Origin of the sequence: Bilifractor porci, from assembly GCF_009696005.1 — a bacterium.
Lineage (GTDB): Bacteria > Bacillota > Clostridia > Lachnospirales > Lachnospiraceae > Bilifractor > Bilifractor porci.
The window spans coordinates 346,030-461,372 of sequence record NZ_VUMV01000002.1; the positions used below are offsets into that span (position 1 = coordinate 346,030).

A 115,343-nucleotide genomic window follows, 5' to 3' on the forward strand; every position below is an offset into this window, starting at 1 on the left:
GGACAGGATATTGGAAAGCACGTCAGAGGTTGTCAGACGATAAGTGGATAATCGAAATTCACACTTATGATGGGGAAACATCTGATCTTACAAAAACGAGCAACATCATGTATACACTTTCTAATTGTGCTTGCGATGACTGGGAGATTGTCGAGGACTGGAATAAAAACACGACGCAGCCAGATTACATGAATGATAACTGCGTAGTAGAGGAGGACAAGCAATGAAAGTTGTACTTGATGAAGATGCGTACATGCCGACGAAAGCGCATGAAGCGGATGCAGGCTATGACCTGCGGACGCCGAAAAGAGTAGTGCTCCGGAGAGGTGAGAGCGTTTGCATTGATACAGGTGTTCATATTGCAATTCCTGACGGATGGTACGGAAAGCTTGAAAGCAAGAGCGGGCTGAACGTGAAACATGGGATTGCTTCTCTGGGAGGGGTGATTGACAGCGGTTATACCGGCAGCATTGTAGCGAAACTTTATAATCTCAGTGATGAAGATTATGTATTCGATCCGGGAGACAAAATTGTCCAGATTATATTCATGCTTTACGGAAGGTTTATCATGGATCAGGTTGACGAAATGGAAGAAACCGAACGGGGAGATAAAGGGTTCGGAAGTTCGGGCAGATGAGAAAAGTACAAACGGCAATACAAAGATCATAGAAGGGAGCTTGTGACGATGGATTTTGATTCACTGATTCATATGTTTCTCAAGCACAAGGACGGCTTAAAGTGGATGAATTTTCCAAAGATCGGATGCGGTGAGCGTTATTTCGATTATTACTATGCGGAACGTGGGCTTTATGTTATCCGCTACAAAATAACAGGAGCGCTGTATTTCCTAGAAGCAACATCCCCTAAAGAAGCGTTCATGAAACTTAAAAAAATTCTGGACGATGCGATATAATCACATGTCACAGATGTTTTCGGACGAAGGAGATTATGATGATTAAAGTAGAAAATATAGATGTGTGGGGATTTGAACATGCCATCAGAGGTATGCGCAATCCTATGAATAGTTGGAATAAATCTGATTCTTATAAGTGCGAGTGGGAACTCACAGAAGACTGTGACAAATGCGATAAACTAAATTCAGATAACACGGGAGCGTGTCTTTCAGACAGAGAGTTTTACTGTATCGGAAAGAACGATCTCGACTTAATGCAGAAACTATTTAAGGCGGGAACTGAGCATAGAAAGTATCTCAGACAGATTTTTGTGTCAATGGATATTGTAGCACCGCTGTACTGGTGGAAAGAGTTTGATACATACAAGGTCGGAACCGTAGCCAATTCTTGCTCTACCATGCATAAGCTGACGGCAAAACCGTTCGAAACAACAGACTTTTCTTGTGAAAAACTTGGTCTTGAATCAAATGCAGTTCTTCAAACAATCGTCAATCAGTTGAATAGGTACAGAGCAAATTATCTCGACAGCCGGGAAAAATTCTTTTGGTGGCAGATGATTCAGCTTTTACCAGAATCTTACAATCAGCGCAGAACTGTCACAATAAATTATGAGAACGTATTCTCAATCATTAAACAGCGTACAGGGCATAAGCTGGATGAGTGGAATAAATTTGTAGAGATTCTGAAAACATTGCCGTATGTGAAAGAAATTGGTGGTCTGGATGAAGAAGGCAGTTGATTTTTCAACTTACAAGCACTTACAGAAAATGTCATTCAACGATGTGAATCGTTGGGTGACATCCATCTACAAGAGCGGATATGCTGATGGACATTCAGAATTTGGTGACAATCCGTTAGTTCTGGACGAGGATTCTTTACATGATCTTTTGGTGTCCGTTCCAGGCATAGGAAACACGCTTGCAGACAAGATAGTACAGAGGTTCATAGATGAAACAGGCATACACGATTGACATTGTTCCATACAACCGGTTAACAACAGAAGCAAAGAAAAATTACGGGAAAGTGTGGTATTGCCACCTGATAGGATACCCGGACATCTGTGTCGGAGGTTCTGTTGGAACAAAGAAACACGCAAAGGCAGTTTGTGATTTAAGAAATTTAAGGAGTCCGAACAAATGAGAGTTATCAGCCAAAATAGAAGGATTGATGTAAACTATGATTCCTGCACATTTTATGTAACTGAAGAAGATCATTATATGATTGTGGCTCACATATCAGGAGCAGAAGATGTGTATGTGATGGGGATGTATCAGAGTTTAGACAGAGTAAGAGAAGTTTTTAGAAGCATTGCCAACGAATATGTATCAGGTACGAAGTGTTATGCGCTTCCGAGGAAAGTAGATGTATGACGAGGTGAGTACGAGAAGAGACACTCTTCACGAACTTTATATTTACGGTGCAGAACTGGAACAGCAGTATGGGTTCCCGGTTCTGCAACCGGTCTATGCAGAGCCTATAGAGTCGGTAAGTTTCCGGGAGATGCAGAAGGTTGTGGACACCAAAGGCAAAGTGGTGCATTTCTACATCGATGATTGTTGGTTTGAAAAGCTGTGGACAAATGCGGACAGGTACATTGAGCAGTTAAGATGCTTCCCTTGCGTGATCATGCCGGATTTCTCCGTGTTTGACTATATGCCGTGGTCAATGCAGCTGTGGAACAGATACAGGTCTATGGCGATTGCCTACTATATGTCACAACACGGAATAAAAGTCATTCCTTCTCTTGGTGTACTTCCCAATCACATATGGACGCTTGTGGGATTGCCACAGCACTCAACCGTAGCAGTTAACACGAACGGAAGGATCAAGAAACCAAAAGAACGCAAGCAGTTTGTAAACGAGCTTAATCGCCAGATAAAAATTATTAAACCAAAGAACCTGATCATGGTCGGATTTGTTCCTGACGAATGGACGGAGCCGGTACCAACGATCTATCTTGAATCGGAGTCACAGAAAGAGTACAGAAGGAGATTAAATAAAGATGATGGAATGGGCGGAACGAGAAGTATACGAATTTATAAGGGGATGCGATAATAAAGAATATGCGAGATTGTGTTGTGATTCTACACTCAAGGCATATCATTCTTTGATGGAAGATGGGCATAGCGGTATGTCAATCGGAATTACAAAAAATATCCTCGACAAACTCATTGAAGGTAAACCTCTTACCATGATTGAAGACATCCAGGACGTGTGGGGGTATTCTAGTACAGACGCACTCGGCAACCGCATTTATCAGTGTAAAAGAATGTCATCGTTATTCAAGACCGTTGATCGCGGTATGAATTCTAAATACTCGGACGTAGACCGTGTAAGGTGTGTAGATAAATTCGATTGCCAGTTTAGTTCTGGAATTGCAACAAGATATGTTGATGAACATTATCCAATAAAAATGCCCTACGACGGAAGCGACAAATATGTTTTTACAACCGATGAATTCCTTCTTGACGAAGCGAACGGACAATTTGATTTCTTCGCGTTGCTTACATTAAAAATCAACGGGAATCAAGACTATGATTTTAATCCGGTTTATTATGATCTCCGTTCCGATGGAAAACCGATTGAAATATCAGAGAGTACATACAACGAGTATAAACAAATAGCTAAGAGAAGGAAGAAATAATGGGATACGGTACAGTTTTCGGAAGGACTCATAAGAAGAAACTCACAGCAGCAGAACAGAAGCGCTTTGACGAAGCAAAGGCACGTTACAACGATAAGCGCAGAAAGCGCAATCATTCTAACAAGCAGGAAGGACTGAATAAACTTGAAGGATAATGATGGTGGCGGGAGTTTTGATTTTCTAGGTGTACTCACAATTGCATTTATTGTACTGAAACTGACAAAGGTTATCAGTTGGTCATGGACATGGGTACTTGCTCCAATCTGGATACCAATAATAATTATTCTGATTATAGCGATGATAAAGATGTAGGGTGGATAAAACCACCCTATATTTATTTAACCTCTTTTTCTATTAACATTTATATAAACTCATGCTATTATATAATTAGCGAGAGGGAAAATACCTAAGGAGGAAAAAGCAAATACGGAAATGACAGAAAGATAAAAGGAAATGCTCCGGAGATTGTTCTCCGGAGCAAGCCCTCGATTTCATAATCGTAAAAAATTATTTTCTACTCACAAGCCTTTCGGCTGATATGTATATCATAACATATCAATGGGAAAAATCAATAGGAGAAAACTAAAATGAAAAAAATAATCAATGGAAGAATTTATGATACTAATACAGCAAAAGAACTTGGTAAGGATGATCAAACATATGGAAATTTTTCTGACTGGGAAGAAACCCTGTACAGAAAAAGCACCGGAGAGTATTTCCTGCACGGTGAAGGTGGCCCACAAACAAAATATGCGCAGCCAATAGGTGAAAATTCGTGGACGGGTGGGGAAAAAATCATTCCTTTAAGTATTGAATCTGCCAAAAAATGGGTGGAGGAACATCTGGAAGCAGATGATTACGAAAGGATTTTTGGTGTTATAGAGGAAAATGATGGAAAGAAAACAACCGTAAGCATCCGGTTATCCGATGTTGCCATCACCCGGCTGAATAATTTGGCAGCAAAAAACAAAATTTCTAAATCAGAAGTAATAGAAAATCTGATTTTGGGACACTAATATTATGAGAGTACGGATTTGTAAAAAATGCGGAAAACCCTTTGAATGTCCTACCGGACAAGCGTTGTACTTGTGTCCGAAGTGCCATAAAAAGGCAAAACTATCGTCTGTGTACAGACAGCGCATATGCCAGGAATGTGGAAAAACATTTTGGGGCTATCCGAAATCAAAATACTGCCCTGACTGTCAGGCGGAGCGGGACAAGGAAGCCAAAAAACGCTATAGACAGAATCTGCACAAGCGCAAGATTGGAAGTATAGATTACTGCGAGAAATGCGGAAAACCGTATACCGTTTCATCAGGACGTCAACGGTACTGCCCCGTCTGTGCGAAGCAGGAAACTGTTAATAATATTCGCACGATCAAGCGGAAATACTATGCCGACAATAAAGAGAAAATGTCGGAGCATAAGAAGATCATGCGGGACACAGAATATGTCTGCGTAATATGCGGTAGGAGTTTCAAATCAGATGTGCCGCGAGTGACGTGCTCTGAAGAATGCGCCAAAGAGCAAAAACGGCGGTTGCAAAACCGCACCGAAATCAAGCGCGGGCGACGCAAAATACCAGAAGATGAGCATTATATACACGCCCACCCATCAGGCGTGGTTGGCGTTACGTGGTGCCGCGGGAAGTGGCAGGCGGTTTGGAAAAAGCATTACATTGGAACTTTCCCTACGATTGAGGAGGCCGCTGCTGCCATTAAAAACTATAGGGAATCAAACTGAGGGCGGCATTAAGCCACCCTCTTCTTTGTCATCACATTTTTATGGATTCTACAAATGTATTAAAATCTTCTGAATAATCTTTCTTACACCCCTCTGTCTGAGTAAGATTTACTGTAACCATCTTGCTGTAATTACTTACAGGGAGTATTACCATTTCACCGGTAAAATCAACATTTGTCGTTTTTCCTGATATATCATATTCGAGTGCGGTAATGTCATTTATTGATCGTTCTTTTACATTTCCGAAATCACAAGCATCGAAGTTATCTGCATATCCTTCCATAGCATCGCCCATTACGGATACAAATTCATCATAATCATAAATGTTATCATCACTTATATCCGTAACGACGATCTTAACCTCCGCCATATGTGTATCGCTCTTCTCAATAAAATAATCCCAATTGGTCGTATCGTTTGTCTCATTGAGTGTCCAATCCGTAGGAACACTCATTTTATAAACGGACACATTGATCTCATTAGTTTTCGGCTTACCGCACCCACAAAGCAACGAAACTCCCAGTAAACCAATTAAAAACCTTCTCCACATACAAAAATCCCCCGTTCATTTAAAAAATATTGCACACATCAGTATGATGTGTATTAGCTTCCGTTCGTGCAAAATGCCGAAAAATCCGAAATTTCCGCTTGCCCCATCACTTTTTCTGTACCCGGACTTCCGGCAGTCTCAGCGCATCCGCATCGTATATGTAACAATTCCAACGTGAAACGTTTCATTTCTCAGTTTTGCCCTCCTCCCGCAGCTGTGCATCTCTTTCGATCTGTCCCAGGCATGCGCGCACGACGAATTTTGCCATGGATTCCCCAGTGCCGGCCACATATGATGCTATCTTTTCGCGCGTCTCTTTTGGCATGCGCACAGCGATCTGTCCCTGGGTTTTGCTGTATTTGGACACCGCCTTGCGCTGCGCAATAACCGCCTTTGTGGCTCTTTTTCTTTTTTCCTCCATGTAAACACCCCTTTATATAGGTAAAAACCCGATTTTCATATTTTGAGTCATAATTTATCCGAACTGATTATATCATAAGCTAGCTTATTTTGCAATAGCGATTTTATTTTATTATAATATTTCGCCATTTTATATATAAGCTAGCTTATTATTTTATACAACATTACCGATTGCAAATGAATATAAGCTAGCTTATAATAAGAGTATCAAAAGAAAGGAGAAAAACAACATGAAGAGATATAAAGTTTGTTACAGGATGGATGCAGAGCAAGAGTGGACAGATGAATTTTATCCGGAGCAGTACATCGAAGCCGAAGACGAGGAAGAAGCGCTGTATATAGCGAAAGAGTTCGCTGTAGAGTGCGGATACGAACCGTCGGATTACGACTGGATGGTTCAGGAGGTGGAAGAATGAAAGCAATGAAATATTTTAACAATATCAACACTGTCGAGGAACTGAAAAGCCGGTTTTTTAAGCTGGCAAAAGAGCTGCACCCGGACAACGGCGGCGGCGCGGAAGAATTCAGTGCCATGCGCGCCGAATACGAAAAATTATTCGAGCGTCTGAAGAATACGCACCGGAGTGCAGACGGCGGCACCTATACCAAGGAAAGCACGGAAGTTCCGACAGAATTCGCAGACATTATAGAAAAGATCATCCGCTTCCAAGGCGTGAAGATCGAAATCATAGGATCATGGATATGGTGCAGTGGTAACACCTATCCATACGCAGCAGATTTTAAGAACCTGAATTTTTTGTTTAGTCGCAGCAAATGTGCATGGTTCTACAAAGGTGCAGACGCGCACAAGATGCACCGCGCATACTGCAAAACGCTGGACAAGGTGCGCGAGAAGTACGGAAGCGAGATTATAAAGAACAGAAAACAGGAGTGCATAGCATGACGGAATACGAAAAGAAAAACTATAAAAGCATATACGAACCAATGCGGGCGGTAATGCCCGCAACCATCCGGAAGGACGGAAAGAACCTGCACAAAATTACTGAAAGTGTAGGAAATTGGGACATCTACACAGACGGAAAATACATGTATTCCGTAGCGAAACCGTTTACAGGTGCAGAGGACTCACAGTACGGAGATATCCGCCACATCAGACAAATGATCCGAGAGGGACACATAAAAAGAAGCGAGCTGACAAGGTTAGGACGGAAATTATTAAGATCGGAGGGAATGCGGATATGATCAACGGAAAATATCACACAGAAAGAATCTGCAAAGGTGAGAAAATCGTTATTGATATCGCGGAAATCTGCGGACGCTATGAAATTGCCGTATTAGGCAAAGGCGGCAAGGAATTAGAGATGGAAACCGTGCGCACGATTCAGGAAGCGCGGGACATTTACGCCGAATATCTGAAAAAGTACCCGGAAAGCCCCGCACCGCTGACCGGAAAATATCAAAAACTAGCGGACGATCTGAAGACCGCTATAGAAACAGGGAAAGCAGCAGAAGCCAAAAATCCCGAGGACGGCGGCGCAAGTAATTTTGATGCAACGTTAATTTGTCTCAAAGGATGGACCGAGAAGAAAGTTATACAGGCGGCAAAAGAAGCCGGGACAACCGCACAGAAGTATAGACCTGGATTATTCGTTATAAACCCGATCACAAACGGACAAGCGGACGCCCGGAGCCGAAACGAAAAAGCAACTACAGCCAAGTTGTCAGAATTAGGCTATCAAACAGCGGATTATTGTTGCATGGATTGAGGAGGGCAAGTAATGAAAAAACCACTAAATTATTGTGTTGTTTGGAAAGAAAATAACCAGAATAGAGAAGAAATCATATTTTCCAAAGCAACAGCAGTTGTGCACTATGTGGAACTGATGCATCTGTCGTTTGATGGGAAAAATATGATTTCAGAATTAGCAGTGCTGGCAATGTATAAGGATGGATCAAAAAAGGATATAACAAGTAACATCAACAAGTTCTTATACATGTGAGGAGGGCTACACATGAATAAACAGCAACGCAACTATGCGATGGCAAAATCGCACTTACAGTTATGTGAGGATAGAGAACACGAGCAAGAAGCCGCCTATATTCGTGACAACGGCATCACCAACGAAGACGGAACGACACCGGAAAGAATATGGATGATCGAAGATGAAACCGTATTTGATCTAGCATGTGCCGGTTATGATGGTTCACGCTACGATCTGACAGAAGACACAGCAGAAGCGCGAAAACAGCTCAGAGCGGCCGAGAATGACCTTATAGATTTTGGACTAGACCTATTGAGAAGGACACACCCAAAACAGGCCGACACACTGGAAGCACACAGAAATGACTATAACATCCGGGAAAAGTTGATTGATTTATCCTTTAAGCTGGACACGCGAACAATTAAATAAAAGTGTACAAATCATACATAAGCTAGCATATATTTTTATGCAGTATTAAGTATTGCAAATGAATATAAGCTAGCTTATAATAAGAGTATCAAAAGAAAGGAGATAACAAAAATGAAAGAAAAGAGATATTTAGCAATAGGACATTTTAGAGAATCAGAGAATGTGACATGTGTATCTTCTCTCGGATCTTCCATAAAGGATTTTAGGAAAGAATTATCTGGAAATGCTTTCGTTCCTTACGTTGTAATAACTGAAGAAAAGTTTAACAACATTAAGAACATGGATAGTTTTGATATATTTGAATCAGTAAAAAAGATGACCACAAACTATCGTGTTTGGGACATCGTAGCGGACTATATGTCACAATGTTTTGACATCATGGAAAAAAACTGAGCAGGGCATAAAAATTAGCTGACCTATCGGCAAGACGGGGAGAAGGAGCGAAACAATGTTAGAGGGCGAACAAGTAACAAAATACTTTTCAGATCATCCGGAAAGCGTGAAAGCACTTGAAAAATATAAATATCAATTTAAGTTTCCGGAGACGTTCGAACCATGGGAAGAGGTTTATAGACCGCTGACCGTGAACGATATACGTTTTATATCATTCGAAGGATGGGAAGGTCAGCCAGGCGTTTACGCATGGTATTACCCGATGGGAGCACCGACATATTGCAAAATCGGATGACCACAAAAATTTATTTCTGGTATAATCAGATAAAGGAGGAAAAAATGGCGCATTATATTTCTGAGTATAAATACGGTTCCTACCGCGATCATGTTGCGGTATAGGATGACGAGTGTCACCCACTAGTTACTGATTCCCAGTGGGAGCAGATGCTCCGCGGGGAATCTGTGGAGGATGATGAAGGGTTTGTCTATATCATAGATGATGAACCCGTTGAAAGATGGTAATTATAATTAAACCCGCCGCGAAGGTTACGAAGGCAGAAAGGGAGAAGTTATGGAAATGACGGTTAGAACACTTATGGAAAGCAATTATGACAGAGACACGAATACTATCACTCTTATTTTTCATGACGGAGATAACAGGATAATGGCAACCGGAACAGCACCGGAAGGGAGCTTTTCTGATGAGAAATATTTTGATAGGGAGGAAAACATCGAAGCCTTCCTTAAAGATGCAGAGATTGAGGAAAGATGAATAAATCAATGCCCGGCTTTATGCCGGGTATTTTTTATGCTATAATTTATGTGGTAATAACAACATTTTTAGAAAGGAGCTTGCACCAATGAAAAGAAAGAACATGGAAGGCATACCGGCCACCGGACGCAGGGACAACGGTATGCATCATGCGGAAAAAGTAGCCGCCGCAGCGCTTAAGCCGCACGATATAACCATATATGACAATAATATAGAACTGTATGCAGACGAATATATCCGGACGCTTCCAGAAGACAGACAGGATAAAGTTTACGGCGATGTTTACGCCGTTTCTGGTATGATGCAATACATATATAAACATGTTTTTATGCCACATGAAACGCTTTTATATAACAGCAACACGGTTATAGACACGTCAGACGTTAGCTTATTAAGTCATGTGTGGGAAGATTATGCATCAATTTGCTATCGTTACGGCGTTATGCCTACTATATACAGATTTTGCAAGATGACGGGTATTAGCGTTGACACTATTAATACGTGGATGAACGGAACAGTGAGAAACGCAAGCAGGGCACATTCCGAATTAGCCAAAAGTTGGAAGGCCGAATGTGAAGCGGCTTTGTGTGATGCAGGAGGAAATCAGACCGTCAAGAGCATATTTTTATTAAAAAGCAAGTATGGCTATGTTGAGACTCCGCAGCCGGTCCAGGTGGTTAACCCATTAGCGCCCAGGATGACAGCAGAACAGCTCGAAGATTTAATAGATAAAGACACTCCGCAGCTTCCTGATGATTAAATGTTAATACATATTACATAATTATTTCAAACATATTACATTATCAAACATAACGCCTATATCGTGTCGTCAAATGTGAATTTGACGACATTTTTTTAATTCCAGGAAAAATGTTTTGCTGTGGGGTGGGAGGGGTGTAAGCAAACGTGTTTTGTCAGGCCGGTTATGTGCTTGAATTCCGAAAAATTAAAAAAAGCACTCACTTCATAAAGTAAAACGCACGTCAAAATTGACTCATTACACGACATATTACAGGACAACCTGTAATATTACAGGTGCTTATTACAGGACAAAACCCAGTAAAATCAAGGGGTTTACACTTATTACAGGACATTTTAACTTCTTAGCATTTTAAAAATAAAGTGGTAAGTATTATCTAACTTTCAATAAGAAAAAAGAAAGAAAAAATATAATATAGTAGTTAATATAGTATTTATCTGTAATAAGTGTAAGTTAAATTTTTAACAATGCCATTCAGCCCTTTATTTATGCGGTCTGCGGGATATTACAGGACGGCATTTTTGACCTGTAATTATCCTGTAATAACGTGTAATGAAGTGTAATGTTGACTGTAAGTCCACAATCATACTATAATTAAGTGAGGGGGATTCGCCATGGAACTTGGAAAAGCAATGGAAACAGTACAGACAGAGTTAAAGAAAAATGAAGAGTTCAGAAACGCTTTTCTTGCATCGATTAGAAGTATACTTGTAGAACTTCACGACATAACAGATGATTATGAGTGTGCCCAGAGAATATTGAAGAGAATAGCGGGAGAAGATTAGGTGGAAGTCCAACCGCAGAATGCGTCCGTGACAGTCGGGTCATTGTTTCCTCCTTTCTTTGGCTGTGCCCCCGGTCGCTTTAACCTCGTTTACGGCCGGGGGTTGTTTTTAAATTTTCCGAAAAAACAAAAAAGGCATGAATAACACGATCACACGATACAACAGAATATTGCACGGGCTTTCCAGATACGACATGAAGGATACGAACGTCGAGTGCGACATGTATCAGGCGCTGCTGGCTTTCATGGCGGACGGCGGAGCTGACACAGATGAGGGGCGAGAGTTTATACTCAAGTGGTCGAAGTATCTGAAATATTTTGTTCGGGAGCAGTCCATGAACAATGACCTGTCGAACGACATGTACTGGGGAGTGCTGCTGTTTGAATCAAAGCTGAGAGTGTTTGACAGCTATTGTTTGTATCTGGAAAAGAACAGGGACGATGACAAGAAGTTCTACGAGCCGCGCAGAAAGCGCTTCCTGTCTTTTGGGCTGGTGCAGAGCATACAAGACCTGCTTGATGACAAGATTGATCTGCTCACGATCTCGATGCCGCCCGGTTCGGGTAAATCCACTGCCGGTATATTTCTTCTTTCCGGTGTTATGGGGTGGTGGCCAGACATGCCGAACCTTGCGTCTGCTCACTCCGGTATCCTCACACGGTCATTTTACGATGGCGTAGGTCAGATTCTTACAGACCCGTATGAGTACACTTGGAGAGAGATTTTCCCGGAGGTTGATTTTAATCCCAGGACGGGAATGAACAGCAAGGAGCAAACAATCAACGTTGGGAAGCCGAACCGTTTCAAGTCCCTGACGTGCCGTGCTATCGGAGCATCACTGACTGGTGCTACCCGTTGCGAGAAAATCCTATACGCCGATGACTTGTGTTCCGGTATTGAGGAAGCCATGAGCAAAGAGCGTCTGGATAAGCTGTGGCAGACATATAATACAGACTTGAAAACCCGTAAGAAGGACAGGTGTAAAGAGATACACATTGCTACAAGGTGGTCAGTGAATGACGTGATCGGGCACTTGCAGAGGGAGCACGAACATGACCCCAGAGCGAGATTTGTTTCTGTGCCTGCTTTTGACGAGAACGGGGAATCGAATTTCGAGTACAAATACGGTGTAGGATTCTCCACACAATATTTCAAAGACATGCAGCTCAGCATGGATGACGTTTCGTTCAAGTGTTTGTACATGAACGATCCTATCGAACGTGAAGGACTCTTGTATCACGAAGCAGACCTGAAACGTTATCTCACATTGCCAGACAAGAAACCGGACGCAATATGGAGCTGCGCCGATACAAAGAACAAGGGTACGGACTATTTCGCGCAGCCGGTACTCTATCAGTATGGTGATGACTACTACATGGTGGATACGATTTGTGACGATAACTCCAACTACGAGGTGCAGTACGAGAAGTCGGCAAATCTCTTATACATGCACCATGTAGAAGCGGCAAAGTATGAATCCAATAACTCCGGTGATCGTGTGGCCGCTGAAGTGTCAAAGCGTCTGGAAAAGAAGAAAGGATTCTGCAATATTACGACAGAGTATACCACACAGAACAAAGAGACGAAGATTTATGTCTATGCGCCTTGGGTAAAACAACATGTGATCTTTCGTGATAAGTCACTGTATTCACCGAAAGATGACTATGGTAAATTTATGAGTCTGCTCCTCACATACTCTGTAGCCGGGAAGAACACGCACGATGATCCACCGGACGTAATGGCTCAGTTTGCCGCATGGAGAACAACGCCACAAGATATACCAACAATCGTTGGTGCAAGGCCGTTTTAGTACTTAAAATGTTGACTGTGAGTCCACTTTTTGCTAAAATAGAATAAGAAAACTAGGATAAATTTATAAGATTAGGCGGAGATTTACGTGGCTGACACGACAAACACAACTGAAAATGAAACAGTAAAAACTGCCGGTCAGACACAGACCAACGCTGATACCGGTTCGGATATGTATGCGAGAGGTGCAAATCCGTTTCCGTTTCTTACCGGTAGAAAAGTAATCTATACAGATTACACCGATGTAAACGCCGGAAACATCCTTGACATCGTGGGAAACACCTTGGCGCTTCATGAAATCAACCGTGAACAGATGGTGTATCTCAGACGATATGAAAAAGGACAGCAACCGATCTTTTACCGGATCAAGAAAGTCAGACCGGAAATCAACATTAAAACCTGTATCAACTACGCGAAACAGGTTGTAGATTTTAAGGTTGGTTATGAGTTTTCTGCTCCAGTCACGTTCGTGCAGAGAGCGAAAAACGATTTCCGCAAGGCAGACCCGAATCAGGATGACAAGCGTGTAGCGGACTTGAATGAGATGCTCTTCGAGCAGGGAAAACCTGCAAAGGACATAGAGCTTGCAACGGATTTCAAGACTACCGGACTCGGTTATATGGCCGCGCTTCCGAAGAAGCAGGAGGCAGAGGACGAAATCGCACCGTTTGATCTTCTGGTGCTGAATCCGTTGAATACATATGTGGTATACACGAATGATGCATACCGTAGAAAGATTCTCGCTGTCACATATATTTCTCGTAAGGACGGTACAAAGCGGATTACAGCTTATGCCGATGATTATATATATACTATCGAAGCCGGGGAGCTTGTGAGTTCGGAACGAAACATCATAGGAATTATCCCCATTGTGGAGTTCCGGAACAATCGAGACAGACAGGCGGCATTTGAACCTGCACTTTCTGTCATGGATGCAGCGAACATTTGTAATTCAGACAGGCTGAACGATCTCGCGCAGTTTGTTCAGGCAATCCTATGGTTACACAATTGCCGTATTTCAGACAGTCAGGAACAGAAGCTTCGTGACGCAGGGTTCATCCAGACAAACACCACGGCAGACGGTAAGGAAGCTAAAGTTGCGTATGTGTCCGCAAGTCTGAATCAGTCAGAAACACAGACCATAGCGGATTATCTGGACGCACAGATTTTATCCATCTGCGGAGTGCCGGGAAGAGATTCCGCTTCCGGTGGGAACACAGGAGCCGCGATCCTTCTTTCAAACGGTTGGCAGCTTGCGGAGACTCAGGCAAAGACCACGGAGGTTACATTCTCAGGTTCAGAGAATGAATTGCTCCGTGTGATCTTGGCAATCATCCGCAACACGGAAGGAATGCCGGACGGCTTACAGACGCTGCATCCGTCAGATGTACTGGTGAAGTTCACGAGGAACAAGACTTATGACCTCGTTTCCAGAACAACCGCACTTTCTAATCTCATCAATCTGGGAATTGATCCGGAAAAGGCAATTTCCGTTGTAGATATATTCGATGACTCACAGCAGGTTACGTTAGATTCCAAAGACAGAATTGATAAGATTCTGTTCAAGGTCGGTCAGATGGCACAACAGGCCATAGCCAACACACAGACAACTCCGGTTGACGGTGTGAAGGGAGCCGATGACGTACACGCAGAACAGGGAACAGAGAACGATGCCGCTCAGTAAGTTAAGTTTTGACGAACTGAACAGACCGGAATACGAAGAGTATTTTTCCAAAGTTCGTGTCTCGGATGAAGAGAAGCAGAAGCGTGTGGAAGCGGCCTTGCAGATCGAGGAAGCGGCACTGTTGGGGTTCTCAACCGTACAGTATGACTATCAGATCAACAAGATGATTAGTTGGTTGAGCTTACAGAAAGCCTTGCATGAGTCATTCAGAAAAGTTGCGAAACAGTATGTCGATGATGATTTCATGGAAAACCACGTGCGAAACACGGCGCTGAATATCGCACTTACGACTTATCAGAATCTACAGAATAACTACTCAGAAGATAGTTATTGGCTATCTGATGACAGAGCCGTGAATATCGCAAAGACAGAATCAAGTGTGATTCTTGACCGTACAGAGTATGCCGAAGCCAAAAGAAAAGGCTATAGATACAAACGATGGGACACGGTGATGGACGGAAAAGAACGTGAAACTCATGGAGAAGTAAACGGGCAGATCGTATTAATCGATGAGCCGTTTGAAGTCGGAGGATGTCTGATGATGCATCCATGTGACGATTCCATGGGGGCAGGGGCGGATGAGGTAGCGAACTGTAGGTGCTCAAGCACATATCTGAAATAATCGCTCACAAGAGCGTTTATATATGCACTAGAGAAAGCGCAAAACAAATATCGCAATACAGTGTAGAGAAACACTTTAATAACGCATAAGGAGAATACAAATGGCAGACGTTAACAACGATGTGAACAATCAGAGTACAGACGAACAGACTCAGAGTCAGGATCAGAATGACAAAAATAATCAGTCTGTAGAGCAGATGCTTGCAGAGGTGATGGCAGAAAATAAACGGCTGAAAAAGGCCGTAGATAAAGCCAGTTCCGAAGCGGCGAACTACAAGAAGCAGTTCATGAACACGAAGTCAGAAGCTGACAAGGCGGCGATTGAGAAAGCTGAAGAAGACGCGAGTATTAGAGAAGAGCTTGAAGAACTTAGGAAAGAGTCAAAAATCAACGGATTTAAGGCAAATTTCTTGGGTTCCGGGTATTCGGATGATCTTGCACAGAAAGCGGCCGAAGCGATGTATGAGAATAACACAGATGCGTTTTTCCAGTTGCAGAAGCAGTATTTATCCGAACACGACAAGGCAGTCAAAGCGAAGCTCATGAAAGACATGCCCGCACCTGCTATTGGAAATGATGATAGCGTCTCCATGACAAAAGAAGAGTTTGCAAAGCTGGGATACATGGACAGGTTGAAACTGAAACAGGAGCATCCGACCGTATATCATCAGCTTGCCAAATAATTACCGACTATCCGATTCGAGGGTAGCCGCTGACCACTAAAAATTAGTGGTAGAAAGGAATTCACATGGCAGCAGTTGATACTACTAATGGGACTTATCTTTCCGGGCTGTTTGATCCGGAAGTAATTGGGGACTACATTAACAACAAACTGACAGATGCGATCAAGCTCTCTCCGCTTGCGACTGTATACAGCAATCTTGTTGGACAGCCGGGAGACAAGATCAAACTTCCGTACTACAACTACATTGGCACTGCCGCAGAGGTGAAAGAGGGACAGGACATCCCGATCAAGAAACTCACTGAGCAGACCAAAGAGGTGCAGATTGTAAAGTACGGCATCGGTGTTCAGGTAACTGATGAAGCCGTTCTTTCCGCATACGGTGACACCATCGGACAGGCAACCTACCAGATTGCACTTTCTATTGGTTCTGGCGTTGATGACGCGCTGTATACCGCACTCGCGGGAGCAACACTGAAAGCATCTAACGCTACTGCAATGTCCGCAGACGTTGTAGCAGACGCACTTACGCTGTTCGGTGAGGACATTGACGGAGCAAAGGTTCTGCTCACTGACCCGGACGGATATGGCGTACTGAGAAAGGCTAACGGTTGGATTCCGGGAACAGAGGTTGGGGCGAACATGATTATGTCCGGTACTGTCGGAATGATTCATGGCTGTCAGGTTGTTGTTTCCAACAAGATGAAGGGCAAGAAAGCCGCATACATCGTAAAGCCGGGAGCACTTGCGATCTACACCAAGAGAGATGTTCTGATTGAGACTGACCGTGACATTATCAACAAGTCTACGGTGATCACAGGTGATAAGCATTTTGCCACTTACCTGCTTGACGAGAGTAAGGCGATTTCTATCCCAATTGGAGCAGGAGCATAATCTATGGGTATGCTGATTCACAGACACAGAAATGGTGAGAAGAAGGAAAAGCCCGAAGTGAAGAAGTCTGATCCGGTTACTTCGGTGAGACGGACGAGAAAAACGAAATGAGGGGGTATAGAGGATGGATGAACTGAAATCAGCCGTGAAAGAAATCTTAATTGCATATCTTCCGGACGAAGCAGGGAATCCGATCCTCGATACTCTTGTGAACAGGGCTATATGGTCATACAGAAACTATGTAAATTATCCTCCGGACACGGAAGAAACAGACATAGAATCAAACATGAAGGACAACCTGTACTGCATTTCTGATCTTGCTTTGTATGCGTTCAACAAACAGGGAGCGGATTTTGAATCTGCACACAACGAGAACGGTGTTTCAAGGACATATGAGAGTGAAGGTGCTGTTTTCACAGCACACGGGGTATTCCCGTATGTGAGGGTATGACATGAGAGGTTTGGAGATACAGAAACAGAACGTTTGGTTTGTCGAGAAGACTACGGACGATTCCCTGTATGAGGCTACAATCACATACAGCAAGCCGGTAAAAAAGCGGGTTTCTGTATCTGCAACCGCAAGCGCACCGGATGAAAACTATGCCGGTACGATACCATCATACGACAGATACATTACATGCTTTGACAGAAAATTTTCTCCGAAAGAAGGAACGCTTCTTTTCGTTGATGTAGAACCAGAGCTTTCAGAAGATGGGAACCTTGTTCTTGATGAATCGGGTAATCCGAAAACTGAAAATGACTACATTCTTGCAAGACGGATAGACACGAAGAAAGGCACAACCGCCAGATACGGGATAAAGAAAAAGAGTGAAGAAAATTAAAGTCTCTCTCACAACCGAATCTTTACTGGATGCAGCCAGACAGATTGACCACTATTGCAGACAGCTTGATGATAAAAACAAAGAGTTCGTCCGCAGACTTGGTGAAATCGGTTTGAATGTGGTAAATACCACAATGCAGAGCGTACCGCCCGTAGACCGTGGAGAATACACGGCAGAGGTTGTGGAACCTGTTATGGACGGAGATCACGTGTGTGGGATTGCACTGAATCTCTACGGAGATCAGATTATGTTCATCGAGTTCTCGTCAGGTGTCACATTCGGTCAGACTTCATTCCCGACTCTTCCGGATGGAAATTCCTATGGTGATGGAATGGGAACCGGAACGTTCCCCGGACAGAAATACGCATACAGTCCTACAGGATGGTGGTACAAAGACCAGTGGGGACAACGGCAGCACACATACGGACTGAGAGCCAGTATGCCAATGTACAAGGCGGATGTTGAGATTGTCCAGTCTATCCGCAGGATAGCGAAAGAGGTGTTCGGATAATGCCATACATCCTAAACATAGATCAGAAAAAAATCGGTAATGCGTGGTCACAATATGTAAACGCGAAAACCGGGATTAAACACTTCGGTGGAATACCGAAGACCGGAAAAAACGCACAGTATCCATACGGAAACTTTCAGATCATCGGAAGACCGACAAACTCATTTGACTTGGAGAACAATGAAGATTCCGTAGATTTGACAGTGCAGACAGACATTATGGTGTCTGACTCTGGTTCCAACAATCAGGTTGAAGATACGCTGTACAAAGGTGATACTGCTTGTGCGGAATTCTTCAACAGTCTCGGGTTTCAGAGGATGGGTAATTCGGCAGTCACATATTCCACAACAACAGGAATAAAAATTATCACAAGCAGATTCATTTTCCGGAATTTTACCGGACAGTTTTTGAAAGAAATATAAATAAGTTTTACCGCATATGCATTTGGGGCATATGCGCTAACCCGAAAAAGTTACGGGAGAAAGGAGCCTTAAATGGCTGACACAACTACTACGAAAGCATATTCTACCATCGGAACCGTTCTGAAGTGCGGTGGTACTCAGCTCTCCAAAATCAAATCTTATCCGCAGCTCGGCGGAGCACCTGATCAGCTCGAAACAACAGACCTTGAAGACACAATGCAGACCTTTGTAGATGGTGTTCAGAAAATGGATACCATGGAGTTTAAGGCAAACTATACTCCGGAAGCGTATGATGCTGTTGTTGCAGCTATGCCGGCGGCAGGAGCAACAAAAGATTATGAGCTTGACTTTGGTAATGCCGGAGCAAACGGAATCTTCAAGTGGTCTGGTACTCACACTGTTTATGTAAATGAAGGTGAAGTAAACGGTGTTCGTGAGATGACAATCACTTGCACACCTTCTACAAAAATCACAAAGGGAACCGCAGGAGCGTAAGTTAATCGAAGGGGGAAACGATAAATGTACGTGTTTCATGTAAATGATGAGGATTATAAGGTTAAGTTCGGTTACGGAGTTCTGTATAAATCAGACCTGATCGACAGAGTTGTGAACGTCACATCTGACGCAAACAACCCGGCAGAATCAGTTAAAAACGTAATCGGGCTTACCGCAGAATTGCTTCTCGCAGGACTTCAGAAGAACTATTCGGACGAGTTCGGGTATGAAACTGACGAGGAAAAGGAAAAGCAGATTTTAAAGGTATGCGACCTCATTGATGACTATGAGGACGAATCAGAAGTAGACGAGGAAACCGGCCAGAAGATTCACGATGGATTTACACTTTTCCGTGATCTCAGTGGAGAATTGGAGAAGAATGGTTTTTTATCAAAGATTCTGGGAGAGACAGAGGAGGCTGCGAAGAAGGTGAATGCGACAGTGATTCCGATGGATCACAAAAGAGCTGGTCGGAAGAAGTCATAACGAAACTTCTCCCGTACTGTCTTTCCATTGGGATTTCAAAAGAACTATTTGATGATTCCACCCCAAATGACTTAAAGCCATATTATACAGCAGAGGAAATGCGGCAGAAGAGGAGAGACACGGAGAACTGGTATCTCGGAGCATACATCTTGAACGCCACATACGTCGCGGTTTCAAAGTGTCTTGCGGGAAACAAATCCAATGCGAAATACCCGGAGCATCCATTCTCGTCCGAAAACAGAGAGGATACAGAAACAAAGGCACTTAGCGATGCTGAAAAATTCGGAATGTGGGTGTCTGTATTTAACGCAAACCGAAGCACTCAGGACTAACCGCCTTGAGTGCTTTTTTTTTTAATAGGTAAAAGGTATGTCAGATAACACAATTGACAGATTAGGAATAGAAGTCGTATCAAATGCGAGACAGGCACAGCAGGCTCTCGAGGGGCTGTCTTCCGCTATGAAACGTGCGGCGCGTGTGTCCGGTCAGTTCAATTCTGCGGAGCGTTCAGTATTGAGATTCAGCGCCAGTCTGTCCGCACTCAGCAAGGTCAATCTTGGAAGTACGATCTCTCAGCTTAGAGAAATTTCGGATATTGATATTTCGAAGCTGAATAAGACAGTTACGATTGATATCAAGCTGAAAGGCGCTGACGAAGCAAGCAGACTTCCACAGGCCATTCAGTCTGCAATCGACAGCACAAAGGTTGATTCAAAGAAAATTACAAATCAGATTGCGAAAGCGTTCCACATTACCGGAGCAGACAAGAAGGAAATCCAGTCAAATATGGATTCCCTTGTTTCTTCGTGGGCGAACGGTGTGTCAAACTGGAAAACTGTTGAACGTATCCCGGAAATCGTCATGCATTCCGGTTCTGTTGCGCGTGCAGACTTTGATGAATCTATCAGTGGGATGCGTGAGGAATACCAGCAGTTCCTTGACTATATGAACTCTCACCAGTTCAGAGTCGGAGCAGGGACATACGGTTCTGAGTGGAATGAGAAAGTCAATCAGACCGGAATGTTCAAATACTTCACGAAGACAAATAAACAGGTGGGGGAACTTGACGGTTCTTTCCGAGAGTTGGAACAGATGTTTCCTACTATTTTTACTGCGGATGATGCGGCTGCACAGACGGAAGAGGATCAGCTTGACCGGATTATTGCAAAGATCAACGAAGCGCGGGATGCAGTAAGCAAAAAGCCTATATCCCTGTACTCACAGAAAGACCAGGATGATATCTATGGAAAATTTTTTCTCGGTTTTTTAAATGATGCTAAAAGACTCAGGGGACGAGTAGATAGCGAAAAACAGTCTGCGCTCGCAAGCTCAGAGGGCAAAATTCCGATTGACGTGCAGATTGATGAATCAAGAATTGAGACACAGATTCAGCAAGCCATTAATCGTGCCACCAGTCGTAAGTATGACGTAAAATCTATTAATCTTAATGTAGATACAAGCACTCTTACGAACAGTATTGCGTCCGTAATCAACGGCATTGATATGTCAAAACTTCCGGTCATTGCTGACAACATGCAGAGACTTGCACAGAGCATCGGTGTACTTAAAACGGCGAATCTGAAAGATACAGGGATTACGCAGTTCGCAAACTCGCTTACCAAACTTTCCAGCGCGGATATGAGCGGGTTCGATTCTTCGGTTCTGGACAAGATCGTAGACACAGTACAGAGGGTATCGAAACTTGGAGACGTTTCCGCAAACATTAATCGTCTTGTGTCTGCACTCGCGAGACTTGCAAATGCAGGGGATAAGACACAGACGGTCGCAAGTTCACTTCCTCAGATGGGGGTTGCATTAAAGGGTGTTGTAGAAACGATGCAGAATGCATCGGGTCTCCCTGATGAAATAAATCAGTTTGTGTCTTCTCTTGCTAAACTCGCAACGGCAGGAAGCAAAGCACAGACAACCTCTGATAATCTTGCGACACTCGGAGACGCTATCGTATCTCTGGCACAGAAGTTAAACAGTATGCCGCAGATCAACGATAACGTGAATAAGTTTGTTTCTTCCGTTGGTCAGATCGTATCGGCAGGAAGCAAAGCTGGTTCTGCGGCAAGAGGTATCCAGAACGCCGCATCTTCTTCATATGGGGGGTCCGGAAGGTGGAACGCGGTCACACAGGTTGCGAATGGTATCTCAAATAAATTTAATGCCGCACTCAGACAGAGTGTGACAATCGCGCGTTCTGCAAAATCCAGCGTCGATGGATTCTTCAACAGTCTGAAACTTGGCAGTTCCGGGATTAATTCGATCTCCGCAGGAATCAAAACCATGATCGCTTCGATGCTGGGGTTCCAGGGCATTGTGAAGCTGTTCAACCTTGGAAAACAGGCTATTACGTGGGGTTCTGACATTACAGAGCTTGAAAACGTAGTAGATGTTGCGTTCGGTAATCTCGGTAAGAATTTCACTGACCTGTCAGGGAAAATTTACGAATTCGCGCAAAATTCTCAGGAACAGTACGGAATCTCTGAAATTGCCGCGAGAAGATATACCGGAACACTCATGAGCATGTTCAACTCGTCCGGTTTCGATGCGTCAGACAAGATGCATAAAGAAGCCGCACAGATGAGCCTTGATCTTACAAAGCTGTCCGGTGATCTTGCATCGTTTTATAACATCCCAAATGACGAAGCATTTCAGAAAATCCAGTCCGGTATGGCCGGTATGGTGCGTCCGCTCCGTGATCTCGGAATCAATATGAGTGTGGCAAACCTTGATGCATATGCGATGTCTCAAGGTATTGGACAGTCATACAGAGAGATGTCTCAGGCAAATCAGCAGATGCTCCGGTACAGTTATTTGATGTCTGTAACAAGTGCACAGCAGGGTGATTTTGCAAGAACATCCAACACTTACGCCAATCAGATGCGTATTCTGAAACTGAATTTTCAGCAGTTAGCGGCAACAATCGGACAGGGACTAATTTCTGCTATTGCCCCGGCAATCCATGCGCTGAATGTTCTGATGAAATATCTGATTGCGGCCGCAAATGCTTTCCGTAACTTCATGTACACACTGTTCGGAAAAGTAGCACCTGCCGCAAAAGGCATTTCAACCGGACTTGGTGGACTTGGTGACGATGCGGACAATCTCGCAACCGGAGCAGACAATGCGGCATCAGGACTTGGAGATGCAGCGGACAACGCAAAGAAGCTGAAAAAAGAACTTTCTGTTCTTCCGTTTGATGAACTGAATCAGCTTAATAAGCAGACGGAAACACCAAAAACATCTACTGGCGGTTCTGGCGGCGGTGGCGGTGCAGGCGGTGGAAGTGGACTCGATGATCTTCTCGGATTTGACGTAGATCAGCTTACAGGCGGCAACAAGACCGCAGATGCTATCAACAAGTGGGCGAAGAAGATCAAAGATGCGTTCCTCAATCATGACTGGTACGGAGTCGGCGCAACGATAGCCGACATGCTGAATACAGGACTTGCGAAACTGTACGGAGTACTTAACAGCCCTAAGCTGAAAAGAGCCATCGACCACTTCACAAGCGCAATTGCACAGGGTATCAACGGGTTTGTTGATAATTTTGATTGGGAACTTCTCGGACGGGCAGCCGGTTCAATGGTCAACCGTTTTGTACAAGCGTTCAACGGGCTTGTGGAGCGGATAAACTGGAGGAATATCGGCAGCTGCCTTGCCAAGAATGTAAACGGCCTTGTTGATGAAATAGACTGGAAAGGCGTTGGAAACGCCATCGGGAATGGAATCATGGTTCCGTGGAGGATGGCAAACGGTTTTGTACACGGTCTTAAATGGGATGAACTTGGGAGAAGTCTTGGAAACTTAATCAACGGCGCAAACCAGAAAATCAATTGGTCAGTTGTCGCGGACACCCTTACCGCTGGAATCAACGGAGCGTTTGTAACACTAAAGAATTTCACGGCTTCTGTAAACTGGAAAGAGATTGCGGATAACATAGTCAATGGAATCAATACTTTTATCAGCCGTGTGGATTGGAAGGGAAACGCCCGTGCGCTGAATCAGTTTATCCAGAATCTTCTTGATGCGCTCGTTGATATTGTGAAACGTACTGACTGGGAAGCCGTGGGAAATGCCATCGGCACATCCTTGCAGAATATTGACTGGGGAGCAATCCTTCAAAAAGTAGTAACTATTTTGTGGGATGCATTCTCAGGCATCATGAAAGGGATGTATCAGACTCCGGCAGGAGCTATAGCTGCGACGTTGGCACTCGCTGTCGGTGCTGTAAAAACAATTGCAGGGATAGACAATCTGCTTGTCCCGTTTGTGAATGTATTTTCGTCAACGCACGTGGATTCTGTTCTCGCCCCGGTAATTAAATCTGCGCTCGGAAACGTTCTGAAAAAAGCGGGAATAGAAGGTATTAGTGATGCAGGGGCGGCGGTGCAGCTTGCGTTGGAGTCTATGCTATCTTCCACAGTAGGTACAGTGGGACTTATTACAGCGGTAACTGCGGTTGGAGTGGGTGGTATAAAACTACTTGCAGATGCTATAGACGGTTTACAGGGAGGAAACGGTAAAACAACTATAGCCGGGAGCGCTTTACATTCGTTCGTTGGAGAGCTTGAATCTCTCGGTCAGATTTCTCAGACTTCCGCAGATCAGCTGTGGAGCTTTATTGAGCAAGAAGAGAGCGCCGGAAAAACCACATCACAAATCGCTGACGACGTGATGTCTAAACTTAGTCAGATGGGAGTTTCTTCTGATGGAGCAAAGACAGCGCTTAATAGTCTGTCAGATCAGGGGCAGATTACTGCGGACTCTGTAGATGCAATCGGACAAGCTGTAAATGAAAATTCATCTAAACTTCAAGGATTCAAAGGCGAACTTGATTTTTCAAATGTAAATGCAAAACAGGGGCTCTCCGATGTCCGTCAGGCACTCGTAGAACTTTCAACCTCCGCTGATGATTGGCAGGCCAGGGGGGTATATCGAAACATATTATCACAGTTCGATGATACTAGGAATTCCGGGATTACAGCACAAGACGGATATGCTATGGTTATAAATTCCATAAAAGATGCCGGTCTTGCTACAGATGAATTCTCGGACAAACTGTCTTTGAAATATGCGGCGTCTATAGATACCGCAAAAAACTCAACGGACAACATGAATGCATCCGTAAGCAATTTGGCTAATTCCGGTGACTGGCAGACTGTATATGACCGAATAGGGGAAATTTCCACTTCTTCTGACGGTATGGCACAGGAGTTCTCAGAACATGTATATCCTGTTCTCGAAGAAAGCAGGGAGCACGGGCAGACAGTTCAAGACTCGCTAAACAATATTCAGAATGCAGTAACCTCCGCAACCACGGATATGTCAGGCAAACTTGACGCATGGCAGAATGAAGTACTGGCTTATCACGACCAGATCAAGACAACACTGGAAAATACCGCTACAGATTGGGGAACGCTCGATGCGAACCAGTCACAGAGCCTTGATTCTCTGAATGCAAACCTTGAAAATAGCATACAGAACCAGCAGACGGCACTTTCCAACATGGAAGCTCTAAATAATGCAGGTCTCGATAAAGCTACAGTTCAGGCGATTCTTAATCAAATCGATCCTTCAACTCAGGCAATGTCAGATTTGATCGGCCATCTGCAAGCAGGCGACGGGGAATGGGAAGCGTTTCATAGCAAGATTCAGCAGAGTCTTGATATGCAAACCGACATTCAACAGATGGCGGACAAGATGACAACCGACTTTGCTACAAGTACCGCTCCGGCATTTGTCACCATAGGGGATGATTTCAAGACGCAAGGCGGACAGATCGGAGGATTCCTTGTAAAAGGGGTGTCTGACGGGGTGTTCAACAACGTTGGAGACGCTAAAACGGCAATGTCCAATCTGTCAGACAACATAATCAAACAGATAAACTCTGACCTCGGTATCCATTCCCCATCGATAGTAATGATTGAAAAAGGAAAATACATCGTGCAGGGGTTAGCAAACGGTGTTGCATCAAACTACCAGTTTGCTGTGGAAGCGATAAACGTAATACTCGGAAGAATAAGGCGGATTGTAGATTATTTCAATGTAAAAAAAGAAGGTGCTGGAATAACTAAATCTCTGTGTGAAGGAATTTCTTCTGAATCATCGACCGTGATATCCGGAGTGAATGGAATTGTGAAAAGCATCGGTGATGCCCTGTCAAACGTATCTTTTTATAACGAAGGATATCAAATGGGACAATCTCTTGCCAGAGGGTTTTCCTCGGTAGATATACCGACTCCACACTTATATGTTTCGGCTTGGAGCAGGAATCAGGTTGAAGACGCAGTGTACTACACGCCGAATTATGGTGTGTCATGGTATGAGCGCGGAGGACTGTTCAAGGGTGGCAACGGACAAATTATCGGTGTTGCAGAAAACGGAAAAGATGAAGCTGTTATCCCACTTGAGGATAATCGGGCAATGTCAAAAATTGCAGAAAGCATCATCAGTGCGGGTGGTATGAATAATTCTATGAATGAATCCGCAATAGAAAGAGCCGTTGAGCGTGGAATGGCAAACGCCTTATCGAGTGGGGCTATCGGCGTGACAGTCTACAGTACATTGCAGACGGACGATGAAACGCTGGCCAGGTCTGTAAGTAGGGGACAGGAGAAAATTAACTATCGCTATAACAAATAAGGGGTGATGAATGAATGTCAATGACTGGAAACGACAGCTTCATGATGGTAGACGGGGTGGCAATACCCACTCCGTCAAGCGCAGAGTGGGGCTTGCAGGATGTTTCTGCCGGTGAATCCGGCAGAACAGAAGATGGAGTGATGCATAAAAACAGAATCACACAGAAAAGAAAATGGACGCTTTCATGGGGGATTAAAGACCTCCAGACTGCCAGTATCATCGTGAAGGCTTTTAACCCCGAATATGTAAATGTAACCATGTGGGACATACTTGAAGGCGAATATACAACAAAAACATATTATGTTGGAGATAGGAAAGCCCCAATCAAGCTCTGGTGGAAAGACAAAAAGCTTGTTGGATCAGTAAGTTTCGACATCATCGAACAGTAAGGAAAACATATGATAACTACAAGTGCCGGATTTAAACACAACTTGCTTAATGATAATAGAAATTATAAATACTTCATAGATATAACCCTGTCTGACGGTAAAATTCTCAATATCACCAACTCCGATCTGTGGCAAAGGACATTCCGGATCGAAGATTCTGTATCGCAGGACAACAACCTCGATGTTGGTGATGCGATTATTAACAAGCTGTCATTCTCACTCAACAACATTGATGAGTCATATTCCGAATATGATTTCACAGACGCAGAGCTTGTAGCTTATATCGCGCTTGATGTGGACGGCGAATTAGAAAAACTGAAAAAATTCACAGGCGTTATTGACGAAACAATTTACAACGGTTCGCTCATATCCATTACCGCATTTGACAATATGAGCAAGGCGGATAAAGATTTTGATACGTCCGGAATCAAATTTCCAGTATCAATTGGGGAACTTATCTTGTATTGCGCCACAAAGATGGGTATTCCGCTTGAAACCGTAAAATTCCCCAATATGGATTTTGTTATTCAAAGCCTACCAAACGATAGCACGTCTGCCGTAACTTACAGACAAGTAATAAGTTGGTGCTCCCAGATATGTGGGTGTTTTGCAAGATGCAATCGTAATGGGGAGCTTGAAATCAAATGGTACAATACAGAATGCCTGATTGAACAATTTGCAGATGGAGGAACGTTTAACACAACTACAACACCTTATTCCGATGGTGACAGTGTGGACGGCGGAACGTTTAACACAACTACAACGCCTTATTCTGACGGAGCATCGGTTGACGCAGGTGTATTTACATCTATAGAGAGTCCACATTTTTTCACAGGATATTCTTCACATAATATTGGGGTGGATGATGTCGTTGTTACCGGAGTGTCTGTTAAAACAAAAGAGAGAGATTCAGAATCGGCTAGCAGTGGTTCATCCGGTTATATAATAGCCATAGAGAATAATCCGTTTGTAACAGAGAACAACAAACAGGCGATAGCAGATTTTCTTGGAAAACGGTTAATTGGAATTAAGTTTCGTACTCTGACAGCGAGTGTACTTTCCGATCCTTCTGTAGAAGCCGGAGATGTGGGCTTTTTCTATGCGCTGAATCATAACTATTACCCCGTTCTGGTATCGTCTGTGACGTTTTCTGCGGGAGGGTATATGAAAATACGATCTTCCGCTAAAACACCGGCGAGAAATAAGGCGGTTACATACTCAGAGGAAACACGGAACTATGTTGACTTGAGAAATAAAATAGCAGCCGAAAAAACTCTCCGTGAAATACAGGAAGAGAAACTCAACGATGCATTGAATTCGTCTGCCGGACTTTATACCACAATCGAAAAGGGAAACACCGGAAACATTTATTATTTCCATAATCACAAAGACTTGTCTGATTCCGACATCGTATGGAAAATGACCTCAGAAGCGTGGGGTGTTTCCACAGACGGAGGTAAGACCTGGAACGGCGGTATGACTGTTGATGGAGACACAATTACCAGAATTTTAACTGCAACCGGAATCAATGCGGACTGGATTAAAACAGGCAAGATTCAGGACACAAAGAGCAAGAATTACTGGGATATGAATACTGGGGAATTCCAACTTGCGTCAACAGTTACGGTTGGGGGAAAAACTGTTTCAAAAATTGCTTCGGATGCGGTGAATGCACAGACACAAAGAAGTATTTTTAACAAACTTACAAATAACGGACAAACACAGGGAATTTATCTCAGTGATGGCAAACTGTATGTCAACGCGTCTTATATCGGCACAGGGGAATTGTGCGATAAGAGTAGAAACACGGTTTTTAATCTCTCGACCGGAACTTTCACAATGAAAAAAGGGAGCATTAATATTGGAGGCGGGAGGTTTGTTGTAGATTCATCAGGTTATTTGACGGCGAGAGGGGTAAGTCTATCCGGAAGTTTAAGAACTGTATCTGGTTCAACATTTACAGAGCTTTATAACGGAATTCTTAGAGCAGGATATACATCTGGAGGTAGTGATACGATACACGGTACTTTTGATGCGAGTGCACAATATGAAGGCAACCAAAACTGTGTTTCATTACTAGCGAAAACAGGGTTCCTTGTTCTTGGTGGTACTGGGACTATATGGTTTACTGATAATTCCGGTACGGGGTACGCATGGGGATGGGTAAATTCTGACGGGCTTCATTCAAAAAACGGAGCCAACATCTCATCTGTAAAGATTCCATCGTCAATTAGAAGTGACGGGACTGTTGAAGCGTGGTATAGCTGTTCCATTGTTGATGGGATAGTGAAATAAGAGGAAAAAAAATGACATATTATAGCTTGTTAGATGGTATAAAAGAAAAAATTACAACGGATGAGCAGATGTGGAAATGTATAGAAGATGGAGGAAAAATGTATTCTGTAGATGATCAGGGGCGCGAGACGTTGATTGCAGAAAATCATGAATTCCTCAGAGGCAGACCCGCTTTTCCGGTAAAGATATTGTAATTAACTGTAGATTTAATGAAATTGAAAACGTTTGGAATGGAGGCACAAATGGAACTATCCGGAGAAAAACTAATGGCAATGGAAAGTATGATTACTGCGTATGCGTTAAATCAGATGCAATCTAATGATGTCTCACCGGAACTGGCATGTTTAATAATGAAGTGTGTACTTAATCAGTTTCAGGAAAATTACATTAACAGCTCGCTCTTGAACAGAATAAAAACCATATCAGTAGAATCAGAATCACATACTGATAAAAAGACCGAAGAAAGCAAAACATGAGGACTGGATAGTCGATGTGGAACAAAACACTGTAAGAAATGGTGAAAAAATAGTATAATAATACTGATGGAAATTTTTTTTATCCAGAAAGTTGACCCACAGTCCACAATTACAAGGAGTTCTAAAACATCATGAGATTTGACCCAAACTTAATTATCGCCCTTGTTTCCGTTTTGATTGCTTTTGTTGCCCTTGTCGTGACCATCTCAAGAAATGGTCACACGGACATACAGAAGCAGTTGGATGATGCGAAAGAAGCGGCGAAGAGAGACACGGAAATCAAGATGGGATTGCAGTCTATCCAGTCTGACACATCGGAAATTCGTTCTGGCATGGACGGACTCAAAGAAGAAGTGGCGCGGCAAGGAAAACGCCTGATTATCGTAGAGGAATCTACAAAATCAGCACACAAAAGAATTGATACATTGGAGGGAAAAAGCATATGATCAACTGGAAAGTAAGGATTAAAAACAAAAACTTCTGGCTCGCACTCATACCGGCAATTCTGTTACTCATTCAAACGATCGCCGCCCCTTTCGGATACAAGTGGGACTTTGTGGTTCTGAATCAGCAGTTCGCGGCTATTATCAACGCCTTATTCGGAGTTCTTGCAATTCTCGGAGTTGTAACAGACCCGACAACCAGCGGGGTGTCTGACAGTCGGCAGGCTCTTTCCTATGACAAACCTAAGAAAGATTGAGAGGAGGTGATCTTCCTATCTCCCAGCTATGGGTGAAATAGCAGATCGGAGGGTTTATGACGAAAGGAATAGATGTTTCCCAATGGCAGGGGACGGTTGATTGGAACGCCGTGAAAAACGCGGGGGTTGCATTTGTCATCCCAAGGGATGGATATAGGAATGTGATGGATTCCCGTTTTCTTGAGTATGTACAAGGTATTCAGAACGCAGGAATAAAAATATCTGGAATTTATCATTTTTTATATTCTGTTACAGATGATGAAGCGAGAAGAGAAGCTGATTCTTCCGTATCGTTTGCAGAGCGGGCGGGACTTCCAAAATCCACGATTATATTTGCAGATTTCGAATATGATTCTGTGGATAAAGCCGCACAAAGAGGGGTTGCGATAACAAGAGAAAATTGTACGTCAATGACCGTTGCATTTTGCGAGAGAATAAAAGAAAGAGGCTACATTCCGGGTGTTTACTACAATCAGGACTTCCGTAACCGCATGTATGACATGGATAAAATAGGAAAATACACCCAATGGTTGGCACATTATACCACAGGTAATCCTAGATGGACATGTGATTATATGCAAGACAGTTCTACAGGAAAAGTCCACGGAATTAAAGGAAACGTTGACACTGACAGGGAATATGGGGGCGCTGTGAATACAAAGTCCAGAGAAAAACTGCTGAAATCAGAAGTCGCAGCACAACTTATGACCCATCTCGTAGAACATTGGTATCATGGATATTCCCAATCTATGAGATGGGGAGATGGCGAAGGGTATTGCTATGTAACCGTAGGGGGGAAAACTTATGCACTGGCACAAGGGGATAGAGATTGCTCATCTGCTATTATAAACGCTTATGAGGTGGCTGGAATTCCGGTAAAAACGAACGGCGCGACATACACTGGGAACATGAAGGATGTTTTTGTGAGGTGTGGGTTCAAGTGGCATCCAACACGTAAAGGCATATGCACTGATGGATATAAGCCAAAACGTGGTGACGTTGCGTTAAATATAATCCATCATACAGCCATGTTCAAAGACCCCGACACACTGATGCAATTTTCCATATCTGAAACCGGTGGTGTAACCGGTGCGGATGGAGACCAGCTTCAGAATGGCGAATATGATTCGTCAGCAAGAGGGGAAAGCAATACAAGATCGTTTTACGATTATCCTTGGGATGGAGTATTGGAAGCCCCAGAAGTGTACACTGACGGTACGATACATGAGACTCCGATAAAAGTATTTGCTGCTTTGTCGATGGGGAGCAATGGTGACGGAGTAAGGGAATTACAAAAAATGCTGACTGCCATCGGCTATAGCGTAGGTTCTGCCGGTATTGATGGCTATTTTGGTTCAGCCACATCGACGGCATTAAAAGCTTTCCAGAGATCGTCTGGCATCGTGGTTGATGGAATATATGGCAACCAGTCTCAAGCAGCGTTAGTGTCTGCTTACAATAAAATTCAGACCACCCGGGATGCCCAGATTCCGCACATCGAGTATGCAGTGAAAACACTGCATCATGGAATACTCCAGTTCGTGAGGGACAGGACGGATTTTGCCGGTTACGCAAATGACGCTATTGTAGGTGTCTCAATCAGGGCGGTTAATGGGGGTTTTGTAAAGTATCGTGTGCATGCGTCTGGGAGATGGTTCGGATGGGTGACAGGATGCAATTGGAACGACATAAAAAATGGTTACGCAGGGAATGACAAGGATTCCATTGACGCTATCCAAGTCATGTATTACACGGACATCCACAAGACCGGAGGAAAATATTATCGGTCACGTTATCAGGTGAAGCCGTATGATAGAAAAGATTATTGCTCCAACATCTACGATACGGACTTCAGCAACACAGACGGGGGCGGGACGGCAGGCATCTTCGGACGTCCATTCACACAGATATTGATTGACCTTGTTGAAGCATAAGGCGGTGATAATTAATGGCAATCCAACACAGACGAGGAGATTACAGTAAATTTAATAGTGGACGGATGGTCGATGGGGAAATTGCCGTCGTGTTAAGCGGAGATCCGTCGGACACAGATGGGGATGGAGTATACGTGGCTTTCGCCCCAGGAAAAGCAAAGAGAATTGCTTTTTCTGATGATGTGAATAAAGCAAAGACTGACGCAATAGCCACATCGAAGCAGTATGCAGAATCAGCAAGAACAAGTGCTGTGAATGCGAAAACTTCTGAAACGGCGTCTGCCGGTTATGCGAAAACGGCGTCCGATGCTGCAAAGACAGCACAGACATCCGAAACAAACGCTTCAAACGCCGCAACCTCCGCAGAAAGTTCCACATCTTCTGCATCTACATCAGCTGCAAATGCTAAAGTGTCAGAAACCAACGCCAAAACTTCTGAGACGAATGCAGAAGCAAGCAAGACTAATGCTAAAATATCAGAAACTAATGCAAAGACAAGTGAAACAAATGCTGCCGCCTCTGCGCTTGCAGCCAGTAAAAGTGCATCTTCTGCATCCACATCAGCTGCAAACGCTTCCACGTCCGAGACAAATGCAAAGACATCTGAGACAAACGCAGAGGCCGCCCTACAGGAAATACAATCACAACTGTCAGAGACTGGATTAGTGAGTGTCAAAAATCAATTAGATAAACTGACGTATCCGGGACATGACCAGGCGATTATGGGAACTGACAGTTACGTGTGTGATGTGGGGCAGAAATTTGCCGCAACGCTGGTAAGCAACACATCGTTAAAACTGGCTGACGGAGAGGGCGTTCTTCAAGGCGTACGGTTTAGAATCCAGTATGGCAGCACAGTTGCATTGACGATTGCTACCGGTACGTCCGGATATAAACGCATTGATTTGGTGGTAGCCAGGTATACAAAATCCACAGGCGCGATCAATTTTGTGGTGATAAAGGGAACTAACGCCACATCTTCCCCTGCAACACCAGCCTATAATGCCGGCAGCGTAATTGCGGGAGCGGCAGTTGTAGATTTCCCGCTGTATAAAATTACGCTTGACGGAACCACAGTTTCCAGCGTGGATAAATTGTTTACACAATTACAAACCATGAAGGAAATGCAGGACGCGATTAGTAAATTAAATACCGAGATCGTTACACAGGAATTATCAATTGGTTCAGCTGATAATAGTAATTATTATGGTGAATTTTTATATTACATACACATTCCAACCTCAATTTTTTCTAAAAAAATTATCAGCTATAACGTAGTTTCATCCTCCGGAGTTGGAGTAATCAGGTCTGTAAATCTGAGTGATGATTATTTGATAATGACCACAAACTCTAATTCAAATAATGGAAAAGTAAAATTTAGGTTTGTGCTTCAAAGTAAATCGTAAAATACCGATACTCTGATTAGATCGCTGAAAGTTAGTTCTTTTACAAATACGTCTGGAATTTATATCGCTGATGCTACTGTACCCATTATCAATGGCTATGAACCTACAGTTATACAGGTACGCGATGTTCTTCCGGGAAGAGATCGAATAATCACAGCAACATTTGTAAATAGCAAATCATCTATAACAGTACAATCTAATTACAATGTTACCGGTTGTTATGCAGATATTTTGTATCTTCCTAAATAAATACCGATACCGGAAATATTATTTCAGGGCATACCATAGTTCCATTTGCTACTCGCCTCAAAGGCATTAATAACAAACACACCTTGAGCTTTAAGTGGGATGACGCAGACTTAAATAATGTAAAATTGGTTTTTTACATCGACGATGTCCCCATGAGAAAGATATAAAAGCGATATTTAATTAACTATGGTAATTTTTACACAATTTAAGAAAGGATAAAAAATGGAACTAAATTTTAACAATGGGAAAAAATTAGAGATCACTTCATCCGCGGCGGGTTCCGGAATTCTAACCATCCGTATGCTACAGCAGAATATTGATGATCTTCAGAAAATTTTTTCCGATGAACTGGGAACAAAGGTTATTACCGTGCACGAAGATGGGAAGGAGGATATTGCATATGAAAATTACACGCAGCTGAGCCGAATATCTGTATACACTGGCGGGATTTACGAGGTTGAGCTTCGCCAGAAAGAGGCCAGCACAGATACAAAAATTGCGGATAATACCGCGCAGCTCACGGAGACACAGGAGGCGATCGCAGATATATATGCCCGGCTGGATGCCATAGACGATCAGCTTGCGGCAAAGAACGAAAAGGAGGTTACGGCATGATCAGGGCAAAGATTTACGCAAGATTAATCATTAAAGGAAAAATGACAATTTCGGATGTTTCCCAGAAATACCCGGCATATTTGGATGATGTAAAACAGGCACTAATTGAAATGGGGCACCCCGAGCTGTCAGAGTAGGAGAAGAATTTATGATCGACCCAAGCACATGGATAGCACTGGCGGAGCTTCTGGATTCAATGATAACGTGTACGAATTTTTTGCAATGCGGATTCACGAAGGTTATCTGACGCGGGATGCAATTAAAGCAAAGAGCTTCTTTGAAAAAGTGAAAGATGCTTACGCGAAAAAGTATCCAGATGAAAAACTGGACAAATGATGCAATATAAAGAGAGAATCGTTTAATAACGGTGTTGTGTAGCAAACGTGTAGCAATATATCACTCTCCGTCACGTTATGACGAGATATAAAACACTGGAAACACGCCGATTCACGCCATGTCGGCACGGAAACAAAGTCCGGTCGCCGGCAGGCAGCAAAGCCCCGGAAGTCCTTGTATATAAAGGACTTCCGGGGCTTCACTTTTGCTTCATCTGGCAAATATCCCGCAGATACGCGCAGCACTGGTAAATTTCCGGCAGATGCCGGCCCAGCTGCTTTATCTTCTCACGATTTTCCCGTTTAAGCCTTTGCGTCTGCCTGAAGAGCCTTTTCGATTCCTTTTGCCAGCTGGTCGGCACAGGAGGTTCCGCGGGTTCCGCAAGGATTCCCTTTTAACAGAGTAACAGCGCTTCTGGCATCGCAGCCTTCCAGAAGCTTGGAGACAGCCAGTGTATTTCCCGGACATCCACCGTGGAAAACAATATGGTGAAGCTTTCCGTTCTCCAGGCTGAAATCAATCTGCGAAGCGCAGGTGCCATTTGCTTTAACTGAATAATTTTCCATCACATATCCTCCCTGATCATACCGTTCTGCCGCGGACGGCGCGTTTGGCCGGCGGCCGAAGCTTTGCTGCAGATTCATTATTATCCTCTTTCGCAGAGGCGGTTGTCAATAGCCGGAAAATAACAGAAAATATAAAAAAGAGGCATGAATGGAAAAGAAGAGGTGCGCATGAGCGAGGGCTTTTTATGAGCGACGAAGAAAAATTTTATCAGTCTTTCTGCCGCAGAGAAATGTTTGCCGAGACAGAGGCTGTGCCATACCTGCTGGAGAGAGGCGTTCAGGCTGCTGTCTTTGATATAGACGGGACGCTTCTGGATTCCATGCCTTTCTGGGATTTTCTAGGGGAGAGGTATCTGCGGAAGAGGGGAGAATTGCCGGAACCCGGCCTTCGGGACATTCTCTTCCCAATGACCGTAGAAGAAGGTGTGCATTATCTGAAAACCGCGTATTATCTCCCCGATTCGGAGGGAGCGATCCGGAACGGGCTTTACCGGATCGCGGAGAAGTTCTATCGGGAAGAGGCTGCTCTGAAAAAGGGGGCGGAAGATTTTCTTCACAGGCTTTCCGGGGCGGGAGTCCCCATGGTGCTTTGTACCACAGGGGAAGCGGAGCCGGAGAAGGCCGCCCTCTCCCGCCTGGGAGTTCTGGATCTGTTCCGGGATCTTTTGGCCTGCGGGGATTTCCGCCTCACGAAGCGTACGCCGGATATTTATCTGCTCTGCGCGGAACGGCTGGGTACGCGTCCGGAACGTACGCTGGTCTTTGAGGATGCTTTTCAGGCGATTGCGTCCGCAAAAAGGGGCGGATTCCTTACAGCCGCGGTGGAGGATGAATCAGACCGGAAGGAGCGGGAAAAAATAGTGAGAACAGCGGACTTTTATTGCCCGGCCGGTTTTTCCGCACTGTATGTCAGGCAGGAGAAACCGTGACTAAAACTCTGTTGCCGTCCGGGATTCTGTGATATAATCCGAATCAGATGTCAGGCATTCTTGTGCTTCCGCGGAAGGAATTCAAAAGGCGGGATTCCGGACCCGGTATATGCCCTGGCAGGAAAACTCAGAAAGGAGATTGAGGGTGAATTATACCAAGTATGCGCTAAAAGATAATGAGGAGCTGAAGTCCCTGCTTGCTTCTTCAGATGATCTCTTCGTTGTCGCGTGCAACAAATGTTTCAAGGAATTTGAGACGGTGAATGAGCCGGACTGCGATACCTTTGTCCAGCTCGCTTCTGAACAGGGCAGAAAGATTACAGGTACCGTCAAAGTGGATTTTCTCTGCAATAAACTGCTGACAGAGAAAAAACTGAAAGATGTGATTCCGGAAGGAACAAAGAATGTCGCGGTTATTTCCTGCGGCCTGGGTATTCAGACAGTTGCGGAGCTGGAGGAGGTTCCGGTTCTGGCCGCTGCCAATACACTGAATTACACCGGAAATCACGGCATGGCACTTACAGAGAAAACCTGTGGGGCATGCGCGCAGTGCTATCTGAACATTACAGGCGGCATCTGCCCGGTGGTAGACTGCTCCAAGGGACTGCTGAACGGGCAGTGCGGAGGCGCAAAGGACGGAAAATGCGAAGTCGATCCGAAGAAGGACTGCGCCTGGGAAAAAATCTACCAGAGGCTGGAGAAACAGGGCCGTCAGAAGGAATTCCTGGAGGAGCCTGTCCAGCTGAGGGATTATTCCAAGGTGGATGTGAAGGCCATCAGCGAATATGTGAAAAAAATCCGGGATATCCGTCTCTCCGGCTATAACGGAGGGGTTCATCCGGAGGAAAACAAGGAACTGGCGGAGAGCTTCCCGCTGAAGAAGTTCCCGGAGCCGGAAACTGTAGTGATTCCCCTGTCCATGCATGTCGGAAAACCGGCAGTACCTATTGTAAAGGAAGGCGATACGGTTAAGCTTGGCCAGAAGATTGCAGAGGCGGACGGGTTTGTCAGCAGCAATATTCATTCCAGCGTCAGCGGAACGGTTGTCGCAGTGGAGCCCAGAAAGCATCCGAACCGCGGAGAGGTGATGTCCATTGTCATCCGCTCGGACGGGAAAAACACACCGGATGAATCGGTGCGTCCGAATAAGCCTCTGGAAGAGCTCAGTCCGGAAGAAATTGTGGAGATTGTAAAAGAAAAGGGCATTACCGGTATGGGAGGCGCGGGTTTCCCGACCTTTATCAAGCTGAAGCCCGGCAAACCGATTGATACCGTTTTGCTGAACGGCTGCGAATGCGAGCCTTATCTGACTGCGGATCACCGGGTGCTCCTGGAGTACGCGGACGATGTGATCTATGGCCTGAAGGCCATTATGAAGGCGGTTGACGCGCCGAAGGGAATCATCGTCATAGAGGACAACAAGCCGGATGCCATTGCTCTTCTGCAGTCCAGGACAGAGAACCTGGACAATATCGAGGTCCAGACAGTCCGGACCAAGTATCCGCAGGGAGCGGAAAAAACACTGATCAAGAATGTGCTGAAGCGTCTGGTTCCCAGCGGGGGACTTCCCGCGGATGTCGGAACCGTTGTGGACAATGTCAGCACCGCCGTGGCGATTTCGGATGCCATTCAGAAGGGAATGCCGCTGGTGGAACGTGCGGTTTCCGTGACCGGCGAACATATCGCGAACCCCGGAAACTTCATGGTAAAAATCGGTACCAGCGTGAAGACGCTGATTGATTACTGTGGAGGCATTGCCGGGGAAGACGTTACCGTCAAGATGGGCGGACCGATGATGGGATTCCCGCTTACGGATGAAGATGTTCCGGTGATCAAGGGAACCAACGGGATTATTGCCATTGACATAGACCATACCAAAGAGGAAGAGTGCATCAAGTGCGGCCGCTGTGTGGACGTCTGTCCGATGGAGCTGGCGCCGCTGAACTTCGCGAAATATGTGAAGGAGGGCAATGCGCAGGCGCTTCTGGACAATCATATCAGAGACTGCTTTGAGTGCGGCTGCTGCCAGTATATCTGTTCATCCAAGATCCCGCTGGTGGAGAGAATCCGCACGGGCAAGAAAATGATTATGGAGGTGAAATGATATGCTGATTACCGAACTGAAATCAAAAGAAGAGATTCTGTCTCTTGCGGGCGATAAAGCATTTATCATTAACTGCCTCGGATGCAAGGAAATTTATTTCCCGGAAAAGGAAGCGAAGGAACTCCAGAAGGAGCTCTCCGATGCGGGAAAGGTGACAGGAATCCTTACCACAGATTATATCTGCAATCCGGATAACATGAAGCTCCGCCTGCAGGCGCATCTGGAGCAGATTGAGGAGGCGGATACCGTTCTGGTGTTCTCCTGCGGCGTCGGTGTGCAGACCGTTGCGGAGTTTCTGGAAGATAAAAAGGTGTGCGCGGCCTGCGACACAATCCGGCTTCCAGGCTTTCAGGGAGTGACCCCCACTGAGGTGGACTGCGGGCAGTGCGGCGAATGCTATCTGAACTTGACCGGCGGAATCTGCCCGATTACCGCGTGCTCCAAGAGCCTGGTAAACGGCCCCTGCGGCGGAACGAAGGACGGGAAATGTGAAGTGGATCCCAGCATGGAATGCGGCTGGGAACGCATCTACAGACGTCTGGAAAAGCTCGGACGTCTGGACGTGCTGCGGTTCCCGACGCAGATGCATGATTTTTCTACCGATGAAGTAACCAAGGAATGTAAAGAATCCTGATGACAGACAGAAACTTGAGGAGTGAAAACAGATGAAGATTACAGATTTGTTTGAACGTGGTGAATTTGCAGTTTCCGCCGAGGTGGGACCGCCCAAGGGTATTCATATTGAGGAGATGATCGAGGATGCCAAAAAGTATCTGGGCGGTGTGGACGCCATCAACGTAACGGACTGCCAGTCTTCCGTCATGAGAGTCGGTTCTCTGGCTGTCTGCAAGGAGCTGAAGGATGCCGGGATGAATCCCATTTTCCAGCTGGCCTGCCGTGACAGAAACCGGATTGCGCTGGAGTCCGACCTTCTCAGTGCCGCTATGTTCGGCATTGATAATGTCCTGGCTTTAACCGGAGACCACACAAAGATGGGCGACCATCCGCAGGCAAAACCGGTATTTGACCTGGATTCGGTTTCCCTGCTGCACACGATGTGCGTGCTGGAATCCGGCAAGGATCTGGGCGGAAATGACCTGGTGGGAGAACCCCCGAAATTCGCGAAGGGTGCCGTGGTGTCCCCGTGCAGTGATTCCGTGGATGCCCAGCTGGTAAAGATGGAGAAAAAAATCGAGGCCGGCGCTGAGTTTTTCCAGACCCAGGCGGTCTTTGACTCCGAGAAATTTATCCGCTTTATGGAGCGGGCAAAACAGTTCGGAAAACCGGTCATGCTTGGAATTATTATTCCGAAGTCCGCGGGGATGTGCAAGTTTATGAATAATAACGTTGCGGGTATCTCCGTTCCGGATTCTGTTCTGGAGGAGCTGAAGGCGGACAAGGAAAAGACGAAGGCTGGAATTACCGGCGTAGAGATCGCGGCCCGCATTATCCGGGAGTGCAAGCCCTACTGCCAGGGCGTCCATATTATGTCCCTGGGCTGGGAATCCAAGATTCCTTCTCTTCTGGAGCAGTCCGGACTGGCCAGATAACCGTATAATCAGACAGAAATCCCGCTCCTGACGCGGGGTGTGAAACACTCTCTTCACGGGTTGTTCACGGTTCCTTCACGCTTTTTCTTTATCATGCGAAGGGTAGAGAAAAAGCGGCCGGAGGCCGTCCTGTGAAGGGAGATTTTTATTATGTACGACAATAACAGCGGCGAGAGCAATAATCATAACAGAAATGCAGATGGCAGTTACAGCGGAAACCAGTCCTGGCAGAATGGCAATGGGAATCAGCCGGGCGGAAACGGCGGCTCTTATGGAAACAGTAACGGAAATCCCTGGTATAATGGCAGCCCGTACGGCGGCCCGTATACCGGAGGGAACAATCCCTATGGGGAAAATCATTTTGCAGGAAGCGGCAGGCGGCCGGAAGGGGATAGTACCGGGAAACGTGTCGGAAGGGCAGTTTTAAGCGGCGTCATCGCCGGCCTTGTGGGCGCGGGCGTCATCTGCCTGGTGGGCTCCGCCGTTCTCCCCAATGTCATTGACAATTCTGTGAATTCCGCGGCGGAAAAGATTGAAAAATCGATCGACAATTCCTGGGGAAGCCTGCCGGATTTCAGCCAGGGCGGATCCGGAAGCAGCGGGGATAATTCCGGCAGCCAGGGAGGCGGAAACAGTGGGGAAACTCCGGATGATCAGAATTCGGACAGCAGCAGTTCGAGCACAGACGGCGATACCAGTTCCTCCAGCGGTGCGTTCCTGGGCGTTTACTGTGAGAATATCTCGGACATTCAGGATACCGACACCAGCGGCTATCCGGAGGGCGTTTATGTCAAGGAAGTAACGGACGGCAGCCCGGCGTCCCTGGGCAGCATTAAGGCAGGCGATATTATCACGGCGGTAGATGACACAAAGGTGACTTCCTTTGATGAGCTGGCATCCGTTATAGCCAGTCACAAATCGGGAGACTCCGTAACCATTACGCTGCAGAGAAAAACCGGAAGCGAGTGGAAGGAGTCTACCCATCAGGTGACACTGACCGAGAAACCGCAGCAGTCCTCGGACTCCGGTTCCGGCAGTGACCTGTTCGGGCAGATGTTCGGAGACCAGGGAGGCAGCAGTGACGGCTCGGACAGTCAGTGACAGTTGGACAGTCGGTGGCATCAGAGGAAATTCCTTTGGAAAATGCCTCCGTTGTGTTACAATGTTTCCGGTAACAGGCATTTCTGTTTAAGTGTAAATGTTGTTATGGAGGAAATCTGAGATGGCAGACTGGAAAAATCTGGATGAACTGACTGCATACAAGGAGCTGGAGAAGTTATCTCCCGTGGATCTGAAAACGGTTATGGCCGGGGAGAGCGGCGCAGAACGCGTGAAGAACTGCAGCATTCCCATGGCGGAGGGGCTTGCCTATAATTACGCGGCCAAGGCAGTGGACGGCAGAATTACGGACCAGCTGGAGAAACTCGCCGCGGAGGCGCAGCTGGCGGAGAAATTTGAAGAACTGTATAACGGTGCTGTCATCAATACAGGGGAAAAACGGCTGGTCCTGCATCATCTGACCAGAGGACAGCTGGGAAAACCGGTTATGGCGGACGGAGTGGACAAGCGCGCCTTCTATAAAGAACAGCAGGAGCGTATTGCGGAATTTGCGGATAAGGTACACAAGGGAGAAATTACGAACGCCGCCGGGGAAAAATTTACGACGGTGGTCCAGATCGGTATCGGCGGAAGCGACCTCGGACCGAGAGCCATGTATCTGGCACTGGAAAACTGGGCGAAAAAGACAGGAAACTTCCGTATGGAAGCAAAGTTCATCAGCAACGTGGACCCGGATGACGCGGCGGCGGTGCTCGCTTCCACAGATGTGGCGCATGCTATCTTTGTCCTGGTTTCCAAATCCGGCACAACGCTGGAGACGCTGACCAACCAGTCTTTTGTCATGGACGCGCTCCGCAAACAGGGTCTGGATCCGGCAAAACATATGATTGCCGTCACCAGCGAGACTTCCCCGCTGGCCAGCAGCAAGGATTATCTTGCGGCCTTCTATATGGACGACTATATCGGCGGCCGGTATTCTTCCACTTCGGCGGTGGGAGGAGCAGTGCTCTCCCTTGCTTTCGGACCGGAGGTGTTCGCGCAGTTTCTGGATGGAGCAGCGAGTGAGGATAAGCTTGCGGCGGAAAAAGACCCGAAGAAGAACGCGGCGATGATGGACGCCCTGATCGGTGTCTACGAGCGCAATGTGCTGGGGTATCCTGCGACGGCGGTGCTGCCGTATTCCCAGGCGTTATCCCGTTTTCCGGCGCACCTTCAGCAGCTGGATATGGAATCAAACGGAAAATCCGTCAACCGTTTCGGCGATCCGGTTTCCTATGTGACAGGGCCGATTATTTTCGGAGAACCCGGAACGAACGGGCAGCATTCCTTCTATCAGCTTCTGCATCAGGGAAAAACCATTGTTCCGCTGCAGTTTGTAGGATTCCGGAAGAGCCAGATCGGCACGGATGTTGTCATTCAGGACACCACCAGCCAGCAGAAGCTCTGTGCCAATGTCGCGGCGCAGATAGTCGCGTTTGCCTGCGGAAAGCAGGATGAAAACAGAAACAAGAATTTTGAGGGAGGACGTCCTTCCAGCATCATTATCGGCGACCAGCTTACGCCTGCTTCTCTGGGAGCTCTTCTGGCCCACTTTGAGAATAAGGTGATGTTCCAGGGATTTCTGTGGAATGTCAACAGCTTCGACCAGGAGGGCGTTCAGCTTGGAAAAGTGCTGGCAAAGCGTGTCCTGGCACACGATACAGAGGGCGCGCTGCAGGTTTACAGCAGACTGCTGGAAATTTGATGACCTCCACTTTGCTGCGTTTTATCTGCATCTTGTGAGGAATATTCCCCATTTCCTGCCGTTATATGACATATACGGAGACCAGGTCCCCACCTGAGCAGACGCGGCTTTAGAAATCGGATATCCTTATCGTTTGGAATGCCGGGCGCTTTCAGACCCTTCTCAAGAGGGAATGGAGGCGCCCTGCTGTGTTTCCGGCCGGCGCCAGGATCCGGAAGCGGCTGTTAAGCGCTGCTGGGCGCAGAGGCAGACAGAAACGGACTATCGCCTGCTGACGCAGGGAGAATAAAGAAGAAGTTATGGATGACCGGGAAATATATATTGTAGAACTTCATGTTCCGGCCGGAAGGAAATTCCGCAGGTGGAGGTTCCGGGATTTCTCCGAAACTTCCTCCGGTACCTATCAGGCGGAGTACGGAAAAAGAAAGGCCGCAAAAAGGCTGAGGAAGGCGGAAAAATACGGATACCGGGTACGTATGTACCGGAAACGCTATGGAAGATCCGGAACCTACCGGTACCGCTTTATGAAGGCGTATCCTCCCGAAAACGGAAAATACCGCTGCGTCTACTGCGGAAAAAAAATCCGTCCGGACAAAATGACGGTAGATCATGTCATTCCGGTGGATGCGGCCAAAACATCGAAGAAGGCCCAGCGCCTGATAGACCGAAGATATGAGAACGGGGTCAATGACCTGGATAATCTGGTGCCCTGCTGTTACCGGTGCAATCAGAAAAAGGGAAGCACCTACAGCTGGCGGTGGAGGATCCGCGCCAGGTACGGGAGGAGGGCGGGCTACTGGAGGTTTGTACATCTTGTCCGGCTGCTGGTTTTCCTTGTGGTGCTCCTGGCCGCCTTCTTTCTTGCGGTCAGATTCCGGGTTCCGCTGCGGCAGCTGTTCCCGTCCGGAGCTGTATGTCCGGCTGTGTTCTGAAAAAATCCGTCTGCCGCTTTGTAAGAAGGAAAAACTATCACAGACAGCTCCTTTTTGTGATATGATGAAGCTATCGATTACATCCTTAAAGGAGATGAAAATATGGCGAATAAGGCAGTACCGAAAAAGACCGGAAATACGGTCGCAGCGGCGGCGAAAAAAGCTGTCGAGACAACGGGAAAGGCTGCAAAGGCGGCAGCCGCGAAGGCAGCAGCAGGGGCAGTAAAACCAGAGCCGGAGCAAAAGATACAGAAGGATCCCCATATTTTTAGTGATCTGGACCAGTATCTTTTCGGACAGGCGACGCATTATGAATTGTATAAAAAAATGGGCGCGCACACAGCTGTGGTGAACGGAGAGCCCGGTACCTGGTTTACGGTCTGGGCGCCGAATGCCGTGGCGGTCTATGTGATCGGAGAGTTCAACTGCTGGAATGAGAAAGCCAATCCCATGAAGAAGATTGCGGACATGGGTATCTTTGAGATATTTGTTCCAGGTGCGGAGGTCGGGCAGATGTACAAATATCTCATCATCGCCCGCGACGGGAGAAAGCTCTACAAGGCCGATCCCTATGCTTTCTGGGCGGAGAAACGGCCCGGAACAGCCTCCCGTATTGCAGATATCTCCTATAAGTGGGGAGACGTGGCATGGCTGAAAAACAGGGAAAAGTTCACACCCAAGATGTCGGCTCTTTCCATTTACGAGGTGCATCCCGGCAGCTGGATGAAGCATCCATATTCCGAGGAGAATCCGGAAGGATTTTATAATTACCGGGAGTTTGCCAAAAGGATTGTGGAATATGTCAAGGACATGGGCTACACACATGTGGAGCTTATGGGAATTGCGGAACATCCGCTGGATGCCTCCTGGGGATACCAGGTGACGGGGTATTATGCGCCGACGTCAAGATACGGGACGCCACAGGACTTCAAATACCTGGTAGATTATCTTCATAAAAACAGAATCGGCGTTATTCTGGACTGGGTTCCGGCTCATTTTCCAAAGGATGAACAGGGTCTGGCGGAGTTTGACGGAGACGCGGTCTACGAGCATGCGGATCCCAGGCAGGGGGAACATCCGGACTGGGGAACCAAGATCTTTAACTACGGGCGTCCGGAGGTCAAGAATTTCCTTCTTGCCAATGCCCTTTACTGGGTAGAAGAATATCACATAGACGGACTGCGGGTAGACGCGGTTGCATCCATGCTCTATCTGGATTACGGGCGCAAAGACGGGGAATGGATTCCGAACAAATACGGCGGAAACCAGAACCTGGAGGCGATTGAATTCTTTAAGCATCTGAATTCCCTGGTGACAGGAAGGAACCACGGCGTCATGATGATCGCGGAGGAATCCACGGCATGGCCGAAGGTGACCGGAAGTGTGGAGGATGACGGATTAGGGTTTACCTTTAAGTGGAACATGGGATGGATGCATGATTTCCTGGAATATATGCAGCTGGATCCTTATTTCCGCAAGTTCAATCACAACAAGATGACATTCGCCATGACTTATGCGTTCAGCGAGAATTATATCCTGGTGCTCTCCCATGACGAGGTTGTGCATCTGAAGCGTTCCATGATCAGCAAAATGCCGGGCGAGGATGAGGAAAAATTTGAAAACCTGAAGGCCGGGTATACGTATATGTTCGGGCATCCCGGAAAGAAGCTGCTCTTTATGGGACAGGATATCGGCCAGTACCGGGAGTGGAGTGAAGAGAGGGAAATCGACTGGTTCCTTCTGAGGGACAAGAAAAACGAGCATCTCCAGGCATATGTCCGGGATCTTCTGATGATGTACAAAAAGTATAAGGCGCTTTACGCGAACGACAGCGGGTACGAGGGCTTCAGCTGGATCAACGCCAACGACGCGGACCGCAGCATTTTCAGTTTTATCCGCTGGTCTCCGACCGGAAGGGACAATCTGGTCTTTATCATGAGCTTTACGCCGGTTGCGCATCCGGACTTTGTCTTCGGCGTTCCCGAAAAAAAGACGCTGAAGCTGATTCTGGACAGCTGCAATGTCAAGTACGGCGGCGATCACAGCGTGCCGGATACGTATAAGGCGCTGGAGGGAGAGTGTGACAACCAGCCCTATCATATCGCGTATGACCTTCCGCCGTTTGGAGCGGCAGTGTTTAAGTTCTGAAAAAAGGCGGATCACCATACTTCCGGCGGGTGCCGGGGTACAGTGATCCGCTTTTTGTGTCTTCAGCCGCGCCGTTTTCTCTGGACGGCCAGGTTCAGAATTCCGCCTGCCGCAATGATCAGTAAGGCGGCGATGATTACCTTTTTGGCAGCTTCCTGGGGGATTTGGCCCTTGTTCCCGATGTTCTCCGAGTAGAAGGTCAGGACATAATCAATGGCGACCGGATCTCCCATGGAGGTGGTATCCGCGATCACCGGAATCGCCTCGTCCATGGCGGAGATGGGGATGACAAACGTGGAATTTCCCCCGTCTGTGGAGTTGTTCAGATAGGTGTGGTTTCCGACCTTCATCCAGTCATAGTAGGTGCTGCTCCAGAGAAGCTTTGCGTACGCCTTTCCGTCGTGGACGATCAGCAGGGTCGGGGAACTGATGGAGGCTCTTCCGCTTCCGCCGGCAAGATCCACATCAATGGAATATTCTCCGTCCGGCCTGTCAATGGGCATCGCGTCGTCAGAGGCAAGGGTGAAGGCTTCTTCGCGGCTGGAAATGCTCTCTCCGGAGGAAATACCCGTGCTGCCGGAGGAAACGCTCTCTCCGGAGGACGTGCCTGTGCTGCCGGAGGTGGCACCTTCAGAGGAAGATGACTGTGTCTCATAGGAGGAAGAAGAGTCCGAATTCACAGCCTCCTGCGCTTTTTGCTGCTTCTCTTCTGCCTGCTCTGTCAGGCCGGAATCCTCCAGGGCCTTTTCGATCAGATCATAGTCCGGCAGCGTAATTTTCAGCGCGTCCGCGGGAAGAGAGGAAGCGTAAAACACCAGAGTCCTGTCATACCATTTTTTTCTCCTTACAGAAAAAGCAGCGCAGGGAACCTCCGCATCCAGTGCCTCCACCGGCAGGGTGAACTGGCTCCCGGTATCGGTTTCCTGAAAGGAAATGTAATCATCCAGGGAAGCCCCGGCAGCTTCGGCGGCGGAGCCCGGATAGACGTACTCGTAGCTCTCGCTGTAAAGCTGCAGGACGGCGGACATCTTTCCGTCCTTTACCGTAAGGCTGGCCTCCTGAATCCGGAAAAAGGAAGAACTTGATTTCACCTCTATGTCATAGGTGCCGTCCTTTAAGTCACGGCCGTATACCGGAACCATGCCGTACTGGAGGACGTCCTTTGACCCGGCGGTCTCACTGCTTTTTGCCACATCCTCATATCCTTCCGCCCCATAGACCGGGAGCGGGCAGAGAAGGCAGCAGAATGCCAGAAAGGCCAGCATCCCCTTTTTAATTGTTGTTTTTCTCATGGCGCACATCCTGTTTGTTTTATGAAAGAGTTATGGATGCCGGAAGTACCTTTGGCAAGCATTTATGATTATGCGTGGTGTCGGACTTCTGACACTGTAATCACAGGTTCTTCTTCCTGTAAATGAACAGGAAGGAAATGGCGGAGAAAACCGCCAGGTAAATCAGCAGAATTCCGATTCCCCACAGGCTGAATCCGTTTTCTGTGGCAATTCCCCGTATCATGCTGCTGGCCTGCGAAAGAGGAAGCGCGTTCACCACCTGCCGGAATCCGTCAGGCATGGAATCTGTGGAAAAAAAGGTATTGCACAGAAACGACATGGGCATAATGATATAAGCCTGATAGCGCGGGGCGTCCGTGTAGCTTTTGGCCAGGAAGGACAGGACCAGGGCGATCGTGGCAAAGACCATCCCGTTCAGAAACATGATCAGGAAGGACCAGCCGTTGTAAACCAGCCCGGTGTGGACGGGAAGCGTCAAGAGCAGGATGATTCCTGCGGAGTACATGCCGCGGAAGGCCCCGCCGATAATCTGGCCGACAATAAACTGCCAGAGAGGCGTAGGAGATACCATGACCTGGTCCAGCGCTTTCTCATAAAGACGCTGTACACTCATGTTCTGGGCGACGGCGCTGAAGCTTCCGGTCATGGTGGACATGGCTACGACACCGGGGATCAGATAATTCAGATAGGGCTCGCCGTGCGAGGTGGTCTGGATGCCCAGACCGAAAATCACCAGATACATCAGAGGCGCCATCATGGCTGCCAGTGTGATTTTATAAAAATCACGCTTGAACTCTGTCCATTTTTCCCAAAGTACAGTCAGTATTCCCATACCTATTTTTTCTCCAGATGATGACCCATACGTTCCACAAAAACATCTTCCAGCGTCGTGCTGCGGAAGGAAGCGTCCTCTCCCCGCTCGGCGAGCCATGCGATGGCCTCTGCCCGGTTGTGGAAGTACCGGCTCTGCAGCATTTGCCCGCTGGAGGTTTCATCCACGGCGTAGGCTCCCAGTTCGCTGATCAGATTGGCGGGCGTGTCCACCTTGTCCAGCCGTCCCTTTTCCATCAGGGCAACCCGATCGCAGAGGGACTGCGCTTCTTCCATATAGTGTGTGGTCAGTATAATGGTCATGTTGTGGTTGTTCAGTTTTCGCAGAAGGTTCCACATCTGCCGACGGGAGAGGGCGTCCATGCCTGCCGTCGGCTCATCCAGGAGAAGAATTTCGGGATCGATCATCAGCGCGCGGCAGATCATCAGCTTCCGCTTCATTCCTCCGGAGAGATGGCGGACTGTCCGTTTCCGGAAATCCAGAAGTCCGGTAAAGGACAGGAGCTCTTCAGTTTTCTGCCGGATTAGCTTCCGGGGCATGTAGTAGAGCCGGCCCTGGTACTCCATGACCTCATCCATGGTCATGTCCTGGCGCATGGAGTATTCCTGTGTAATGACGCTCAGCTTTCTTTTTTGTTCCGAGGCGGAGCGGGTCAGCGGCCTGCCGTCAATCAGAATCTGGCCGGAGGTGGGCAGAAGAACCGTGGACATCATGCTGATGGTCGTTGTCTTTCCGGCCCCGTTCGGCCCCAGAAGGCCGAAAAACTCCCCCGTCTGAATGGTCAGGTTCAGGTGATCCACAGCGGTAAAATCCTGGAATTTTTTGGTGAGATCTTTGATTTCTATCATTGCTCTTTCGTTTCTTTGGCGATGATCAGTGAGAAGTAACCGGCGCTGTCCGGAATTTCCTCCAGGCTGCGGTATACCTTCTCGTCCGGCATGCTGCAGTTTTCCACAGCCATCGCGGTGCGCCCGCTCTCCCGGATCATCTGCTTTACCTCAGCCATGTGGCTGGCGGATTTCATCAGCACGTAGTTGCCCGGAAGATCCAGCTTCTGTCCCAGGCTCTGGGTAGCCGGAATGACGTGAAGGGGCTCGTGCCAGAGGGTGAGGGAGGTGTTCAGCCGCGCGGCAGCGGCGCAGAAGGAAGGAATTCCGTTTACCAGCTCGGTGGAATAGCCGTCTGCCTCCACAATATCCTGCAGGTAGCTGAACGTGCAGTAGATGGTGGAATCCCCCAGCGTCAGGAACACCACGTTTTTGCCCTTGTCCAGCCAGGATTCAAGAAGCCTGGCCCCTGCCAGATGATTTTTTCTCTGCTCTTCCTTATCCATCACCATGGGCATGTAGATGGGAACAAGCGTTTTGTCCGCCAGCTCCGGCACAGCCTGAACGGCGATTTTATAGGCGACGGTCTCCTTCGGGTCTTTTCCCGGAACCGCTATTACATCGTTTTCCCGGATCAGCCGGCACGCCTTCAGGGTCATCAGCTCCGGATCTCCGGGACCGACACCGACACCATAGAGAATTGCATTCATAGTTATTACTCTCTCTTTCTTTTATTTGAGATGCGTGTCAAAAGGATCTTCTGCCACTCATTTATGATTCCCGTGCCGGAAGTCAAAAACTGGAAGAGCCTGCCTCCGGCGGGACTGTGACTTTTGTGCGCGCCCATACATAAAGCATGAAGTGGGGCGGCTGCAGATTCAAAAACAGCAGCTTATACAGTATAACGTATCAGAACCGGAAATAAAACCGCTATTCTGTAGGGTTCACTATGTTCAGAAGCCTTCCGAATGTGGTACCATCATCTCCGGAAGGGAATAATCTGCTGCCGGATCGCGGAAATTGTCGGGAATTGCGGAAGAATCGGAGGTGTCTGATGACAGAGGATTACAGTAAGGCAAGAAAGTTAGGAGAGAGGGCTTATCGGAAAGCGGTCGCGCGCGGTCAGTTTCCATATCTGGTCTCGCTGGAGAGCTTTCTCCCGGAATATGAGACCCTGCCGAAAATCAGCGTGGGGGTAAAGGAAATCCCGCTGTCCATGGTTGTGGGCACGGTTACGGCAGGCAGACAGAATTCCTTTGCCTGCAATTTTATGCCGCTTCTGGAACCGAAGACGGAATTTGCGCAGAAGTGGTCCAGGCTGGCGGATATCCAGGCGGAGGAAGGAATCCGGGATGCCGTTCTTGTCTATGAATACATGCACCGGTTTTATGTGCAGGAGGGAAACAAGAGGGTTTCTGTGCTCCGGTACATCGGCGCCCTGGGCATTACGGCGGATGTCCGGAGGATCCTTCCGAAAAAAACAGAGGACAGGGAGATCCAGGCCTACTATGAGTTTCTGGATTTTTTCAAGGTGACGGGACTGTATGGAATCGAATGCAGCAGCAAGGGGAGCTATGCAAAGCTTGCCGCTGTCTACGGGGAAAATCTGGAACAGCCGTGGCCGGAGACAAAGGTAGAGGATTTGCGCTCGGACTTCCGGACCTTTGAGAAATGTTTTCTGGAAAAGGGAGGGGAGAGACTTTCCCTTACGACAGGAGACGCCTTTCTTCTTTACCTGAGTATTTACAAGGGAGTTTTGCCCGACAGCGAGACGTCGGCGGAGATCGGGAAAAACCTCGGCCGTATGTGGGATGAGCTGCAGAGCGTTACTTACGACAGGGACATCGCGCTCATCGAGGATTCCTCCAGTATCGGAAAGGGAGCCGGTGTTCTGGATACGCTTACCAGACCGGTTTACACCAGGGAGAAGCCTCTCCGCGTGGCGTTCCTCCACGCAAAGACGGCGGAGGAATCCAGGTGGGTGTACAGCCACGAGCTGGGCAGAAATGAAGTGAACACGGCATTTAACGGAATCGTGGATGCAATTTCCTTTGAAAACTGCAGAACAGATGATAAGATAGATAAAGCCTTCGAAGCGGCGGCAGCGGATCAGGACGCGGTGGTGTTTACCACATCCGCGGATATGATGGACGCTGCCATGCGCGCCGCGGTGAAATATCCGGAGATGAAAATTCTGAACTGTTCCATCAGCCTGATGAGCAGCGCCGTAAGGACTTATTATCCGAAGACCTACGAGGCGAAGTTTCTGATGGGGGCGCTGGCGGCCTCCTTTGCGGAGGATCACCGAATCGGGTATGTAGCGGATTATCCGATCTACGGAAGCCTGGCGAACGTCAACGCCTTTGCGATCGGAGCCGCCCTGATTGATCCCGGCGCGCGGATTATCCTGAAGTGGTCAGGGAAGAAGAATTCCTGCTGGGAGAGCGAGCTGGAGGAGGAAGGCCTCCGGATTATTTCCGGACCGGACAGCATACGGCCGCAGGACCCGGGAAGAAAATACGGCGTGTACCGGATCGAAAGGGACGGCAGCATCAAAAATCTGGCGGCTCCGATTCTCCATTGGGGAAAGTATTACCGGATGATCTTGAACATCATCCTGAACGGCGGGTGGAATGCCAGGGAACAGGCGGGGAAAAACCAGCCTGTGAACTACTGGTTCGGCCTGGAGGCCGGAGTGATCGATGTGATCCACTCCGATGAGCTGCCCTATTATTCCAGAAAAATGCTGAAGCTTTTCCGGTCCGGTATCATCAGTCACCGGATTGATCCGTTCCGGGGCGAGCTTCACAGCCAGACGGGAATGATCTCCGGAGAGGGGGCGCCCTCGCTGGAAAGCGGGCAGATTATCAAGATGAACTGGCTGAATGACAATGTGGAAGGAAGCATCCCTTCCGAAGAAGAGATGGTGGACAGCGTCCGCAGTACAATGGAAAAGATAGGAATTGAAGCGGCAAAATGAAAATTCTGGCAATCGCGGACGAGGAGAGCAGGTCTCTCTGGGATTATTTTACAAAAGATAAGGTAGAGGGAGTGGATCTGATCCTTTCCTGCGGTGATCTGGATCCCGGCTATCTGGAATTTCTGGTAACGATGACCAACTGTCCCCTACTGTATGTGAACGGGAATCATGACAGAAAATATCTGCAGAATCCCCCGGAGGGATGTATCTGCATCGAGAACAGGGTGTATGATTATAAGGGGCTGCGCGTTCTGGGGCTGGGCGGCTCTATGCGCTACCGGCCGGATGCCCCGTTTATGTACACGGAGAGCGAAATGACTTCGCGGATTTCAAAGGTAAACCGCGAGATTATCCTGCGGAACGGGTTTGACATCCTGGTGTCGCATGCGCCGGCAAAGGGCTACGGCGATATGGAGGATCTGCCCCATCAGGGTTTTGAATGCTTTAACCAGCTGCTGAACAAATATCACCCCGCGTACATGATCCACGGCCATGTGCACAAGACCTATCTGCCGGGTTCCTTTGAGAGAGAAATCCGGCATCCGTCAGGGACAAGGATTATCAATGCCTTTCAGTCGTGTATGCTGGAAATCGGGAGGGATGAATATCCGGCAGTTGGCAAAACAGGATCCTTCCTGTATGATTTTGTTATGACCCTGAAGCAGAAACGAGGTCCGAAATATTAAAAGTACGGAGATCAAGACAAAGGAGGAAAGGAACATCATGGAATTTGATCAGAAGGTGCTGCAGTGTTTTCTGGAAAACCAGCTTCAGCTGTTCCCGGAGCCGGTTGCGGACACAGAGGAAGAGGCGGCTTTTTTTCTGGAGGATACGCTGGCGGTAGTGCTTCATTCCCGGCAGGAGGTGGAGGACTATTTCCAGGAAGAAGGCATTGACCTGGAGGGCGCGGATGTGCTGGAAGAAGCAGAGGTTTTTGATGTCGGAGACGGCCGTTACCTTGTGGTGGAAGGCTGAAAAAGGAGAAAGAAATGTGCGGAAATTATGCGCAGATGATGGAGGATTCCCGGAAACTTTTTCTGAAGTATGACCAGGGCTCCATGGTCCGGAAATATCATCTGGAGAATGATGAAAATTACCTGTTTATCCGGTTTATGAACCGGGAATATGAGATCGCCAGAAAAAGCGGGGTGATTACCAGAAAAGGAAGCAGCGAAAGAGCAGGGCACCCGGAAACCATGTCGATTTACGATATGCTCTGCTACTCGGAAAAGCTTCCGGAGCTGCCTCCGCTGGCAGGTCAGTGGGAGAGTCTTGCGGTTCTGGGAGGTATTATCGGCGCGGGACATACGCAGCGGCTGATGACAAGACGGGAGTTAGAGCCTTTTTCGGGAAAAACAGCAGAACTGTGCCGCGCCTGTGAGGAGATGGGCGGAAAAAAACAGAAAGGCGCTGATGTCAGCTATATCCTTCCTGTTTTTGACTTTTTCCCGTTCTGGTTTGAATTCTGGGACGGGGATGAGGAGTTTCCGCCGAGCATTCAGTTTCTGTGGGACAAGAACTCCCTTCAGTTTATGCACTATGAGACGCTGTGGTATATTGTCAGCTTTGTAGAGGATGAGCTGCGCAGACGGATTTCCTGACAGCCCGGAACGCTTACTCGTCCAGAATCCGGCCGTCCACACCGATGGTTACGACTCGCCATGGGATGAACTTTCCGCTCTGTTTCAATGCCTCGGTGGCCATATACTCAATTCCGCCGCAGCAGGGAACCTCCATGCGGACAATCGTCAGGCTCTTGATGCTGTTTTCCTCCAGTATGGCGGACAGCTTTTCCGAATAATCCGTGTCGTCCAGCTTCGGGCATCCGATCAGGGCGACGCGGTTTTTTATAAAGTCTTCGTGGAAACGGGCATAGGCATAGGCGGTGCAGTCTGCCGCGACCAGAAGATTCGCGTTTTCAAAATAAGGGGCATGGACAGGGGCAAGTTTAATCTGAACCGGCCAGTTCTGCAGACGGCTTGCCGGGGCATTCCGGAAGGAATCCTCTGCGGAATACGTGGAATCCTGACTGAGAGAGGAATTTTCCTGCTTCTCGCGGAGGATGGTTCTTGCCATGCTTCCGGGGCATCCGTGTCCGGCATGTCCCGTATGGCAGGCTTCCTCTGCCCCGCGGTTTTCTGCCATGTGTTTTTCTACTGCGGCACGGTCATAGTCCTGCGCCTCTCTCTCAATAATGGATATGGCGCCTGCCGGGCACTCCGGAAGACAGTCTCCAAGACCGTCACAGTAATCATCTCTTATCAGCCGGGCCTTTCCGTCAATCATGGCGATGGCGCCCTCGTGGCAGGCTTCCGCGCAGGCACCGCAGCCCGTGCACTTTTCTTCATCAATATTTACGATTTTTCTCTTCATTCCGCACTCCCATCTTCCCTGTCGGGATATTTGAAACCTGTCATTTACAGCGTCAGTTCAGGCTCATACCTGTTGTCATTGTAAGCCTTTGCTCCGAAACCGGACTTATGTGTTGTCGTTTCTGGAGCGAAAGCTTTTCAGTCCGCAAGCCCTTGCTCCGAAACCGGACTTATACATGTATGATACTGGGAGAATGGGGAAAAATCGGTAACAAATGTTACGGCTCCGTTGCTATTTTCAGGGGTTTCAGGTATCATGGACGTATGCATGGTTATCTGCTGCAGGGGGGCAGATAACCGGGCGCATCCCGTATGGGAGAAGCCCGAAACAGAGGAGTCAAAAAGGGGAGCGTAGAAATGGCGGATAGAAAAAAATCAAAAGAGCCGGAGAGCTTTTACAGCCGGGTGACCGGAGAAAAGGATATACAGCGGGCGGATAAAATCCTGCGATCCATGGAACACGGGATCCGTCCGGTAACCTCGGAGGGACTGAACCGAGTCCGGAAGATTCTTCAGAGACAGAAGCGGAGGCAGTCACGGCTGTTTCTGGCCTCCTGTATACTGGCCGGTCTCCTGATACTTGTTCTTCTGGTGTCGCTGATCGGTTCAGCCATCCGGCGGACATCCGGGGGAAGTGCCGGGAACACTTCAACGAATACGCCGGGAACAGGAACGGAAAGTGTGGGGACAGCCAGCAGTTCTTCCTCTGTGACGCCGACGGCAGGGGCGGAGCCTACCAGTGTCCTGATGAGCTTTACCGGCGACTGTATTCTCGGGACGGATGAAAATTTTATCTATGACACCAGCTTTAACGCGGCCTATGATAAAAACGGGGCTGCCTGGTTTCTGCAGAATGTAAGCGATACCTTCGCGGCGGACGATCTGACCTGCATTAACCTGGAATGTGCCCTGACCGACCGGAATACCAGGGAGGATAAGGAGTTTGCCTTTAAGGGAGACCCCGCCTACACGGAAATCCTGACAGACGGCTCTGTGGAAGCGGCGGATCTGGCGAACAACCACAGCCACGACTACGGAGACAGGGCTTACGATGATACGGTGGACAATCTGAAGGGGGCGGGGATAACGCCGTTTGGCTACGATGACGTCGCGCTCTATGAGGTAAAAGATAAGAATGTCACGGTGGGTCTGACCGGCATTTATGAGCTGGATGATCATCTTGACTGTGAGGATCAGATCAAAACCAATATCCAGTCGCTGAAGGACAAGGGGGCGGATATTGTGGTCTGCGCCTTTCACTGGGGCGTAGAGCTGAGCGATACGCCGGATGAAAACCAGGTGACGCTGGCCCACTATGCCATTGATAACGGAGCCGATCTGGTGATCGGCCATCACCCGCATATTATTCAGGGGATTGAGAGCTATAAGGGCAAATATATTGCCTACAGTCTGGGTAATTTCTGCTTTGGAGGCAATACATCGCCTACCGAGACGGACACGATTATTTTTCAGGCGGATATCACGCTGGACGCAGACCGCACGGTCACGGGAACCAGTATCAAGGCAATTCCCTGCAGCATTACGTCGGATTCATCCACCAACAACTATCAGCCGCAGCTGCTGACGGGGGACAGCGCGCAGGCTACACTGCAGAAGCTGGTCACCCGGTCGGGGCAAATTCTCACGACAGAATATTACATGGACGGCGTGGACTTGTCCCAGGAAGAGCTGTATGACGGAACAGACGGCACCATGACCCCGGCGGAAACCGTGCTGGCCCGCCAGAACGGGACGGATACCGGAACGGACTCAGCAGGCACGGACACCTCCGGGACAGGAACAACCGGAACGGGCACCTCCGGGACGGGAACAGCCGGAACGGATACGGCCGTGACAGGGAACGATACGTCCGGGGCGGACGGCACAGGAACAAACGGATGACAATCCGGAGAGCCGGGACGAAGAGGAGGAACGATGGAAGAGAACGATCTGCAGATTATCAGACAAAGCCCTCTGTTCCGCAGTCTGGATGAAGAGCAGGTCCGGAATGTCCTGCAGGAAGGATTCAGCACAGTCCGTGCTTTCGGCAGAGGGGAGCGGGTGTTTTCCGAGTCGGACAGGCCGGATAAGATCCGGATTCTTCTCTCCGGCGAGGTGACTGTGGCGAAGGACACGCCGGGAGGAAAACGGTCTGTGCTGGCGGTCATTGACAGGCCGGGCGATATGTTTGGTGAGATCTATGCTTTCCGCAATCTGGATTCTTACGGAATGTACGCGGAGTGCACGGAAAGCAGCCGGATTCTGTCTCTGGACATCTGCGTGCTGCAGATTCCCGTCCGGGAGGAAGTCGGCCGGAAGCAGGAATTCCGGGATATGCGCGACATGGAAACGGCGCTGAAGATCAGCAGCAGCCTCCTGCAGATTTTTGCGGAGAAGGCTTTTCAGATGAACCGGCGGCTCCGTATCCTTGGAGGAACCAGTATACGGGAAAAGGTGGCCCGCTATCTGCTGGACCGGCAGAAGAGTGGAAACCGTGTGGCCGTCATGTCAAGGGAAGATCTGGCGGATTATCTGAACGTGACCAGGCCGTCCCTGTCAAGAGAAATCAGCGCCATGATTCATGACGGAATTCTTGCTGCCTGCGGGCATGATCTGGTTATCCTGGATCAGAAAGCACTGGAGGAATATGCCTGAACGATATGAGAAACTGGACGGATTCCGTGGAGTAACCATGCTCAGCATGGCCGCGTACCATACGCTGTGGGATTTGAATTACATGTATGGGGTGCCGATGCACTGGTATCAGGCGATGCCTGGGTTTCTCTGGGAGAGAAGTATCTGCGTCAGTTTTATCCTGCTCTCCGGATTCTGCTGGCCGCTGGGACACCGGCATCTGGTGCGGGGACTGACGGTCTTCGCGGCGGGAGCACTGGTGTCCGCGGTCACGTTTCTGGCAATGCCGGAAAATATCGTCCTTTTTGGGGTGCTAACGCTGCTGGGAAGCTGCATGCTTCTGCTGATTCCCATGGACAGGGCGCTCCGGAAGCTGCCCCCTTTGGCCGGTATCCTCTGCAGTCTCGTGCTTTTTTTTCTGCTGCAGGAGCTTCAGAGGGGATATCTGAATGTTTTCGGACTGCAGATACCGCTTTCCCGGCAGCTTTACAGAAATCTTTTTACTGCCTGGCTCGGATTTCCGCCGGATGGGTTTTATTCTGTGGACTATTTTCCGCTTCTGACGTGGTTTCCGCTTTTTCTGGCAGGATATTTTCTGTCCCTGCTGCTCCAGGCGAAAAATGCCATGGAATGGCTTCGCGGCTGGCCGGGAAAATTCTTTCCCTGGCTGGGCAGACACTCCCTGATTTTCTATCTGCTTCATCAGGTGGTCATCTATTTGATACTGGAAATCATTTTCTTTGGGAGGATCTATGGATAAAAAAGAACTGGCACTTGAGGTCATCCGCCGTCTGAAGAAGGAATACCCGCTGGCGGCGTGTACCCTGGATTACAGGGACGCCTGGCAGCTGCTTGTAAGTGTGCGTCTGGCTGCGCAGTGCACAGATAAAAGAGTGGATATGGTTACCCCTAAGCTGTATGAGAAATTCCCCAGTGTCCGGGCGCTGGCGGAGGCGGATGTCGGGGACATAGAGGAAATTGTGCGTCCCTGCGGACTGGGTCCCAGCAAGGCAAGGGATATTTCCCGCTGTATGAAGGTACTGCATGAAAAATATCATGACCAGGTTCCGGATGACTTTCAGGAGCTTCTCTCTCTCCCGGGTGTGGGAAGAAAAAGCGCTAATCTGGTCATGGGAGATGTTTTCGGAAAACCGGCTATTGTGACAGATACGCACTGCATCCGGCTCTGCAATCTGATTGGCCTGGTGGACAACATAAAGGAACCGGCCAAAGTGGAAAAGGAACTCTGGAAAATTATCCCGCCGGAGGAAGGAAGCGATCTCTGCCACCGTTTTGTCCATCACGGAAGAGCGGTCTGCGTCGCCCGTCATCCCCGCTGCGAAAACTGCTGCCTGAAGGACATCTGCAGGCACGGGCGGGAGGCTCTTTCCGCGGAATAATACGGGCCGGCCTTTCAGGGCGTCCGGCTCAGAAGCAGCCGACAGCACGCCAGCAGGGCAAGATGCGCCGGGTAATAGAAATAGAAGAACCATTTGTGAAACGTCCGGAACCGTTCTGCCCTTCTGCCGCTGTACAGGCAGAGAATGACGGCGCCGGAGGCAAGAAGAGGAAGGGAAGCAAACAGGGCGCTCCGGGCGGCCGCCGTCCCGGAAACAGAGGAGGACCAGTTTCCGGCCAGCTCCGAGAAAAACTGGGCGAGTGCCCCCACGCAGAACGATGCCGCCTCCAGATGCCGTTTTCCCCGGCTGAAACGGAAGAGAAGGACAAAGAGTACCGGAAGGGCGCCCCAGTCACAGAAGCCGGACAGAAAAGCAAGCAGCAGAATCAGCAGGACTTTCTGCGTCAGATCCGGCACCCGGTCACAGATACAGAGAACACCCAGGCAGATCAGCAGGGTGAACATCATATCAAAAGCAAAGCTTCCCCGCACGACGCAGAAGGGAATTTCCGCGAGGAGGCCTGAGACCAGAAGGCGAGAGGCATAGTTTTTCACGGAACGGGTGTAGGAATAACCCTCCGTAAGAAAAAAACACATGGTGATAGCAGTAAAGTAGCCGATATCCGTCAGTGCCACGCGGGCGGCGGAAGAGGCCGGAAGCAGTGCCAGAGCGGCATGATTGCAGGTCATAGCCAGTATGGCGATGTATTTAATTGTTTCCCGGCTCAGCGGGCGTCGGAAATTATGGTTTGACATGAACAACATTTTAGCACAGACAGGGAAGAAAAATGACATTATTAAGTTATCAGATTTTTAAGACTGTAGCAGAGGCGGGCAGTTTCCATAAAGCGGCGGATCTGCTGGGTCTTACGCCGTCGGCGATTTCCCACGCGATTTCATCGATGGAAAAGGAGCTTGGCTTCAGTGTATTGGCGCGGAGCCGGGCCGGGGTGACACTGACGAATTACGGGGAACATCTGCTGCCCTATGTGAATGCGGTGCTGAACAGCGACGAAAGTCTGCAGCAGGTTGTGGCGGAATTTAACGGCATGAAGCAGGGAACCGTCAAGGTGGGATGCTTTTCCAGCGCCTGCACCTCTTTTATGCCGGAGGTCATAAAGTCCTTCCGGAAGCAGTACCCCGCCATCCGCATTGAAGTTTTCGAGGGAACCTATGACGATGTCTCCTACTGGATCAAGAACGGAATTGTAGATTTCGGATTTCTCTCCGCCTCCAGCGCCGGCGACCTGAAACTGGAAATCTTTTACAGGGATCCGCTGGTCTGTGTGGTCCCGAAGGATTACCGGAAAACCAGCAGCGGCGATTCCATCACCGTGGAAGAAATGGCAAAAATGAATTTTGTCGTGCAGAGGGAATCGACAGATGCGGATATCCAGAATTACATGAAGGAAAACGGCCTGGATGTTCCTACGGATTTTCATGTCGTGGACGATCTGGCCACGGCCGCCATGGTGGCAAGCGGTTTGGGAGTCTGTATCATGCCGGAACTGGTGATGAAAGATATTCCCTATGATGTAAAAAGCTATCCTCTGCAGCCGGCGGCCAGCCGGATGATCGGGCTGGCGGCCCTGACTCCGCAGTTTATGGCTCCTGCCGTGCGGACGCTCTACCGCCATATTCTGGATCACTGCAGAAATCTGTAGGAAACGAAACGAAATCCGCCGGGCTTGGAGAATCCGGCGCAGGGGTTTCAGAGAAATACCGTTCCGTCGGGCGGAGGGAGCTGCGGAAGGACGCATCTGGAACCGGCGGAAATCAGAAACAGCAAAGAATGCAGAAAAGACAACAGCAGACAGGAAAATGGGTTCTATGAAGAAAAGAAGAAAGAAGCAGAAAAACCGGATGCTTTTGCTGCTGGCGGCAGTGCTTGTGTTTGGAGGACTTCTGTCTGCCTACGGGGTATTGTCGTTTGCAAAAAGCGGAAAAGAGGATGGGACGGCGCAGGCGGCTGTCACCGGATCCGTGGCGGAGAGGACGCAGGAAAACACACCGGAGACGGTGAAGCAGACAGCGGATCCGGCGGATTACCAGCTGACGCTTCAGTTCCGGAACGGGGCGTCCCAGACCGTAAAAGGTATCTTTCGGGATTCCTCATCCGCAGCCGCGGACTCTTCCGATGCGGATATTAAGACTGTGGCACTCCCGGAAGGGAAACTTGCGTACAGGACATCGGATCTGACACAGCTTCTGGACAGCTTTCCGGAGCTTCAGGAATCCGGATGGACGCAGCCGGAGGATGCAAAGATAGAGAAACAGGACGACGGATTTGTCATTATTCCGGAGACGCCGGGAACGGCCCTGAACCGGGATGCTTTTGTCTCGGCGGTGGAACAGGCACTCTCGGGAGGCGCAGAGACACTGAATCTGGAACAGGCAGAGGGCGTCTATGTGCAGCCCGCGGTAAGGCAGGACAATGCGGATCTCCAGGCGCATCTGTCGCAGCTGAACCAGATTACGGGAGCCAGCATCACATACCGGCTTCCCGGAGCGGAGGTCACGCTGGACGGTTCGACCACTTCAGGGTGGCTGACGCAGAATGCGGACGGGACATGGACCAGGGACGACGCGGTGTGGAATCAGCATATCTCGGATTTTGTGTCCCAGCTCGCGGCGGATCACGATACCATCAACAGGGACCGCACGTTTCCTGCCACCGGAATCGGCAATATTACGGTAAAGGGAACCGGCTACTACGGCTATGAGATCGACGAGCCGGCGGAGACGGCGCAGCTTACGCAGGAGCTGGACAGCGGTACCGTGACGACAAGGGAGCCGTGCCGGGTGCAGACAGAATATGCCGCCCGTGACGATAATTCAGGAATCGGGCAGAATTATGTAGAGATTGATCTGAGCCGCCAGCACCTGTGGGTGTACAGGGACGGCGCCGTCGCTTTTGAGACGGATATTGTCTCCGGAACGATGAACGAGTCCTATTATACGCCGGAAGGCGTCTATAAAATTCTGGATAAAAAGCAGAATGCGACGCTGGTGGGCGACGCTATCCCCGGAAAGAAGGATTACTACACCTATACGCAGCCCGTCAGCTACTGGATGCCCTTTACCTATACAGGAATAGGCCTGCATGACGCCTCCTGGCGCGGGGCTTTCGGAGGAACCATCTATGTCAGCGACGGTTCTCATGGCTGCGTGAACCTTCCGGCTTCTGCAGCGGCGCAGATTTTTAATCTTGTGGAGATTCAGGAGCCTGTTGTCTGCTATTACTCCCAGCCTTACTCGCTGGCAGCGGCGCCGGAAGGCCAGCAGACAGAAGGTGTCTATTATAACAGCGCAGACAGCGGGGCCGTGCAGGCCGGCTGAGAGCGTGGGAGCGGCCCTGCGGCGGGCTGTTCCCGATCTGCGCGAATATCTGTAAGCGGGGGGAATCTCTCCGGCAGGTTTTACAAAACCTCCGGAGGGATTCTGTCTATTCTGTCTATAGACAAAAGCTGCCCTGCCTGATAGGATGAAAATACAACAGATTTACATAACTCATTTCTTTCGGGTTCCGTCCGGAATTCGGTTCCACTGTTTTCTTACAAGCCGGCGCCGTTATCCGTCTGCGGTTTTGGCGGCCGTATTAAAAGTTTTATCAGACTGGAGGCATGCAGATTGACAGCTGAACATGCACTGGCGCTGATGGTCTGCTCCGGTTCCGCCCTTCTGGATCTGGACAGAATGAAGCTTCCGAACGGGTGGATTTTCATCTGCGCCCTTCTTGCCGTGTGCCAGCGGCTGGCAGACTTCGGGCCGCCCGGACTAGGGGCGTATTTCGCCGGTGCCGCCGTCCCATTTCTTCTTCTTTTTCCCGTGTGGCTGGTCTTATACCGGTCTGTCGGAGCCGGGGACATCAAACTTCTTATGGTTATAGGAGGAATCCTCGGACCGTCTGCCATTTTGCGCTGTGTGTTCCGGACATTCCTGTTCGGGGCTGCTTTTTCAGTCCTTCTTCTCTTTTCCGGCGGCAGTTTCCTGCCGCGAATCCAATATCTTACCGATTATCTGAAAAAGGTCTGCGGGCACGGAATCCGGAAGACCTCCGGCCGGTCTGGGAGGCCTGTTTACAGGAAGACCGGAGAATATGCGGAGTCTGTCCATATGACCATACCTGTTCTGATGAGTGTCCTGCTCTGGATTGGAGGTGTCTGATGCATGTCTGCCGGAGGGCGGTTCTGGCCGTCTGTGACGTAGAGGAGGCATATGCCAGAAACTTTATGGAATACCTGAATGAAAGAAAGGGGATTCCTTTTGAAATTCATGCTTTTACATCTGCGGACACGCTCTGCGCTTTTGTCGCAGAGAGGCCGATTGATATTCTTCTGGTTTCCGAACGGGCGATGACAGAGCAGGTCAGACAGCTTTCTGTCGGAAAGCGGATGATGCTTTCCGAGGGCCTCTCGGAGATACCCGGCCGGGAGGAAGAGGCGCAGAAAGAAGAGGACTGTGCAAAGATTTTTAAGTACCAGCCGTCCTCACAGATCATCCGCGAGGTGATGGACTGTTATGCGGCGGAACAGTCGGCCTTAAATCCGGCTGCGGGCGGAAAGAAAGAGTTCCGGCTGGCCGGTGTCTACAGTCCCTCCGGCTGTCCGGGGAAGATCTTGTTTGATCTTGCCCTCGGAGGGTATCTTGCCCGGTCAGGTCGTGTCCTGTACCTGAATCTGGATCCGCTGTCGGGACTGGAGGAGGCGGCGGAATCACTGGGGGTGGGGGTTTCGGGAAGAACCGTCAGCGACCTGGTGTATTTCAGCAGAAGGAAAAACGGACATCTGTTTTACTTTCTGGAAGGAATGATCCAGACGCTGGGAAATCTCGACTATATTCTTCCGGCCTCCTTCCCGGAGGATCTGCGGGATATCAGTGCAGAGGAGTGGAAAACACTGTTCTGCTCGATCCGGGATCACACGGATTACTCGGTTCTTCTGGCAGATTTCGGGGATGGTCTGGAAAGCCTTCCCGACCTTCTGAGGGAGTGCTCGGAACTCTACCTGCCTGTCGGTCCAGACAGGGTATCCGGATTTTGCCTGGCTCATTTCCGGAAGCTGATGAAACGTGCCGGCATGCGGGAGGACGAGCCCTGGATGCATGTGATTGTCCCGCCTTCTTGGGAGGATGCGCAGGAGGATCTGGTGTTCACGGTGACACAGGGAGCCTATTATCGTTTTGTAAGGGAGATGGAGCGTGAAGCGGAGTAGTCAGGAAAAACGATTCCGGTATCCTGAAGAAAAAAGGGAGGAGACGGAAACCCCTTTCCGGACAGAAGAAAGGCTCCGGAAGATGCTGACCGAGCAGCTGGGGGAAGAGGGTTACTCGGAGAAAGAGGTTCAGGAGACGGTGGACCGGCTGATCTGGCAGGAAAATCCCCCTCTTACGCTTCCGCAGAAGGAGCAGATCCGGAAAAATCTTCTGTATTCCGTGGGAAAGCTGGATGTCCTGCAGGAGCTGATGAATGACACGGCTGTCACGGAAATCATGGTAAACGGCTACAGGAAAATTTTTTATGAAAAAGACGGAGTCATCCGTCGCTGGGAGAAAAGCTTTCCTTCCCGCGAGAGGTATGAGGACGTGATCCAGCAGATTGCCGGCGCCTGCAACCGGGTTGTCAATGAGCAGAAGCCGATTGCAGATGCCAGGCTGGAAAACGGAGCCCGCGTCAATGTGGTGCTTCCTCCGGTTGCGCTGGACGGTGCGGTGCTTACCATCCGGAGATTTCCGGATGACCCGATTACCATGCAGAGGCTTGTGGAGATGGACAGCATCACAGAAGAGGCGGCGGAATTTCTGGGGGATCTTGTGCAGGCCAGATATTCCATCCTGATAGGCGGAGGGACGTCCACCGGAAAGACCACCTTTCTGAATGCCCTGTCCGGCAGCATTCCGGAGGGGGAGCGGATTATCACCATCGAGGATAACGCGGAACTCCAGCTCAGGGGAATTTCCAATCTGGTCCGCCTGGAGGCCAGGGACGCGTCCATGGAGGAGTGCAGGGAGGTCTCTATCCGGGATCTGATCCGGACGGCGCTTCGCATGCGTCCGGACAGGATTATCGTCGGAGAGGTCCGGGGCGCAGAGGCAGTGGATTTTCTGGTATGCCTTATATGTACTATATAATAATTATATATATAACGTGTATAAGGATGGAATATTATAGATTAGAGGGAGAGCATAGGAACGCTATGAACATTAAGTATAGGTTATTGTGTAAAAGGTTAATAGAGGAAGGGAAGAGAGTAGGTGTCATTCAATATTATAATGTACTGTTCATAATGGAGTTATTGTCAGATAAAGATATATGGTCTTTAGAACAGTGGGTGAATGGTATGAATAACTTGTATATGAAGGATATACATAATTGGTGTAGATTACATTTTATTAAATATCACACTGTATTTGTTTACATGAAAGAGTATCCGGTAAAAGCAAATATTTGGAATGGGTATTCATATATAAGGTGGAGGATGGAGCGGAGGATGAATTTGGGCTAAGATAAAAAGGTGCTTGCATGAAAGGGAGCCTTAAAGTAGGGCATCCTTTTTGAAAGTATGGACAGAACGAAGGATAAAGGCTCTGCGCTATTCGTTTGGCAGAGCCGGAGTATTGTCCTGATCCGTAGAAAATAAATCTAATTGACCTTCTGGAGTGGAACTTTGATCGGATTCATTTTCAGTTGATTGTTCCCTTTTTTTTGGTGTTTTATGAGTGTATAATTTCTCAAAAGGAAGTGGATACTTGGATTTCTTATTGTATTCTAGTAAAAGAGCTTCTGCGAATCCTAATGAACCGGCACGACGTTCTCTGGCAGTACGACTGATTTCCCTGACAGAGACACGTCCTACTTTTTCTTTAAAGGTGTCATCTTTCATTGTATCTCCATAAGCATTATCCAGACGAGCAATAGCATTAAGCATATTGGAACTAAAGGACATAGGCGCACCTTCCCATGTGGCAACGCAAAGGCGTAAAACACGATCAAGAGTGTGAAAACCATATTTTTCATAGATATTAATTAAAGTGGATACAGCACATATACCTCCGGGGCGAGAGGAAGAAGTAATAGTGAGATCATACGATTCAACAAGGTCACGAATAATAAGTTCTCTATCATTACCAGCTTCAATATTAGCCATGAATATTTCATAAGGTAATAACGATTTGACATATTTCATCTGATTTGCAAAAATATCTGCTTCTTGGGTGTAAACAAGATCATCATAAACCATACACCAGACAGGAGTTTCTCTTGATCCAGAGACGAGAGCGACAATCTCTATAGTGTGTTGTCCGTTAAACACATAATTTATTCCATCACGTCTACTTACTTTTACAGGATTTATCTGATAAAGGTCAAAATTAGCTGCAGCACGCTGAACGTGTTTGATGGACAGATTACGTTGGTAATCTTGATTTGAACATAAATTTTTAATTGGTATTTGCTCAAAATGCACTTGGGGAACAAACTTTTGTAAATCTTCGGTATTTCCATCCATAATTATATTTCCTCCAATTTTTTTAAAATAGTATTTGTGGTTGATATTAGGCACATAAGCTGATATTTAAGCTTATTTTTTGCTGTATCAGATGCAATTTTAAAATCTGAAACTTTTAATACTCTTTCGATAGAACTGTTCCACGAGGGAATCGTCAGCGTAAGGCTTGCAATTTCCGCATCTGGATCGAATTGTGGCAGGTTGCGTATAGAAGGAATAGAAACGGAAGATTTTTTCTCTAACATTGGTTTGGCGTAATTATTCCACAGTAATTCCCTTTTCATATCATGATAACTGAGATGTTCTATCTTTTCGGCAAGAAGGTAGTTGTTTAGACTTAAAAGCTGCTCTTTTGATAATCCTGAAAGCTCAATAATATTAGCTTGGGAAATCCAGAGCTGACCAGAACGGACTCGTTTGACAAGATCCGGAACTTTTTCATCAATTATATCTAGTGCATGACTGTAAGCAGAATATTTGTGAACGGTAGCCATTGCTACATTACATTCTTCGGATACTTTTTTTGCTGCGATGCTTGCACCGGAAATATGAGATTTGTTCGTAGATGAAAGTTGTCTTGAAATTAATATTTTTTCAGCATTATATTTTTTCCCAATCAGGTATTTTTTATTGGTATTGGTTAAATCCTCTCGTTGAAGTTGGTCAGTACATATCCATGAAATTACATCTTCTTTACTGGAAAAATGGAGTCTTTTTATGCGGAAAGGAATACTGTGTTTGCGAAATAATTCATATGCTTCTATGCCATTAATGACAATACCATTCCATGTACAGATGGGGGTGTGATAGGAATGACATAATATCTGTTGTTCAAGCTGTTTATAATCTTTTCCACTGAGATATTGATACAAATTTGTGAATTCTGGTTTTGTTTTTAATGTATATATACTATAATTGTGCATACTCATCTCCCATTATTTCTGATTTTAATTCTGCTTGTGGCAGTTTAGTGATGATGTTATCCATGGAAAATAGAGCTATTTTCTTCTCTGGGTAAATATTGCCTTCTAAACGAAAAATATTAAATTTCTCCCAAGAAAGGTTAAGCTGGGAAAGTGAATATAGTAATTCTCGGCTGTACAATTCATAGCTGTTACCATTGATAACAAAATAATCCTTAACTTTATGTGCCAATTTATCCTCTGCACAACTAGCCTTTATACCTATCATTTTTTGATCAGGATTAACAAGAAGTTGAATATATTCTGGGTTACCAATTTGCCGGAGTGTATTGCGGTGGATTCGTATACGATTCTTTTTAAAGTCAATACATATTAGTGGATGGGAAGAGTGTTTGTTGTTCATAGGATTTTTCCTCGCTTTCTGCTGTTGATGGTTCTTTTGTTTTTTCTGTGGATTTATCAGTTGCTTTTTTCTTTTCTTGTATGTCAAATACTGCGTAGCCTTCAAATATATTGACTTGCATTGATTTTTGATGTTCTTCCACTGGGATACCGAACTGATTCTTCCATTCTTCAGGATAAGAAGGTGTCCTGGCAGTGGTTACAGTTCCATTGTCTTTTAGTGTACGAGGAAATATTTCCGGTGAAGTTAAATCGAAAATGAACAGTATTTCATTGCCAGAACGAATTAGCTTGCCGAGAATCTTGTAACGATAATTAGGATTCCAGTCCATGAGAGATATCACTTTAGCAAAGAAAATCCGGCAAGTGATTTGTTTTGGCGAACGTTTTTTCCCAGAGGAACACCAACGAAAAGAGTCTTTTTCTTCTTCTCGACAGGGACGGACAGCCAGTTTTTTTTCAATGGGATTGACTAGTATCTGCACATATTCGACATCGGGTAGTTTTTTTATGCAGGCGGTATTTACAGATACCTTGTAGTTGTTAAATGTAAACGAAGGTTCGTAAATATGAGCGAAGAATTCGCCACGTACAACTTGATAACCGTCATAACTGAAAGAATCATCGTCAATGACTTCCATTTGATTTGTGGGGCTGGATGCGACTGTTATTGGCATAGGTGGGTTGATTTTCATCATATCAGAAGGTTCTGTGGTCATATTCCATTGATTTATAGGTTGATCGCTCATTAGGTGTCTCCTTTAATTTCTGTAATAATATTCTTTATATTTTGTATAATGGTTTCTTTGGGAGTGGTTTGTAGCTCAGGCTCTTTATAAGGTTTACTTTCCGAGGTGGTTTGCCAGTTTTTCTCCGCTGTAAATTCTGTTAGTTCTGGTGCTTGCGACTGAGTATAGTAATTATTACCGAAGCCATTCATCCAGTCGGCAGGATAAGCTAACACACTTTTAGAATCAGATATTGTATCAGGTGCGTTGTTATCGGAACAGGATACGTCGTTGGTACTTGTCGGTATTCGTATTTCTGTATCGTTCATATTGAAAATAAGGACATTTTCATTGTCTTTCTGGTGGGCAACTCCTATTATTCTATATTTGCATTTTTTGTCCCATTTAAATATCTCGTATAATGTTGGCAAAAATGCAGCACCGGAAATTGGTTTTGGAATAGGTTGACCATCTTTGAGACGTGACCACTGCACTTTATTTTTGGTTTCAGAGGAACATGGTCGGATTGCAAGTAGTTTTGAACTTGGGTGTATCAGCATTTCAACAAATTTGGTGTTTGGAAATTTCCGTATAGCATCTTTGTTAAAAGAGATCTGTTTATATGAAAAAGAAACAGAAATCCGACCAACAGAGGAGAAAAATTGTCCTCTGGCAACTTCATAGTCTCTTAAATCGAAGGAACCGGCGGAAGCAGTAATTGTATCAGGTGTATTCATATTTGTCGGTTTAAGGACGCTTTGAGATGCTTCAAAGTAGTCTCTGGCTTTAAATCCAGACCATCTTGGATTGATGCTTATAAATCCACTTAGAGAGCCTTCTTGTATCACATGTAATTCTGGTAAAATCTCCTTATTCCCATATTTCGCATTTGTAATTAATTTTTGAACAGCTATGAAATCATCTCTGGAGATAATAGCTTCGTGATGTCCGACTTTTCTGTATTGATTACGGTCTTGATTGTTTTTCCTTGATTTATGGTCAAGATAACTCGGAGTCCATGTTTTTCTCGCCAGAACATCCCCACAATGGCGTTCATTTTGAAGGATTTGTAGTACGGTACTGGATGACCAGACATCATTATTCTTTTTTGTTTTACAACCGAGTTCTGTCAGGGAATCCGCAATTTGTTGCGCACTGCTTCCATTCAGATACATATAAAAAATAAGCTGCACAATTTTAGCTTCATGTGGATTGATTACAAGATCGCCATTTTCGTCTTGGTCATATCCGAGCAGAGGAGGTGTAAGGAATATTCCCCGACGAAAACGCATTTCAATGGAAGAATTCATAATTTCACTTTTGGTATGACTTTCTTCCTGCGCAAGTGTTGACATGAATGACAGGATCATTTCGCTTTTGGGATCAAGCGTATTTAGATGCTCTGTTTCAAAAAACACACCGACGGGTGGACGGAGTGAAGAAAGCTCTCGTACATATCGGATACAGTCAACAACATTTCTTGCAAATCGGGATACACTTTTTGTTATGATTAAATCAATTTTTCCGGCTTCACAATCTTTGATCATTTTTTTGAATGCATCCCTGTGTTGAAGAGAAGTGCCGGAAATGCCTTCGTCGGCATATATTTCTACAAGAATCCAATTTGGATTTTTATTTACTACATCCTGATAATGATTTTTCTGTAATTCATATGAGGATGTTTGGCGTGGATCATCCGTAGATACCCTTGCATATACAGCCACTCGTAGTTTTTTCTCTGTTTTAAAAATATCCTCTGGTGGAAGTGCTGGAATTACTTCCAGTTCTTCTGGATCAATACCTTTATATCTTTGCCGAATTCGGGCTTTCTGTTCATCAATATTACTGCTTCGTTCTTCACTTTCTTTCATCAGTAGCGACATCCTTTATAGTTGATATAACTATCATAGAATTTTTGGATTGAAAAAGACATAAACCATCGGTTAAGTGATTAACGGATGGTTTATGTAGAAATAGATATTTGATTGTTATTGAATGATTTAATAATCATTCGGGTTGTCAGCATCGTAATTATGGTTTGAGGATAGATGCCAATCATTGATTCGTAAAATGTTCTTTATGGCTGAAAGAACCTCGAATATGTAACGTTTTTCGGTGCTGGTGCAATCTGCCATTAATAAATCAATATCAGTTTGATATTCCGTAGGATTGTATAGCAAGTTCCCGTAGAGTAATTCATCAATAGTAATTTCAAGGGCATTGCTAATTTTGATTAAAGATTCTAAACTGGGTTTACGCTTGGCATTTTCTATATAGCTTATATAAACAGTAGAAAGATCAGCAATTTCAGCCAGCTCCTCGGCAGATAAACCTCGTTGTTTGCGGGTTTCTCTTATACGTTTGCCTATAAGTGCATAATTTATTTCCATGTCCTCACCTCCTTTCCATCACAACTTGACTTTTTTGTGTTGTAGATAGAAAAATGGTGAGCTATACAATAGCAATTAGTTGTATAAAAAGAAGTATATCATATGTATATAGCAAAAAGAAGATTGTCGATTGATGGGAGAAAAAGGCGATTAGTTGTAATTGAACAACAACGAAAAAAGGGTTATCATTTGTGTATTAAAAATTATGTCTGGGAGGAAAATACATGGCAGATAATGAGGAAATCAAAGCACTGGAGAGATTAGAGGAAAAAGGAAGAATACTGCGGGAGTACAAAGGAAAGTTCCGGCAGATGTGCCAAGAAAATAAAATGATAAAAGGTTCGACAGTGATGGAACTATATGATAAAATTGAAGAGGTACAAAGAGAATATGAGCGCTTAGACAGTAGATTGACAGCAATGGAGTACGATATCATATAGTGCTATTTTTTTTGGACAAATACTTCTGTTTCCCTTAGTAAATGCTTGCAAGATACATCTCTAATATTTTTGCCGATTTGTAGGTACAATGAAGGTAACTACTATCGGAAGAGAGGTGTATTTACTTGCGTACAGAGGATTATATTGCAGACAATATTGTAGCTTTGTGCAAAAAACGTGATATGAGTAAATATCGGCTGTCACAGCTGACAGGTATATCTCAATCTTCGATTGGAAAAATCATTGCTAAAGAAAGTCTACCAACAATGCCTACTGTGGAAAAAATATGTGACGCACTGGGAGTAACAATGGCTCAGTTCTTTGCGGGAAAAGATGTTCCGGTAAATTTATCTGAGTCACAACAAGAGGTCTTAAAGATTTGGGACGGTCTTGATGAAAAAGAACAAGCGGTAGTAATGGCTATGCTCCGAGGACTTCAGAAATAAAGGAAACAGTTGTAACGAAAATGTTGACTGTTTCTTTTTTTTATGGGTAGGTGGAGAATATGTTGATTGAAAAGAGATTTTTTGATATTGCAAAACGTGAAGATGAAGAAATAAAAAGGGAGCTGGAAGCAGAAAAAGCAAAAATGACAGAAGAAGAAAAATTGGAAGAAAAAAACCGGCATGAAGCAGAGGTAAAGGAACTTATTCGCAAAGCGGAAGCACGTATGAAAAAACATAAGAAAATCCCTGATTCTAAGAAAATTGTTGAGTTTACACTTTTGCAAAAGGCTGCATTGGAGATTGCAGAACACATGGGTATGAATATAAAAACTGAACAAAAAAAGGATGATCTATGGGGCACTATCGAACTTGCCTTTGATAAAATGTGGTTTTTGGATTCTACTCCACCTGAATGGGTTGATGTATGGAATTCTTTATTGACAGAAGCGCACAGTGTATATATTGAAATTAAGGATAATATGATCGTTTATCAATATTCCTATGATTTATCCAAAGAAGTGATTGTTGAATAATGATAAGAGGATAAAACCGGAATGATAATAATCATATAGCAGATGCAGTTTTATTCGTATTTTCGCCAACACGATTTTATTGCTTCGTGGTATACTGTAACTATAATATTTTGGGTAAATATTTGAGAAAGAAGATATGTTCAGGATCGAATAAATAATAGAGAACAGATGAGAATTTCGCACAGTTCTGAATGATTATCTGATTCCGGATGAGTTTGAAAAAATAGCGGGTCTGAATTTAGAACGTATGTTGTGTAAATCAGTATACGCTTATGATTATGGAGGAAAAAATGAATAGTAATGATTTAATTACAAACGTTAGTAAAAATTCCAATGATACAGCGGCCTTGATATGGTCTGTAGCTGATGATCTTGTAGGGGCATATAAACCACATGAATATGGTTTGGTTATCCTACCTATGACAGTAATTAAACGCTTCCACGATTGTCTGTTGCCTACACATCAGGCAGTTTTGGATACATACAAAAAAGTTGAAAAACTGGCTGTAAAAGATGGTTTTTTAAAGAAAGCTTCAGGTTACCAGTTTTATAACACCAGTCCGTTTACATTTAAGACACTGCTTGCCGATCCTGAAAATATTGTCGATAACTTTAAGGCATATTTGAATGGATTCTCTGATAACGTACAGGATATTCTTGCACGTATGGATTTTGATTCTCAGATTAAGCATATGTCAGAAGCAGGTCTTTTATATCAGGTGATCTCTGATTTTTGTACTGATCGTGGCGATTTCTCTCCTGAGAAGATCAGTGCTGTAGACATGGGTTATGTGTTTGAGAATTTAGTCCGTAGATTTTCTGAGTCATATAATGAAGAAGCCGGAGCTCATTTCACAAGTCGTGATATTATCTATCTGATGAGTGATCTTCTTGTGGCTGGAGATGACTATGCTTTTACAGGTGATGGTATATCCAAAACAGTTTATGATATGACAATGGGGACGTCACAGATGCTTACCTGTATGGAAGAACGATTGAAACAGATGGATGCGGATGCTGATGTTACTGTATTTGGTCAGGAATTTAATCCGTTTACATTTGGTATTGCAAAAGCGGATATGCTTATTCGTGGTGGTGACCCCAATAATATGCAGTTTGGTGATACTTTATCTGATGATAAATTCAGTGGGTATAAGTTCGATTATATTATCAGCAATCCACCTTTTGGAATTCCTTGGAAACGTGAAGAAAAAGAAGTTGAAGCGGAGTTTAAGAAAGGTACAGCAGGGAGATTCGCACCTGGATTACCGGCAAAAGGTGATGGACAGCTTCTGTTCATGTTGAATGGACTTGCTAAATTAAAAGATGATGGACAGATGGCAATAATCCAGAATGGTTCTTCGTTATTCAATGGTGATGCTGGTTCTGGTCCTTCTGAAATCCGTAGATATTTGATAGAAAATGACTGGCTTGATGCTATTGTGCAGTTGCCAAACAATGCTTTTTATAATACAGGTATTGCTACTTATATCTGGCTTGTTATGAAAAATAAACCTGTAACACATCAGGGGAAGGTTCAGTTGATCGATGCATCAAATTGTGCATCTAGCAGACGTAAGAATATTGGTTTAAAGAATGTTGATATTACAAAAGCTTGTCGTGATCTGATTGTTAAAGCGTATGGTGCTTATGTGGATGAAACTTACAAAGGGATTGAAGAAAATGGTAATGCAATCATTGTAAAGAGTAAGGTTATGGATTCTGTTGACCTTGGATATAACAAAATTGTAGTGGAAACACCTCAGTTCGATGAAAATGGAAACGTTATGATGAAGAAAAATAAGCTGATGGTAGATACATCTAAGCGTGACACGGAGAATGTACCATTGGCAGAAGATATTGATGCTTATTTTGAACGTGAGGTTATTCCATATAATCCACATGCTTGGGTTGATAAGTCCAAGACGAAAGTTGGATATGAAATTCCGTTCACCAGAACATTCTATGAATATAAGAAGATTGAACCGTCAGGTGTGATTGCTGCACGTATCGAAGAACATGAAAAGGGCTTGATGGCAAAATTGCATGAATTGTTCGGGGGTGAATAATTGTGAAAACAGTAATTAATCCTGAAAAAGAAATGAAAGATACAGGTATTGAATGGGTTGGTCTTATTCCGAAGAATTGGTATATCAGGCCTCTGTATGCATGTTTAGATGAAATAAATCAAAAAAACAGTCCGATTGTAACAATGAATATTCTTTCTTTGACAAATACCGATGGTGTTATTCCATATTCTGAAAGAGGGAATCAAGGTAATAAGTCAAAAGAGAATTTAGAAGATTATAAAGTTGTATATCCCAATACTATTGTTGCTAATAGTATGAATATTTTGATTGGCTCTGTTGGTTTATCCAAATATGAAGGGTGTGTTAGTCCTGTATATTATGTTTATTCAGCAAAATCGCAGATTGATATTCGTTATATGAATTATTTGTTTCAAACGGAACCATTTCAGAAAAGATTACGTCAGTTTGCAAATGGCATTTTGGAGATTCGTTTGCGTGTATCATCGCATGATATACTTCATCAGAAAGTAGCTGTACCAGATTATGATGAACAGCAAGTTATTGCTGATTATTTGGATGAAACCTGTTCCCAAATTAATGAAATTATTGAAGAAGTAAAGGCAAGTATAGATGAATATAAGGAATTGAAACAGGCTGTGATTTTTGAAGCAGTGACTAAGGGGCTTGATAAAAATGTAGAAATGAAAGAAAGTACTATTGAAAATTTAGAATCCATTCCTTCAAATTGGGAAATTCGTCGAATTGCAACTCTTTATGAGGAAAGTAAAGAGACTGGACGTGAAGATTTGCCAATTCTTATGGTTTCTATTAATACTGGAATTTCTGAAGGTGAAGTCGGTGATGATGATCGCATAAGGAAAGTTGTAAGAAGTGAGGATAAATCAGTATATAAAGTTGTTCATCGCAATGATCTTGCTTATAATATGATGAGAGCATGGCAAGGCGGATTTGGAGCTGCACAGGTTGAAGGTTTAGTTAGTCCAGCGTATGTTGTTGCAAGACCAAAGTGTGAACTGGATTCTAGATATGTTGAAGCTTTACTTAGGACACCAATATTTACAGAGAAAATTCGTGGTCTATCTTATGGTGTTGCAGATTTTCGCCTTCGATTATATTGGACTTATTTTAAAAATTTGAGAATATGTTTTCCTCCACTTGAAGAACAGAGACAAATTGCAGATTTCATAACTGCAGAAAGTAAAAAGCTTGATGCATTGATTCATGAAAAACTTGAGTTGGTTGTAGAACTGGAAGCATACAAAAAGTCACTGATTTATGAAGTTGTGACAGGAAAAAGAAGGGTGGTATAACCTATGGCTGAAAATGAAAAACAGTTTGAATCGAATATTGAAGCCTTTCTTGTCTCATCCGCTGGTGGGTATGAAAAGGCAACAGATGCCGGATATGCTTCTTCTCTTGGTATGGCGTTGGATATTAATACATTGGTTGGGTTTGTGAAAGCAACTCAGCCAATTATGTGGCAGCGTTTTGAGAAACAATGTAATTCTGACCCATACAAGAAGTTTTATAAATGTTTTGAAGATGCTGTGCAGATGGATGGATTGCTGTCTGTGTTGCGTCATGGCTTCAAGCATCGTGGAATGGATTTTAGGGTTTGCTATTTTAAACCGGAATCCACACTGAATGATGTTGCTGTGAAAAGATATTCCCAAAATGTATGCCAGTGTATCAGGCAGTGGCATTATTCGGAACAGAATAATAATTCTGTAGATATGATGCTTGCAATCAATGGAATTCCTGTGGTTGCAATTGAATTAAAGAATCAGCTTACAGGGCAGAATGTAGATAATGCAAAATTGCAGTGGCAGTATAATCGTGATCAAAGAAAACCTGCTTTTTGGCTGAATCATCGTATCCTTGCATATTTTGCAGTAGACCTTTATGAAGCATGGATGACAACGGAATTGAAAGGTGCTGATACCTATTTCTTGCCGTTCAATCAGGGCTCTAATGGTGCCGGTAATGATGGTGGTGCGGGTAACCCACAGGCAAAAGATGATGATTATGTAACATCTTATATTTGGGAGAATGTATTACAGAAAGACAGTTTGTTGGATATCATTCAGAAATTCATTAGTTTTGAAGTTAAAACCGAAAAGAAAGATGGAAAAAATGTTACAAAGAAACGTTTAATTTTTCCGAGATTTCATCAGTTGGATGTGGTTCGCAAACTAGTTGCTGATGTACGAGAAAACGGGTCGGGACATAATTATCTGATTCAGCATTCCGCTGGTTCTGGGAAATCCAACTCTATTGCTTGGACTGCATACCGGCTGGCATCTCTTCATAATGATGCAAATGAGCCAATTTTCACATCTGTAGTAATCGTGACAGACAGAAGAAATCTGGATGCACAACTACAGGAGACAATTACGGGATTTGATCATACTCTTGGTAGTGTATGTGCTATTGATGAAAAGAAATCTTCTAAAGATTTACGGGATGCATTGAATGCTGGAAAGCGTGTTATCGTTACGACATTACAGAAATTTCCGGTGATTTATGAAGAAGTTGATGATACAACGGATAAGCGTTTTGCAATTATTGTTGATGAAGCACATTCATCTCAGACCGGTACATCTGCATTGAAACTTAAGACAGCACTTGCTGATGTATCCGATGCCCTGAAAGAATATGCTGAACTGGAAGGAAAAGCTGAAGAAGAACTTTTGGATGATAATGAACGTTTGGTAAAAGAAATGATTTCTCATGGAAAACATAAGAATCTATCTTTCTTTGCATTTACAGCTACACCGAAGGGGCAAACTTTAGAGATGTTTGGTACAGAATGGAACGATGGTTCATTTCATCCATATCATGTGTATTCCATGCGCCAAGCGATAGAAGAAGGTTTTATACTGGACGTTCTTCAGAACTATACCACCTATAAGACTTGTTATCAGATTGCAAAGAACACAAAAGATAATCCCGATGTTCCGCAGTCAAAAGCATTAAAGGTAATTAAACAATATGAAGAGTTACATCCATATAACATTCAGCAGAAGGCAGCAATTATTGTTGAGACTTTCCGTAACGTGACGAAGCAGAAGATTAAGGGTAAAGGAAAGATGATGGTTGTAACATCATCGAGATTAGCTGCTGTTCGCTATTATCATGAAATAAAGAGATATCTAGAAGCAAACGGATATAACGATGTGGAAATCTTGGCTGCATTTTCTGGATCAATCAAAGATCCAGATGATCAAACCGAAAAAGAATGGACAGAAAGTAGCTTAAATGGAGTGAGCGAAGCTCAGACAAAACAGGTGTTCCATGATGACGGGAATATCCTAATAGTTGCGGAGAAATACCAGACTGGCTTTGATGAGCCATTGCTCCATACGATGATTGTAGATAAAAAATTGCGAAATGTAAAAGCTGTTCAGACACTGAGCAGACTTAATCGTACTCATCCAGATAAACAGGACACCTTTATCATTGATTTTGTAAATACTAAAGATGATATCTTAAAGGCATTCCAGCCATTTTATCAGGAAACTTCTCTGTCTCAGGAAATCAATACGGATTTGATTTATAAGACTCAAAAGATGCTACGAGGATTCAAAGTATATGATGATACAGATATTGAAAAGGTAAATAAGATTTATTTCGATGAGGATAAACGTAAGGCAAATAAAACGCAGGCTGCTATTACTAATGCCTTGTTGCCTATTCAGCAGAAATACAATTCTTTAAATCAAGAACAAAGATATCAGTTTCGTAAAACATGTAGATCGTTTGTAAAGTGGTATGGATATATTACTCAGATCACACGTATGTTTGATAAACCGTTACATAATGAATATATTTTCTGTTCTTACTTGGCAAAGATAGTTCCTGCGGATCCGACGATACCATTTGTTCTTGGTGATAGAGTAAGGCTTGAATATTATAATCTTGAGAAAACATATGAAGGCTCTATTGAGCTTATGAAAGAAGAAAAAGGTGTTTATGATCCGGCAAAATTGAAGAAACCAGTAAAAATGGTGGAAACTCTTAGCCCTTTGGAACAGGTAATAGAGAAAATCAATGAGCAATATATGGGAGCATTTACCGAAGGTGACAGGGTTGTGATTACAGCCTTACATCAGAAATTGAAGAATAATAAAAAACTGATGAAATCGGCTCAGACTGATGGTAGACAGATTTTTGAGAATAATATCTTCCCACAGTTATTCGATGATGCTGCTCAGGAAGCATACATTGAAAGCACAGAGACATATACAAAGCTGTTTGAGGATGCTGGAAAATATCGTGCAATCATGAGTGCACTTGCGCATGCGCTGTTCGATGAATTACAGCAGGGAAAGTTGCAGGAATAGTTTGGAAATTGCTCATAAGACGGTCTGGAAATATCTGAAGAATGTAGTGACAGGCAAGAATTTAATTTTAGTATCGAATAACATTCTTAAAATCAGATAAAATAAAAATTCCTTAAAAAATCAAAACGAAGGATGTCAACAAATAAACGTTGATGTCCTTTTTTGATTTTGGAGGAATGAAAAAAATATGAAAAATAGTATAAGTACAAAAAGTGGTATGAACAAAAAATATAAAAATTTGAATCATGAGACAAGTGTGATTTTTTCATTTTTTGTATTTTTTAATTTTGGGTAGGGAACCAAAATTGGCAATTTTGCGGAAGTGTATACACACTTCCTGTCCTTGCTGTTTTTTAATCACATAGTGATTTCACAGGGATATCGGGCTGTTTAGCCTATTTTATCTCCCTGTGTTGTGACCGAAGAAATTCGGGGAACCAAGTGCATATTTATGCTGAATGTGAGGAACTGGGGAGTACAATCCTCAGCAAGATTCCAACATCCGGAATATGCCATATTGCTAAAATAGCGATATGGTATTACCGGGGTGGATCTTGCTCTAGTGCGTACTGAGACCTCGGCATAAATAGAAAAAATGGGTATGGGGAATCCCCAGCAAGATGAAAACCTGATGAGAGAACATTTGGCTGAAAGACAATATTGTTTAACACAGGTGGATCTTGCTCTGGGGTAATTGAGAAACTTATGAGAAATATTATATAGGGGTATTTGCTATGTTCTCAAAAAATGGAAATAGTGGTAAGATGAATTGGGAAAATCGGTAGTTGTAAGGAGAAAAAGATATGTGTTTAGATGATAAAATAATTCTTGATATACAACGAATTGCTTCTTTACTTAACACTAACAAATTATCGTTTGATGAATACGTTGCTCATGGTGGAAAATTTGAAAAACAAATAATTGAAAATGAATATAGTAGTTTTGGTAATTATTGTGAATTAGCTGGAATAAAAAGATATATTCAAGAATAAATTTAAAATTCCTGTTTGTCGGAGCAAATATAATGAATAGAAGTGCCCATTACATTTTTTGTGATGGGTATTTTTTGTGAAATTCACTTTTATTCATTTTTGAATAAAAGAATTTTGAATCAGCAGCCGGTAGAAGCAGATGGTTATAAAAAGCTTTTGACAACTATGAGTGCAAAAACAGAAAGCTGCGAAAATTTATTTTGAGCTAATAGCAAAATTTAATGTTTTGTGATATCGAGGGTATGGGGAATCGTAATCTCCATCAAGTTCGTCAGAGAATCAAAATCCAGAAACTGGGTTTTGAGTTACTCTAGGCGATACTTGCTTTAAAAAATGATTTGCCATAATGAGCTAGAATATTAGAGGAGGAACTGTAAAAAAAGAGAGAGCCATAAGCAACTCTCTCTGTGATAAAAACAAAAAGTTATAGTATCAGTGGTTCAGTAAGATTACAAAAATCTTTAACAGGAATATTTTCTTTAAATGGTAAAACTGTTTCTAAAAAGGTTTCGTCTGCAAATCTTTCCAGTTCAGAATCAAAATGTATAATTGAAGCTATTGTATTTAATTGGTATGGAGGAATTGTAACAAAATAATCATAATCTTCGTAAGAAGGAGTGGCGCAAGAAACTTTGATTTTTCCGTCCAATTTCAATTTTGCAAATTCTCCATAAATGGCAGTTAAGGCTTTTTTCCTTTCTTCATCAGAAGTAATTCTATCAACATATCGGATATACCAATAATCTATATTCCCATCTTTTAGCTCAATTAAATAATCGTACGAGTTGGGCGTTCCGGATTTTATTGTCCATTCGATTTTATGCAGACTTGTCATCATGGAAAGACCACGCATTAAAGTGGAAAAAAACTTTTCATGTATCTGAACAGTAGAGAGATCCGGAGAAAATCCATTGTCAGCAATTATCTTCTTTCGTTCCTGTATTTTCCGAGGTGAATATCCAGTAGCATCATATAATTCATTGATAAGTTCTGGATCATCAATGGCTTTTGCAATTTTATCAATAGTGCTTTTATATGGTCGCCCTGATCGGGTGCCATTGAGCATTCGAGAAATAGTCGCATTGTTTATGCCGGTTTGTTCAGATAATTCTTTTTGTGTTTTTGTGTGTAAAATTGTTTGAAGTATATTGATGAATCGTTCCTGATCGTAAACGCTGTCGGGATCTATTAATGTACTTGGATTTGATAAAAATTCGTTCATTCCAATCTCCTTTTGACTTCTTTGACTTTTTTGAGTTGACTTCTTAACCTTTATCTTATCAATTATGTTCCGAAAAATCAATTTTAAATATAAAGAAATCAAAGAAATCATTATTTTTAACTTGAAGAAGTCAAAGATGTCAAATACGCAATTGACATTTTGACTTCTTTGTGTATAATGTAAGATGAAAGAAGTCAAAGAAGTCAAAGAAGTCAAAAAGAAAGGAGGGCTGTGGATTGAAATATAGGGTTGTTTCAGTTTTGAAAGATAATAGACCACGATTTTTGATTATTTCGGATGTAGAAGAAATGGCAATCCTTCCATCAAAGTATTTGAAGCATCTGGATCAGATTAATGCTTCTCCGAATACTGTAAAATCCACAGCCTTCGCACTTTCATATTATTACAATTTTCTGCAGGAACAAACGATAGGATTGGATGAGGTTACATTGCTGTCCTATTCAGAGCAGAATAAACATTTTATTGATTTCTTGTATTGGGTTAAGGATGGAAAACATACGGAACACAATACACAGACGAGCAATAAGACCTGCAATATGTATCTTGGTGCAGTCTTCAGATACTACCAGTTCTTGGCACTGGAAGATGTTTTGCCAATGCTTAAAGTCTTACGGGTAAAAAAAGTATCGTATTTTGACAGCATGGGAGTAAATCATCAAAATGCAGTGAATTCGTTTAAAGGTTTCCTTAGAGAAGAAGAACCTAATCTGGAAGAAATAACATCCGAAGAAATACAGGCGTTGATAAATGCCTGTACGAATGACAGAGACCGATTACTGATAGCAATGATGGCAGAAACCGGTCTTAGATTAGGAGAAATTCTGGGAATCCATTATACCGAAGATATTGATTTTGAAAGAAGGACGGTTCGGGTAAGATATCGTGAAACCAATACCAACTTGGCAAGGGCAAAAAATGCAGAATATAGAATAGCATTGTTAAGTAATACAACTTTTGAGTTTTTGGTTAAGTACATTTCTGAAAACCGGAAAAGTCTGATGGATTCGGAGTATCTATTCACAAAATTAACTGGAAAAAACAAAGGGGAGCCATTAGATGCGGATTCTGTGTATAGCATGTTGAAAAGGCTATCCAAAAAAACGGATATCAATTCCCATCCGCATCAGCTTCGACATTATTTTGCAGAGGAAAGAAGAAAAGAAGGATGGGATTTGAATGACATTCGTTTTGCCCTGGGTCATAAGAAAGTTGAAACTACCATTAAATATTTGGGTGAGAATAATGAACGATTGATAGAAGCGACAGATCAATATTACTCAAATAATGAAGATTTATATCAAATTGCAGATTTTCTGTAAAAGGAAGGGATTACCTTGGCAGTATTAAAAATTGTTCCGAAGTTATATCAGGAAAAAATATCTGAGAAATTAACGGAAGAGATATCTTTAGTTACGAATGGAGAAGCAAAATACTATAACCGGTTATACAAATTTTTTCAGCATACAGATATACAGTGTACGGCTGATATTAACTATGACACGAGAAAAATGTATATGGATTCTCTTGAGAACGAGGATATTTCAGAAAAGTATAGAGCGGAATTACTGAGCTTATTTGATCGCCTAAAAATTGAAAATATGCCGGATGTCTATTCACAAGGCAATCCCTTCTCTGTTGAACAGGAGTTTTTTAAGCAAGATAAATTGTTTTTGCTGTATGTACCCAATAAGAAGAAAGCGCAATCCTTCCGTCAGGTGGTTGATAAAAATGATTTGTTATGGGACTTAACGGGAATACGTTCATCACAGTTGGTGCGACAGACAAAAATATTGCTGTGTGAAATTCTGAATATGGATATGGTACAAAGACACCGAAGATATTTTTTAGAACCATTAAAAGCACTTATAGGGTTTTGCGATAAGTACGGAATAGATGATATTGAAAAAATGGAACAGGCAGATGAAAACAGATTTTATCTGTATTTGAACAGGGAGTCGGAAATTATAAAAAAACAGGCTTCTAAGATTGTTGAGTTTGCGAGAAGAACGTTATTTCTAACAGATACAGAGACAAATTGGCAGGCGTGTATCTGGTATATGGATAGGTTTCAGTTTGATAAATCAAGAATCAATGCCAGTTCACCTGTTAAAAGCCTTTCATTTGTTAATATTCATGAAAAAGAAAATCGTTGGTATTTACAATTATACGCAAAATATTTGGTCGGAATATCTGATCTGTCCTTATCAAATATCCGAAATAAAATAAGTTTTATTTCACAATTTCTACAATATCTGGACGGACGGAGTAAGAAAGTAACAGAACTGGATATGCAAGATATAGTGGATTATTTGTCTGTTTTGGATGAGTCCGATATTAAGTATTCCACTTTTAATCGATATGTTACGCATGTGCATACATTTCTACAGTTTTTGAAGATGAAAAATATTGAAGTGTTGAAGTTTTATCCGGAACGATTTTTGAAAAAAGGTTTTCCGGAACACAATGAAAGAAGTGTCCCAGAAAAAACAATTGCTCATCTGATTAAGGAGCTGCCGACATTCCCAGAGCATTTACAGTTGATGTATTTGATTTTGTTTTGTACAGGAATTAGGAAAAGCGAGGTTTGCACAATAAAATCGGGAGCCTTTTATTCACAAGGCAATGAGAGTTGGATGCGTATATATCAAAGCAAAATGCGGAGAGAAAAAGTCATTCCGATTCCTAGTATATTAGTAGAACTGGTGAATGATTATGAAAAAAAGCACGGAATAAAAAATGGTGAGTATTTATTCAAAAATAAAAATGGTGGTGCATTTAGTGGACAGACTTTTTCAAATCAGATGATTCGGGAGTGTAAGGTTCGTGGGATTGACTGCGGAGATTATATTTTTAGAGCACACGATTACAGACATAACCTTGCGACTTCAATGTACGGAAATGGAGTTTCTATACAAGGGGTACGAGATTATCTGGGGCATTCAAGTGAGAATATGACTAAACAGTACATTGATTTCATGCCGGAACGTATTGTATCGGCTGAAGATAAATATTTTTCAAAAAATCAGTCATTTAAATTGAAAGGAGTAGAAGATGATGAAAGGTAATATTAATGTGATTTCTTATGACTGTTATCAACAAGCTACAGAAAAACAGTTGGCAGGGCTGAAATGGAAGGAAAACAGGGTGTACTACATATCAGAGATTCATAATGAAAAGATACAGGATGAGATTTATGGGTATATCGATGATAGATGCAGACGTTTATCCTTATCAACAGTAGTAAATGATATTTACAGATTTGATTTGTTGAAAGAATTTCTGAATGAGAAGTGTACAAGTTGTAGTAGCATCACTGATAAAAAATGGGAAGAACTGGAGAGAAGCTATAAAGCATTTTTATATAAAAAAGGATTGGCGCTGTATGTTAGAAGAAATAGACCGGATAGGCAAAGCGTTGGGCAACAAAGTAGCGCTCAGGTTTCTTTTCTGAAAATGTATTATGAGTATGTTGTGAAGTGTAAAACAGCAGATATTCCAGAAAATGAAAAGGATGTATGGGATATGAGAAAGTTGGATATTGTGCCAAGGAGTAATCCGATTCGTGGTAGATATAGATTAGATTTTCGTGAGATCAGGCAGAAAGAATTTAAGGAGATAATAAAGAAAATATTGTATAGTCACTGCCAGACAAAAGCAATGGGGAGTATAAAAGGTGAATTGCGTGGATTTCGTCGGTTCGCTGGCTTCATGCATGATCGGTTCCCAGAAGTAAGGCATTTCACAGAAATTAGCAGGGATATGATAGAAGATTATCTAGTTTATATAAAAACGGATACCGGTCTTACATCGGTCAGTTATACGACAGAACTGTCGGTTTTGGATAATCTGCTGGATGAAATTGGGCGGGAACTGGAAATAGAAAATTTATGCAACCTTTTTCTGTCGAGTGATTGCAGAGCATATGACAATGCTTTACCTGAAGCGTATTCGGATGCAGAAATCAGGAGATTTAATAGTGCATTAACAAAATTAAAGCCCCAGTTAGGAAGATGTTTAATAATACATCAGATGCTCGGTACAAGAATTGAGGATACGTTGACATTGCGTAGGGATTGCTTATCTGAAAAATCTGGACATTATTTTATAACTATTGTCCAGCAGAAAACAAGGAAATACAAAAGACCGGTCAGCGACCAGCTGGCAGAATTGATTAGAAAAGCAATAGAGGTTTCCGAAAAGGATCATCCAGATTCGGAATATATTTTTCTGCAAGATAATGGAAAATTATATACGGATTCGATGCTGAAATATCATGTAAGTATCATGATTTATGAAAATGATATCAGGGATGATAATGGAAATTATTTTGAATTTCGTACACATCGTTTTAGACATACATTTGGAGTGAAACTTACAGAAATGAAATTAGATGATGATAGCATTGCAAGGCTGCTAGGGCATAAGGATACACGAACCATACCACACTATAGGCGGTTAAGAAACGAAGCATTGGCGGAGGATACAAAGGTTGTACGGGATGAAATGAATGAATTATTAGCACAATACAGGAGGGAAAAGGAAAATGCAGAAACACGATAAAATGGTAGCATTGGCAAAAGAAAAAAGTGCGGAAATGACGGAAACGGCAATAACAGCTATTGAAACAATGTATAGAAAAAATGTGAAAATTTCTGTTGCTGAACTTACAAAACTAACAGGACTTTCCAGAGGTTTTTTCTATAATAATCCGAATGTGAAACAAGTAATGATGGAATTGAAGGAAAAGCAACAGGGAAAGGTATTGCGAAATCCTAAAAGCGATGCTATTGCAAAAGCACAGGAAGCACGGATTAAGAGTTTAGAACATAAATTATCTGATAGTGTTCCGAAAAGCGATTATGAAAATCTTCAGAAAAAATATGAAGAATTACAAGAGAAATATAGTCAAATGAAAAAAGGAACACTGTTGAAGATGTACGACCAATTATAGGAAGAAAAGGAGAATATTTTATGCAGAACGAAATTTATGATAAGAAAAATGGAATTACTTATATGTTATGTGGCGATTATTATTTACCGGAATTGACACTGGCAGATACCGAACCAACTTATGGGAAATATGGGATGCTTCGTAAAAGCTATTTACAGGAACACAGAAAGGCAAAATATCAAATATTATTGCTGCAAGGAAAACTTGTAGAGCATTTGAATCAGATTGATATAGAAGCAAGGGATAGGGAAGAACGATTAGTAAAACAAATGATGGAGAAACAAGGAATTACAGAGAAATTAAAAAGGCAGGACAACATGGAATGGGCAAGGCGGATGAATACCATTTATCATGATGCAGAAGAGATGATTTTGGCGGAATTGATATACATGAAAGGATAATGCTCTGTATTGGACAGCAAGAATTTTGCAGTTCGGATAGCAAAAAAGTGGAAGTCCGGAACGCAAGAATTTTGCAGTCCGGATAGCAAAAAAGTGGAAGTCCGGATGGCAAGATTCTTGCTGTCCGGAACGATAAAAAAGTGAGGGATAAAAAATGTTTGTTAAGTACATAATTAAGGTGTTTTTATATTTGGTTCTTGCAGTAATGACATTGATTCACTGGTTTTTAAAAATTCCGATGATGTTGGGAAATATTTTGCTTTATTTTTTATCAATTATTTTTATTCTGACAGGTGTTTTGAGTTATGGATTTGCATTGGAATCTGCAAGGGAATGTGGTCGAATGATAATGATCGGGATGGCATTTGGTGCAATACCAGACTTTGTCCCATTTTTGGGAAAAAGTTTAGAGATATTGGTTGAAAAAATGTTGAGTATGATAAATGAATGAGAAAGTCGATGTGAAAGAGGGCTGTGAAAGGCTCTCTTTTCTTTTTGTAGCTGTGAAATGGCAAGATAATAACGTTATATACACTGTATATTATGTACAGATATTGTATTTATGCATGATGGGAGAATAGGGAGTCCATATAAAGGCATTGAACACCGGGCACGAGGGGAGCCTGGGAACAGCCCATGCCAACAGCGCCGGGGATATGGTCGAGAGGCTTGTCTCCATGGTGATGATGAGCGGCATGGAGCTGCCGGTTCCGGTTATCCGCAGGCAGATTGCCGCGGGCGTAGAGATTCTGGTGCATCTGTCCAGGGACAGTACGGGAAAAAGAAAGGTGGAAGAAATTGCGGAAATTACAGGGATGGAAAACGGAGAGGTCTGCCTCCGGAAAATTTTCAGCCGTGACGGCAGGGGCTGTCTGGTCCGGCAGAACGGGCTTCTCCGGGAAGAAAAGCTCCGGCGCCTGCAGGAGCGGCGGGCATCCGGGAAAAACAGATTACAGAAACTATAAGCTGTCTGCCGCACAGTACTTCCGTTTTCTTCTGGAAGGCGCGCTGATCGGGGCAGGCGCAGTCTGGCTCTGCTATGAATCCGTTCCCGCGCTGTCGGCGGCGGCGGCCTTTTCCGTATTTTACTGCCATTGCCGCCGAAGGCAGCTTGCCACGGAAAGAATCCGGCTTCTCAATCTTCATTTCAAGGACTTCCTCTGTTCCATCCACACTTCCATGGCGGCGGGCTATTCACTGGAAAATGCCGTCCGGGCCGCGGCGGCGGATATGCAGAAGCTCTATGGGCCGAAAGACATCATTTCCCAGGAGGCCGCGTGGATGGTCCGGCAGATGGAGCTGCAGCGGCCGGTAGAGAAGCTGTTTGCCGATCTGGGGGAGAGAAGCGGTGATGAAGATATACGGATGTTCGGGGAGATCCTGCTGATTGCCAAGCGGACAGGCGGAAATATGGAGAACATCCTGAATGCCACCCGAAGAAATCTTTGCGGCAGAATTGACACCAGAGAAGAAATAGAGACTGTCATCGCGTCCAGAAAGCTGGAGCAGAATATTATGAGCATCATGCCCGCTGGAGTGTTGTTCTATCTGAAGATCTCTTTCGGGGATTTTCTGGATCCCCTGTACGGGAACGCGGCCGGCGCAGCCGTGATGACGGTGTGTCTGCTGCTGTATCTGGCAGCTTTTGTTCTGGGGAGGCGGATGATCCGGAACGCCGTCAGCCGTATCTGACAGAAGGAGGGCCGATGAAAGCTGTTCTGCCTGTTCTGGTGCTTGTCCTGCTGACAGGACTGTACCGGAGAAAAAAGCTAAAAAAGAAATCTTTTTTCTTTTTTCTGTTCGCTCTTGCCGTAGTTTCTGCCGTTCTGGCCGCAGAACTGCATGAGGGAGATTCCAGAGAGGTGACCAGTCTGGAAAAAAACAGCCGGGATAACGGTCTGGAAGAGATACCGCTTCAGGTGGAGACCGAGGATGGAATCAGAGAGGAGGTGACAATCACAATTCCCGAATTTCGCTATTCGGAGCAGGAGGCGCAGGGACTCCTGGAGAAAAAGGCAGAAGAGCTGGATGCGGAAATTCTGGGAGAAAACAGGACGCTGACGCATATTGATCACAATCTTGACCTTCCGGTGTCTTTTCAGGATTCCGACATTACTGTTCAGTGGTCCTCCACAAAACCGGAATATCTCCGCTGGGACGGGACGCTTCTTTCCGGCATACCGGAAGAAGGCTGTCAGGCAGTGCTGCTGGCGGCCCTGTATCTGCAGGATCAGATGCTTGATTACCGCAGAACGATTGTGCTGTTTCCATCGGAAGAAAAAGGAGCCTTTGCCGGAGAGCTGCAGGCGGAGACGGAAAAGCTGAATGAGCCGTCTTCCGGAAACCGCTTCCTCCTTCCGGGAGAGTGGAAGGGAAGAAAACTGAAGTGGTTTCAAAAGAACGAACAGATTGGCAGCGGACTCTGCCTTCTGCTTCTGGCGGGAATCTTCTTCTGCGTTTCGTCGGACAGAAACAGGCGGGAGCATGCGGAGAAAAAAAGAAGGGAGCAGCTGGAGCTTGCATATCCGGAGCTGGTCAGCAAGATTCAGCTTATGACAGGGGCAGGCCTCAGTGTGCGGAATGTATTCGGCCGTCTGACAGAAGCATGCCGCAGGGAGCAGGAGGGAGGAAAAAAGGTCAATCCGGCTCTGGAGGAAGCTGCCCGGACCTGGCAGGAGATGGAGAACGGCATTCTGGAGCGGGATGCCTATGAGCACCTGGGAGAACGCTGCGGCCTGGCGGTGTACCGGGAGCTGGCCCTTCTTCTGGAACAGAACAGAAAAAGAGGGAACGCAAAGATGAATGAACTGCTGGAGCAGGAGGCTGGAAGGGCTTTTGAGACAAGAAAGCGTACCGCCAGGGCAGAGGGCGAAAAGGTGTCCGTGAGGCTGCTTCTTCCCATGGGGATGATGCTGGTTATCGTCATGGCGCTTATCCTGGTTCCCGCCTTTTGGTCCTTCTGATCCGGGAAACGCGCGTACAAGAGAATATTTTCAGGAGGAAAAAATGGAGGAAATCAAAGCATTTATCAGGGAAGAGGACGCGGTGTCTGTGGTAGAAATAATTCTGATCACCGTTGTTTTAATATCTTTAGTCATTATTTTCAAAAGCCAGCTGACCAGTCTTGTCACGAATATTCTGAATAAAATTACCAGTCAGAGTAACGGAATCTGAAGCCGCCGCTGCAGGGAGGGGAGCATATGCAGGGGAAAAAGGAAACTTATTGGCAGGGAAGTATAACCCTGTACCTCTGCCTGATTTTGCTGGTGATGCTCTCGCTGATTGCGGCGGCCCTGCATTCTGCCCGTCTGGCGGCGGGAAGGGCAGCGCTCGCGTGCGCGCAGGAGCAGGGACTGTACTCGATGTTCTCCCAGTATGACCGCACACTGTTCGACCGGTACGGACTTCTTTTTCTGGATGCCGGATACGGGGGAGAAAGCCTTCAGCTGGGAAGAGTTCTGAAGCAGACAGAGGAGGATGTTTCGATGGTGCTTGATCCGAAAAAAGAGAATGTTTCTCCGGGTGCTGTGGATCTTCTGCGCTTCGGACCCGTGGAAAGTGAACTCACCGGGTATGTGCTGGCCACAGACAATGGCGGGGCGGCTTTTCGCAGACAGGTGTGCGAGGCAATGCGCGACAGCCTGGGCAGTGCGCTTCTGGAAGCGGGGAAACAGAAGCTTCTGGAGGAGGGAAAAACCGAAGGCTCCCTGCAGCGGGAAGCCGGAAAGATCACGGAGGACAGGGCCGCGGAGCTTTATGCAGAGGATCATCCGGAAGGAGCAGCCCGCCAGGGAGAGGTCACGGTTCCGGAAGACTTTGTGAATCCCATTGAGACCATACGGGTTTTGAAAAAGAAAGGGATTCTGTCCCTGGCCGTTCCGGCAGGAAGGCAGCTGTCTTCCGGTTCCTTGAAACCGGAAGAACTGGTGAGCGGCAGAGCCCTGCAGACAGGGATGAATATGGTTCCCTCCGGATGGAGGGGAGGAGATGAAGAGTTTCTGATGCGGGAATTCCTGATGCGGAATTTCGGCTGTTTTACCCGCCAGCGTGGGTCAGCTTCGGCAGAATATCAGGCCGAGTACGTCCTTGCGGGAAAAACAACCGATGTGGAAAATTTGAAAGCAGCGTTGACAAAGCTGCAGAAGCTGCGGGAAAAGTCAAATCTGATCTATCTGGTCTCCAGCCCGGAGCGGCGGGCGGAAGCCGCGGAGATGGCGGCCGTCATCTCCGCATCCCTGGGAAACCCGGAGCTGGAGCCGGCCGTCTCCTTTGCCCTGAAAAAATGCTGGGCCTGGGGAGAATCTGTGCTGGATCTCCGGGAGCTGCTGGACGGAGGGAAAATTCCCATGGTAAAAACGGACAGTTCCTGGCAGCTTTCGCTGCATTCTCTCGCGGCTCTGCAGAGTGCGGCAGATACCGAGAGGCACAGCTCGGAGGGCGGACTCCGGTATGAGGAATACCTGCGGATCCTTCTGCTGAAAACAAAGGCGGATACGCTGGCGGCCCGTATGATGGATCTGACGGAGCTGACGGTACGGGAGAAGAATCCGGGAACTAAATTCTGTTTGGACTGCTGCCTGGACGCGGCCGATGTGAAGATCAAGACGGAAACAGGCGGCCGGGAGCTTAGTATTGACAGGTGCTACGGGTACGGGGAACAGAGAAAGGGGCTCTTTTATTGACAGCGGACAGAAAACGCAACCGAAAATCCAATATTCAAATCTCTCTTTCAGACACAGCCGAACCGGCAGTTTCTGCCCTTCCCCCCGGAGGAAAAAAAGTTCTGCCGCGCCGTAAAAGAGTCTCTTTCTTTGTTTCCCGCGGAAGTCTGACCGTAGAAGCGGCGCTTGCCGTTCCCCTGTTCTTTTTCTGTGTGATTGCCCTTGTCTGTCTGATGGAAATGTATGGCCTGTATGTCAGGAAACTGACAGTCCTCCAGCAGAGGGCGGAGAGCGCGGGGATATTCGCCGCCTCGGCAGGATCGGATTCTGTTTCTTTCATCGATCTCACAGAGGAGATTCCGTTTCAGGTGAAGGGAATCCCCCTGTTTCGGAAAACGGTGCGGATTGCTGTCCGTGCCAGAGTCCGCCCCTGGACAGGCCGGGACGCGGCAGATAACGGAGGAAAAGAAAAAAAAGAGGAGAGACTGGTCTATGTGACGGACTACCACAGTGTCTACCATACATCCTCCCGGTGCTCCCATCTGAATCTGCAGATAGAAGCGGTGTCATCCTCCCGGCTGTTTGGACGCAGAAACACCTATGGAGCAAGGTATCATGCGTGCGACAAATGTGTCGGCAGGGGAGGGAGAAATCATCTGGCCTATATTACTCCGGACGGAGACTGCTATCATAATTCGTCAGAGTGCAGCGGACTGAAAAGAACGACACATCTCGTGCCGGAATCGGAGGTAAAAGGAATGCGGGAGTGCAGCCGGTGCCAGGCCGCGGGTAACGGATGAGCGCGGCAGGCCTGTCTCCGGAACGGACAGTTGTTCTGGCTCTTCTCTGCCTGAATACGGTACAGGATCTGAGAAAACGGGAGATACTGGTGCTTCCGACGGCGGCTGCCGCAGCGGCAGGATTTCTCTGGATGCTTCTCCGGATGCGGCAGCCGGTTTGGCAGATTCTTGCCGGAGGAATCCCCGGCCTCGCCGTCATGCTGGCGGCTGCCCTTTCAGGAGGAGAAATCGGCGGAGGAGACGGCCTGGTTCTTCTGTCTGCTGGAATCTGGCTGGGTCTTCCTTCTGTGCTTCTTTTTCTGGCGGACGCGCTGCTTCCGGCCGCGGCATATGCGCTGACAGAGCGGATCAGGAGCAGGGACAGGAAAGTGTGGAGAAAGAGGATTCCGTTTCTTCCCTTTCTGCTGGCAGGGTGCCTGCTCTGGCTGCTGCTTCCGGGTATTCCGTAAATGAACAGAAAACTTCTGGGTATAAGCAGGGGTGAAAAAGTGAGAAGAATATTTTACAGAGACAAAAGCTTCTGGAAGAGAGGGACGCTGACGGTGGAAGCATCGGTGGTGGTGCCGGCAGTCTGTTTCATAACTGCGGCGCTTCTCATACTCCTGTTTTTCGAGCATAACCGCGTGTGGTATCTGTCTGCGTCTGCCGAAGCCGCTGTCTGCGCCAACGGGTATCAGGCGGAAGGCACTGCCTTGCCGGAGGATGCGGCCAGGCTTCTCGCGCAGACCAGGGTGAGAGAACAGGTTATGCCGGGGACGTGTCCTTCTTTCCGTATCAGCTGTGACAGCAGCGGATGTTCCGTATCCGTGGAAGGACAGCGTTTTCCGGTATTTGGAGACCGGTTTATCTGGGACGTGCAGATGAAAATCAGAAAAAGCAATCCGGTCAGGACGCTCAGAAAGATTCGTGGAGTCCGCGGCATTGCAGAGGAGCAGCCGTATGGAGGAAATACAAACAGAATTCCGCAGGGATCTTCATCATAATTACATGATTCTGTCCGGCGGAAGGAAGCTGGACAGAATGCATTACGAGATACGCATGATAGAACTGAACGATATCCCCGGCCTCCTGAAGAGCACCGTGCAGGAGATGGACGGCAGGACAATGTATTACTATGACATCACATCCCGACAGCCGCTTTCGCTCTATCTGGAAACACATCTGGCGGGCAGGACATTTCTCCGGCTTTTGTTCCGCTCGCTTCAGCAGGTTACCGAAAGGATGTCGGATTATCTGCTGGATCTCCATGGCCTGTATCTGCATCCGGAGAAAATATACCTGGATGCCTCCGGGGAGAGTATCTGGTTTTGTTTTTTTCCTCCGCTGGAGGAATCGTTTTCCGGGCAGATCAAAGAGCTGGGAGAGTATCTTCTTCCCCGGCTGGATCATCAGGATCCGGAAGGAGTGGTTTTGGGATACGCGTTTTACCAGAAAGTTTCTTCCATAGAAACGGTGCCGGCCGGGACATGGTTTGAAAGTATTCTGGATGATTCGGAAGAAGAAAGCCGGACGAACTCAGAGGAGGAATGGCACCGGACGGAAAGAAAGGATACGAAGTCCGGGCTGCAGGGAGAAGAGCCGCACAGCCCTGTACCCGGAGACAAAGACCTGTTAAGCGATTTTTTTCATCCGGAGACAGAACCGGAGAAACATTTTTTCCGGGAGGGCTGGAAAAACAAGATTCTCTGGCTTTTGCCGCCGCTGTCCGCGGCGGCAGCCGGAATGATCTGCTGGCGGTATCTGAACAGAATTCCGGAGGGAATCGCGGCGGGAGCCGGCGCTGCCTGCCTGTCCTGTCTTCTTCTTTACCGCCGGAAGAAGCAGGAAGAGGCGGAAGAAGAGCAAAGGGAACCGGAGGGCAGAGAGGCCGTTTTTCCCTTTCCGGCGTGCGGCGGACAGGACGAGGAAGAACAGGACAGCTCTTTTTTCCATAGTGAGGAGGACAGCAGGAAGGAGGGCAGTTACCGGCAGCCGGAGGAGCAGACTTATTCGGCACAGGAGGAAACAGTTTTCCTGGGACCTCTGCAGGTTCCGGACACAGAGCCGCCCATACGTGCCAGGCTGATTCCGGAACCAGAGGGCGCCGGGGAGGTGAAGGTGCTGACCGGAGACCTGTATCTTCTGGGGAAAAGTGAGGAAGCGTCAGATATCTGCATTCCTTCACCTGCGGTAAGCCGCCTTCAAGCGCGGCTGCTGTGGGACGGGAAAACCTATCGGATTCTGGATATGAACTCGCGAAACGGCACTTTTCGGAACGGGGCGCTTCTGGATCCCGGCATGGCTGTTCCTTTAAGAAGCGGCGATACCCTGCGGTTTGCGGACAGAAGCTTTCGGTATGAACAGTTAACTTGACTTTTCAACCCTGTTGCGTATACTGAATTCAGATTTGCGGCGCCTGAGAATCCGGAGAACGGAAGCCGGTCGTCCGCCCTGAACTAGTCTGGAACAGGAGAAAATGTATGAAGCGTATTGTACTTACAGGCGGCGGAACAGCGGGGCATGTAACACCGAACATCGCGCTGATACCGGGGCTGAAGGAAAGAGGGTATGAGATTTTTTATATCGGTTCCTACAACGGGATCGAGAAAAAACTGATTGAGGATCTGAACATTCCCTATTATGGCATTTCGACCGGAAAACTCAGAAGATATTTTGACCTGAAAAATATTTCCGATCCGTTCCGTGTGCTGAAGGGGATTCATGAGGCCAGGCAGATCCTGAAGAAGATCCGGCCGGATATTGTTTTTTCCAAGGGAGGCTTTGTGGCAGTTCCGGTTGCGCTGGCAGCCAATAACCTGAAAATCCCGCTTCTGATTCATGAATCGGATATGACTCCCGGCCTGGCGAACCGAATCTGTATCCCCTATGCGGTCAAGGTCTGCTGCAATTTTCCGGAAACCAGGGACAGCCTGCCGGAAGGCAAGGCTTTTGTGACGGGAACGCCCATCCGCCAGGAGCTGCTGCACGGGGACGCGGACGCGGGAAGAGAGTTCTGCGAGTTTAACACGGAAAAGCCGGTGCTGATGGTCATCGGAGGCAGCCAGGGATCCGTATTTGTGAATACAAAAATCCGGGAAGCCCTGCCGGAACTGCTGAAAAACTGGCAGGTGGTCCATCTGTGCGGGAAGGGAAATCTGGATGAATCGCTGGACCATACGGCGGGTTACAGGCAGTATGAATATATCAAAGAGCAGCTTCCGGACCTGTTCGCCATGGCAGATGTGGTGGTTTCCCGCGCCGGGGCAAACGCCATCTGCGAAATCAGCGCCCTGGCAAAGCCGAATCTGCTGATTCCGCTTGGAACAAATGCCAGCCGCGGGGACCAGATTCTGAATGCGCGTTCGTTTGAAAAACAGGGGTACAGTATTGTACTGGAGGAGGAAAATCTGACAGAGGAGTCTCTCCTGGAGGCGGTCGGAAAGCTCTATGAGAACAGAGAAACATACATAAAAGCAATGCAGGGCAGCAGTCATACGGATTCTATCCGGGTGATCCTGCAGTTAATTGACAATTACTCCTGAAAAACAGCAGATGATAAAGTCAGCAGGCTGTTTGTCATCTATACACAGAAAACGCCGTCGGAGCGGAAACATGTCCTGCCCCGGCGGCACTTCTTTTTAAACGGCCAGTTCTTGGTATAGGCATCCGAAAGAGTCCGTCAGCCTTTCAGTCCTTCTGCTTTTTTCAGTATTTCGTCCCTGTCGCTGTCAGAGAGGCTGCCCGGCTTCCAGGTGATTCCGGCATGATCGTCCCGGTAACGGGGGATCAGGTGGATGTGAAAGTGGGGAACGGTCTGTCCGGCCGCTTCTCCGTTGTTCTGGACAATATTATATCCGTCACACGGGAGCGCCTCCTTCATATAGGAGACGATTTTTTTGGCCAGAATGAAGGCCTTTGCCGCTGTTTCATCCGGAACCTCACAGAGATTTGCGTAGTGCTGCTTTGGAACAATCAGAGCGTGGCCTTTTGTGGCAGGACCGAGATCCAGAAACACCCGGAAAGTCTCGTCCTCATAAATGGTGGCGGAAGGGATTTCGCCGTTGGCTATTTTACAGAAGATACAGTCACTCATCGCTTTTCCTTTCTTTGGCGCTGCTTCGCCGTGTATTTTTCATTCCCAGACCGGAGGCGCCGGCACGGTGTGATGCAGGAATCCGTCCCTCCGGCATTCCCAGTATAATCCGCATCGCCGAGCAGTTTCAAGTATGTGCGTTTGGAACCGCCCTCGAAAATTTTATCCTTTGTTTCGTATTTTTTTATTCATAAATCACCGATTGTATAGTAAGATCATGATTCATGGGGGAAACAGGCAGTTCAAAAGGAATCTGAATCGTCAGGAAAAGAGGAATTTATGCTTCAGATCAAGGATATCAGCAAGGAATACCGGACAGGGGATCTGGTGCAGAAGGCGCTGGATCACGTCAGCCTGGAACTTCGGGACAGTGAATTTGTTGCGGTCCTGGGTCCCAGCGGCTCCGGGAAAACCACGCTGCTGAATATAATAGGAGGACTGGATCGTTACGACAGCGGAGACCTGATTATTAACGGGATCTCCACAAAAAAATACAAGGACAGGGACTGGGATTCTTACCGGAACCACACGATTGGTTTTGTATTTCAGAGCTACAACCTGATTATGCATCAGAGTGTCCTTGCCAACGTCGAGCTTGCGCTGACCATTTCCGGCATCTCCGGCAGCGAGAGAAAACAGAAGGCGGAGGAGGCTCTCCGCCGTGTGGGGCTTGACGGGCAGGAGCACAAAAAGCCGTCGCAGCTTTCCGGCGGACAGATGCAGAGGGTTGCCATAGCGCGTGCGCTGGTCAACGACCCGGATATTGTGCTGGCGGATGAACCGACCGGCGCCCTGGACACGGAGACCAGCATCCAGGTAATGGATATTCTGCAGGAGATCGCAAAAGACCGCCTGGTTGTTATGGTTACGCACAATCCGGATCTGGCAAGGCGGTATGCAACCAGAATCGTAAACATCCGGGACGGAAAAATTCAGTCGGACACCAATCCTCCGGAAAACAGGCAGGAGGAAGAGACGGCGGTGCACAAAAATCTGGGAAAAGCATCCATGTCCTTCTTCACGGCTCTGTCCCTGAGCGGCAACAACCTCCGGACAAAGAAGGCCAGGACACTGCTGGTTTCCTTTGCCGGGTCCATAGGAATCATCGGCATCGCGCTGATTCTCGCCCTCTCCAGCGGGGCTAACCGGTTTATCCAGACGCAGGAGGCGGAGACGCTTTCTCTGTATCCGCTGCAGATAGAAAAAACAGGATATGACCTGATGTCGCTGATGCAGAACACGAGCGGCAGTATGTTTGGAGGAAACAGCGGAGATACCTATACAGACAAGGTGGGCGTGGAAGAAACCGCAAACCAGCTGCTTACGGAGGTAAGCACAAACGATCTGGGCTCCCTGAAAACGTTTCTGGACAGTGACAGCAGCGGAATACAGGAGTATGTCAATGCCATTGAATACAGCTATGGGATCACGCCCCAGATTTACAGCCTGGACGGAGATACCGCAGAGCAGATGAATCCGAATCATATGTTTGACTCGATTTCTTCCGGAAGCATGGACATTACCGGAATGATGACCGGTTCCCTGGGTATGGATTTTTTCAGCGGGCTTCCCCGGTCCGAGGAGCTGTATAAGGATTCCTATGACCTGAAAGCCGGGCACTGGCCGGAGAAGGACACGGACCTTGTCCTGGTTCTGAATTCCGAGGGGAAGGTCAGCGATATTCTTCTCTATGCGGTCGGGCTGAGGGATAAAAAGGAACTGGAGCAGCGGATTCAGGATTTTACAGACGGAAAAGAGAGCGGGAAGACAACCGTCAGCAGCTCATCCTCCGGGGACGGAGCCGTCTATTCCTACGATGATTTTCTGGGCCGCAGCTTCCGGCTGGTTAATTCCTGTGATTACTATACCTATGACGATACCTACGGTGTGTGGACCGATCACAGCCCGGATCAGGATTTTGTACAAAATCTGGTGAAAAACGGGAAAAAGCTGACCATCACCGGAATTGTCCAGCCGAAGGAGGGGACGCTGGCGGAGGTTCTGGAGACCGGAATCGCCTATTCTCCGTCGCTGGAGCAGGAACTGATCCGGGCGGCGGCGCAGAGTGATGTGGTGAAGGATCAGCTGAAAAATCCGGAAATCAATGTACTGACCAGGAAGAAGTTTTCGGATGAAAACGCTTCTTCGGATATGGATCTGAGCAAGCTGTTCTCGGTGGATGAGAATGCTCTTCAACAGGTGTTTTCCGCCAACGCGGAGTCCGTCTCGCCGGAAAGCCTGAATATGGACCAGATCCTCGGAAACCTGAATCTTCAGAATTTGGATTTCAGCAGCCTGAACCTGGAGGACAGCCTGGATGCCTCCTCTGTTCAGAATGCCCTGTCAGGGCTGGAGGGGATGGATCTGGAAAACCTGCTCTCCAAGGTGAAGATTCAGGCGACCGGCGAACAGCTGCAGAACCTGTTTACGGAGGCGGCGAAGGGGTATCTGGAAAACGCGTCCGGGGATCCGTCCACAGACTATTCCAGGCTGGGCAGCACGTTTGTGGAGTATCTGCAGACGGAAGACGGGAAAAACGCCGTCCAGTCGGAGATGCAGAAAATTCTCGATGCCAACAAGGAGAACCTGATTACCAGGGACGATGTGGTCCAGATGGCGATGGATATTTTTTCCGGATATTCTGCCTATATCCAGGAACATCCGACGGACAACCCGCTCAGCTCCGAAACCTTCCAAAACTGGCTGGCCTCTTCCGACGCGGAGGAAACGGTCAGCGCTGCGGTTTCATCCATTGCGGATAAGCTGAGCCGGATCACCGTCACGCAGGAACAGGCGGCATCCATGGCCGGGGTGCTGCAGCAGGGCTACGATGCCTGGGCAGCCCAAAACGGAGCCCCGGAGCTGTCGAAGGTTCCGGATTCGTTTGCCGCCTATCTGCAGTCCGAGGATGCGCAGAAGCTCCTTCTGGAAGCGGCCGGCCAGATGATTGACACCAGCCAGCTGCAGGGCGCCCTTGCGGACACCCTGGAAAGTACGGTAAGCACGCTGGTTCAGACACTTACCTCGCAGATCGGAAGCGCGATTACTTCCGCCATGACCGGGATGGCCGGACAGTTGGAGCAGGCGCTCGCAAGTGCCATGGATCAGACGGTGAGTGCGATTTCCGAAAATATCACGAACATGTTCCAGGTTGACCCGGATCAGCTGGCGTCCGCGTTTCGCGCGAATATGGACGCGGGACAGCTGCAGGAGCTGATGTCCTCGATGATGGAGGGAAGCAGCAGCTCGCTGGAAAATAATCTGACTGCCCTGGGGTATGCCGATACGGAGGAACCGTCCGGCATCCGTATTTATCCGAAGGACTTCAAGGCAAAAAATGAAGTGGTAAATATTCTGAATTCCTATAACGAGCGGATGCGGCAGGAAGGACAGGAGGACAAGGTGATTACTTACACGGATATGGTTACCGCGATGATGTCCTCGGTCACCAGGATTATCGACACCATCAGCTATATCCTGATCGCGTTTGTGGCGATCTCGCTGATTGTTTCTTCTATCATGATCGGTGTCATTACCTATATCAGTGTCCTGGAGAGAAGGAAGGAGATCGGAATTCTACGTGCCCTGGGAGCCTCCCGGCACAATGTCGCGCAGGTGTTTAACGCCGAGACCTTTATTACCGGACTTCTGGCCGGAGTCATAGGCGTAGGGCTTACGCTGCTGCTTACCATACCGGCAAACGCGCTGATCCTGCGTGTAACCGGCCAGGAAATTCACGCGGCACTGCCGGCGGCTTCGGGCGCGGCCCTGATTGCGCTCAGTGTCGTGCTGACGATGATTGCGGGTCTCATTCCTTCCCGCAAGGCATCCCGGAGCGATCCGGTGACAGCGCTGCGGAGTGAGTGACCGCGGGGCATTGAGTTTCCTCTCTGTCTATTTTATACTGTAGATATGTTTTAAGGCACCGGCGCAGAAGCTGCGCGGCAGCGCGCGGATGCGGGACGGAACCGCAGGCCGGTGCCGGCAAATCCGGCAGGGGATGCCGGGCAGCAGGGCAACAGGCAGATAACAGACAGGTACGGACAGGGGGCTTGCTATGAAGCTGATGTTTATCGGGGCCGATCACGAGGTGACCGGAAGCTGTTACTATCTGGAAGCAGCCGGAAAGAAATTTCTTGTGGACTGCGGCATGGAGCAGGGAGAGAATGCTTTTGAGAATAAACCGATTCCGGTACCTGCGTCAGAGCTGGATTTTGTTCTTCTGACCCACGCGCATATTGATCATTCGGGGAATCTTCCCAGACTGTACGCGCAGGGATTCCGGGGTCCGGTTTACGCCACTGACGCCACGGCGGACCTCTGCGACATTATGCTCCGTGACAGCGCGCATATCCAGGAGTTTGAGGCCGAGTGGCGCAACAGAAAGGGCAGAAGGGCAGGAAAAGAGGAATTTATCCCGGCCTATACCATGGAGGACGCCATCGGCCTGATCCGCCAGCTGGTTCCGGAGCATTACGATACGATTTTTTCACTGGCGGAGGGCATTACGGCAAGGTTTGCGGATGCCGGCCATCTGCTGGGTTCGGCAAGCATAGAGCTGTGGCTTCAGGAGGGGTCGGTTCAGAAAAAACTCGTATTTTCCGGGGATATCGGCAATCTGAACCAGCCGCTGATCCGGGATCCCTCTTATCTGAAAAAGGCGGATTATGTGGTCATGGAATCCACCTACGGAGACCGCAGCCACGAGGTTCCGCCGGACTATGTACAGGCTCTGGCAGAGGTGCTTCAGAGAACCTTTGACCGGGGCGGAAACGTTGTTATCCCTTCCTTTGCCGTCGGGCGGACACAGGAGATGCTTTACTTTATCCGCCAGATCAAGGAGCAGAAGCTGGTCAGCGGGCACGGGAATTTCCCGGTGTATGTGGACAGTCCCCTGGCGATCGAGGCGACAACGGTTTTTGACGGCCATAAAATGGACTGCTATGATGAGGAAGCCTCTGACCTGGTCCGCCAGGGAATCAACCCGCTGCAGTTTCCGGGGCTCCGGACGTCCGTCACGACGGAGGAATCCAGGGCGATTAACGAGGATGAGACCCCGAAGGTGATCATCTCTGCCAGCGGCATGTGTGACGCAGGCAGGGTCAAACATCACCTGAAGCATAACCTGTGGCGGAGGGAGTGCACAATCCTGTTTGTCGGCTACCAGGCAGTCGGAACGCCGGGCAGGGCGCTGGTCGAGGGTGCCGATAAGGTGAAGCTGTTCGGAGAGGAGATTGCCGTGAAGGCGGAGATCCGGGTGCTTCCCGGCGTCAGCGGGCACGCGGATAACAAAGGGCTGATGAAGTGGGCCTCTTCCTTTACCGAAAAACCGGAGAAGGTATTTGTCTGCCACGGGGAAGACCAGGTGACAGAGCTGTTTGCCGGACGTCTGCGGGACGAGCTTGGCTATGATGCCTGCGCTCCTTACAGCGGGACGGAGTTTGACCTTGCCGCCGGAGTCATGACGGTGGAAGCCGGTCCGGTGCGGCTGGAAAAGAAAGCGGGAGCTGCCGGGACAGCCGGACGGAAGGCAAACACGGTATTTGACCGCCTGGTTGCGGCGGGACAGAGACTGATGACGGTCATCCGGCACAATGAAGGCGGAGCCAACAAGGATCTGGCCCGGTTTGCGGATCAGATCAACGCGATGTGTGAGAAATGGGACCGCTGAAAAGAAAAAGGAGAAGCGATGAGTGTAATCGGAATTATCGGAGCCATGGAAGAAGAAGTGGCGGATCTGAAAGCGGAAATGTCAGAGGTAACAATCCGGAAGAAAGCCGGTATGGAATTTTACCGAGGCGTCCTGGAGGGACATCCGGCGGTGGTTGTGCAGAGCGGGGTGGGAAAGGTGAATGCCGCTGTCTGCACGCAGATCCTTGCGGATGATTTTCATGTGGACTATCTGCTGAATACCGGAATTGCGGGAAGCCTTCAGAACAGCATTGATATCGGAGATATTGTGATCTCCGTGGACGCGGTTCAGCACGATATGGACGCGACGGTCTGGGGCTATCAGCCGGGGCAGGTGCCGGGCATGGAAACCTATATCTTCCCCGCCTCGGAGAAGCTAATCCGTCTGGCGGAGGAAGTGAATGAAAAAGTAAATCCGGATATTCATTCCTTCCGGGGAAGAATTGTCAGCGGCGACCAGTTTATTTCGGATCCGGAAGTGAAGGAGAAGCTGGTGTCAGAATTCCAGGGCTGCTGTGCGGAAATGGAGGGCGCAGCCATTGCGCAGACGGCGTGGCGGAACGGAATACCGTTTGTCATCCTGCGCGTCATCTCCGACAAGGCAGACGGAAGCGCCGTGGCGGACGACAATACCTTCACCGGGGATTGTGTCCGGCACTGCCTGCGCCTTGTCCGTGGAATGGTAAAGAAGCTGTAAACGGATCACCCGTCTTCTTCCAGGATCTGCAGTTCCAGGAAATCAAAGGAAATGGTTTCCCCGACAAAGCAGTCCTGGGTGAAGCGGGTTTTTTTATGGGTCCGGAATTCCCGGATGTTCAGGTCCAGCCAGACGGGGACGCTGAGATCCCATGCGCTGCAGATTTCTTCCAGAGCGTGAAATATTTTATGGGTGCGTGTATCATCACTGCTGTCCGTTACCGTGTAATCTCTCAGCATGTGATTGTTTTTCATCATTTTTCCCCAGATGCGCATCAATGGCCTCTTTCTGCTGTCTTGCGAAAAGAAGGACAGACTTTTATAATGTGAGTGTTAACTGCAGTGCCCGTGCAGGAATTTCTGTTTAGAGAGTAAGGCAGAAGCGGCGGGTAAGTCAAGCGGCGTTACAGGAGGTTAAAAAAGCATGATTGAATTACAGAACGGCGGGGCATACCTGGTCAGAGGCAGTGATGTTGTGCCGGACGGGCCGGAGGCGGCTGCCAGAATACAGTCCCTTACCGGAAAAACACCGGATCAGAAGGAAGCGGCCCGGAATACCATAGCGTATCGTATCCTGGAAGCACATAATACTTCCGGAAATATGGAACAGCTGAAGATAAAATTCGACAAGATGATTTCTCATGATATCACGTTTGTCGGCATCATCCAGACCGCCAGGGCATCCGGCCTGGAAAAATTCCCCATACCCTATGTGCTGACAAACTGCCATAATTCCCTCTGCGCGGTCGGCGGAACGATTAACGAGGATGACCACATGTTCGGCCTTTCCTGCGCCAAGCGCTACGGCGGGGCCTATGTGCCTCCCCATCAGGCGGTCATTCACCAGTACGCCAGAGAGATGATGAGCGGGGGCGGAAAAATGATCCTCGGATCCGATTCCCACACACGCTACGGCGCCCTGGGAACCATGGCAATGGGAGAAGGCGGTCCGGAGCTGGTGAAACAGCTTCTGAACAGGACTTATGATATTCCCATGCCCGGCGTGGTGGGCGTCTATCTGACAGGAAAACCGGTGCCGGGTGTGGGTCCTCAGGATATCGCCCTTGCCATCATCGGCGCGGTGTTTGAGAAAGGATATGTAAAGAATAAGGTGATGGAATTTGTCGGACCGGGCGTTTCCTCCCTCTCGGCGGATTACCGGATCGGCGTGGATGTCATGACCACAGAGACTACCTGCCTCTCCTCCATCTGGAGAACTGACAGCATTATCCGTGACTATTACGAGGAACACGGACGCCCGGAGGAATACCGGGAGCTGAATCCGGGAGAGATTGCCTATTACGACGGCATGATTACCGTAGAGCTGGACAAGATCCGTCCGATGATCGCCATGCCCTTCCACCCCAGCAACGTTTACACCATAGAGGAATGCAACGCCAACCTGGAAGATATTCTGGATGATGTGGAAAAACGCGCGCAGGTATCTCTGGACGGGAAGGTGGATTTCCATCTGAAGAACAAGATCCATAACGGAAAGCTGCTGGTGGACCAGGGTATTATCGCAGGCTGCGCGGGCGGCGGATTTGAAAACATCTGTGACGCGGCAGACATTCTCCGCGGGCAGTATATCGGCTGCGATGATTTCACGCTCAGCGTTTATCCGGCCAGCGCGCCGATCTATACGGAGCTGGCAAGAAACGGTGTCCTTGCGGACCTGATGGAGACCGGGGCGGTTGTCAAGACGGCATTCTGCGGACCCTGCTTCGGCGCGGGAGACACACCGGCAAACGGAGATCTCTCCATCCGTCATTCCACCAGAAACTTCCCGAACCGGGAGGGCTCCAAGGTGCAGAACGGACAGATTGCCTCGGTGGCGCTTATGGACGCGCGGTCCATCGCGGCGACGGCTGCAAACAAGGGATACCTGACTCCGGCCACGGAATTTGCCGGGGAATACCGCAAACCGCTGTATCACTTTGACAGCAATATTTACGCGCACCGCGTATTTGACAGCCACGGAAAAGCGGATCCTTCCGTCCCGGTCCGCTTCGGACCGAATATCAAGGACTGGCCGTCCATGTCCGCCCTGCCGCGGAATCTGATCCTCAAGGTGGTTTCCGAGATCCACGATCCGGTAACAACAACCGACGAGCTGATTCCCTCCGGAGAGACATCCTCCTATCGTTCCAACCCGCTGGGGCTGGCGGAGTTTGCGCTATCCAGAAAGGATCCGCTGTATGTCGGACGCGCGAAGGAAGTGCAGAAAGCACAGAAGGCACTGGAGGCAGGGGATGATCCGCTGGAGGCTCTTCCGGAGCTGAGGCCTGTCCTGGAAACCATTGACGGGGCGCTGCCCGGAAAAATGAAAGAAGGGTATGGCGTGGGTTCCACCATTTTTGCCGTGAAACCCGGAGACGGTTCGGCCAGAGAGCAGGCGGCGTCCTGCCAGAAGGTACTGGGAGGCTGGGCAAACATCGCGAATGAGTACGCCACCAAGAGATACCGCTCCAACCTGATCAACTGGGGCATGCTTCCCCTGCTGGCTGCACAGGGAGATCTTCCCTTCGCGAACGGCGATTACCTGCTTCTTCCCGATATCCGCAAGGCGCTGGAAGAGAAGGCGGATGTGATTCAGGCGTACTGCGTCGGGACAGAGCTGAAACCCTTTGATCTGCGGATTGGCGCGCTGACCGACGACGAGAGGCAGATCATCCTGGACGGATGCCTGATCAATTACTACAGAAATCAGAAGTAAAACAGAGTGAATTTTTTACCGGGGATGCCGCTCCCACTGACAGGGAGAGGGCATTCCCGGTTTTTCTGTCCGGAGAAGAGCCGTAAGCCTGACCTTAGCCGGCTCCCGGGGATGCGGGCGCGGCAGGAGCCCGGAGGGGGGGATCTGAAGAAAGAAAAATATTCAGAATAATATGTAATATTGGAATAATAAAAAGACGACATCTGATATAAACTAAATAAATACAAAAAAATAAAGATAAATCGGAAATGAGTATTGACAAAATCTTTGGTATCTGCTATTTTATAGTCACATCAAATCAATGGTGTCACATCTCCAGCAGATGTGGTTGTTATCCTGAGACAGAACTTCAGGGTGATGACAAATCATAAATAAAGGAAAAGGAGGTACAGACCATTGGGAAACACTCCACCGGCAACAGATCCTCAATATGAGAGCGGTATTGCATAGCAAATCCCCGCGAGAAAGACCTTTTAGCTGATTTGTATGAGTAAGATGCGTATCCGTATTCTTTGGAAACGGAGCCATATATGTGAAAGGTAATGTGTAGCTGGCAACTCATATTGAGTAATACCGAAAAAATGGAAAGAAAACACAATCGGCTGTGTAAAGAAACAGCTGGTTCCGGCATCCCGGAAAGGGACTGTACAGCAGGGTATCCGGGTAGGAAATAAGCTCATGAGTGACCGAGAACGGAAAAGGCGTGGGCGATCACAGGAAGGAACAGCGAATGGGCATCCGGTACGGAAGGGAGGATGACCGCTTTCCGCGGAAGGGAAGGGGCATTGTCATCCGGACAGGAATGGCTCAGGAGAATCCGGCAAATGTTTCGCGCATGAACCATCCGGTAAGGAAGAGTTTATGGATATCCGATGAGGGAACGCTGGACAGAGACCGAATAAGGGCAATGCGGCAGGGGTTTTGTTTCCAAAGTCCCGGAGACAGGGACAGAGATCACAGAACTTTCTAAGTAAGAATGAAAAAACTTACGAGCAGGGATGGAACTGGAAGATCTTAATATATTAAGACGGAAAGAAAAGGAATAACTGTAAATTGAATATTGAACCAGGTATATAGGCGGGACTGTGATCAGAGAGATGGTTGCAGTCCCGCTTTTTTCTCTTGCCGATTCTCCCGATACTGATTAGAATAGAACAGTGCCGGAGAGGATGCTTTCGGGCCGCGGCCTGCAGGGAAAGGGCCGGCAGCCCGCGGACATCGGGTGTTGTGCCCGGCGGATCAACGGGAGAGTATATTGACATGAAAAAAATAATCGGGAAAATATTCCTGCTGCTGGCCGTTTTTCTGGTCTGTGTGGCAGGCTTTTCGCATAGAGTGAACCGGAAAACAACGGTGCAGAAAACGGACAGCCAGGAGGCGACGCTTCCGCTGGCATATATGCTGATTGACGGGAAAGCGGTCAATGAGATGACCGGCTATACACTGGAACTGGGAGAGAACGAAGAAAGGGAGAGTCTTACTCCGCTCCCGACCGACCGCACGCTTACCGTGGAACTGCAGAATTTTGACCGGCAGATTCAGGGATTGAGCTACCAGGTTACCTCTCTTTCGGACGGAAGTCTGGTGGAAAACGGCCAGCTCCGCACTCAGGCGCAGGACGGAATGCTGCAGGGAACCTTTACCCTGCAGAATACCATCAGGCTTGACCAGGAGTATTCGCTTCGGTTTACCGCGGATCTCGGAAACGGCAAGAATGTCTATTATTACACCCGCATTCTCCAGGCCGGAGGGATTGATCTTGGCAATTACCTGAACTTCACGGAGAATTTTTACAAGAGCGCGCTGAATAAGCAGTCATCTGTGGATCTGGTTGATTATCTGGAGTCGGATGATACGGCCTCCAACAGCAGTTTTTTTGATGTAAATCTTCATTCCAGTCTGTCTCAGGTTTCCTGGGAGGACACGGAACCGCAGCTGGTGCAGCAGGCTGTTCCCACCATTGTGGCAGTCAATTCGACGACGGTCAGCATCAGCCTGAAATACATCATCTGTATGGATCCTAACAAGGATGTTTCCGGTCAGTCGGAAAGCTTCTCTGACACAGCGGCGGACGCGTCGTCATCCGCGGATGAGGGCGGAGAATCCGTCCGTTCCGATTCTACTTCGGGGACGGACAGCAATGTGACCTATGCGGCGGATTACGGCAGCTCCGACAGTCAGATGGAGTATTATACGGTTCAGGAATACTATCGCCTCCGCTACTCCCAGGACGATATGAGTCTGCTGGATTTCCGGCGCTCTGCCGAGCAGGTTTTCAATCCGGCACTTGCCGGTTTTACCGCCACAACGCTGAATCTGGGGGTTCAGGACAGAACCCTGCAGTATAAGTCTAACCAGGCGGGGGATATCACTGCCTTTGTGGCGAACGGGGAACTCTGGTCCTATAACCAGAGCGCGGGGAAGGCCGTCCGGGTGTTCAGTTTCCGCAGCAACATCGGAGTGGCTGCCGCCTCCCGGTCAGCGACGCCGGACAACCGACAGGAGAACAAAAATCACGAGATCAAAATCGAGCAGGTTTCCGAGAACGGGGATATTATTTTCCTTGTCTACGGCTACATGGCGGCCGGTTCCCACGAGGGCAGCATGGGTCTGCTGGTCTGCAGGTATCAGGCGGAGACGGGGACGGTGAGCGAGGAAGTATTCCTTCCCCTTGCGCAGAGCTTTACTACCTTGAGCAGGAATATCTCCAGGCTGTGTTATATCGACAGCAGCAACCAGCTGTATCTGTTTTTGAACAGTGAAATCTGCAGGGTCAGCCTGGAGGACGGCTCCTACAGTATCGTACAGTCCGGGATAGAGCCGGAGTGCTTTATGGCCGCGCAGTCAGAGGGGATTGTTGCCTGGATGGACGGAAGCGATCCTCTACAGACGGACACGATTACCTGGATGGATCTGACAACCGGAAAAAGCCGACAGCTGCAGGCCGCGGAGGGAGAAAAGCTGCGCGCCCTCGGCTTCGCCGGAAATGACCTAGCGTACGGGAAGGAAAAGGACGAGAATATCCTGACCGACGCGCTGGGAAATGTAGAGGCAGGCATGTATGAAATCTGCATCGAAAATATGGACGGCGAGGTGAAAAAGGATTTCTCCAGGGACGGACAATATGTGACGGACGTCTCCTGGGAGAACGGCTCTCTGAATATGACCCTGAGCACTCTCGGGGACGACGGTTACACCGAGGCCGGCACGGATCATATTATGAACAACAGCGCCAGTGAGAATACAGTTTCAGTATCCACCGTGACAAATGCCCGCGTAGGGGAGCAGGTTACCCTTGTGTTCCCGCAGGCTGATCAGACAGAAAATCTGGAGAGCGGATACGCGGAGCTCCTGACGGCGGAGAACGGATCGGAGACAGTTCTGGAGTGGCCGCCGGCGGAGGAAAAACTCTATTATGTCTATACAGACGGGCAGCTGGTGTCCGTGACAGCCAGCTCCGCAAGTGCCGTTGCGCTGGCGGACAGCGGAAACGGATTCGTCCTGAATTCCGCGCAGCAATATGTTTACGAGAGAGGAAACTGGAACACCACGGCGATGCTGGATGTGGACAGAATTTCTTCCGGACTTCTCTCTGCGCCTCTGGATGTCCAGAAGTTCCAGGAAGCTGTCGGCGACGGGTACGAAGTCATTAACCTGACCGGTTCCGAGGAGGATGTGCTGAAGTATTATCTGAATAAGGGGTATCCGGTAGTGGCGCAGGGAAGCGGCGCCGTATGGCTGATTGTCGGATATGATACGGAGAATTTCTGGATTTATGACGCCTCGGCGGACAATAAGGTAAAGGCGATTGCCACAGACGATACGACAAAGGCATTTGAGGATACAGGAAAGAAATATCTGACCTGCGTGAGCGTTCCGTGACGGTCAGGGCAGTTTAAGAACTGCCCCTGTCCGGGGCTGAGGACAGACAAAAAACGGCTGATTTTGAGACGAAAAAGGAACCTCCGTACCCCCTCAGGGTGCAAGAGGTTCCTTGTGTACAAAGACTGCGCGACCGCAGCCGGGCGGCGTTCTTCCAGACCGTTTTTCCAAATCGAAGAAAACCGCCGGAAATGTTTTATTCCACCGGAGAGAATTCTTCTTTGGATGCGCCGCAGACGGGGCATACCCAGTCTTCAGGAAGATCCTCGAAAGCAGTTCCGGGAGCGATTCCATTGTCCGGATCGCCTTCCGCGGGATCGTAAACGTAGCCGCAGGGTCCACATTCGTATTTCATCTTGCACGTTCTCCTTTCTTAAGATTCCGTTTGATAACAGACCGCCTTCTTGTTCCGGAAAAGAACGGGGCGCGGCAGATGGCGCGGCGCCCGCCGACGGTCGTTTCACCTAGTATACAGCATCCCTCAGGGGCAGGCAAGGAGGAAGAATTGGAATTCAGGCCATGTATTGATATTCATAACGGCAGGGTAAAACAGATTGTCGGCGGAAGCCTGCGGGACGAAGGAAATGCCGCGGAAGAAAATTTTGTTTCGGAGAAGGACGCGGGGTGGTATGCCTCTTTTTACCGGGAAAAGGGACTGAGGGGCGGCCATATCATCCTTCTGAATCCTGCAGATTCCGCGTACTACGCGCAGACCCGGAAACAGGCGGAGCTTGCGCTGTCCGCCTGGCCGGGCGGACTGCAGGTCGGAGGGGGAATTACGGCGGAGAATGCCGCGGATTTTCTGGAGGCGGGAGCCAGCCATGTCATTGTGACGTCCTACGTTTTCCGGGACGGCAGGGTCAGCTGGGAAAATCTGGAAAGGCTTGTTTCCGAGGCTGGCCGGGAGCATCTGGTGCTGGACCTCAGCTGCAGAAAAAAAGACGGCGGCTACTATATCGTTACCGACCGCTGGCAGAAATTTACGGATGTTGCAATCACAGCGGAAACCATAGCAAGGCTGCAGGGCTTCTGTGACGAGTTTCTGATCCATGCCGCGGATGTAGAGGGAAAGAAAAACGGGGTGGAACAGGATCTGGTCTCGCTCCTGGGACGGCTGGACACGGTGCCGGTTACCTATGCGGGCGGCGTCGGAAGCTATGAAGACGTCCGCCGGATAAAGGCAGCCGGAAAAAACCGGCTGAATGTCACGGTCGGAAGTGCGCTGGATCTGTTCGGCGGTCCGCTTTCCTTTGAGAAAATACTGCAGATCTGCAGGGAATAATGAGGAAAAAGGTAGAACTTCTCAGATATAGGTCACCTGTGTCATTTCCTTGTCTTTCAGATCCAGGATGCGGAAGGACAGAAGCAGGTAAAAAAGCTCATCCTCGTTATTAAAATCAATGGGAACAATCTCCTGAATCCGCTCCAGACGGTATAGGAAGGTGCTGCGGTGTATGAACAGCTTTCTGGCGCTCTGCACCGCGTTTTTTTCGCTCTCCAGGTAGGTGCGCAGGGTCTCGCAGTAGTCGGAATGATGTTTTTCGTCATACCGGCGCAGGGTCAGAAGCTTCTGCGAGACAACCATGTGGCTCGGCATATCACGGATGCAGCAGTCGCACAGGTAGGTCAGGGATACGTCCTCGAAACGATGAACCCACCGGTAATTCTCATACTTATTTCCGATTTCCTGTGCGGTTCTTGCCTGGAGGTAGCTGTAGCGCAGGTCGATCGTTCCCTGTATGCTGCTGCTTGCTCCTGTTTTCAGAAGACTGTCTCGCAGGAAGGGAGTCAGTGCCGTCAGAAGCTGGTCCATTGTCCGGTCATGGCGGGAAAGGTTGACAAAAACCAGAATGTCATCCCCGTAGGGGAAGGCACAGGAGCCCTTGACCATCTCTTCCAGGTAGCGGCAGAGATAATTTCCGGATAACCCTTCTTCGTTATCCACGGAGCGGGTGAGAGAGAGGCAGCAGTAGTAATGGCTGGAAAACCACCCGTACTCGGAGAGCTGGTTGTCGATCGCCGTGTAGTCCGTCAGCCTTTCCATAATGATGTCTTCCAGAATTTTGCCAAGAGAGTGCCCGGACCCGGAGCGCGCCTCCTCGTTTCGCTGCAGAACGGCCTGCAGGTATTCGGACAGATGCGCCAGAAGGGCGGCCTGCTCGCTGGAGAGCGGCGTCAGCTCCTCGGAAAGCATGACGCGGCAGGAGAAAACGCCGTGCTCAAAGAGATTGACGCAGAGCTGGCGGCTGCCGGTGTAATAGGAAGGCATCAGAAAAGGCTCTTTTTTATTTTGAAGCTCCCGGTATTCAGGATCCAGTTTTTCCGCGCTGGCGGTGTCAAAACCGACGGCCGGATCAATCAGATGATGAAGGGCTGCGTTCTCATCTATGACAGAGGAGTGCGCCAGAAGAGAAAAATCGGATGCCTGGACAAGAACCGGATTCCCGAAAACCGGGAAGCTGCAGTCCAGCATGGAGGTGAGGTTGTTTCCCTTCCGGAGAAGATCCTTCAGCTGCTCATCCCAGCGGTCATAGCGGTCGAAAATTTCCTGGATTTTATTGAACAGACCTGTTACCGAGGCGGAATCCGGAATGCGGATCAGGTTGGCGGAGTGAAGCACGCGCAAAAAGTTTGTCTCTCTGTGGAAAAAAACAAGGGTGTTTTCGGGAAGCGCCTGCCGGGGAAGGGTTTCCGGAAGAGATTCGCAGAGGCAGACGTGTCCCGCGGGCCACGTGTCCTGGGAACCGAGAAATAAAGGCCTTCCCAGTGTCAGGGTGGCAGGAAGAGACTCCGGCTCCGTGTCCGGAAAAAAATCAGCCAGGTTTTTTACGACGATCTGAGCACTCAGCAGCATGAAAAATCCTTTCATTTCCTTCGAAATATCCGGATCTGGTTTTGAAAAAACAGAATCACGTGTGTCAATAAGTCCCTCCGCCGCCTGCATACAGGTATGCGCGGGGTCGGACTTCCAACAGGGTAATTAAAACATCACAAAAAAATCCGGACAAGTTCACAAATGACTTAATACATATTGTATGAATTGGATGAATAAAAGTCAACAAATATGCGGATTATAGATAGGAGGAGTTTTTGTTATACTTATCTTTGTGTAGAGGATACGTGGAAGGGTTACAGCAAAAACGAAATCTTTCTATGTTTATTTGGAGGTAAAACAAATGATTGTAATCGGCGAGAAGATCAACGGTTCTATCCCCGCAGTGGCGGAGGCAATAGCCAAGAGGGATTCTGATTTCATCAAGGAGCGCGCAAAAATCCAGGCGGCTGCCCATGCGGATTATATCGACTGCTGCGCATCTGTTCCGGAGTCCGAAGAGGTCGAGACTCTGAAGTGGATGATTGACTGCATCCAGGATGTGACAGATATTCCGATTGCGGTAGACAGTCCGAGCCCCAGAGTATTAAAGGAAGTTTTCCCGTACTGCAAGAAACCGGGTATCATCAATTCCGTATCCGGAGAGGGCGATAAGATTGATATTATTTTTCCGGCGATCGCAGATACTGACTGGCAGGTGATTGCGCTCTGCAGTGATGATACCGGAATTCCCAAGACGGCAGATGACCGGCTCCGTGTGTTCCATCACATCATGGACAAGGCGAAGGAATTTGGCATCAAGCCGAGCCGTATCCACATTGATCCGCTGATCGAGATGCTCTGCACCTCCGAGGACGGAATTGCCATGGTAGAGGAGGTTATGCACACCATTCGTGAGGAGTATCCGGATATCCATATCACCGGGGCAGTCAGCAATATCTCCTTTAATCTGCCGGCACGTAAGCTGGTGAACATCGGATTTACGGTTCTGGCTATGAAGGCCGGACTGGACAGCGCTATTTTCGATCCGACCAACCGCGACCTGCTTGGCGTTGTTTACGCGACAGAGGCTCTGCTCGGCAATGATGACTACTGCATGGAGTATATCGAGGGCTACAGAGACGGGCTGTACGGAAAACAGCCGGCAAAAGCCTGACAGGATTTCGATAATATAATCTTCCGCGGAAAGAAGATTGTATGTATAAAAACAAATTTTTATTACGGAGGGTAAAAAAATGTCTAAGATTGATGAAGTTGCTGAACTGGTAGAAAAAGGACGCGCGAAAAAGGTTGGCGCAGCGGTTCAGGAAGCTCTGGACGCAGGATGTGACCCCAATGAAATTCTTCAGAAGGGCATGATCGACGCAATGGGCGTTGTCGGCGAGAAATTCAAAAACAACGAGATCTTCGTTCCGGAAATGCTGGTAGCCGCAAAGGCTATGAAGATGGGTGTAGAGGTTCTGAAACCGCATCTTGCAAGCGGCGCAACAGGAGCTCTCGGAAAAGTTATCATCGCGACCGTCGCAGGCGATCTGCATGATATCGGCAAGAACCTGGTAGCTATGATGATCGAGTCCGCAGGATTCACAGTGATTGACCTTGGCGTTGATGTTCCGATCGACAAGATCATCGAGGCTGTAAATGAGAACCCGGATGTTAAGATTGTCGCTCTGTCTGCCCTGCTGACAACCACCATGCCTTCTCTGCGTGACACGGTAGCTGCCCTGAACGGCGCTCCGTTCCGCAAGAACATCAAGGTTATGGTCGGCGGCGCTCCAATCACCCAGGAGTTTGCTGATGAGATCGGTGCAGACGGATATTCCGAGGATGCGGCATCCGCAGCAGTTCTGGCCAAGAAGCTGGTAGGCGCAGAATAAATCGTTTTCTCCTTCGTATGGAGGGAAACGGATAACGAAAAATAATAGCGGGACTGCTGTACCGGGATTTCCGTGCAGCCGCTCCCGCCTTTTTATTTGTGAATGGTGGACAAGAGAATGAGCAAAACATTTACAGTAACTTTTCTGCCTCAGAAGAAAAAAACAGAGGTACCGGAGGGAACGACGATTCTTGCTGCGGAACAGATGGCGGGACTGGAGCCGGACGCTCCCTGCGGCGGAAACGGAAAATGCGGAAAGTGCAGGGTGGAAATCCTGGAGGGGAAGAAGACCGGCGTCGTGCTTGCCTGCCAGACACCGGTGGATTCTGACATGAAGGTGGACACCATGCTTCAGGAGAAGGTTCAGAGGATTCTGGCGGAAGGCAAAACCCGCTCGGTTCCGGTAGATCCAGGAATCGCGCTGACGGACCGGGATTCCGGCAGGCCGTACTATCTGATGGCTTTCGATATCGGGACGACGACGGTGGTCGGCTATCTGCTTGACGGAAAGGACGGGCATGAGGCAGGGGTTGCCAGTATGATGAATCCCCAGCATCAGTTCGGAGCGGATGTGATCTCAAGGGCCAATTATGTCCTGGAAAACGGCGGAGGGCAGATGCGGAAGGTCATCGTGGATGCGCTGAACCAGCTGATTGGAAAGGCTTGCGCAGACGCGGGAATTCTGCGTGAGGATATTATTCAGATTTCCATTGTGGGAAATACCTGCATGCATCATCTGTTTCTGGGAATTTCTCCGGATTCTCTTGTCCATGCTCCCTACGTACCTGCAGTGAAAGAGGGAATGATCATTACGCCGGAAAAGGCAGGACTGAAGATGAATCCGGCGGGAAGAGTGCTGATTCTGCCGAATATCGCCGGTTTTGTGGGCGCCGATACGGTCGGATGCATGCTCTGTGTAGCTTTTGACCAGCTGGATAAGATGACGCTCATGCTGGATATCGGAACCAACGGCGAGCTTGTCATGGGAAATAAAAAGAAGATGGTTACAACTTCTACAGCCGCAGGCCCTGCTTTTGAGGGCGCGAAAATCGAGTGCGGAATGAGAGGTTCCCGCGGGGCGGTCAGCCATCTGAAAACAGAGGATGGAAAGATTGTCCTGGAGGTAGTGGACCACGCCAAACCTATCGGAATCTGCGGATCCGGCCTGATTGACATTCTTGCCTTCCTGATCCGTTATGGATTTGTAGACAGCTATGGCGGCTTCTGTGACGCGGACGAGCTGGAAGATCCCCTGGCGAAAGCGGAAAGCTGGAGACTGCAGGAAATTGACGGGAAGCCGGCATTTGTGCTTTTTCCCGCGGAGAAAACCGGAAATGGGGCTCCTGTTTATATCAGCCAGAAGGATATCCGGGAAGTCCAGCTGGCAAAGGGCGCGATCGCCGCAGGCATCCAGATTATGACAGAAAAACTGGGCATCCGTCCCGAAGACATTCAGCAGGTATTTCTTGCCGGCGCCTTCGGAAATTATATGGACGCCGGGAATGCCTGTGAGATCGGGCTAATTCCCTATGAACTCCGGGACAGGATCATTCCGATCGGCAATGCTGCCGGCGAGGGCGCCAAGCTGGCCTGCATCAACCAGGGAGAATACCGTTATGCCTGCAGAATGGCGGAGGAAGCGGAATTTATTGAGCTGGCGACGGAGAGTGAGTTCCAGGATGTCTTTGTGGATAAGCTTGAATTTTCCAGGGCTGTGGAACATTGATACCTTGAAGCACGGACAGAGACGGCTGCAGGGTACAGGAAAAGATTTTACGGAAAGGGGTGTCGTTTGGGCGGCGTCCTTTTCTTTTTTTTACCGGGAAGTGCTTTTCGGCGGAACGCTGGGACAAACAATTTTCGGTCTGTCCGGCGGCGCCGCGATTTCGGAAAATGCCGGAAGAAAAGCGAGGCATAAAGCGGGATGCGGATGCCCCGGTTGCCGAAAACGGTATGAATTGCTATAATGTTCCCATTGCAAAAGGCAGAACATGATACGGAAAGCAGTACCCCGCCGACGTGCAGGGAAATTTTGGAGGAGAAAGTGTTAGATAATCTGCGAAACGCAGTGATTGGCGGAAAACCACGGCTGGCTGTCCAGGAAACAGAGCAGGCCATAAAGGACGGATATCCGAAGGAGCAGATCCTGAATGAAGGTTTGCTGCCTGCCATGCACGAGATCAACAGAGAGTTCAGAAAGGATGAACCGGATCTGGCCCACACTCTGTCCTGCGCCAAGGCTATGAAGAATTCGCTGAATCTTCTGCAGGCAAATCTGGAGGAAGAGATGTTCCCGTCCAGGGGACTGGTTATCATCGGAACCTGCGGAGGGGATCTGCATGACATAGGGAAAAACGTTGTGGCGGTTATGTTTGAAGGCGTGGGGGCACGCATCCTGGATCTGGGAGTGGACGTATCTTCCGAGCGCTTTGTACAAAATGTGCGGGAACACCCGGAGGTAAGGGTGGTATGCATTTCCTGTCTTCTGACAACATCCTTCCGCGAGATGGAACGCACGGTTCACAATCTGCGGAAGGAGCGGAAACG

The 115,343-nt window shown here is 47.2% G+C and carries 120 protein-coding genes (2 of these 120 only partly in view); 100 read left to right on the forward strand and 20 right to left on the reverse strand.

The window, feature by feature from the left end:
- The 11 genes from FYJ60_RS04460 to FYJ60_RS04510 form a co-directional block, all read left to right on the forward strand.
- Nucleotides 1-227: the 3' portion of a hypothetical protein gene (locus tag FYJ60_RS04460; RefSeq protein WP_154457351.1), read on the forward strand. Its footprint begins 61 nt before the window's first position; only the last 227 of its 288 coding nucleotides appear in the window; its start codon lies beyond the left edge, outside the window; its stop codon occupies nt 225-227.
- Nucleotides 224-637, forward strand: a complete 414-nt coding sequence (dut, locus tag FYJ60_RS04465; RefSeq protein WP_154457352.1) for a dUTP diphosphatase — start codon at nt 224-226, stop codon at nt 635-637. The genes FYJ60_RS04460 and dut overlap by 4 nt, the downstream gene beginning before the upstream one ends.
- A 48-nt stretch (nt 638-685) precedes the next feature.
- A complete protein-coding gene (locus FYJ60_RS04470; RefSeq protein WP_154457353.1) occupies nt 686-913 on the forward strand; it encodes a hypothetical protein in 228 nt (75 codons plus the stop codon).
- Nucleotides 914-951: 38 nt separating this feature from the next.
- Complete coding sequence (locus FYJ60_RS04475; RefSeq protein ID WP_154457354.1) at nt 952-1,653, forward strand: hypothetical protein; 702 nt, start codon at nt 952-954, stop codon at nt 1,651-1,653.
- Nucleotides 1,637-1,885 (forward strand): hypothetical protein, encoded by a 249-nt coding sequence (locus tag FYJ60_RS04480; RefSeq protein ID WP_154457355.1) that lies wholly within the window; start codon nt 1,637-1,639, stop codon nt 1,883-1,885. The genes FYJ60_RS04475 and FYJ60_RS04480 overlap by 17 nt, the downstream gene beginning before the upstream one ends.
- A gap of 165 nt (nt 1,886-2,050) precedes the next feature.
- On the forward strand, nt 2,051-2,284 hold the full coding sequence (locus tag FYJ60_RS04485) for a hypothetical protein (RefSeq protein ID WP_154457356.1): 234 nt from the start codon (nt 2,051-2,053) through the stop codon (nt 2,282-2,284).
- Complete coding sequence (locus FYJ60_RS04490) at nt 2,277-2,969, forward strand: DUF4417 domain-containing protein (RefSeq protein ID WP_154457357.1); 693 nt, start codon at nt 2,277-2,279, stop codon at nt 2,967-2,969. Before FYJ60_RS04485 ends, FYJ60_RS04490 begins: the two co-directional genes overlap by 8 nt.
- Nucleotides 2,917-3,558, forward strand: a complete 642-nt coding sequence (locus tag FYJ60_RS04495) for a hypothetical protein (protein ID WP_154457358.1) — start codon at nt 2,917-2,919, stop codon at nt 3,556-3,558. The genes FYJ60_RS04490 and FYJ60_RS04495 overlap by 53 nt, the downstream gene beginning before the upstream one ends.
- The gene (locus tag FYJ60_RS04500) at nt 3,558-3,713 is read left to right on the forward strand and encodes a hypothetical protein (protein WP_154457359.1); all 156 of its coding nucleotides are present in this window, start codon (nt 3,558-3,560) and stop codon (nt 3,711-3,713) included. Before FYJ60_RS04495 ends, FYJ60_RS04500 begins: the two co-directional genes overlap by 1 nt.
- A 432-nt stretch (nt 3,714-4,145) precedes the next feature.
- Nucleotides 4,146-4,574 (forward strand): ribbon-helix-helix domain-containing protein, encoded by a 429-nt coding sequence (locus FYJ60_RS04505; protein ID WP_154457360.1) that lies wholly within the window; start codon nt 4,146-4,148, stop codon nt 4,572-4,574.
- A gap of 4 nt (nt 4,575-4,578) precedes the next feature.
- On the forward strand, nt 4,579-5,301 hold the full coding sequence (locus FYJ60_RS04510) for a hypothetical protein (RefSeq protein ID WP_154457361.1): 723 nt from the start codon (nt 4,579-4,581) through the stop codon (nt 5,299-5,301).
- Between the two features lie 31 nt (nt 5,302-5,332).
- Here the strand turns inward: FYJ60_RS04510 and FYJ60_RS04515 are convergent, their stop codons facing one another.
- Both FYJ60_RS04515 and FYJ60_RS04520 read right to left on the reverse strand, forming a co-directional pair.
- On the reverse strand, nt 5,333-5,851 hold the full coding sequence (locus FYJ60_RS04515) for a hypothetical protein (RefSeq protein WP_154457362.1): 519 nt from the start codon (nt 5,849-5,851) through the stop codon (nt 5,333-5,335).
- A 184-nt stretch (nt 5,852-6,035) separates the two neighbouring features.
- Nucleotides 6,036-6,272 carry a YlcI/YnfO family protein gene (locus tag FYJ60_RS04520; RefSeq protein WP_154457363.1) on the reverse strand — a complete coding sequence of 79 codons (237 nt, stop codon included), beginning with the start codon at nt 6,270-6,272 and terminating at the stop codon, nt 6,036-6,038.
- A 229-nt stretch (nt 6,273-6,501) separates the two neighbouring features.
- On the opposite strand from FYJ60_RS04520, the gene FYJ60_RS04525 reads away from it, so the two are divergent.
- The 34 genes from FYJ60_RS04525 (at nt 6,502) to FYJ60_RS12445 (ending at nt 34,853) form a co-directional block, all read left to right on the forward strand.
- The gene (locus FYJ60_RS04525; protein WP_154457364.1) at nt 6,502-6,687 is read left to right on the forward strand and encodes a hypothetical protein; all 186 of its coding nucleotides are present in this window, start codon (nt 6,502-6,504) and stop codon (nt 6,685-6,687) included.
- Nucleotides 6,684-7,175 carry a J domain-containing protein gene (locus tag FYJ60_RS04530; RefSeq protein WP_154457365.1) on the forward strand — a complete coding sequence of 164 codons (492 nt, stop codon included), beginning with the start codon at nt 6,684-6,686 and terminating at the stop codon, nt 7,173-7,175. The genes FYJ60_RS04525 and FYJ60_RS04530 overlap by 4 nt, the downstream gene beginning before the upstream one ends.
- A complete protein-coding gene (locus FYJ60_RS04535) occupies nt 7,172-7,474 on the forward strand; it encodes a hypothetical protein (protein ID WP_154457366.1) in 303 nt (100 codons plus the stop codon). Before FYJ60_RS04530 ends, FYJ60_RS04535 begins: the two co-directional genes overlap by 4 nt.
- A complete protein-coding gene (locus tag FYJ60_RS04540) occupies nt 7,471-7,998 on the forward strand; it encodes a hypothetical protein (RefSeq protein WP_154457367.1) in 528 nt (175 codons plus the stop codon). The genes FYJ60_RS04535 and FYJ60_RS04540 overlap by 4 nt, the downstream gene beginning before the upstream one ends.
- A gap of 12 nt (nt 7,999-8,010) precedes the next feature.
- Nucleotides 8,011-8,232 (forward strand): hypothetical protein, encoded by a 222-nt coding sequence (locus FYJ60_RS04545; protein ID WP_154457368.1) that lies wholly within the window; start codon nt 8,011-8,013, stop codon nt 8,230-8,232.
- A gap of 12 nt (nt 8,233-8,244) precedes the next feature.
- Entirely contained in the window at nt 8,245-8,643 is a 399-nt protein-coding gene (locus FYJ60_RS04550) for a hypothetical protein (protein WP_154457369.1), read from the forward strand.
- A 111-nt stretch (nt 8,644-8,754) separates the two neighbouring features.
- A complete protein-coding gene (locus tag FYJ60_RS04555; protein WP_154457370.1) occupies nt 8,755-9,036 on the forward strand; it encodes a hypothetical protein in 282 nt (93 codons plus the stop codon).
- 55 nt (nt 9,037-9,091) lie between these two features.
- Complete coding sequence (locus FYJ60_RS04560; RefSeq protein WP_154457371.1) at nt 9,092-9,331, forward strand: hypothetical protein; 240 nt, start codon at nt 9,092-9,094, stop codon at nt 9,329-9,331.
- A 282-nt stretch (nt 9,332-9,613) separates the two neighbouring features.
- Nucleotides 9,614-9,808 carry a hypothetical protein gene (locus tag FYJ60_RS04565; RefSeq protein WP_154457372.1) on the forward strand — a complete coding sequence of 65 codons (195 nt, stop codon included), beginning with the start codon at nt 9,614-9,616 and terminating at the stop codon, nt 9,806-9,808.
- An 88-nt stretch (nt 9,809-9,896) separates the two neighbouring features.
- Nucleotides 9,897-10,568, forward strand: coding sequence for a hypothetical protein (locus FYJ60_RS04570; RefSeq protein ID WP_154457373.1), 672 nt, complete (start codon nt 9,897-9,899; stop codon nt 10,566-10,568).
- 614 nt (nt 10,569-11,182) lie between these two features.
- A complete protein-coding gene (locus tag FYJ60_RS04575) occupies nt 11,183-11,353 on the forward strand; it encodes a hypothetical protein (RefSeq protein ID WP_154457374.1) in 171 nt (56 codons plus the stop codon).
- A 136-nt stretch (nt 11,354-11,489) separates the two neighbouring features.
- Nucleotides 11,490-13,163 (forward strand): phage terminase large subunit, encoded by a 1,674-nt coding sequence (gene terL, locus FYJ60_RS04580; protein WP_154457375.1) that lies wholly within the window; start codon nt 11,490-11,492, stop codon nt 13,161-13,163.
- 87 nt (nt 13,164-13,250) lie between these two features.
- On the forward strand, nt 13,251-14,846 hold the full coding sequence (locus FYJ60_RS04585) for a phage portal protein (RefSeq protein ID WP_154457376.1): 1,596 nt from the start codon (nt 13,251-13,253) through the stop codon (nt 14,844-14,846).
- The gene (locus FYJ60_RS04590; protein WP_154457377.1) at nt 14,800-15,468 is read left to right on the forward strand and encodes a phage minor head protein; all 669 of its coding nucleotides are present in this window, start codon (nt 14,800-14,802) and stop codon (nt 15,466-15,468) included. Before FYJ60_RS04585 ends, FYJ60_RS04590 begins: the two co-directional genes overlap by 47 nt.
- A 100-nt stretch (nt 15,469-15,568) precedes the next feature.
- Nucleotides 15,569-16,150: a hypothetical protein gene (locus FYJ60_RS04595; RefSeq protein WP_154457378.1), complete on the forward strand. Its 582-nt coding sequence runs from the start codon at nt 15,569-15,571 to the stop codon at nt 16,148-16,150.
- A 65-nt stretch (nt 16,151-16,215) separates the two neighbouring features.
- Nucleotides 16,216-17,043, forward strand: coding sequence for a N4-gp56 family major capsid protein (locus FYJ60_RS04600; RefSeq protein ID WP_154457379.1), 828 nt, complete (start codon nt 16,216-16,218; stop codon nt 17,041-17,043).
- A gap of 124 nt (nt 17,044-17,167) precedes the next feature.
- Complete coding sequence (locus FYJ60_RS04605) at nt 17,168-17,494, forward strand: hypothetical protein (protein WP_154457380.1); 327 nt, start codon at nt 17,168-17,170, stop codon at nt 17,492-17,494.
- Nucleotide 17,495: 1 nt separating this feature from the next.
- On the forward strand, nt 17,496-17,885 hold the full coding sequence (locus FYJ60_RS04610) for a hypothetical protein (protein ID WP_154457381.1): 390 nt from the start codon (nt 17,496-17,498) through the stop codon (nt 17,883-17,885).
- Complete coding sequence (locus FYJ60_RS04615) at nt 17,872-18,396, forward strand: hypothetical protein (RefSeq protein WP_154457383.1); 525 nt, start codon at nt 17,872-17,874, stop codon at nt 18,394-18,396. The genes FYJ60_RS04610 and FYJ60_RS04615 overlap by 14 nt, the downstream gene beginning before the upstream one ends.
- Nucleotides 18,396-18,818 (forward strand): hypothetical protein, encoded by a 423-nt coding sequence (locus FYJ60_RS04620; protein ID WP_154457385.1) that lies wholly within the window; start codon nt 18,396-18,398, stop codon nt 18,816-18,818. Before FYJ60_RS04615 ends, FYJ60_RS04620 begins: the two co-directional genes overlap by 1 nt.
- Before the next feature lie 72 nt (nt 18,819-18,890).
- Nucleotides 18,891-19,313 carry a phage tail protein gene (locus tag FYJ60_RS04625; RefSeq protein WP_154457387.1) on the forward strand — a complete coding sequence of 141 codons (423 nt, stop codon included), beginning with the start codon at nt 18,891-18,893 and terminating at the stop codon, nt 19,311-19,313.
- A gap of 24 nt (nt 19,314-19,337) precedes the next feature.
- On the forward strand, nt 19,338-19,799 hold the full coding sequence (locus tag FYJ60_RS04630; RefSeq protein ID WP_154457388.1) for a hypothetical protein: 462 nt from the start codon (nt 19,338-19,340) through the stop codon (nt 19,797-19,799).
- A 369-nt stretch (nt 19,800-20,168) separates the two neighbouring features.
- Nucleotides 20,169-26,453, forward strand: coding sequence for a hypothetical protein (locus FYJ60_RS04635; protein ID WP_154457390.1), 6,285 nt, complete (start codon nt 20,169-20,171; stop codon nt 26,451-26,453).
- Between the two features lie 14 nt (nt 26,454-26,467).
- Nucleotides 26,468-26,842: a DUF6711 family protein gene (locus FYJ60_RS04640; protein WP_154457391.1), complete on the forward strand. Its 375-nt coding sequence runs from the start codon at nt 26,468-26,470 to the stop codon at nt 26,840-26,842.
- Between the two features lie 9 nt (nt 26,843-26,851).
- Nucleotides 26,852-29,137, forward strand: coding sequence for a hypothetical protein (locus tag FYJ60_RS04645; RefSeq protein ID WP_154457393.1), 2,286 nt, complete (start codon nt 26,852-26,854; stop codon nt 29,135-29,137).
- A gap of 11 nt (nt 29,138-29,148) precedes the next feature.
- Nucleotides 29,149-29,331 (forward strand): hypothetical protein, encoded by a 183-nt coding sequence (locus FYJ60_RS04650; protein WP_154457395.1) that lies wholly within the window; start codon nt 29,149-29,151, stop codon nt 29,329-29,331.
- A gap of 48 nt (nt 29,332-29,379) precedes the next feature.
- The gene (locus FYJ60_RS04655; RefSeq protein ID WP_154457397.1) at nt 29,380-29,613 is read left to right on the forward strand and encodes a hypothetical protein; all 234 of its coding nucleotides are present in this window, start codon (nt 29,380-29,382) and stop codon (nt 29,611-29,613) included.
- A 131-nt stretch (nt 29,614-29,744) separates the two neighbouring features.
- Nucleotides 29,745-30,059, forward strand: coding sequence for a hypothetical protein (locus FYJ60_RS04660; RefSeq protein WP_154457399.1), 315 nt, complete (start codon nt 29,745-29,747; stop codon nt 30,057-30,059).
- Nucleotides 30,056-30,313 (forward strand): phage holin, encoded by a 258-nt coding sequence (locus FYJ60_RS04665; protein WP_154457401.1) that lies wholly within the window; start codon nt 30,056-30,058, stop codon nt 30,311-30,313. Before FYJ60_RS04660 ends, FYJ60_RS04665 begins: the two co-directional genes overlap by 4 nt.
- A 56-nt stretch (nt 30,314-30,369) precedes the next feature.
- Complete coding sequence (locus tag FYJ60_RS04670; RefSeq protein WP_154457403.1) at nt 30,370-32,247, forward strand: GH25 family lysozyme; 1,878 nt, start codon at nt 30,370-30,372, stop codon at nt 32,245-32,247.
- 14 nt (nt 32,248-32,261) lie between these two features.
- On the forward strand, nt 32,262-33,653 hold the full coding sequence (locus FYJ60_RS04675) for a hypothetical protein (protein WP_154457404.1): 1,392 nt from the start codon (nt 32,262-32,264) through the stop codon (nt 33,651-33,653).
- A 471-nt stretch (nt 33,654-34,124) separates the two neighbouring features.
- Complete coding sequence (locus FYJ60_RS04680) at nt 34,125-34,517, forward strand: hypothetical protein (RefSeq protein ID WP_154457406.1); 393 nt, start codon at nt 34,125-34,127, stop codon at nt 34,515-34,517.
- Nucleotides 34,514-34,654: a CD1375 family protein gene (locus tag FYJ60_RS04685; RefSeq protein WP_154457407.1), complete on the forward strand. Its 141-nt coding sequence runs from the start codon at nt 34,514-34,516 to the stop codon at nt 34,652-34,654. The genes FYJ60_RS04680 and FYJ60_RS04685 overlap by 4 nt, the downstream gene beginning before the upstream one ends.
- Nucleotides 34,655-34,682: 28 nt before the next feature.
- Nucleotides 34,683-34,853 carry a hypothetical protein gene (locus tag FYJ60_RS12445; protein WP_205838960.1) on the forward strand — a complete coding sequence of 57 codons (171 nt, stop codon included), beginning with the start codon at nt 34,683-34,685 and terminating at the stop codon, nt 34,851-34,853.
- 302 nt (nt 34,854-35,155) lie between these two features.
- Here FYJ60_RS12445 and FYJ60_RS04690 read toward each other — a convergent pair whose 3' ends face one another.
- Nucleotides 35,156-35,419, reverse strand: coding sequence for a TIGR03905 family TSCPD domain-containing protein (locus FYJ60_RS04690; RefSeq protein WP_154457409.1), 264 nt, complete (start codon nt 35,417-35,419; stop codon nt 35,156-35,158).
- Nucleotides 35,420-35,604: 185 nt separating this feature from the next.
- Here FYJ60_RS04690 and FYJ60_RS04695 point away from each other — a divergent pair, with 185 nt between their 5' ends.
- The 8 genes from FYJ60_RS04695 (at nt 35,605) to glgB (ending at nt 45,885) form a co-directional block, all read left to right on the forward strand.
- Nucleotides 35,605-36,348 carry an HAD family hydrolase gene (locus FYJ60_RS04695; RefSeq protein ID WP_154457411.1) on the forward strand — a complete coding sequence of 248 codons (744 nt, stop codon included), beginning with the start codon at nt 35,605-35,607 and terminating at the stop codon, nt 36,346-36,348.
- Between the two features lie 145 nt (nt 36,349-36,493).
- Nucleotides 36,494-38,452 (forward strand): electron transport complex subunit RsxC, encoded by a 1,959-nt coding sequence (rsxC, locus tag FYJ60_RS04700; RefSeq protein ID WP_330579108.1) that lies wholly within the window; start codon nt 36,494-36,496, stop codon nt 38,450-38,452.
- 1 nt (nt 38,453) lies between these two features.
- Nucleotides 38,454-39,086, forward strand: coding sequence for a methylenetetrahydrofolate reductase C-terminal domain-containing protein (locus FYJ60_RS04705; RefSeq protein WP_154457414.1), 633 nt, complete (start codon nt 38,454-38,456; stop codon nt 39,084-39,086).
- A 31-nt stretch (nt 39,087-39,117) separates the two neighbouring features.
- Complete coding sequence (locus FYJ60_RS04710) at nt 39,118-40,002, forward strand: methylenetetrahydrofolate reductase (RefSeq protein ID WP_154457416.1); 885 nt, start codon at nt 39,118-39,120, stop codon at nt 40,000-40,002.
- A 150-nt stretch (nt 40,003-40,152) separates the two neighbouring features.
- Nucleotides 40,153-41,103, forward strand: a complete 951-nt coding sequence (locus FYJ60_RS04715; protein ID WP_154457418.1) for a PDZ domain-containing protein — start codon at nt 40,153-40,155, stop codon at nt 41,101-41,103.
- Between the two features lie 121 nt (nt 41,104-41,224).
- The gene (locus FYJ60_RS04720; protein WP_154457419.1) at nt 41,225-42,805 is read left to right on the forward strand and encodes a glucose-6-phosphate isomerase; all 1,581 of its coding nucleotides are present in this window, start codon (nt 41,225-41,227) and stop codon (nt 42,803-42,805) included.
- A 299-nt stretch (nt 42,806-43,104) separates the two neighbouring features.
- A complete protein-coding gene (locus FYJ60_RS04725; protein ID WP_154457421.1) occupies nt 43,105-43,737 on the forward strand; it encodes an HNH endonuclease in 633 nt (210 codons plus the stop codon).
- 102 nt (nt 43,738-43,839) lie between these two features.
- Complete coding sequence (gene glgB / locus FYJ60_RS04730; RefSeq protein ID WP_154457422.1) at nt 43,840-45,885, forward strand: 1,4-alpha-glucan branching protein GlgB; 2,046 nt, start codon at nt 43,840-43,842, stop codon at nt 45,883-45,885.
- A 62-nt stretch (nt 45,886-45,947) separates the two neighbouring features.
- Here the strand turns inward: glgB and FYJ60_RS12450 are convergent, their stop codons facing one another.
- From FYJ60_RS12450 to cobI, 4 genes are all read right to left on the reverse strand, one after another.
- On the reverse strand, nt 45,948-47,177 hold the full coding sequence (locus FYJ60_RS12450) for a hypothetical protein (RefSeq protein WP_205838961.1): 1,230 nt from the start codon (nt 47,175-47,177) through the stop codon (nt 45,948-45,950).
- Nucleotides 47,178-47,277: 100 nt separating this feature from the next.
- A complete protein-coding gene (locus FYJ60_RS04740; protein ID WP_154457424.1) occupies nt 47,278-48,009 on the reverse strand; it encodes an ABC transporter permease in 732 nt (243 codons plus the stop codon).
- Nucleotides 48,010-48,011: 2 nt separating this feature from the next.
- Nucleotides 48,012-48,857: an ABC transporter ATP-binding protein gene (locus tag FYJ60_RS04745; protein ID WP_154457426.1), complete on the reverse strand. Its 846-nt coding sequence runs from the start codon at nt 48,855-48,857 to the stop codon at nt 48,012-48,014.
- Nucleotides 48,854-49,546: a precorrin-2 C(20)-methyltransferase gene (cobI, locus tag FYJ60_RS04750; RefSeq protein WP_154457428.1), complete on the reverse strand. Its 693-nt coding sequence runs from the start codon at nt 49,544-49,546 to the stop codon at nt 48,854-48,856. Before cobI ends, FYJ60_RS04745 begins: the two co-directional genes overlap by 4 nt.
- Before the next feature lie 344 nt (nt 49,547-49,890).
- Between cobI and FYJ60_RS04755 the strand changes: the two genes are divergently transcribed.
- From FYJ60_RS04755 to FYJ60_RS04770, 4 genes are read left to right on the forward strand one after another with little or no spacing between them, the layout of a single operon-like run.
- Complete coding sequence (locus FYJ60_RS04755; RefSeq protein ID WP_205838962.1) at nt 49,891-51,816, forward strand: BMP family ABC transporter substrate-binding protein; 1,926 nt, start codon at nt 49,891-49,893, stop codon at nt 51,814-51,816.
- Complete coding sequence (locus FYJ60_RS04760) at nt 51,813-52,502, forward strand: metallophosphoesterase family protein (RefSeq protein ID WP_154457431.1); 690 nt, start codon at nt 51,813-51,815, stop codon at nt 52,500-52,502. The genes FYJ60_RS04755 and FYJ60_RS04760 overlap by 4 nt, the downstream gene beginning before the upstream one ends.
- Nucleotides 52,503-52,539: 37 nt before the next feature.
- Nucleotides 52,540-52,791, forward strand: a complete 252-nt coding sequence (locus FYJ60_RS04765; RefSeq protein WP_154457433.1) for a glyoxalase — start codon at nt 52,540-52,542, stop codon at nt 52,789-52,791.
- A 14-nt stretch (nt 52,792-52,805) separates the two neighbouring features.
- The gene (locus FYJ60_RS04770; protein ID WP_154457435.1) at nt 52,806-53,417 is read left to right on the forward strand and encodes a DUF3786 domain-containing protein; all 612 of its coding nucleotides are present in this window, start codon (nt 52,806-52,808) and stop codon (nt 53,415-53,417) included.
- A 13-nt stretch (nt 53,418-53,430) separates the two neighbouring features.
- Here FYJ60_RS04770 and FYJ60_RS04775 read toward each other — a convergent pair whose 3' ends face one another.
- Entirely contained in the window at nt 53,431-54,189 is a 759-nt protein-coding gene (locus FYJ60_RS04775) for an ATP-binding protein (RefSeq protein ID WP_154457436.1), read from the reverse strand.
- A gap of 356 nt (nt 54,190-54,545) precedes the next feature.
- Between FYJ60_RS04775 and FYJ60_RS04780 the strand changes: the two genes are divergently transcribed.
- Genes FYJ60_RS04780 through FYJ60_RS04795 form a run of 4 tightly spaced genes read left to right on the forward strand, consistent with a single transcriptional unit; the run spans nt 54,546 to nt 58,222 of the window.
- Nucleotides 54,546-56,090: a CapA family protein gene (locus FYJ60_RS04780; protein ID WP_235903320.1), complete on the forward strand. Its 1,545-nt coding sequence runs from the start codon at nt 54,546-54,548 to the stop codon at nt 56,088-56,090.
- Between the two features lie 33 nt (nt 56,091-56,123).
- Nucleotides 56,124-56,843, forward strand: a complete 720-nt coding sequence (locus tag FYJ60_RS04785; RefSeq protein ID WP_154457440.1) for a Crp/Fnr family transcriptional regulator — start codon at nt 56,124-56,126, stop codon at nt 56,841-56,843.
- On the forward strand, nt 56,836-57,582 hold the full coding sequence (locus FYJ60_RS04790) for a heparan-alpha-glucosaminide N-acetyltransferase (protein ID WP_235903321.1): 747 nt from the start codon (nt 56,836-56,838) through the stop codon (nt 57,580-57,582). Before FYJ60_RS04785 ends, FYJ60_RS04790 begins: the two co-directional genes overlap by 8 nt.
- Nucleotides 57,575-58,222 (forward strand): endonuclease III domain-containing protein, encoded by a 648-nt coding sequence (locus FYJ60_RS04795; RefSeq protein ID WP_154457443.1) that lies wholly within the window; start codon nt 57,575-57,577, stop codon nt 58,220-58,222. Before FYJ60_RS04790 ends, FYJ60_RS04795 begins: the two co-directional genes overlap by 8 nt.
- A gap of 14 nt (nt 58,223-58,236) precedes the next feature.
- On the opposite strand, the gene FYJ60_RS04800 is transcribed toward FYJ60_RS04795, so the two are convergent.
- On the reverse strand, nt 58,237-58,977 hold the full coding sequence (locus FYJ60_RS04800; RefSeq protein WP_205838963.1) for a TraX family protein: 741 nt from the start codon (nt 58,975-58,977) through the stop codon (nt 58,237-58,239).
- 32 nt (nt 58,978-59,009) lie between these two features.
- Here FYJ60_RS04800 and FYJ60_RS04805 point away from each other — a divergent pair, with 32 nt between their 5' ends.
- The 5 genes from FYJ60_RS04805 to FYJ60_RS04825 all read left to right on the forward strand — a co-directional run bounded on the left by FYJ60_RS04805 (nt 59,010) and on the right by FYJ60_RS04825 (nt 64,350).
- Nucleotides 59,010-59,885, forward strand: a complete 876-nt coding sequence (locus FYJ60_RS04805; RefSeq protein WP_154457447.1) for a LysR family transcriptional regulator — start codon at nt 59,010-59,012, stop codon at nt 59,883-59,885.
- A gap of 166 nt (nt 59,886-60,051) precedes the next feature.
- Nucleotides 60,052-61,560 carry a L,D-transpeptidase family protein gene (locus FYJ60_RS04810; RefSeq protein ID WP_205838964.1) on the forward strand — a complete coding sequence of 503 codons (1,509 nt, stop codon included), beginning with the start codon at nt 60,052-60,054 and terminating at the stop codon, nt 61,558-61,560.
- A gap of 291 nt (nt 61,561-61,851) precedes the next feature.
- Nucleotides 61,852-62,388, forward strand: coding sequence for an A24 family peptidase (locus FYJ60_RS04815; RefSeq protein WP_154457450.1), 537 nt, complete (start codon nt 61,852-61,854; stop codon nt 62,386-62,388).
- Nucleotides 62,388-63,434: a P-loop NTPase family protein gene (locus tag FYJ60_RS04820; protein ID WP_154457452.1), complete on the forward strand. Its 1,047-nt coding sequence runs from the start codon at nt 62,388-62,390 to the stop codon at nt 63,432-63,434. The genes FYJ60_RS04815 and FYJ60_RS04820 overlap by 1 nt, the downstream gene beginning before the upstream one ends.
- Nucleotides 63,421-64,350 carry a CpaF family protein gene (locus tag FYJ60_RS04825; protein ID WP_330579109.1) on the forward strand — a complete coding sequence of 310 codons (930 nt, stop codon included), beginning with the start codon at nt 63,421-63,423 and terminating at the stop codon, nt 64,348-64,350. The genes FYJ60_RS04820 and FYJ60_RS04825 overlap by 14 nt, the downstream gene beginning before the upstream one ends.
- A gap of 461 nt (nt 64,351-64,811) precedes the next feature.
- On the opposite strand, the gene FYJ60_RS04830 is transcribed toward FYJ60_RS04825, so the two are convergent.
- The 6 genes from FYJ60_RS04830 to FYJ60_RS04855 all read right to left on the reverse strand — a co-directional run bounded on the left by FYJ60_RS04830 (nt 64,812) and on the right by FYJ60_RS04855 (nt 70,169).
- Complete coding sequence (locus FYJ60_RS04830; RefSeq protein ID WP_154457454.1) at nt 64,812-65,726, reverse strand: DUF6551 family protein; 915 nt, start codon at nt 65,724-65,726, stop codon at nt 64,812-64,814.
- A gap of 2 nt (nt 65,727-65,728) precedes the next feature.
- Nucleotides 65,729-66,649, reverse strand: a complete 921-nt coding sequence (locus FYJ60_RS04835; RefSeq protein ID WP_154457456.1) for a hypothetical protein — start codon at nt 66,647-66,649, stop codon at nt 65,729-65,731.
- A complete protein-coding gene (locus FYJ60_RS04840; RefSeq protein ID WP_154457457.1) occupies nt 66,636-67,052 on the reverse strand; it encodes a hypothetical protein in 417 nt (138 codons plus the stop codon). Before FYJ60_RS04840 ends, FYJ60_RS04835 begins: the two co-directional genes overlap by 14 nt.
- Nucleotides 67,012-67,800 carry an integrase gene (locus tag FYJ60_RS04845; RefSeq protein WP_154457458.1) on the reverse strand — a complete coding sequence of 263 codons (789 nt, stop codon included), beginning with the start codon at nt 67,798-67,800 and terminating at the stop codon, nt 67,012-67,014. Before FYJ60_RS04845 ends, FYJ60_RS04840 begins: the two co-directional genes overlap by 41 nt.
- Nucleotides 67,800-69,650: a recombinase family protein gene (locus FYJ60_RS04850; protein ID WP_154457459.1), complete on the reverse strand. Its 1,851-nt coding sequence runs from the start codon at nt 69,648-69,650 to the stop codon at nt 67,800-67,802. The genes FYJ60_RS04845 and FYJ60_RS04850 overlap by 1 nt, the downstream gene beginning before the upstream one ends.
- A 129-nt stretch (nt 69,651-69,779) precedes the next feature.
- The gene (locus tag FYJ60_RS04855; RefSeq protein ID WP_154457460.1) at nt 69,780-70,169 is read right to left on the reverse strand and encodes a helix-turn-helix domain-containing protein; all 390 of its coding nucleotides are present in this window, start codon (nt 70,167-70,169) and stop codon (nt 69,780-69,782) included.
- 224 nt (nt 70,170-70,393) lie between these two features.
- On the opposite strand from FYJ60_RS04855, the gene FYJ60_RS04860 reads away from it, so the two are divergent.
- The 7 genes from FYJ60_RS04860 to FYJ60_RS04890 all read left to right on the forward strand — a co-directional run bounded on the left by FYJ60_RS04860 (nt 70,394) and on the right by FYJ60_RS04890 (nt 78,974).
- Complete coding sequence (locus tag FYJ60_RS04860) at nt 70,394-70,609, forward strand: hypothetical protein (RefSeq protein WP_154457461.1); 216 nt, start codon at nt 70,394-70,396, stop codon at nt 70,607-70,609.
- A gap of 125 nt (nt 70,610-70,734) precedes the next feature.
- Nucleotides 70,735-71,055 carry a helix-turn-helix domain-containing protein gene (locus FYJ60_RS04865; protein ID WP_154457462.1) on the forward strand — a complete coding sequence of 107 codons (321 nt, stop codon included), beginning with the start codon at nt 70,735-70,737 and terminating at the stop codon, nt 71,053-71,055.
- Nucleotides 71,056-71,114: 59 nt separating this feature from the next.
- A complete protein-coding gene (locus FYJ60_RS04870) occupies nt 71,115-71,588 on the forward strand; it encodes a chemotaxis protein CheY (protein WP_154457463.1) in 474 nt (157 codons plus the stop codon).
- A gap of 290 nt (nt 71,589-71,878) precedes the next feature.
- Nucleotides 71,879-73,657 (forward strand): type I restriction-modification system subunit M, encoded by a 1,779-nt coding sequence (locus tag FYJ60_RS04875; protein WP_154457464.1) that lies wholly within the window; start codon nt 71,879-71,881, stop codon nt 73,655-73,657.
- Between the two features lie 2 nt (nt 73,658-73,659).
- Entirely contained in the window at nt 73,660-74,949 is a 1,290-nt protein-coding gene (locus FYJ60_RS04880; protein WP_154457465.1) for a restriction endonuclease subunit S, read from the forward strand.
- A 3-nt stretch (nt 74,950-74,952) separates the two neighbouring features.
- Complete coding sequence (locus FYJ60_RS04885; protein WP_154457466.1) at nt 74,953-77,982, forward strand: type I restriction endonuclease subunit R; 3,030 nt, start codon at nt 74,953-74,955, stop codon at nt 77,980-77,982.
- A gap of 803 nt (nt 77,983-78,785) precedes the next feature.
- Nucleotides 78,786-78,974: a hypothetical protein gene (locus tag FYJ60_RS04890; RefSeq protein ID WP_154457468.1), complete on the forward strand. Its 189-nt coding sequence runs from the start codon at nt 78,786-78,788 to the stop codon at nt 78,972-78,974.
- A gap of 424 nt (nt 78,975-79,398) precedes the next feature.
- Here FYJ60_RS04890 and FYJ60_RS04895 read toward each other — a convergent pair whose 3' ends face one another.
- Nucleotides 79,399-80,196, reverse strand: a complete 798-nt coding sequence (locus tag FYJ60_RS04895) for a helix-turn-helix domain-containing protein (RefSeq protein WP_154457470.1) — start codon at nt 80,194-80,196, stop codon at nt 79,399-79,401.
- Between the two features lie 236 nt (nt 80,197-80,432).
- On the opposite strand from FYJ60_RS04895, the gene FYJ60_RS04900 reads away from it, so the two are divergent.
- The 16 genes from FYJ60_RS04900 to FYJ60_RS04975 all read left to right on the forward strand — a co-directional run bounded on the left by FYJ60_RS04900 (nt 80,433) and on the right by FYJ60_RS04975 (nt 94,551).
- A complete protein-coding gene (locus FYJ60_RS04900; protein WP_154457472.1) occupies nt 80,433-81,536 on the forward strand; it encodes a tyrosine-type recombinase/integrase in 1,104 nt (367 codons plus the stop codon).
- A gap of 15 nt (nt 81,537-81,551) precedes the next feature.
- Nucleotides 81,552-83,282: a tyrosine-type recombinase/integrase gene (locus FYJ60_RS04905; RefSeq protein ID WP_154457473.1), complete on the forward strand. Its 1,731-nt coding sequence runs from the start codon at nt 81,552-81,554 to the stop codon at nt 83,280-83,282.
- On the forward strand, nt 83,269-84,777 hold the full coding sequence (locus tag FYJ60_RS04910; RefSeq protein ID WP_235903322.1) for a tyrosine-type recombinase/integrase: 1,509 nt from the start codon (nt 83,269-83,271) through the stop codon (nt 84,775-84,777). Before FYJ60_RS04905 ends, FYJ60_RS04910 begins: the two co-directional genes overlap by 14 nt.
- Nucleotides 84,761-85,168, forward strand: a complete 408-nt coding sequence (locus FYJ60_RS04915; protein ID WP_154457475.1) for a DUF6262 family protein — start codon at nt 84,761-84,763, stop codon at nt 85,166-85,168. Before FYJ60_RS04910 ends, FYJ60_RS04915 begins: the two co-directional genes overlap by 17 nt.
- 20 nt (nt 85,169-85,188) lie before the next feature.
- Entirely contained in the window at nt 85,189-85,569 is a 381-nt protein-coding gene (locus FYJ60_RS04920; RefSeq protein WP_154457477.1) for a TnpV protein, read from the forward strand.
- A 154-nt stretch (nt 85,570-85,723) separates the two neighbouring features.
- Nucleotides 85,724-86,020, forward strand: coding sequence for a hypothetical protein (locus tag FYJ60_RS04925; RefSeq protein ID WP_154457479.1), 297 nt, complete (start codon nt 85,724-85,726; stop codon nt 86,018-86,020).
- A gap of 148 nt (nt 86,021-86,168) precedes the next feature.
- Nucleotides 86,169-86,534, forward strand: a complete 366-nt coding sequence (locus tag FYJ60_RS04930) for an ATPase, T2SS/T4P/T4SS family (RefSeq protein WP_154457481.1) — start codon at nt 86,169-86,171, stop codon at nt 86,532-86,534.
- Complete coding sequence (locus tag FYJ60_RS04935) at nt 86,425-87,261, forward strand: type II secretion system F family protein (RefSeq protein ID WP_154457483.1); 837 nt, start codon at nt 86,425-86,427, stop codon at nt 87,259-87,261. Before FYJ60_RS04930 ends, FYJ60_RS04935 begins: the two co-directional genes overlap by 110 nt.
- A 14-nt stretch (nt 87,262-87,275) precedes the next feature.
- Nucleotides 87,276-88,532, forward strand: a complete 1,257-nt coding sequence (locus FYJ60_RS04940; RefSeq protein ID WP_154457485.1) for a type II secretion system F family protein — start codon at nt 87,276-87,278, stop codon at nt 88,530-88,532.
- Between the two features lie 43 nt (nt 88,533-88,575).
- The gene (locus FYJ60_RS04945) at nt 88,576-88,743 is read left to right on the forward strand and encodes a Flp1 family type IVb pilin (protein WP_154457487.1); all 168 of its coding nucleotides are present in this window, start codon (nt 88,576-88,578) and stop codon (nt 88,741-88,743) included.
- Between the two features lie 26 nt (nt 88,744-88,769).
- Nucleotides 88,770-90,251, forward strand: coding sequence for a DUF5702 domain-containing protein (locus tag FYJ60_RS04950; RefSeq protein ID WP_154457489.1), 1,482 nt, complete (start codon nt 88,770-88,772; stop codon nt 90,249-90,251).
- A complete protein-coding gene (locus tag FYJ60_RS04955; protein ID WP_154457490.1) occupies nt 90,248-91,030 on the forward strand; it encodes a TadE/TadG family type IV pilus assembly protein in 783 nt (260 codons plus the stop codon). The genes FYJ60_RS04950 and FYJ60_RS04955 overlap by 4 nt, the downstream gene beginning before the upstream one ends.
- Nucleotides 91,027-91,479, forward strand: coding sequence for a prepilin peptidase (locus tag FYJ60_RS04960; protein WP_154457492.1), 453 nt, complete (start codon nt 91,027-91,029; stop codon nt 91,477-91,479). The genes FYJ60_RS04955 and FYJ60_RS04960 overlap by 4 nt, the downstream gene beginning before the upstream one ends.
- Nucleotides 91,480-91,518: 39 nt before the next feature.
- Nucleotides 91,519-92,013 carry a hypothetical protein gene (locus FYJ60_RS04965; RefSeq protein ID WP_154457493.1) on the forward strand — a complete coding sequence of 165 codons (495 nt, stop codon included), beginning with the start codon at nt 91,519-91,521 and terminating at the stop codon, nt 92,011-92,013.
- Nucleotides 91,970-93,382: a DUF6382 domain-containing protein gene (locus FYJ60_RS04970; protein WP_154457495.1), complete on the forward strand. Its 1,413-nt coding sequence runs from the start codon at nt 91,970-91,972 to the stop codon at nt 93,380-93,382. Before FYJ60_RS04965 ends, FYJ60_RS04970 begins: the two co-directional genes overlap by 44 nt.
- A gap of 107 nt (nt 93,383-93,489) precedes the next feature.
- Nucleotides 93,490-94,551, forward strand: a complete 1,062-nt coding sequence (locus FYJ60_RS04975; RefSeq protein WP_154457497.1) for an undecaprenyldiphospho-muramoylpentapeptide beta-N-acetylglucosaminyltransferase — start codon at nt 93,490-93,492, stop codon at nt 94,549-94,551.
- Nucleotides 94,552-94,688: 137 nt separating this feature from the next.
- Here FYJ60_RS04975 and FYJ60_RS04980 read toward each other — a convergent pair whose 3' ends face one another.
- Entirely contained in the window at nt 94,689-95,102 is a 414-nt protein-coding gene (locus tag FYJ60_RS04980; protein ID WP_154457498.1) for an HIT family protein, read from the reverse strand.
- Between the two features lie 279 nt (nt 95,103-95,381).
- Between FYJ60_RS04980 and FYJ60_RS04985 the strand changes: the two genes are divergently transcribed.
- The 3 genes from FYJ60_RS04985 to FYJ60_RS04995 all read left to right on the forward strand — a co-directional run bounded on the left by FYJ60_RS04985 (nt 95,382) and on the right by FYJ60_RS04995 (nt 101,490).
- Entirely contained in the window at nt 95,382-98,969 is a 3,588-nt protein-coding gene (locus tag FYJ60_RS04985) for an ABC transporter ATP-binding protein/permease (RefSeq protein ID WP_154457500.1), read from the forward strand.
- 190 nt (nt 98,970-99,159) lie between these two features.
- Complete coding sequence (locus FYJ60_RS04990) at nt 99,160-100,773, forward strand: MBL fold metallo-hydrolase RNA specificity domain-containing protein (protein WP_154457502.1); 1,614 nt, start codon at nt 99,160-99,162, stop codon at nt 100,771-100,773.
- A gap of 18 nt (nt 100,774-100,791) precedes the next feature.
- Nucleotides 100,792-101,490 (forward strand): 5'-methylthioadenosine/adenosylhomocysteine nucleosidase, encoded by a 699-nt coding sequence (locus tag FYJ60_RS04995; RefSeq protein ID WP_154457504.1) that lies wholly within the window; start codon nt 100,792-100,794, stop codon nt 101,488-101,490.
- A 5-nt stretch (nt 101,491-101,495) separates the two neighbouring features.
- Here the strand turns inward: FYJ60_RS04995 and FYJ60_RS05000 are convergent, their stop codons facing one another.
- Complete coding sequence (locus tag FYJ60_RS05000) at nt 101,496-101,765, reverse strand: hypothetical protein (protein ID WP_154457506.1); 270 nt, start codon at nt 101,763-101,765, stop codon at nt 101,496-101,498.
- A gap of 148 nt (nt 101,766-101,913) precedes the next feature.
- Between FYJ60_RS05000 and FYJ60_RS05005 the strand changes: the two genes are divergently transcribed.
- From FYJ60_RS05005 to FYJ60_RS05015, 3 genes are all read left to right on the forward strand, one after another.
- Nucleotides 101,914-104,205, forward strand: coding sequence for a hydratase (locus FYJ60_RS05005; RefSeq protein ID WP_154457507.1), 2,292 nt, complete (start codon nt 101,914-101,916; stop codon nt 104,203-104,205).
- A gap of 682 nt (nt 104,206-104,887) precedes the next feature.
- Complete coding sequence (locus FYJ60_RS05010) at nt 104,888-105,175, forward strand: hypothetical protein (RefSeq protein WP_154457509.1); 288 nt, start codon at nt 104,888-104,890, stop codon at nt 105,173-105,175.
- A 290-nt stretch (nt 105,176-105,465) separates the two neighbouring features.
- Nucleotides 105,466-108,087, forward strand: coding sequence for a cysteine peptidase family C39 domain-containing protein (locus tag FYJ60_RS05015; RefSeq protein ID WP_154457511.1), 2,622 nt, complete (start codon nt 105,466-105,468; stop codon nt 108,085-108,087).
- A gap of 196 nt (nt 108,088-108,283) precedes the next feature.
- Here FYJ60_RS05015 and rd read toward each other — a convergent pair whose 3' ends face one another.
- Nucleotides 108,284-108,442: a rubredoxin gene (rd, locus tag FYJ60_RS05020; RefSeq protein ID WP_154457513.1), complete on the reverse strand. Its 159-nt coding sequence runs from the start codon at nt 108,440-108,442 to the stop codon at nt 108,284-108,286.
- 150 nt (nt 108,443-108,592) lie between these two features.
- Here rd and hisA point away from each other — a divergent pair, with 150 nt between their 5' ends.
- Nucleotides 108,593-109,369, forward strand: a complete 777-nt coding sequence (gene hisA, locus FYJ60_RS05025) for a phosphoribosylformimino-5-aminoimidazole carboxamide ribotide isomerase (protein ID WP_154457515.1) — start codon at nt 108,593-108,595, stop codon at nt 109,367-109,369.
- Between the two features lie 21 nt (nt 109,370-109,390).
- Here the strand turns inward: hisA and FYJ60_RS05030 are convergent, their stop codons facing one another.
- Entirely contained in the window at nt 109,391-110,941 is a 1,551-nt protein-coding gene (locus FYJ60_RS05030; protein WP_205838965.1) for a PucR family transcriptional regulator, read from the reverse strand.
- A gap of 322 nt (nt 110,942-111,263) precedes the next feature.
- Here FYJ60_RS05030 and FYJ60_RS05035 point away from each other — a divergent pair, with 322 nt between their 5' ends.
- The 4 genes from FYJ60_RS05035 to FYJ60_RS05050 form a co-directional block, all read left to right on the forward strand.
- Complete coding sequence (locus FYJ60_RS05035) at nt 111,264-112,076, forward strand: methyltetrahydrofolate cobalamin methyltransferase (RefSeq protein WP_154457519.1); 813 nt, start codon at nt 111,264-111,266, stop codon at nt 112,074-112,076.
- A gap of 79 nt (nt 112,077-112,155) precedes the next feature.
- On the forward strand, nt 112,156-112,797 hold the full coding sequence (locus FYJ60_RS05040) for a cobalamin B12-binding domain-containing protein (RefSeq protein ID WP_154457521.1): 642 nt from the start codon (nt 112,156-112,158) through the stop codon (nt 112,795-112,797).
- Nucleotides 112,798-112,914: 117 nt separating this feature from the next.
- Nucleotides 112,915-114,522 carry an ASKHA domain-containing protein gene (locus FYJ60_RS05045; RefSeq protein WP_154457523.1) on the forward strand — a complete coding sequence of 536 codons (1,608 nt, stop codon included), beginning with the start codon at nt 112,915-112,917 and terminating at the stop codon, nt 114,520-114,522.
- A gap of 318 nt (nt 114,523-114,840) precedes the next feature.
- A protein-coding gene (locus FYJ60_RS05050) for a cobalamin B12-binding domain-containing protein (protein WP_205838966.1) crosses the window boundary here: on the forward strand, nt 114,841-115,343 show its 5' portion. 130 nt of this gene lie beyond the right edge of the window; only the first 503 of its 633 coding nucleotides appear in the window; it begins with the start codon at nt 114,841-114,843; its stop codon lies off the right edge, out of view.

Bases quoted from the DNA above. Each gene is read 5' to 3' on its own strand.
- FYJ60_RS04575 (WP_154457374.1), top strand. From the start codon at position 11,183: ATGGAACTTGGAAAAGCAATGGAAACAGTACAGACAGAGTTAAAGAAA.
- FYJ60_RS04705 (WP_154457414.1), top strand. From the start codon at position 38,454: ATGCTGATTACCGAACTGAAATCAAAAGAAGAGATTCTGTCTCTTGCG.
- FYJ60_RS04855 (WP_154457460.1), bottom strand. From the start codon at position 70,169: ATGGAAATAAATTATGCACTTATAGGCAAACGTATAAGAGAAACCCGC.
- FYJ60_RS04495 (WP_154457358.1), top strand. From the start codon at position 2,917: ATGATGGAATGGGCGGAACGAGAAGTATACGAATTTATAAGGGGATGC.
- FYJ60_RS04620 (WP_154457385.1), top strand. From the start codon at position 18,396: ATGCCATACATCCTAAACATAGATCAGAAAAAAATCGGTAATGCGTGG.
- FYJ60_RS04685 (WP_154457407.1), top strand. From the start codon at position 34,514: ATGATCAGGGCAAAGATTTACGCAAGATTAATCATTAAAGGAAAAATG.
- FYJ60_RS04590 (WP_154457377.1), top strand. From the start codon at position 14,800: ATGACGTACACGCAGAACAGGGAACAGAGAACGATGCCGCTCAGTAAG.
- glgB (WP_154457422.1), top strand. From the start codon at position 43,840: ATGGCGAATAAGGCAGTACCGAAAAAGACCGGAAATACGGTCGCAGCG.
- rd (WP_154457513.1), bottom strand. From the start codon at position 108,442: ATGAAATACGAATGTGGACCCTGCGGCTACGTTTACGATCCCGCGGAA.
- FYJ60_RS04820 (WP_154457452.1), top strand. From the start codon at position 62,388: ATGCATGTCTGCCGGAGGGCGGTTCTGGCCGTCTGTGACGTAGAGGAG.
- FYJ60_RS04505 (WP_154457360.1), top strand. From the start codon at position 4,146: ATGAAAAAAATAATCAATGGAAGAATTTATGATACTAATACAGCAAAA.
- FYJ60_RS04500 (WP_154457359.1), top strand. From the start codon at position 3,558: ATGGGATACGGTACAGTTTTCGGAAGGACTCATAAGAAGAAACTCACA.
- FYJ60_RS04645 (WP_154457393.1), top strand. From the start codon at position 26,852: ATGATAACTACAAGTGCCGGATTTAAACACAACTTGCTTAATGATAAT.
- FYJ60_RS04870 (WP_154457463.1), top strand. From the start codon at position 71,115: ATGTTGATTGAAAAGAGATTTTTTGATATTGCAAAACGTGAAGATGAA.
- FYJ60_RS04980 (WP_154457498.1), bottom strand. From the start codon at position 95,102: ATGAGTGACTGTATCTTCTGTAAAATAGCCAACGGCGAAATCCCTTCC.
- FYJ60_RS04800 (WP_205838963.1), bottom strand. From the start codon at position 58,977: ATGTCAAACCATAATTTCCGACGCCCGCTGAGCCGGGAAACAATTAAA.
- FYJ60_RS04910 (WP_235903322.1), top strand. From the start codon at position 83,269: ATGATGAAAGGTAATATTAATGTGATTTCTTATGACTGTTATCAACAA.
- FYJ60_RS04485 (WP_154457356.1), top strand. From the start codon at position 2,051: ATGAGAGTTATCAGCCAAAATAGAAGGATTGATGTAAACTATGATTCC.
- FYJ60_RS04755 (WP_205838962.1), top strand. From the start codon at position 49,891: ATGACAGAGGATTACAGTAAGGCAAGAAAGTTAGGAGAGAGGGCTTAT.
- FYJ60_RS04875 (WP_154457464.1), top strand. From the start codon at position 71,879: ATGAATAGTAATGATTTAATTACAAACGTTAGTAAAAATTCCAATGAT.
- FYJ60_RS04545 (WP_154457368.1), top strand. From the start codon at position 8,011: ATGAAAAAACCACTAAATTATTGTGTTGTTTGGAAAGAAAATAACCAG.
- FYJ60_RS04925 (WP_154457479.1), top strand. From the start codon at position 85,724: ATGTTTGTTAAGTACATAATTAAGGTGTTTTTATATTTGGTTCTTGCA.
- FYJ60_RS04885 (WP_154457466.1), top strand. From the start codon at position 74,953: ATGGCTGAAAATGAAAAACAGTTTGAATCGAATATTGAAGCCTTTCTT.
- FYJ60_RS04860 (WP_154457461.1), top strand. From the start codon at position 70,394: ATGGCAGATAATGAGGAAATCAAAGCACTGGAGAGATTAGAGGAAAAA.
- FYJ60_RS05030 (WP_205838965.1), bottom strand. From the start codon at position 110,941: ATGCTGCTGAGTGCTCAGATCGTCGTAAAAAACCTGGCTGATTTTTTT.
- FYJ60_RS04710 (WP_154457416.1), top strand. From the start codon at position 39,118: ATGAAGATTACAGATTTGTTTGAACGTGGTGAATTTGCAGTTTCCGCC.
- FYJ60_RS05045 (WP_154457523.1), top strand. From the start codon at position 112,915: ATGAGCAAAACATTTACAGTAACTTTTCTGCCTCAGAAGAAAAAAACA.
- FYJ60_RS04655 (WP_154457397.1), top strand. From the start codon at position 29,380: ATGGAACTATCCGGAGAAAAACTAATGGCAATGGAAAGTATGATTACT.
- FYJ60_RS04895 (WP_154457470.1), bottom strand. From the start codon at position 80,196: ATGAACGAATTTTTATCAAATCCAAGTACATTAATAGATCCCGACAGC.
- FYJ60_RS04850 (WP_154457459.1), bottom strand. From the start codon at position 69,650: ATGAAAGAAAGTGAAGAACGAAGCAGTAATATTGATGAACAGAAAGCC.
- FYJ60_RS04670 (WP_154457403.1), top strand. From the start codon at position 30,370: ATGACGAAAGGAATAGATGTTTCCCAATGGCAGGGGACGGTTGATTGG.
- FYJ60_RS04765 (WP_154457433.1), top strand. From the start codon at position 52,540: ATGGAATTTGATCAGAAGGTGCTGCAGTGTTTTCTGGAAAACCAGCTT.
- FYJ60_RS04795 (WP_154457443.1), top strand. From the start codon at position 57,575: ATGGATAAAAAAGAACTGGCACTTGAGGTCATCCGCCGTCTGAAGAAG.
- FYJ60_RS12445 (WP_205838960.1), top strand. From the start codon at position 34,683: ATGGATAGCACTGGCGGAGCTTCTGGATTCAATGATAACGTGTACGAA.
- FYJ60_RS04565 (WP_154457372.1), top strand. From the start codon at position 9,614: ATGACGGTTAGAACACTTATGGAAAGCAATTATGACAGAGACACGAAT.
- FYJ60_RS04480 (WP_154457355.1), top strand. From the start codon at position 1,637: ATGAAGAAGGCAGTTGATTTTTCAACTTACAAGCACTTACAGAAAATG.
- FYJ60_RS04600 (WP_154457379.1), top strand. From the start codon at position 16,216: ATGGCAGCAGTTGATACTACTAATGGGACTTATCTTTCCGGGCTGTTT.
- FYJ60_RS04975 (WP_154457497.1), top strand. From the start codon at position 93,490: ATGAAGCGTATTGTACTTACAGGCGGCGGAACAGCGGGGCATGTAACA.
- FYJ60_RS05040 (WP_154457521.1), top strand. From the start codon at position 112,156: ATGTCTAAGATTGATGAAGTTGCTGAACTGGTAGAAAAAGGACGCGCG.
- FYJ60_RS04660 (WP_154457399.1), top strand. From the start codon at position 29,745: ATGAGATTTGACCCAAACTTAATTATCGCCCTTGTTTCCGTTTTGATT.
- FYJ60_RS04970 (WP_154457495.1), top strand. From the start codon at position 91,970: ATGGAGGAAATACAAACAGAATTCCGCAGGGATCTTCATCATAATTAC.
- FYJ60_RS04610 (WP_154457381.1), top strand. From the start codon at position 17,496: ATGAGAGGTTTGGAGATACAGAAACAGAACGTTTGGTTTGTCGAGAAG.
- terL (WP_154457375.1), top strand. From the start codon at position 11,490: ATGAATAACACGATCACACGATACAACAGAATATTGCACGGGCTTTCC.
- FYJ60_RS04790 (WP_235903321.1), top strand. From the start codon at position 56,836: ATGCCTGAACGATATGAGAAACTGGACGGATTCCGTGGAGTAACCATG.
- FYJ60_RS04650 (WP_154457395.1), top strand. From the start codon at position 29,149: ATGACATATTATAGCTTGTTAGATGGTATAAAAGAAAAAATTACAACG.
- FYJ60_RS04560 (WP_154457371.1), top strand. From the start codon at position 9,092: ATGTTAGAGGGCGAACAAGTAACAAAATACTTTTCAGATCATCCGGAA.
- FYJ60_RS04995 (WP_154457504.1), top strand. From the start codon at position 100,792: ATGAGTGTAATCGGAATTATCGGAGCCATGGAAGAAGAAGTGGCGGAT.
- FYJ60_RS04950 (WP_154457489.1), top strand. From the start codon at position 88,770: ATGCAGGGGAAAAAGGAAACTTATTGGCAGGGAAGTATAACCCTGTAC.
- FYJ60_RS04535 (WP_154457366.1), top strand. From the start codon at position 7,172: ATGACGGAATACGAAAAGAAAAACTATAAAAGCATATACGAACCAATG.
- FYJ60_RS12450 (WP_205838961.1), bottom strand. From the start codon at position 47,177: ATGAGAAAAACAACAATTAAAAAGGGGATGCTGGCCTTTCTGGCATTC.
- FYJ60_RS04745 (WP_154457426.1), bottom strand. From the start codon at position 48,857: ATGATAGAAATCAAAGATCTCACCAAAAAATTCCAGGATTTTACCGCT.
- FYJ60_RS04840 (WP_154457457.1), bottom strand. From the start codon at position 67,052: ATGAACAACAAACACTCTTCCCATCCACTAATATGTATTGACTTTAAA.
- cobI (WP_154457428.1), bottom strand. From the start codon at position 49,546: ATGAATGCAATTCTCTATGGTGTCGGTGTCGGTCCCGGAGATCCGGAG.
- FYJ60_RS04675 (WP_154457404.1), top strand. From the start codon at position 32,262: ATGGCAATCCAACACAGACGAGGAGATTACAGTAAATTTAATAGTGGA.
- FYJ60_RS04635 (WP_154457390.1), top strand. From the start codon at position 20,169: ATGTCAGATAACACAATTGACAGATTAGGAATAGAAGTCGTATCAAAT.
- FYJ60_RS04550 (WP_154457369.1), top strand. From the start codon at position 8,245: ATGAATAAACAGCAACGCAACTATGCGATGGCAAAATCGCACTTACAG.
- FYJ60_RS04915 (WP_154457475.1), top strand. From the start codon at position 84,761: ATGCAGAAACACGATAAAATGGTAGCATTGGCAAAAGAAAAAAGTGCG.
- FYJ60_RS04605 (WP_154457380.1), top strand. From the start codon at position 17,168: ATGGATGAACTGAAATCAGCCGTGAAAGAAATCTTAATTGCATATCTT.
- FYJ60_RS04725 (WP_154457421.1), top strand. From the start codon at position 43,105: ATGGATGACCGGGAAATATATATTGTAGAACTTCATGTTCCGGCCGGA.
- FYJ60_RS04830 (WP_154457454.1), bottom strand. From the start codon at position 65,726: ATGGATGGAAATACCGAAGATTTACAAAAGTTTGTTCCCCAAGTGCAT.
- FYJ60_RS04570 (WP_154457373.1), top strand. From the start codon at position 9,897: ATGAAAAGAAAGAACATGGAAGGCATACCGGCCACCGGACGCAGGGAC.
- FYJ60_RS04510 (WP_154457361.1), top strand. From the start codon at position 4,579: ATGAGAGTACGGATTTGTAAAAAATGCGGAAAACCCTTTGAATGTCCT.
- FYJ60_RS04540 (WP_154457367.1), top strand. From the start codon at position 7,471: ATGATCAACGGAAAATATCACACAGAAAGAATCTGCAAAGGTGAGAAA.
- FYJ60_RS05015 (WP_154457511.1), top strand. From the start codon at position 105,466: ATGAAAAAAATAATCGGGAAAATATTCCTGCTGCTGGCCGTTTTTCTG.
- FYJ60_RS05000 (WP_154457506.1), bottom strand. From the start codon at position 101,765: ATGCGCATCTGGGGAAAAATGATGAAAAACAATCACATGCTGAGAGAT.
- FYJ60_RS04595 (WP_154457378.1), top strand. From the start codon at position 15,569: ATGGCAGACGTTAACAACGATGTGAACAATCAGAGTACAGACGAACAG.
- FYJ60_RS04985 (WP_154457500.1), top strand. From the start codon at position 95,382: ATGCTTCAGATCAAGGATATCAGCAAGGAATACCGGACAGGGGATCTG.
- FYJ60_RS04940 (WP_154457485.1), top strand. From the start codon at position 87,276: ATGAAAGCTGTTCTGCCTGTTCTGGTGCTTGTCCTGCTGACAGGACTG.
- FYJ60_RS05005 (WP_154457507.1), top strand. From the start codon at position 101,914: ATGATTGAATTACAGAACGGCGGGGCATACCTGGTCAGAGGCAGTGAT.
- FYJ60_RS04810 (WP_205838964.1), top strand. From the start codon at position 60,052: ATGAAGAAAAGAAGAAAGAAGCAGAAAAACCGGATGCTTTTGCTGCTG.
- FYJ60_RS04845 (WP_154457458.1), bottom strand. From the start codon at position 67,800: ATGAGCGATCAACCTATAAATCAATGGAATATGACCACAGAACCTTCT.
- FYJ60_RS04520 (WP_154457363.1), bottom strand. From the start codon at position 6,272: ATGGAGGAAAAAAGAAAAAGAGCCACAAAGGCGGTTATTGCGCAGCGC.
- FYJ60_RS04835 (WP_154457456.1), bottom strand. From the start codon at position 66,649: ATGCACAATTATAGTATATATACATTAAAAACAAAACCAGAATTCACA.
- FYJ60_RS04740 (WP_154457424.1), bottom strand. From the start codon at position 48,009: ATGGGAATACTGACTGTACTTTGGGAAAAATGGACAGAGTTCAAGCGT.
- FYJ60_RS04490 (WP_154457357.1), top strand. From the start codon at position 2,277: ATGTATGACGAGGTGAGTACGAGAAGAGACACTCTTCACGAACTTTAT.
- FYJ60_RS04530 (WP_154457365.1), top strand. From the start codon at position 6,684: ATGAAAGCAATGAAATATTTTAACAATATCAACACTGTCGAGGAACTG.
- dut (WP_154457352.1), top strand. From the start codon at position 224: ATGAAAGTTGTACTTGATGAAGATGCGTACATGCCGACGAAAGCGCAT.
- FYJ60_RS04640 (WP_154457391.1), top strand. From the start codon at position 26,468: ATGTCAATGACTGGAAACGACAGCTTCATGATGGTAGACGGGGTGGCA.
- FYJ60_RS04890 (WP_154457468.1), top strand. From the start codon at position 78,786: ATGTGTTTAGATGATAAAATAATTCTTGATATACAACGAATTGCTTCT.
- FYJ60_RS04775 (WP_154457436.1), bottom strand. From the start codon at position 54,189: ATGAAGAGAAAAATCGTAAATATTGATGAAGAAAAGTGCACGGGCTGC.
- FYJ60_RS04720 (WP_154457419.1), top strand. From the start codon at position 41,225: ATGGCAGACTGGAAAAATCTGGATGAACTGACTGCATACAAGGAGCTG.
- FYJ60_RS04770 (WP_154457435.1), top strand. From the start codon at position 52,806: ATGTGCGGAAATTATGCGCAGATGATGGAGGATTCCCGGAAACTTTTT.
- FYJ60_RS04690 (WP_154457409.1), bottom strand. From the start codon at position 35,419: ATGGAAAATTATTCAGTTAAAGCAAATGGCACCTGCGCTTCGCAGATT.
- FYJ60_RS04760 (WP_154457431.1), top strand. From the start codon at position 51,813: ATGAAAATTCTGGCAATCGCGGACGAGGAGAGCAGGTCTCTCTGGGAT.
- FYJ60_RS04990 (WP_154457502.1), top strand. From the start codon at position 99,160: ATGAAGCTGATGTTTATCGGGGCCGATCACGAGGTGACCGGAAGCTGT.
- FYJ60_RS04715 (WP_154457418.1), top strand. From the start codon at position 40,153: ATGTACGACAATAACAGCGGCGAGAGCAATAATCATAACAGAAATGCA.
- FYJ60_RS04625 (WP_154457387.1), top strand. From the start codon at position 18,891: ATGGCTGACACAACTACTACGAAAGCATATTCTACCATCGGAACCGTT.
- FYJ60_RS04470 (WP_154457353.1), top strand. From the start codon at position 686: ATGGATTTTGATTCACTGATTCATATGTTTCTCAAGCACAAGGACGGC.
- FYJ60_RS04920 (WP_154457477.1), top strand. From the start codon at position 85,189: ATGCAGAACGAAATTTATGATAAGAAAAATGGAATTACTTATATGTTA.
- FYJ60_RS04680 (WP_154457406.1), top strand. From the start codon at position 34,125: ATGGAACTAAATTTTAACAATGGGAAAAAATTAGAGATCACTTCATCC.
- FYJ60_RS04695 (WP_154457411.1), top strand. From the start codon at position 35,605: ATGAGCGACGAAGAAAAATTTTATCAGTCTTTCTGCCGCAGAGAAATG.
- FYJ60_RS05035 (WP_154457519.1), top strand. From the start codon at position 111,264: ATGATTGTAATCGGCGAGAAGATCAACGGTTCTATCCCCGCAGTGGCG.
- FYJ60_RS04665 (WP_154457401.1), top strand. From the start codon at position 30,056: ATGATCAACTGGAAAGTAAGGATTAAAAACAAAAACTTCTGGCTCGCA.
- FYJ60_RS04960 (WP_154457492.1), top strand. From the start codon at position 91,027: ATGAGCGCGGCAGGCCTGTCTCCGGAACGGACAGTTGTTCTGGCTCTT.
- FYJ60_RS04805 (WP_154457447.1), top strand. From the start codon at position 59,010: ATGACATTATTAAGTTATCAGATTTTTAAGACTGTAGCAGAGGCGGGC.
- FYJ60_RS04475 (WP_154457354.1), top strand. From the start codon at position 952: ATGATTAAAGTAGAAAATATAGATGTGTGGGGATTTGAACATGCCATC.
- FYJ60_RS04945 (WP_154457487.1), top strand. From the start codon at position 88,576: ATGGAGGAAATCAAAGCATTTATCAGGGAAGAGGACGCGGTGTCTGTG.
- FYJ60_RS04785 (WP_154457440.1), top strand. From the start codon at position 56,124: ATGGAAGAGAACGATCTGCAGATTATCAGACAAAGCCCTCTGTTCCGC.
- FYJ60_RS04555 (WP_154457370.1), top strand. From the start codon at position 8,755: ATGAAAGAAAAGAGATATTTAGCAATAGGACATTTTAGAGAATCAGAG.
- FYJ60_RS04630 (WP_154457388.1), top strand. From the start codon at position 19,338: ATGTACGTGTTTCATGTAAATGATGAGGATTATAAGGTTAAGTTCGGT.
- FYJ60_RS04515 (WP_154457362.1), bottom strand. From the start codon at position 5,851: ATGTGGAGAAGGTTTTTAATTGGTTTACTGGGAGTTTCGTTGCTTTGT.
- FYJ60_RS04780 (WP_235903320.1), top strand. From the start codon at position 54,546: ATGGCGGATAGAAAAAAATCAAAAGAGCCGGAGAGCTTTTACAGCCGG.
- FYJ60_RS04525 (WP_154457364.1), top strand. From the start codon at position 6,502: ATGAAGAGATATAAAGTTTGTTACAGGATGGATGCAGAGCAAGAGTGG.